At 39.0% G+C, this 115343-nt stretch carries 106 protein-coding genes, 1 tRNA gene and 1 pseudogene (1 of these 108 running past the window's edge); 61 read left to right on the top strand and 47 right to left on the bottom strand.

Annotation, left to right across the window (positions count from 1 at the left end):
* From pheT to EHQ59_RS07305, 5 genes are all read left to right on the top strand, one after another.
* Window positions 1–2100 carry the 3' portion of a phenylalanine--tRNA ligase subunit beta gene (gene pheT / locus EHQ59_RS07325; protein WP_135618796.1) on the top strand. The gene continues 300 nt to the left of window position 1, outside the view, so the window shows 2100 of its 2400 coding nt (coding positions 301–2400); its start codon lies off the left edge, out of view; the stop codon is at window positions 2098–2100.
* 47 nt (window positions 2101–2147) lie between these two features.
* Window positions 2148–4109, top strand: a complete 1962-nt coding sequence (locus tag EHQ59_RS07320; protein WP_135618794.1) for a 7TM diverse intracellular signaling domain-containing protein — start codon at window positions 2148–2150, stop codon at window positions 4107–4109.
* A gap of 9 nt (window positions 4110–4118) precedes the next feature.
* A complete protein-coding gene (locus EHQ59_RS07315) occupies window positions 4119–4691 on the top strand; it encodes a gamma carbonic anhydrase family protein (RefSeq protein WP_135618792.1) in 573 nt (190 codons plus the stop codon).
* 83 nt (window positions 4692–4774) lie between these two features.
* A complete protein-coding gene (locus EHQ59_RS07310) occupies window positions 4775–5998 on the top strand; it encodes an MFS transporter (protein WP_135618790.1) in 1224 nt (407 codons plus the stop codon).
* Window positions 5988–6332 (top strand): DUF1330 domain-containing protein, encoded by a 345-nt coding sequence (locus EHQ59_RS07305; RefSeq protein WP_135618788.1) that lies wholly within the window; start codon window positions 5988–5990, stop codon window positions 6330–6332. The genes EHQ59_RS07310 and EHQ59_RS07305 overlap by 11 nt, the downstream gene beginning before the upstream one ends.
* Here EHQ59_RS07305 and EHQ59_RS07300 read toward each other — a convergent pair.
* On the bottom strand, window positions 6329–6838 hold the full coding sequence (locus EHQ59_RS07300) for an acyl-CoA thioesterase (RefSeq protein WP_135618786.1): 510 nt from the start codon (window positions 6836–6838) through the stop codon (window positions 6329–6331). The two genes, EHQ59_RS07305 and EHQ59_RS07300, sit on opposite strands and share 4 nt — an antisense overlap.
* An 89-nt stretch (window positions 6839–6927) precedes the next feature.
* On the opposite strand from EHQ59_RS07300, the gene EHQ59_RS07295 reads away from it, so the two are divergent.
* Both EHQ59_RS07295 and EHQ59_RS07290 read left to right on the top strand, forming a co-directional pair.
* Complete coding sequence (locus EHQ59_RS07295; RefSeq protein WP_135618784.1) at window positions 6928–8820, top strand: putative bifunctional diguanylate cyclase/phosphodiesterase; 1893 nt, start codon at window positions 6928–6930, stop codon at window positions 8818–8820.
* Between the two features lie 131 nt (window positions 8821–8951).
* Window positions 8952–9875, top strand: a complete 924-nt coding sequence (locus EHQ59_RS07290; protein WP_135618782.1) for a cation diffusion facilitator family transporter — start codon at window positions 8952–8954, stop codon at window positions 9873–9875.
* Window positions 9876–9877: 2 nt separating this feature from the next.
* On the opposite strand, the gene EHQ59_RS07285 is transcribed toward EHQ59_RS07290, so the two are convergent.
* Together EHQ59_RS07285 and EHQ59_RS07280 are read right to left on the bottom strand one after the other, a co-directional pair.
* Window positions 9878–10480, bottom strand: a complete 603-nt coding sequence (locus tag EHQ59_RS07285) for a glutathione S-transferase family protein (protein WP_135618780.1) — start codon at window positions 10478–10480, stop codon at window positions 9878–9880.
* Window positions 10464–11120, bottom strand: a complete 657-nt coding sequence (locus tag EHQ59_RS07280) for a DAPG hydrolase family protein (RefSeq protein WP_135618778.1) — start codon at window positions 11118–11120, stop codon at window positions 10464–10466. Before EHQ59_RS07280 ends, EHQ59_RS07285 begins: the two co-directional genes overlap by 17 nt.
* A 130-nt stretch (window positions 11121–11250) precedes the next feature.
* On the opposite strand from EHQ59_RS07280, the gene EHQ59_RS07275 reads away from it, so the two are divergent.
* The 3 genes from EHQ59_RS07275 to EHQ59_RS07265 all read left to right on the top strand — a co-directional run bounded on the left by EHQ59_RS07275 (window position 11251) and on the right by EHQ59_RS07265 (window position 13176).
* A complete protein-coding gene (locus tag EHQ59_RS07275) occupies window positions 11251–11913 on the top strand; it encodes a TetR/AcrR family transcriptional regulator (protein ID WP_135618776.1) in 663 nt (220 codons plus the stop codon).
* Between the two features lie 61 nt (window positions 11914–11974).
* Window positions 11975–12715 (top strand): helix-turn-helix domain-containing protein, encoded by a 741-nt coding sequence (locus EHQ59_RS07270; RefSeq protein WP_135618774.1) that lies wholly within the window; start codon window positions 11975–11977, stop codon window positions 12713–12715.
* 44 nt (window positions 12716–12759) lie between these two features.
* Window positions 12760–13176 (top strand): VOC family protein, encoded by a 417-nt coding sequence (locus EHQ59_RS07265; RefSeq protein WP_244245432.1) that lies wholly within the window; start codon window positions 12760–12762, stop codon window positions 13174–13176.
* 34 nt (window positions 13177–13210) lie between these two features.
* On the opposite strand, the gene EHQ59_RS07260 is transcribed toward EHQ59_RS07265, so the two are convergent.
* Window positions 13211–14320, bottom strand: coding sequence for an MltA domain-containing protein (locus tag EHQ59_RS07260; protein ID WP_135618772.1), 1110 nt, complete (start codon window positions 14318–14320; stop codon window positions 13211–13213).
* A gap of 227 nt (window positions 14321–14547) precedes the next feature.
* Between EHQ59_RS07260 and rpmH the strand changes: the two genes are divergently transcribed.
* The 8 genes and pseudogenes from rpmH (at window position 14548) to EHQ59_RS07215 (ending at window position 21423) form a co-directional block, all read left to right on the top strand.
* On the top strand, window positions 14548–14709 hold the full coding sequence (gene rpmH, locus EHQ59_RS07250; protein WP_081431642.1) for a 50S ribosomal protein L34: 162 nt from the start codon (window positions 14548–14550) through the stop codon (window positions 14707–14709).
* A 26-nt stretch (window positions 14710–14735) separates the two neighbouring features.
* Window positions 14736–15041, top strand: a pseudogene (gene rnpA / locus EHQ59_RS07245) (ribonuclease P protein component); the annotation flags it as partial.
* Window positions 15038–15265: a membrane protein insertion efficiency factor YidD gene (yidD, locus tag EHQ59_RS07240; RefSeq protein WP_135618766.1), complete on the top strand. Its 228-nt coding sequence runs from the start codon at window positions 15038–15040 to the stop codon at window positions 15263–15265. The pseudogene rnpA and the gene yidD, both read left to right, overlap by 4 nt.
* A 3-nt stretch (window positions 15266–15268) precedes the next feature.
* Complete coding sequence (gene yidC / locus EHQ59_RS07235) at window positions 15269–17218, top strand: membrane protein insertase YidC (protein ID WP_208652335.1); 1950 nt, start codon at window positions 15269–15271, stop codon at window positions 17216–17218.
* A gap of 28 nt (window positions 17219–17246) precedes the next feature.
* Window positions 17247–17978, top strand: a complete 732-nt coding sequence (gene jag, locus EHQ59_RS07230; protein WP_108960139.1) for an RNA-binding cell elongation regulator Jag/EloR — start codon at window positions 17247–17249, stop codon at window positions 17976–17978.
* A complete protein-coding gene (gene mnmE / locus EHQ59_RS07225) occupies window positions 17971–19356 on the top strand; it encodes a tRNA uridine-5-carboxymethylaminomethyl(34) synthesis GTPase MnmE (RefSeq protein WP_135618764.1) in 1386 nt (461 codons plus the stop codon). Before jag ends, mnmE begins: the two co-directional genes overlap by 8 nt.
* Window positions 19357–19437: 81 nt before the next feature.
* The gene (locus tag EHQ59_RS07220) at window positions 19438–19689 is read left to right on the top strand and encodes a hypothetical protein (RefSeq protein WP_135618762.1); all 252 of its coding nucleotides are present in this window, start codon (window positions 19438–19440) and stop codon (window positions 19687–19689) included.
* Between the two features lie 72 nt (window positions 19690–19761).
* On the top strand, window positions 19762–21423 hold the full coding sequence (locus EHQ59_RS07215; RefSeq protein WP_208652334.1) for a hypothetical protein: 1662 nt from the start codon (window positions 19762–19764) through the stop codon (window positions 21421–21423).
* A gap of 65 nt (window positions 21424–21488) precedes the next feature.
* On the opposite strand, the gene EHQ59_RS07210 is transcribed toward EHQ59_RS07215, so the two are convergent.
* Both EHQ59_RS07210 and EHQ59_RS07205 read right to left on the bottom strand, forming a co-directional pair.
* Entirely contained in the window at window positions 21489–22400 is a 912-nt protein-coding gene (locus EHQ59_RS07210) for an ankyrin repeat domain-containing protein (RefSeq protein ID WP_135618760.1), read from the bottom strand.
* Window positions 22401–22417: 17 nt separating this feature from the next.
* Window positions 22418–24151, bottom strand: coding sequence for a GMC oxidoreductase (locus EHQ59_RS07205; RefSeq protein WP_135618757.1), 1734 nt, complete (start codon window positions 24149–24151; stop codon window positions 22418–22420).
* Window positions 24152–24282: 131 nt separating this feature from the next.
* On the opposite strand from EHQ59_RS07205, the gene EHQ59_RS07200 reads away from it, so the two are divergent.
* Entirely contained in the window at window positions 24283–25314 is a 1032-nt protein-coding gene (locus EHQ59_RS07200) for a DUF2804 domain-containing protein (protein WP_135618755.1), read from the top strand.
* An 85-nt stretch (window positions 25315–25399) separates the two neighbouring features.
* Here EHQ59_RS07200 and EHQ59_RS07195 read toward each other — a convergent pair whose 3' ends face one another.
* Together EHQ59_RS07195 and EHQ59_RS07190 are read right to left on the bottom strand one after the other, a co-directional pair.
* A complete protein-coding gene (locus EHQ59_RS07195) occupies window positions 25400–28486 on the bottom strand; it encodes an efflux RND transporter permease subunit (protein WP_135618752.1) in 3087 nt (1028 codons plus the stop codon).
* Between the two features lie 62 nt (window positions 28487–28548).
* The gene (locus tag EHQ59_RS07190) at window positions 28549–29223 is read right to left on the bottom strand and encodes a DsbA family oxidoreductase (protein WP_135618750.1); all 675 of its coding nucleotides are present in this window, start codon (window positions 29221–29223) and stop codon (window positions 28549–28551) included.
* 52 nt (window positions 29224–29275) lie between these two features.
* Here EHQ59_RS07190 and EHQ59_RS07185 point away from each other — a divergent pair, with 52 nt between their 5' ends.
* On the top strand, window positions 29276–30460 hold the full coding sequence (locus EHQ59_RS07185) for an Acg family FMN-binding oxidoreductase (RefSeq protein ID WP_135618748.1): 1185 nt from the start codon (window positions 29276–29278) through the stop codon (window positions 30458–30460).
* 44 nt (window positions 30461–30504) lie between these two features.
* Here the strand turns inward: EHQ59_RS07185 and EHQ59_RS07180 are convergent, their stop codons facing one another.
* Genes EHQ59_RS07180 through EHQ59_RS07165 form a run of 4 tightly spaced genes read right to left on the bottom strand, consistent with a single transcriptional unit; the run spans window position 30505 to window position 33369 of the window.
* Window positions 30505–31311: an EAL domain-containing protein gene (locus EHQ59_RS07180; protein WP_208652333.1), complete on the bottom strand. Its 807-nt coding sequence runs from the start codon at window positions 31309–31311 to the stop codon at window positions 30505–30507.
* 57 nt (window positions 31312–31368) lie between these two features.
* The gene (locus tag EHQ59_RS07175; RefSeq protein WP_135618746.1) at window positions 31369–32337 is read right to left on the bottom strand and encodes a sulfite exporter TauE/SafE family protein; all 969 of its coding nucleotides are present in this window, start codon (window positions 32335–32337) and stop codon (window positions 31369–31371) included.
* 5 nt (window positions 32338–32342) lie between these two features.
* A complete protein-coding gene (locus EHQ59_RS07170) occupies window positions 32343–32921 on the bottom strand; it encodes an LIC12231 family lipoprotein (RefSeq protein WP_135618744.1) in 579 nt (192 codons plus the stop codon).
* Entirely contained in the window at window positions 32902–33369 is a 468-nt protein-coding gene (locus EHQ59_RS07165) for a hypothetical protein (protein ID WP_244245430.1), read from the bottom strand. The genes EHQ59_RS07170 and EHQ59_RS07165 overlap by 20 nt, the downstream gene beginning before the upstream one ends.
* Before the next feature lie 135 nt (window positions 33370–33504).
* Here EHQ59_RS07165 and EHQ59_RS07160 point away from each other — a divergent pair, with 135 nt between their 5' ends.
* Complete coding sequence (locus EHQ59_RS07160; RefSeq protein ID WP_135618903.1) at window positions 33505–33918, top strand: hypothetical protein; 414 nt, start codon at window positions 33505–33507, stop codon at window positions 33916–33918.
* Here the strand turns inward: EHQ59_RS07160 and EHQ59_RS07155 are convergent.
* Entirely contained in the window at window positions 33903–34739 is an 837-nt protein-coding gene (locus EHQ59_RS07155; RefSeq protein ID WP_135618737.1) for a YihY/virulence factor BrkB family protein, read from the bottom strand. The genes EHQ59_RS07160 and EHQ59_RS07155 overlap by 16 nt on opposite strands.
* Window positions 34740–34849: 110 nt before the next feature.
* Here EHQ59_RS07155 and EHQ59_RS17710 point away from each other — a divergent pair, with 110 nt between their 5' ends.
* Genes EHQ59_RS17710 through EHQ59_RS07140 form a run of 4 tightly spaced genes read left to right on the top strand, consistent with a single transcriptional unit; the run spans window position 34850 to window position 38399 of the window.
* A complete protein-coding gene (locus EHQ59_RS17710; RefSeq protein ID WP_012387307.1) occupies window positions 34850–35011 on the top strand; it encodes a hypothetical protein in 162 nt (53 codons plus the stop codon).
* A 51-nt stretch (window positions 35012–35062) separates the two neighbouring features.
* A complete protein-coding gene (locus EHQ59_RS07150; protein WP_135618735.1) occupies window positions 35063–37006 on the top strand; it encodes an ABC-F family ATP-binding cassette domain-containing protein in 1944 nt (647 codons plus the stop codon).
* A complete protein-coding gene (locus EHQ59_RS07145) occupies window positions 37006–37347 on the top strand; it encodes a rhodanese-like domain-containing protein (RefSeq protein WP_135618733.1) in 342 nt (113 codons plus the stop codon). The genes EHQ59_RS07150 and EHQ59_RS07145 overlap by 1 nt, the downstream gene beginning before the upstream one ends.
* 2 nt (window positions 37348–37349) lie before the next feature.
* Window positions 37350–38399: a 3-deoxy-7-phosphoheptulonate synthase gene (locus EHQ59_RS07140; protein WP_135618731.1), complete on the top strand. Its 1050-nt coding sequence runs from the start codon at window positions 37350–37352 to the stop codon at window positions 38397–38399.
* A 42-nt stretch (window positions 38400–38441) separates the two neighbouring features.
* Here the strand turns inward: EHQ59_RS07140 and panB are convergent, their stop codons facing one another.
* Genes panB through EHQ59_RS07125 form a run of 3 tightly spaced genes read right to left on the bottom strand, consistent with a single transcriptional unit; the run spans window position 38442 to window position 40564 of the window.
* A complete protein-coding gene (gene panB / locus EHQ59_RS07135) occupies window positions 38442–39248 on the bottom strand; it encodes a 3-methyl-2-oxobutanoate hydroxymethyltransferase (RefSeq protein ID WP_135618729.1) in 807 nt (268 codons plus the stop codon).
* Complete coding sequence (folK, locus tag EHQ59_RS07130; protein ID WP_135618727.1) at window positions 39223–39696, bottom strand: 2-amino-4-hydroxy-6-hydroxymethyldihydropteridine diphosphokinase; 474 nt, start codon at window positions 39694–39696, stop codon at window positions 39223–39225. Before folK ends, panB begins: the two co-directional genes overlap by 26 nt.
* A 4-nt stretch (window positions 39697–39700) precedes the next feature.
* Window positions 39701–40564, bottom strand: coding sequence for an ATP-binding protein (locus tag EHQ59_RS07125; RefSeq protein WP_167481392.1), 864 nt, complete (start codon window positions 40562–40564; stop codon window positions 39701–39703).
* A 233-nt stretch (window positions 40565–40797) separates the two neighbouring features.
* Between EHQ59_RS07125 and fcpA the strand changes: the two genes are divergently transcribed.
* Window positions 40798–41700 carry a flagellar coiling protein FcpA gene (gene fcpA / locus EHQ59_RS07120; RefSeq protein ID WP_135618723.1) on the top strand — a complete coding sequence of 301 codons (903 nt, stop codon included), beginning with the start codon at window positions 40798–40800 and terminating at the stop codon, window positions 41698–41700.
* Window positions 41701–42041: 341 nt separating this feature from the next.
* Window positions 42042–44309: a beta strand repeat-containing protein gene (locus tag EHQ59_RS07115; RefSeq protein WP_135618721.1), complete on the top strand. Its 2268-nt coding sequence runs from the start codon at window positions 42042–42044 to the stop codon at window positions 44307–44309.
* A 111-nt stretch (window positions 44310–44420) separates the two neighbouring features.
* Here EHQ59_RS07115 and EHQ59_RS07110 read toward each other — a convergent pair whose 3' ends face one another.
* Complete coding sequence (locus EHQ59_RS07110; protein ID WP_135618719.1) at window positions 44421–46964, bottom strand: ABC transporter permease; 2544 nt, start codon at window positions 46962–46964, stop codon at window positions 44421–44423.
* Window positions 46961–47758, bottom strand: coding sequence for an ABC transporter ATP-binding protein (locus EHQ59_RS07105; protein ID WP_135618717.1), 798 nt, complete (start codon window positions 47756–47758; stop codon window positions 46961–46963). The genes EHQ59_RS07110 and EHQ59_RS07105 overlap by 4 nt, the downstream gene beginning before the upstream one ends.
* A gap of 555 nt (window positions 47759–48313) precedes the next feature.
* Between EHQ59_RS07105 and leuS the strand changes: the two genes are divergently transcribed.
* Window positions 48314–50917 (top strand): leucine--tRNA ligase, encoded by a 2604-nt coding sequence (gene leuS, locus EHQ59_RS07100; protein WP_135618715.1) that lies wholly within the window; start codon window positions 48314–48316, stop codon window positions 50915–50917.
* A 7-nt stretch (window positions 50918–50924) separates the two neighbouring features.
* Here leuS and EHQ59_RS07095 read toward each other — a convergent pair whose 3' ends face one another.
* Genes EHQ59_RS07095 through thrC form a run of 3 tightly spaced genes read right to left on the bottom strand, consistent with a single transcriptional unit; the run spans window position 50925 to window position 54195 of the window.
* Window positions 50925–52085 carry an LIC10486 family protein gene (locus EHQ59_RS07095; RefSeq protein WP_135618713.1) on the bottom strand — a complete coding sequence of 387 codons (1161 nt, stop codon included), beginning with the start codon at window positions 52083–52085 and terminating at the stop codon, window positions 50925–50927.
* On the bottom strand, window positions 52085–52795 hold the full coding sequence (locus EHQ59_RS07090; protein WP_135618711.1) for a hypothetical protein: 711 nt from the start codon (window positions 52793–52795) through the stop codon (window positions 52085–52087). Before EHQ59_RS07090 ends, EHQ59_RS07095 begins: the two co-directional genes overlap by 1 nt.
* Before the next feature lie 50 nt (window positions 52796–52845).
* Window positions 52846–54195 (bottom strand): threonine synthase, encoded by a 1350-nt coding sequence (gene thrC, locus EHQ59_RS07085; RefSeq protein ID WP_135618708.1) that lies wholly within the window; start codon window positions 54193–54195, stop codon window positions 52846–52848.
* A gap of 146 nt (window positions 54196–54341) precedes the next feature.
* On the opposite strand from thrC, the gene lepB reads away from it, so the two are divergent.
* From lepB to EHQ59_RS07070, 3 genes are read left to right on the top strand one after another with little or no spacing between them, the layout of a single operon-like run.
* A complete protein-coding gene (lepB, locus tag EHQ59_RS07080; RefSeq protein ID WP_244245436.1) occupies window positions 54342–54890 on the top strand; it encodes a signal peptidase I in 549 nt (182 codons plus the stop codon).
* Window positions 54891–54892: 2 nt separating this feature from the next.
* Window positions 54893–56704, top strand: a complete 1812-nt coding sequence (locus EHQ59_RS07075) for a penicillin-binding protein (protein WP_135618704.1) — start codon at window positions 54893–54895, stop codon at window positions 56702–56704.
* Window positions 56705–58591 carry a motility associated factor glycosyltransferase family protein gene (locus EHQ59_RS07070; RefSeq protein WP_135618702.1) on the top strand — a complete coding sequence of 629 codons (1887 nt, stop codon included), beginning with the start codon at window positions 56705–56707 and terminating at the stop codon, window positions 58589–58591.
* Here the strand turns inward: EHQ59_RS07070 and EHQ59_RS07065 are convergent.
* From EHQ59_RS07065 to EHQ59_RS07040, 6 genes are all read right to left on the bottom strand, one after another.
* The gene (locus tag EHQ59_RS07065; RefSeq protein ID WP_135618700.1) at window positions 58581–59648 is read right to left on the bottom strand and encodes an OmpA family protein; all 1068 of its coding nucleotides are present in this window, start codon (window positions 59646–59648) and stop codon (window positions 58581–58583) included. The two genes, EHQ59_RS07070 and EHQ59_RS07065, sit on opposite strands and share 11 nt — an antisense overlap.
* 62 nt (window positions 59649–59710) lie before the next feature.
* Window positions 59711–61207, bottom strand: coding sequence for a sigma 54-interacting transcriptional regulator (locus EHQ59_RS07060; RefSeq protein WP_135618698.1), 1497 nt, complete (start codon window positions 61205–61207; stop codon window positions 59711–59713).
* 4 nt (window positions 61208–61211) lie between these two features.
* Window positions 61212–62339 carry a peptide chain release factor 2 gene (gene prfB, locus EHQ59_RS07055; protein WP_135618696.1) on the bottom strand — a complete coding sequence of 376 codons (1128 nt, stop codon included), beginning with the start codon at window positions 62337–62339 and terminating at the stop codon, window positions 61212–61214.
* A gap of 23 nt (window positions 62340–62362) precedes the next feature.
* A complete protein-coding gene (locus tag EHQ59_RS07050; RefSeq protein ID WP_135618694.1) occupies window positions 62363–63202 on the bottom strand; it encodes a hypothetical protein in 840 nt (279 codons plus the stop codon).
* Window positions 63203–64480 (bottom strand): phosphoribosylamine--glycine ligase, encoded by a 1278-nt coding sequence (purD, locus tag EHQ59_RS07045; RefSeq protein ID WP_135618692.1) that lies wholly within the window; start codon window positions 64478–64480, stop codon window positions 63203–63205.
* On the bottom strand, window positions 64470–67154 hold the full coding sequence (locus EHQ59_RS07040; protein ID WP_135618691.1) for a valine--tRNA ligase: 2685 nt from the start codon (window positions 67152–67154) through the stop codon (window positions 64470–64472). The genes purD and EHQ59_RS07040 overlap by 11 nt, the downstream gene beginning before the upstream one ends.
* 118 nt (window positions 67155–67272) lie before the next feature.
* On the opposite strand from EHQ59_RS07040, the gene EHQ59_RS17705 reads away from it, so the two are divergent.
* The 7 genes from EHQ59_RS17705 to EHQ59_RS07010 all read left to right on the top strand — a co-directional run bounded on the left by EHQ59_RS17705 (window position 67273) and on the right by EHQ59_RS07010 (window position 72182).
* Window positions 67273–67422: a hypothetical protein gene (locus EHQ59_RS17705; protein ID WP_012387282.1), complete on the top strand. Its 150-nt coding sequence runs from the start codon at window positions 67273–67275 to the stop codon at window positions 67420–67422.
* 31 nt (window positions 67423–67453) lie between these two features.
* The gene (locus EHQ59_RS07035) at window positions 67454–67900 is read left to right on the top strand and encodes a thioredoxin family protein (protein ID WP_135618689.1); all 447 of its coding nucleotides are present in this window, start codon (window positions 67454–67456) and stop codon (window positions 67898–67900) included.
* A gap of 43 nt (window positions 67901–67943) precedes the next feature.
* A complete protein-coding gene (locus EHQ59_RS07030; RefSeq protein ID WP_244245429.1) occupies window positions 67944–68615 on the top strand; it encodes a hypothetical protein in 672 nt (223 codons plus the stop codon).
* 18 nt (window positions 68616–68633) lie between these two features.
* On the top strand, window positions 68634–69104 hold the full coding sequence (locus EHQ59_RS07025; RefSeq protein WP_135618685.1) for a GNAT family N-acetyltransferase: 471 nt from the start codon (window positions 68634–68636) through the stop codon (window positions 69102–69104).
* The gene (locus EHQ59_RS07020) at window positions 69064–69912 is read left to right on the top strand and encodes a metallophosphoesterase (protein WP_135618683.1); all 849 of its coding nucleotides are present in this window, start codon (window positions 69064–69066) and stop codon (window positions 69910–69912) included. The genes EHQ59_RS07025 and EHQ59_RS07020 overlap by 41 nt, the downstream gene beginning before the upstream one ends.
* A 109-nt stretch (window positions 69913–70021) precedes the next feature.
* On the top strand, window positions 70022–71440 hold the full coding sequence (locus EHQ59_RS07015; protein ID WP_135618681.1) for a flavin-containing monooxygenase: 1419 nt from the start codon (window positions 70022–70024) through the stop codon (window positions 71438–71440).
* Window positions 71397–72182, top strand: a complete 786-nt coding sequence (locus EHQ59_RS07010) for a M23 family metallopeptidase (RefSeq protein WP_135618679.1) — start codon at window positions 71397–71399, stop codon at window positions 72180–72182. Before EHQ59_RS07015 ends, EHQ59_RS07010 begins: the two co-directional genes overlap by 44 nt.
* An 83-nt stretch (window positions 72183–72265) precedes the next feature.
* Here EHQ59_RS07010 and EHQ59_RS07005 read toward each other — a convergent pair whose 3' ends face one another.
* Together EHQ59_RS07005 and EHQ59_RS07000 are read right to left on the bottom strand one after the other, a co-directional pair.
* Window positions 72266–72577 carry a hypothetical protein gene (locus EHQ59_RS07005; protein ID WP_135618677.1) on the bottom strand — a complete coding sequence of 104 codons (312 nt, stop codon included), beginning with the start codon at window positions 72575–72577 and terminating at the stop codon, window positions 72266–72268.
* Window positions 72578–72657: 80 nt separating this feature from the next.
* Window positions 72658–74316, bottom strand: coding sequence for a sodium:solute symporter family protein (locus tag EHQ59_RS07000; protein ID WP_244245428.1), 1659 nt, complete (start codon window positions 74314–74316; stop codon window positions 72658–72660).
* A gap of 119 nt (window positions 74317–74435) precedes the next feature.
* Between EHQ59_RS07000 and EHQ59_RS17700 the strand changes: the two genes are divergently transcribed.
* From EHQ59_RS17700 to EHQ59_RS06950, 11 genes are all read left to right on the top strand, one after another.
* Window positions 74436–74579 carry a hypothetical protein gene (locus tag EHQ59_RS17700; protein ID WP_167481391.1) on the top strand — a complete coding sequence of 48 codons (144 nt, stop codon included), beginning with the start codon at window positions 74436–74438 and terminating at the stop codon, window positions 74577–74579.
* A gap of 118 nt (window positions 74580–74697) precedes the next feature.
* Window positions 74698–75870, top strand: a complete 1173-nt coding sequence (locus EHQ59_RS06995) for an ACP S-malonyltransferase (protein WP_135618675.1) — start codon at window positions 74698–74700, stop codon at window positions 75868–75870.
* Entirely contained in the window at window positions 75870–76826 is a 957-nt protein-coding gene (locus EHQ59_RS06990; protein ID WP_135618673.1) for a helix-turn-helix transcriptional regulator, read from the top strand. Before EHQ59_RS06995 ends, EHQ59_RS06990 begins: the two co-directional genes overlap by 1 nt.
* A gap of 10 nt (window positions 76827–76836) precedes the next feature.
* Window positions 76837–77748, top strand: coding sequence for a 4-(cytidine 5'-diphospho)-2-C-methyl-D-erythritol kinase (locus tag EHQ59_RS06985; RefSeq protein ID WP_135618671.1), 912 nt, complete (start codon window positions 76837–76839; stop codon window positions 77746–77748).
* A 4-nt stretch (window positions 77749–77752) separates the two neighbouring features.
* Window positions 77753–77828: transfer RNA gene (locus EHQ59_RS06980), tRNA-Gln, on the top strand.
* A gap of 27 nt (window positions 77829–77855) precedes the next feature.
* Complete coding sequence (locus tag EHQ59_RS06975) at window positions 77856–78617, top strand: sugar phosphate nucleotidyltransferase (RefSeq protein WP_135618669.1); 762 nt, start codon at window positions 77856–77858, stop codon at window positions 78615–78617.
* Window positions 78614–79555: a ribose-phosphate pyrophosphokinase gene (locus EHQ59_RS06970; protein WP_135618667.1), complete on the top strand. Its 942-nt coding sequence runs from the start codon at window positions 78614–78616 to the stop codon at window positions 79553–79555. The genes EHQ59_RS06975 and EHQ59_RS06970 overlap by 4 nt, the downstream gene beginning before the upstream one ends.
* 17 nt (window positions 79556–79572) lie before the next feature.
* Window positions 79573–80205: a 50S ribosomal protein L25/general stress protein Ctc gene (locus EHQ59_RS06965; protein ID WP_135618665.1), complete on the top strand. Its 633-nt coding sequence runs from the start codon at window positions 79573–79575 to the stop codon at window positions 80203–80205.
* A 19-nt stretch (window positions 80206–80224) separates the two neighbouring features.
* A complete protein-coding gene (gene pth, locus EHQ59_RS06960; protein ID WP_135618663.1) occupies window positions 80225–80788 on the top strand; it encodes an aminoacyl-tRNA hydrolase in 564 nt (187 codons plus the stop codon).
* 27 nt (window positions 80789–80815) lie between these two features.
* Complete coding sequence (gene ftsH, locus EHQ59_RS06955) at window positions 80816–82768, top strand: ATP-dependent zinc metalloprotease FtsH (RefSeq protein WP_135618661.1); 1953 nt, start codon at window positions 80816–80818, stop codon at window positions 82766–82768.
* Complete coding sequence (locus EHQ59_RS06950; RefSeq protein WP_135618659.1) at window positions 82768–83235, top strand: EVE domain-containing protein; 468 nt, start codon at window positions 82768–82770, stop codon at window positions 83233–83235. The genes ftsH and EHQ59_RS06950 overlap by 1 nt, the downstream gene beginning before the upstream one ends.
* Before the next feature lie 37 nt (window positions 83236–83272).
* On the opposite strand, the gene EHQ59_RS06945 is transcribed toward EHQ59_RS06950, so the two are convergent.
* From EHQ59_RS06945 to EHQ59_RS06935, 3 genes are read right to left on the bottom strand one after another with little or no spacing between them, the layout of a single operon-like run.
* Window positions 83273–84121 (bottom strand): CAP domain-containing protein, encoded by an 849-nt coding sequence (locus EHQ59_RS06945; RefSeq protein ID WP_135618657.1) that lies wholly within the window; start codon window positions 84119–84121, stop codon window positions 83273–83275.
* An 11-nt stretch (window positions 84122–84132) separates the two neighbouring features.
* Window positions 84133–84705: a hypothetical protein gene (locus EHQ59_RS06940; RefSeq protein WP_208652332.1), complete on the bottom strand. Its 573-nt coding sequence runs from the start codon at window positions 84703–84705 to the stop codon at window positions 84133–84135.
* Between the two features lie 48 nt (window positions 84706–84753).
* Complete coding sequence (locus EHQ59_RS06935) at window positions 84754–86139, bottom strand: SLC13 family permease (protein ID WP_135618897.1); 1386 nt, start codon at window positions 86137–86139, stop codon at window positions 84754–84756.
* Window positions 86140–86247: 108 nt separating this feature from the next.
* Here EHQ59_RS06935 and EHQ59_RS06930 point away from each other — a divergent pair, with 108 nt between their 5' ends.
* The gene (locus EHQ59_RS06930; protein WP_135618655.1) at window positions 86248–88668 is read left to right on the top strand and encodes a 1-acyl-sn-glycerol-3-phosphate acyltransferase; all 2421 of its coding nucleotides are present in this window, start codon (window positions 86248–86250) and stop codon (window positions 88666–88668) included.
* A 13-nt stretch (window positions 88669–88681) separates the two neighbouring features.
* On the opposite strand, the gene EHQ59_RS06925 is transcribed toward EHQ59_RS06930, so the two are convergent.
* The 4 genes from EHQ59_RS06925 to EHQ59_RS06910 are packed head-to-tail and all read right to left on the bottom strand — an operon-like array spanning window position 88682 to window position 92677.
* On the bottom strand, window positions 88682–89161 hold the full coding sequence (locus EHQ59_RS06925) for a DUF4442 domain-containing protein (protein WP_135618653.1): 480 nt from the start codon (window positions 89159–89161) through the stop codon (window positions 88682–88684).
* A complete protein-coding gene (locus EHQ59_RS06920) occupies window positions 89158–90054 on the bottom strand; it encodes a DMT family transporter (RefSeq protein WP_135618651.1) in 897 nt (298 codons plus the stop codon). Before EHQ59_RS06920 ends, EHQ59_RS06925 begins: the two co-directional genes overlap by 4 nt.
* A complete protein-coding gene (locus EHQ59_RS06915; protein ID WP_135618649.1) occupies window positions 90051–90959 on the bottom strand; it encodes an AEC family transporter in 909 nt (302 codons plus the stop codon). Before EHQ59_RS06915 ends, EHQ59_RS06920 begins: the two co-directional genes overlap by 4 nt.
* Before the next feature lie 2 nt (window positions 90960–90961).
* Entirely contained in the window at window positions 90962–92677 is a 1716-nt protein-coding gene (locus EHQ59_RS06910) for an acyl-CoA dehydrogenase family protein (RefSeq protein ID WP_135618647.1), read from the bottom strand.
* 78 nt (window positions 92678–92755) lie between these two features.
* Between EHQ59_RS06910 and EHQ59_RS06905 the strand changes: the two genes are divergently transcribed.
* Window positions 92756–93631, top strand: coding sequence for a molecular chaperone DnaJ (locus EHQ59_RS06905; RefSeq protein WP_135618645.1), 876 nt, complete (start codon window positions 92756–92758; stop codon window positions 93629–93631).
* A gap of 3 nt (window positions 93632–93634) precedes the next feature.
* On the opposite strand, the gene EHQ59_RS06900 is transcribed toward EHQ59_RS06905, so the two are convergent.
* Entirely contained in the window at window positions 93635–94372 is a 738-nt protein-coding gene (locus tag EHQ59_RS06900) for a SanA/YdcF family protein (RefSeq protein ID WP_135618642.1), read from the bottom strand.
* Here EHQ59_RS06900 and EHQ59_RS06895 point away from each other — a divergent pair.
* Together EHQ59_RS06895 and ligA are read left to right on the top strand one after the other, a co-directional pair.
* Window positions 94371–95384 carry a M23 family metallopeptidase gene (locus EHQ59_RS06895; RefSeq protein WP_135618640.1) on the top strand — a complete coding sequence of 338 codons (1014 nt, stop codon included), beginning with the start codon at window positions 94371–94373 and terminating at the stop codon, window positions 95382–95384. The genes EHQ59_RS06900 and EHQ59_RS06895 overlap by 2 nt on opposite strands.
* Entirely contained in the window at window positions 95385–97403 is a 2019-nt protein-coding gene (gene ligA / locus EHQ59_RS06890; RefSeq protein ID WP_135618638.1) for an NAD-dependent DNA ligase LigA, read from the top strand.
* A gap of 656 nt (window positions 97404–98059) precedes the next feature.
* Here ligA and EHQ59_RS06885 read toward each other — a convergent pair.
* From EHQ59_RS06885 to EHQ59_RS06870, 4 genes are all read right to left on the bottom strand, one after another.
* Window positions 98060–98299 (bottom strand): hypothetical protein, encoded by a 240-nt coding sequence (locus tag EHQ59_RS06885; protein ID WP_135618636.1) that lies wholly within the window; start codon window positions 98297–98299, stop codon window positions 98060–98062.
* An 8-nt stretch (window positions 98300–98307) separates the two neighbouring features.
* Window positions 98308–98580: a hypothetical protein gene (locus EHQ59_RS06880; RefSeq protein WP_135618634.1), complete on the bottom strand. Its 273-nt coding sequence runs from the start codon at window positions 98578–98580 to the stop codon at window positions 98308–98310.
* Window positions 98581–98883: 303 nt separating this feature from the next.
* Window positions 98884–99156, bottom strand: coding sequence for a hypothetical protein (locus EHQ59_RS06875; RefSeq protein WP_135618632.1), 273 nt, complete (start codon window positions 99154–99156; stop codon window positions 98884–98886).
* Window positions 99157–100276: 1120 nt separating this feature from the next.
* Window positions 100277–100498 (bottom strand): SHOCT domain-containing protein, encoded by a 222-nt coding sequence (locus EHQ59_RS06870; RefSeq protein ID WP_135618630.1) that lies wholly within the window; start codon window positions 100496–100498, stop codon window positions 100277–100279.
* Between the two features lie 390 nt (window positions 100499–100888).
* Here EHQ59_RS06870 and EHQ59_RS06865 point away from each other — a divergent pair, with 390 nt between their 5' ends.
* Window positions 100889–101515: a hypothetical protein gene (locus tag EHQ59_RS06865; RefSeq protein WP_244245426.1), complete on the top strand. Its 627-nt coding sequence runs from the start codon at window positions 100889–100891 to the stop codon at window positions 101513–101515.
* A 50-nt stretch (window positions 101516–101565) separates the two neighbouring features.
* Here the strand turns inward: EHQ59_RS06865 and EHQ59_RS06860 are convergent, their stop codons facing one another.
* The gene (locus EHQ59_RS06860; RefSeq protein WP_135618628.1) at window positions 101566–102474 is read right to left on the bottom strand and encodes a hypothetical protein; all 909 of its coding nucleotides are present in this window, start codon (window positions 102472–102474) and stop codon (window positions 101566–101568) included.
* 544 nt (window positions 102475–103018) lie between these two features.
* On the opposite strand from EHQ59_RS06860, the gene EHQ59_RS06855 reads away from it, so the two are divergent.
* The 3 genes from EHQ59_RS06855 to EHQ59_RS06845 all read left to right on the top strand — a co-directional run bounded on the left by EHQ59_RS06855 (window position 103019) and on the right by EHQ59_RS06845 (window position 104535).
* Window positions 103019–103363, top strand: coding sequence for an ArsR/SmtB family transcription factor (locus EHQ59_RS06855; RefSeq protein ID WP_135618626.1), 345 nt, complete (start codon window positions 103019–103021; stop codon window positions 103361–103363).
* Window positions 103350–103817, top strand: coding sequence for an SRPBCC family protein (locus EHQ59_RS06850; RefSeq protein ID WP_135618625.1), 468 nt, complete (start codon window positions 103350–103352; stop codon window positions 103815–103817). The genes EHQ59_RS06855 and EHQ59_RS06850 overlap by 14 nt, the downstream gene beginning before the upstream one ends.
* Before the next feature lie 67 nt (window positions 103818–103884).
* Entirely contained in the window at window positions 103885–104535 is a 651-nt protein-coding gene (locus tag EHQ59_RS06845) for a CAP domain-containing protein (RefSeq protein WP_135618623.1), read from the top strand.
* A gap of 146 nt (window positions 104536–104681) precedes the next feature.
* Here EHQ59_RS06845 and EHQ59_RS06840 read toward each other — a convergent pair whose 3' ends face one another.
* The 5 genes from EHQ59_RS06840 to EHQ59_RS06820 form a co-directional block, all read right to left on the bottom strand.
* Window positions 104682–105950 (bottom strand): SH3 domain-containing protein, encoded by a 1269-nt coding sequence (locus EHQ59_RS06840; protein ID WP_167481390.1) that lies wholly within the window; start codon window positions 105948–105950, stop codon window positions 104682–104684.
* A 26-nt stretch (window positions 105951–105976) separates the two neighbouring features.
* Window positions 105977–106477 carry a L,D-transpeptidase family protein gene (locus EHQ59_RS06835; protein ID WP_244245425.1) on the bottom strand — a complete coding sequence of 167 codons (501 nt, stop codon included), beginning with the start codon at window positions 106475–106477 and terminating at the stop codon, window positions 105977–105979.
* 2 nt (window positions 106478–106479) lie between these two features.
* On the bottom strand, window positions 106480–106911 hold the full coding sequence (locus EHQ59_RS06830; protein ID WP_135618619.1) for a hypothetical protein: 432 nt from the start codon (window positions 106909–106911) through the stop codon (window positions 106480–106482).
* A gap of 68 nt (window positions 106912–106979) precedes the next feature.
* Window positions 106980–107429: a GNAT family N-acetyltransferase gene (locus tag EHQ59_RS06825; RefSeq protein WP_135618617.1), complete on the bottom strand. Its 450-nt coding sequence runs from the start codon at window positions 107427–107429 to the stop codon at window positions 106980–106982.
* A 59-nt stretch (window positions 107430–107488) separates the two neighbouring features.
* The gene (locus EHQ59_RS06820) at window positions 107489–108094 is read right to left on the bottom strand and encodes a YceI family protein (RefSeq protein WP_135618615.1); all 606 of its coding nucleotides are present in this window, start codon (window positions 108092–108094) and stop codon (window positions 107489–107491) included.
* Between the two features lie 77 nt (window positions 108095–108171).
* On the opposite strand from EHQ59_RS06820, the gene EHQ59_RS06815 reads away from it, so the two are divergent.
* The 4 genes from EHQ59_RS06815 to EHQ59_RS06800 all read left to right on the top strand — a co-directional run bounded on the left by EHQ59_RS06815 (window position 108172) and on the right by EHQ59_RS06800 (window position 115017).
* Window positions 108172–110400 carry an ABC transporter transmembrane domain-containing protein gene (locus EHQ59_RS06815; RefSeq protein ID WP_135618613.1) on the top strand — a complete coding sequence of 743 codons (2229 nt, stop codon included), beginning with the start codon at window positions 108172–108174 and terminating at the stop codon, window positions 110398–110400.
* Window positions 110401–110405: 5 nt separating this feature from the next.
* On the top strand, window positions 110406–111755 hold the full coding sequence (locus tag EHQ59_RS06810; protein ID WP_135618611.1) for an HlyD family secretion protein: 1350 nt from the start codon (window positions 110406–110408) through the stop codon (window positions 111753–111755).
* Complete coding sequence (locus EHQ59_RS06805; protein ID WP_135618609.1) at window positions 111752–113248, top strand: TolC family protein; 1497 nt, start codon at window positions 111752–111754, stop codon at window positions 113246–113248. Before EHQ59_RS06810 ends, EHQ59_RS06805 begins: the two co-directional genes overlap by 4 nt.
* Before the next feature lie 77 nt (window positions 113249–113325).
* On the top strand, window positions 113326–115017 hold the full coding sequence (locus tag EHQ59_RS06800) for a cation:proton antiporter (protein ID WP_135618607.1): 1692 nt from the start codon (window positions 113326–113328) through the stop codon (window positions 115015–115017).
* The last annotated feature ends 326 nt before the right edge of the window (window positions 115018–115343 follow it).

The following is a 115343-nucleotide window of genomic DNA, read 5'->3' as shown; positions in this document are numbered from 1 at the left end:
GGAAAAGAAATTTTAGATTCAGAACTACGCGGAGTTCGATCGCAAGGGATGTATTGCTCTGAAAAAGAATTGGGTATGGCTTTGGAATCATCGGGTGTTCTCATCTTTCCAAAGGATACAACTCTTGGTATTTCCGTTCGCAAATACTTCTTATGGGAAGACACCATTCTCACAATCGACAACAAGTCCATCACTCACAGACCTGATCTTTGGAATCATTTTGGATTTGCAAGGGAGCTTGCAAGCCAACTCCAAATTCCACTCCACCATTTTCCTCTCCAAGCAGATACAAAGTGGGAATCAGGAAACGATGGTCTGACAGTAGAAACATCTGAACATGCACATGCGTATTATGTTTGCTCCATCCAAAATGTAAACATCACTCAATCGATTCCCAAAATAAAATCTCGTCTTGAGAAATGTGGAATTCGTTCCATCAATAACGTGGTGGATGTGTCCAACTATCTTTTGTTAGAGCTTGGTCAACCCACCCATTTTTTTGATCGATCCAAACTCACAGCAACTTCCTTCACTGTATCCAAATCGAAAGCGGGTGATTCTTTAGCACTTCTAGATGATACATCACCTACCTTACAAGAGAATATCCTTCTCATCCAAAATGGAAACACAGCTGTTGCCTTAGCTGGTGTGATGGGTGGAAAAGATTCGGCAGTCACTGATTCCACAAAAGACATTGTCATGGAATCAGCTGTTTTCAAACGGGAAGATGTTCGTTTCACGATTCGTAAAACCAATATTCGTACAGAATCCGCAGTCCGTTATGAGAAAGGATTGGATTCTTATACTTGTTTACCGGTGATCAAACGTGCTGTTCAATTATTAAAAGAAAACGGCAATCCCAATATAAAGGTATTTACTCCACAAGGTTTTAACCATACGGAATCCAAAACCGTTACGATCGAAACGAACTTACAATTCCTTCGTCATAAACTTGGAAAAAAAATCACATTACCAGAAGTAACTGATATCTTACAACGATTAGGTTTTGCTGTCACAACCAAAGACGAATCCCTTTCCGTTGTCGTTCCCAAATACAGACACAACTATGATGTAACGATTCCCGAAGACCTCGTTGAAGAAATTGGTAGGACAATTGGTTATGCTTCGATTCGTACAGAAGCACTTTCCATGGCCGTAGAAACTCCGATTCGAAATCCACTCCGTGAGTTAGAAAGAAGAGTAAAACAATTTTTGGCCTTAGAAGTTGGATTCAACGAAGTATATAATTATTCTTTTGCTTCTGCGACCGATGCAAAACTCGAAGTGGGTTATGAATCTAGCTCGTTAAAAATTGCAAACGAGATGCCAGAAGACCATGCGTTTCTTCGAAACAGTTTGTATCCAGGACTCATCAAACAAGCCAAGTCAAACCAAGATCGTTTTGAATCTGTCAATTTGTTTGAATTGGGTAGAACCTATCACAAACAAGGAAATGGTCCTGAGTTAGCTGACGAAAAACGTTGGCTTGCCATCCTTTCTTTATCCAAACACAAACCAAATGACCTTTCTTCCATCGAACAAGAATTCCTCAGTTTACGAGAAACCATTACGGAACTATTTTTGTTTCTGAACTTACCCAACTTTGTTTGGTCAAAACAATCCAAATCCCATTTCCACCCAAATGCTAGTTTGGTTCTGCACTATGATGGAAAAGAAATTTTAGAACTTGGAATCCTTCATACTCGTTTTAGTGATCTCTATGATGTGAAACGACGTGTTCTGCTCGCAAAAATCAATATGGAAACCTTGGTTGAAATTTGGGAAACCCACGGAAGGAATTCACATTTCATTCCTCCTTCTCATTTCCCACAAGGCCAACTGGATCTCTCCTTACTTTTGAACGAATCGGAACCAACAGAATCCTTTGCCAACTTGGTGCGAACATTAAAGATCCCGGAATTGGAATCGGTTTATGTCCAAACCATCTTCCAAGGGGAATCTGTAGGGGAAGGGAAAAAATCGGTTACCTATCGTTTTCGACTTATGTCCTATGATAAAACCTTTACCCAAGAACGATTTAAGGAACTCTCGGACAGTTTGGTCACCACAGCAAAAGACAACGGTTATAGCTTACGATAAATTTGCTTTGACAAATCCCAATTTTTATTGGGAAATCATTCGAGTTTATGCGGTTCTTATTTTTGGTCATTCTATCGGGAAGTTTGTTTTCCTGTTCCCGATGGGAGATTCAAAAGTCCATCAGTGACGAAAGTTTTGTTCCCGAAAAAATCGATTATGTAATCCATTCCGGAACGGATCTCAATTCTCCTAAGTTACGATGGACACCTATTTTCAAAAACAATTTGAGTTTAGGATTTCAATCGGAACATGTTTATTTAAAAATCAAAGCCACAAACCATACATCCGTTCCAAAACTGATTTTGGATTTAGGCAATCCACATTTAGATTTTATCCGAGTGTATGAAGAAGGAAATCCAGAACCGATCAAGGAAGGTGGAGATTTCATTGCTCATTCTCATTGGGATGCATTTTCAAAATCCATTGCATTTGAACTCACTTGGCCTGTCGGCGAAACAAAAACCATTATTTTAGAAACAAAATCATCATCTAACATCAGTTACTTGATTCGATTTTATTCCAAAGAAACCTTTTATCTAAAAGAAAATTTGGAAAATACCATTCTTGGTTTTTTTTACGGCACCATTTTCATCATGGTGATTTATAATTTATTCATTTATTTTATATTAAAAGAAAAAGCATACATCACCTATTCCGTTTCTATTTTTTGTAATTTATTATTACAAATGTATCTAAATGGAATTTTGAATCAAATTTTCACGTTGGATCATCCTGAAATTCATAACCGAATTGGTAGTATCATCGTGACTTGTTCTGCTATCACAGGTTGGACCTTTGCCCAACAAACCTTGAATTTACGAGATTTTAACCCTTGGTCTCATCGTTTGATCCAATCCTTAAAATTTTTGGTATTGTTTTATATTTTAATTCCGTATGCCTATTTGCCAATTGAAATTGCAGTCCGAATCGGGAACTTTATAGCACAGTTATTCGTAGTATCCGTATTAGTTGTTGCGATTGTGAATTATAGCAGTGGGAACAAACAAGCTCGTTTGTTTTTGTTTGGTTGGAGTACCTTATTGTTTGGAATTTTGATGTATACATTGTTGCAAAACGGTGTCCTTCCTGTCAATGTATTCACCATTTATGGAAACCAAATTGGATCAACTTTAGAAGCAGGGATTTTGTCTCTCGCGCTTGCAAACAAAATCAATGAACTCAAAGAAGAAAAAGCAAAAACACAATCGGAAGCACTTGTCACTTTAGAAGAAAAGGTAAGAGAACGAACCAAAACCTTAGATGAATCTTTAAATCTCATCAAAAAGGATTTAAACGTCGCCAAAAAAATCCAAAAAACCTTATTCTCCGATATCAAAACAAGTGATCCGCGAATCCATTTCCATTCTTATTACCAATCCATGTCGGAAGTGGGTGGAGACTTTTATGACCTCACCCAAGTGAAAGCTGATTATTATCGAATTTTTGTGGCCGACGCGACAGGACATGGAATCCAAGCGGCTCTCATCACTATGGCGATCAAAGCGGAATATGAATCACTTAAAATGATTTATGATCATCCTGATGATTTGGTTTTTCATATGAACCAAATTTTTATCAATAAATACAGTAATATTCAAACAATTTTTACCTGTTCGGTTTGTGACATTGATTTAAAAAACAAACAGTTGTTTTATGCTTCTGCAGGACACCCCGATCAAATCCACCAAAGGATTTATGATATCAAACTTTTACCGAGAACGGGTAAAATCATTGGGCTTATGGACCATACTCAATACCGACTGATTGAACACCAAATTGAAGAAGGGGATCGAATCTTTTTGTTCACAGATGGAATCTTTGAACAGTTTAATGAGGAAAAGGAACTCTTTGGTGAAGATCGTTTGTATGAAATTTTGAAAGAAAACTTAAAACTAAGTTTAGACCATACAATGGCAAAAGTGTTAAGTGAACTGTCTTTGTTCACTGATGGAAACGCAAAACAAGACGACATTACATTTATCGGTTGCGAAATTCAAAGTCTAGGTTGACTTTGAACCATGTCATACAATCAAATTCCTCATTTTTCAAAACCATTCATCCATCCAAACGCCACTGCCTTTGGAATGATTGAATTTGGGACATCTGTTTCCATTTGGCCTGGTGCAGTCGTTCGTGCTGACATGAACCAAATCAAACTTGGTGATTTTGTCAATATACAAGACAATTCCACCCTACATACAGATTCCACAAGTCCTATATCGATCGGCGAATGGACATTAGTTGGTCATAATGTCATGATCCATGGTTGTAAAATTGGAAGAGCAGTTCTTGTAGGAATTGGTTCTGTTGTTCTCGACAATGCTGAGATTGGAGATGGATCTCAAATTGCCGCAGGTTGTATGATTCGTGGAGGAAAAAAAATCCCACCCCGATCTCTTGTGGTTCCCGATGGTTCTGATATTAAAATTTTCCCAGGAAAAGCAAAACCCGAATTAACAGTTGCAGGTTGTATTGAGTATGCTCATCTTTCCGTACGATTTGCACAAAATGTATTTGTACCTTTTCAAAAAGAAGAAGAAGTGCATTTTGTCAATCAGGCAAAAGAAATTTTGGCAAAACTTGGTGTTTAATTGCCTGTAACGTTTCAGAAAATAAATTGAAACGCGATAGTCTTGGTTCGTCAAGAATAGACCAAAATCGATGAAAACTTTATATGAATCAGATACTCAATAAAATCAAAGTACTCGGAATTTTTTCTCTTACCCAAACTGTTTTCCAAATTGGGACAGTGATGATTATGGCAGTCTCAGCCCTTGCAGGCCAAACCATTGCCCCTTCTCCAGAATCCGCATCCCTTCCCATTTCCTTTGTGATTTTGGGAACTCTCATTGGACTTGTGCCAGCTTCTCGGTTTATGAAATGGCAAGGAAGTAAATATGGATTATTACTTGGAACTTGTATTGGAATTTTAGGCGCAACACTTGCGACGTATGCCATTTGGGAAAAATGTTTTATTTTGTTTTCCATCGCACATTTGTTATTTGGTCTCCACCAATCCTTTATACAATACCTTCGCTTTGTGGCGATGGAGTCTGTACCATCACATGATCGAGCAAGTGCCTTATCTTGGATATTGATTGCAGGGATTCCTGCTGCTTTTCTTGGACCACTCGCTGGATTACAAGGAAAGGAACTATTTCCCACATCCTTATTTTTGGGATGTTATTTGATTTTAGTTGGTTCACTTACATTACAATTTCTGTTGATTTCCTTTTTGCCATCGCCAAACAAACGTCACACTGCCAATCAGATTTCGAAAAAAGAACCTTCCCCTAGAGAAACAGTGCGACCTCCCTCCTTTCATATCAAAAATTTAGGGCTTTGGGTATCGATTCTTTCCACGGCCTTTAGTTTTGGTCTCATGGCAATGCTAATGACTGCTGTTCCTGTGGCGATGAAAACCCATGGTCATGAAATGCATGCATCCACCTTGGTTTTACAATGGCATGTTTTAGGAATGTACATCCCTTCCTTTTTCTCTGGATTTTTAGTTCGCAAAATGACAGCTCCCTACTTGATCTTGTTAGGTGTCGTTGTTATGGGGTTGGAATCTCTTTCTGCGATCCAAGGAACAGAATTTTTACCATTTGCATTAGCACTGATCTTACTTGGTATTGGTTGGAATTTTATGTATGTAGGTGGAACAAACTTACTTGTGGAACAATACCATCCAGCTGAAAAAAACACAATTCAAGCTGTCAATGATACGATCGTATATTCGATCGCCATCCTTTCCACTTATAGTGCTGGTTATTTGGAACACAAAATTGGATGGTTATCTCTCAATTTAGTGAGTATACCCTTCTTAGTTTTTGTATCCATCGTAACACTGTATTACATCCAAACCAAAAGGAAATCACTTCATCATGGAATCTAAAGAACACAAGAAACAAAAAGAAATTTTATCATTTGAAACCATCGTAGGTCTTCAAATCAAAGATGAAAGTTTATATGCTGAATACCGAAACGCAATGAAAGGACTTTTGGAACAATATGAAGGTGGATTTCGGTATGATTTTAAAATTGCAGAAACTCTTAAGTCCGAAACCGAAAATCCAATCAACAGAGTTTTTCTCATCTATTTCAAAACCAAAGAAAAAAAACTTAGTTTTTTTGCAGATCCTGAGTATCAAAAAATCAGAGAAACGTATTTCGTACCATCTGTCGCCAGTACAACACAAATTGCCGCCTACGAACGATTTGTCGATTAAGGAATCTTTCGACTCGCTTTGATTTTGGCAGAAAATTCTTTTGCCATCTCAATACGCATTTTACCTTCCGCAAACCTGCGTTTTTCGAGATCTGTTTCTAAATGCAAAGGTGGAACACGTGCAGGTTTTTTGTTTTCATCCAAAGCAACAAACGAAAGATAGGCGGTCGTTGCCCGAACCATCTCACCGGTATATGGATTTTCTCGGTTCACTTGCACACCCACTTCCATCGATGTAGTACCCACATAATTGACCATTGCCTTCAAATTGACATGGTCTCCAATTTGGATGGGTGTGATAAAATTAATTCGATCGATGCTTACCGTAACTGCTTCTCTTCCGGAATGCCTTTGGGCAGCCATAACAGCAATTAAGTCAATCCAACTCATAATCGCACCACCAAACGCGGTTCCGTAATGGTTGGCATCATTCGGAAGAACTACATGTCGAGTTTCTACGGCTGATTCTTGTGGTGACTTGGGAGATAATTCATTAGGAGAGGACACAATGAGGATAACTTAGTCTTGACGTTTTGTTTCGAAAAGACTTTTTTAAACATGCCGCCTTTAGACAAATTTTGAAACTGTAGGACAAAATGGTTACAAACAAACGAAACTACGTCTACTGGTTAAAGTTCCGTAAAGATACGGGACCACTACTGAGACGATTTTTAATCGCTACTTCAGGTTTGTTTCTGGTAGCAGCCTGTTTGCATCTCATTCCTCTTTTCACAAACAAAGGAGATATTGATTTCTTATTCTTTGTTGTTGATTTAGGAATTTCCCTTTTATTTTTACTCGAGTATCTTCTGAAAAATAAAGTTCCTCTCTTTGTTCGGATTCTGACTTTGATTGGGTCTGCGATATTTATCTCTGTTTTATCCTTTTTCAGAAGTGGTTTGATGGGAACAGGTGAGATCTCTCTTGCCTTTATCATCATTTCCTTTTTTGTATTTTTACCACCCATCCCAAGTTTACTAGCAGCACTTTTGATCTGCAGTATTCCTCTCATTGTTGGAATCTCTGTTTATTTTTCCTTTTTAACATTCCCGGAAGAGTTAGGTTTGCGAAACCAAAGCCCGAGGGAATGGTATTTTAAATCTGTAAGTTTGGTTATATTCTCCATTCTTTCAGGTTTTTTAATCCAAAGACTCCGTGCCAAATTAATTAAAAATATTGTTTATCTCAAAGAATCGAGAGCAAAAATTCTTAAGTCAAACCAACACATCGACAAACTTGCATTTTACGATTCACTCACACAACTTCCTAATCGTTATTTATTTAAAACATTGATCCAAAATCGAATTTCCTTAGGGCAAAAAGATGTTTTTTTCTTACTCATCAATATCAAAGGAATCAAGGTCATCAACGCCTTACATGGAATTGGTTTTGGAGACCAAATCCTTTCCCTCATTGGAGATATACTAAAAGAATACACCAAAGAAAGACCGAATACCATAGTCGCAAGTTTAGGTGGAGATGAGTTCATCCTTTGGATTGAAAATTCATCCAAATCCAGAATTGAAGATGCGATTATCAAATTTGATTTGAATAACAACCAAACTCTAACTCCTGATCGATTGGGACATAGGCTCCAATACCGTGTTTCGGGAATTCAATTCCCAGAAGAAGCAAGTTCTTTAGACGAAGTCATTCGAAAACTTTCCATTGCAATGAATGTCGCACGCGAACATTCGATGAACCATTTAGTTTGGTTTGAATCCGAAATGGAAAAGAAAATCGAACGGGAACAAAAATTAAAAAACCAATTGGAAAAAGCAATTGAATCAAATGAATTCAAAATTGCTTACCAAGAAAAAGTGGACATCAAAACACATACCATTGTTGGTTTGGAAGCTCTGGCACGATGGAGTGTAAAAGAATATGGAGAAATTTCTCCTGAAGAATTTATACCCATCATCACAAAATCAGATATGATTGTTCCTTTTGGAAAAAACATCTTTCAAAAAGTGGTGAGCCAAATTCCAAATTTAATCCAATCGTATGGTGAAAATATTAAAATTTCGATCAATATCTCACCTATCTTCTTTTTATACCCTAATTTTAATGAATTCATCATTGATTATCTGAAAGAACAATCGGTAGATCCTAAAATTTTAATTTTTGAAATCACCGAAGATGTTTTTATCGATGAAATCGAAACCATTCAAAAAATTGTGAACTCACTGCGTTCCAATGGAATCTCCGTTTCGTTAGATGATTTTGGAAAAGGATATTCCTCCTTACATTATATGCAAAAAATTCAATTTGATGAATTAAAAATTGATAAATCTTTTTTAGATGACATCGCCATCTCCGATCGAAATTTTTTATTATTGGAATCGATTTGCCACTTAGCCGATTCTCTTGGGTTAAAAACCATTGCGGAAGGGATAGAAAGAGAAGAACAAATATTACATTTGAAAAAAACTTCCTGCCACATTGTACAAGGTTATATCTATTCAAAACCAATCATTCTATTTGAATGAAATAGGATGGTAATGGAACACCTTAAATTCGTTTTGAATGAAATTGAATTGCATCTTTAAGTTTTCCAATCTCCTTCCTCAATCTTTCTTTCCTAGTTGCCTCAAAGAGAGATCGTTTCTAGATTATCCGTATGGGACAAGGACACAATCATTCCAACCACCAAACGAGTCATAACGATCACTCACACCATCACACTTCTACATCCCAAAACTTAGCTTGGGCCTTTTTTCTAAATTTATTCTTTTCAATCTTTGAATTAGTTGGTGGAATTTATTCCAATAGCATCGCCATTATCTCGGATGCATTCCATGATTTTGGGGATGCTCTCTCTCTTACCTTTGTTTGGTATTTACAAAAGGTTTCCACAAAACCGATCGATCGGCATTTTGATTATGGTTATAAACGATTTTCCATCTTAGGTGCTCTGATTATTTCAGTTTTATTATCCGTGGGTTCTGTTTTAATGATCATTGAATCGATCAAACGTTTCATCACACCAGCAGAGTCAAAAGCAGATGTCATGTTTGTATTGGCCGTTGTCGGTGTAGTTGTGAATGGAATAGCCATGTTTCGTTTACACCACGGAACCAGTTTTTCAGAAAAGGCAGTGTATCTTCATTTTGTTGAAGATATATTAGGATGGATTGCCGTTCTTTTGGGCAGTGTCTGTATGTATTTTTGGGATGTACCTTGGCTTGATCCTATGATGTCACTCGGAATCGCAATTTGGATTTTATACAATGCGTATGGAAATACCAAACAAGTGATGCGCATTTTTTTACAAGCAGTTCCAGTATCTCTCAATCGATCCAATTTGATCGAACGATGGAATCAAATCCAAGGTGTGAAGTCAGTTCATGATATCAAAGTTTGGAGTTTGGATGGAAACCATCATGTTGCTTCTCTCCATGTTTTGATTGAAAAAAAAGTAAAGATAGGTGAATTCCAAAAGATCAAAGAAAACATTCGAAACATTGCTTCTGAGTTTGAAATCATCCATACGACAATCGAAATCGAAACAGACGAAGAAAAATGTAATCTACATTACCAATGAAATTATACTGATTTCATCGGTTGGAATCGATTTAATTCTTTAATCCTTTGAATCCAGTTCAGGATATTCGGATACTTTGATAGTTCAAATCCACCTTCATGAGCCACATGCGTATATGCAAATAAACTAATATCAGCGATGGAAATATGATCTCCTACCAAAAAAGAGGTTTTACCCAATTGTTGTTCCATGACCTGTAGCGCTTTGTGCCCACCTACTTGTTTGGATTCGTATTCCAAACGTCTCTCTTTTGGAATGCTTAAATAGTGCTGGATAAACCTTGCTACTGCAATATAGGGTTCGTGGCTGTATTGTTCAAAAAACTGCCATTGTAACACCTTGGCTCTTTCAAATGGATCTTTTGGGACAAGCTCACTTCCCTCTGCCAAAAAATTCAAGATCGCATTTGATTCGGATAATACTCTTCCATCTTCTAATTCAAGAATGGGGATTTTGCCATTGGGATTTAATTTTAGAAATGATTCGGTTCTCGTATCACCATTTTTAATATCTAATTCAATCCATTCATATGGAATGTTCAATAGAGAGGCAACTAACTGAAGTTTGTAACAATTACCCGATTGGCTATCACCGTAAAATTTCATTTTCTTTCCTATAGAGCTCTGGCAAAAAATTTTGGAACTGACCTACTTCCTCAATATTGTGTTTGATCCATGCGTGTCCATGTTTTCGATCAAAAAATAAAAATTCAAATATGGTTCGAAGCAAACGAAATGAATTTCCTTTCCAACCTACAATTAAACAATTTTCATAATATGTTCCATCCTTTATTTCTTGGAAACGATATTCCATACGTGCGAGTGGAAATATTCCATATAACTTGGGATTGTGAATAAATCCAGTTTCATCTAACTGTTCGATGGGACTAATTACATTCACTAAATATCTTTTTTTCCTTCCTAAGTATTCAACGATTCGAAGGACTGCGCCAGGACGAATCAGACCTGAGTCATTTCGTTTTTCATAACTAACATGTACATGATCTTCAGGATGCCAAACATGATACCGATCATACAATTTACCTTGGTATTCGATTTCTCCTTCCAAATGTTGAAACCACCAGACTAACATTTTTGGAGATACTCCTGCAAGGATTTCATGTCTGATCCAGTATTTGATCCTACCATCGTCTAAAATTTCCCGACCATATTCCGCCGAATCCAAGGATTTTTTAATCCAAGTGATACCACGATTCGGAGGTAAACCCAGTTTTACATATTTCATAATCTAATCCTTTTAGTATAGTATATACTATACTTAGTAATTATCATTGTAAAGTAAATACTATACTAAAAATCAATCGAAAAAAAACCACACTTGTTAAAAATGTTTCCAAACGAGTAAAAACCATCGAATGAAATTGACCTTAAAACTGCTACAAAATGAATTTGAAGCATACAAAAACCCACAATCTGAGAAGGAAAAAGATATCGTTAGTGCAGCAGAAGATATTTTTGCAGAATTAGGATTTAGTGGGGCAACTACGGCAGAACTCGCTAAGCGTGCTGGAACTACAGAACGTACTTTATTTAAATATTTTCCTAGTAAAAATGACTTATACAAACGAGTCTTAGCTGGTCTATTACTTTCAACGATATTACCAAATCACATGTCAGATTTAAAAGAACGAATCCAAACTCCCAATGCAAACTTTAAAAATTGGTTTATTTCGATCCTAAAAGCAAGATATGACGCCGTGGCGAAAGAACCAAAAAAACTGAAACTTTTACTGGGTGCAATTCTTACTTCCAAAGATTTCGCCGAGATTTTTGGACAATTATGGAAAACCAATTTGTATGATACTTCAGTGGAAACATACCGAAGGTTTCAAGAAAAGGGTGAGATTAGAAGTGATTTAGACCCAAATCAAATTGTCAGAGCCTCCTTTAGTTTAGGAGCGAGTTTTATCATCACAAAATTTATTTTAGCACCTAAGTATCCAATCGATGTTGATACAGAAATTGAATCCCTATTTGAAATTTTTTTCCAAGGAATTTCGAATCAAAAAGATTCATAATTGATTTAGAATATCCTTTTTAAAATGTCTAAATGGCAATAGTTTTCAGTAGTAAAATTTTATGTACGATCCGATCAAAGATGGAATCCATAAAAAATTTGATTCTGTTCAATTCAATGAAGTGAATCCGCCGAAAGAATTAGAATCCATGATTCATTCCTATTGGGAAATCAAATCGAATGCCATTCTAAATGAAGATTTTATCCTCCATGTGATTCCTGACGCTTGCGTCAATGTTCTCTTAAATTTATTGGATACCAAGATTGCTGCTATTACTATGAGAAAAACCGAATACGTGGCACTCAACTTAGGAAAATCGTTTCACTATGCTGGGATTCAGATTTTACCAGGAATGTGGCAAGGAAATCCAAAGGAAATACTCTCAGGTTTTGTAGATCGACCTTATCATGGAAACTTACCACTAGTGGAAACAGCCAACCAATTATTACAATTAGAATTTGCAGAATTTTATCCCGTTTTTACTAACCTAGTTAAGACATTAATGAAACAAGGGTTCGTTCAGAAAAACAATTTGGTCGGCATAATCTTAGAAAATTTGGATGAGATTGAGTCTGTGGAGGATATGGCAGCCTATGGAAATTTATCTCCCAGACAATTACAAAGAAAAATCAAACAAACGACAGGTTTCTCTCCCCATGATTTATTAAAAATCCTACGTTTACAAAAAGCATTTAAAGGCCATTATCTAGATTTTTATACAGACCAATCCCATTTCATCCACTCCTTTCGAAAAATCACAGGATACACACCAAAAGAATATTTTAAACACTTCGATGTCTGATTTATACAATCCTAACTTTCAAATATGAAGTAAGGTAAGTCATCATGAAATCAATCGTTTTCGTGATGGAGGATAATGAAATGACAAAAACAAATGCGATTGGCTGGTTTGATCTCTATGTAAAACAATTAGATAGGGCGACAAAATTTTATGAAAACATATGCCACCAAAGATTAGAAGATTTAATCGATCCTACTGGTGAAACAAAAATGAAAGTTTTTACTTCCGATATGGCACTCTATGGTTCTTCTGGTGCATTAGTGGAATCAAAATACCAAAAACCAGGGTTAGGTGGAACTATGGTTTATTTTAGTGTTGAAGATTGTTTATTGGATGAAAAAAAATTGAAATCCTTTGGAGGAAAACTAATTCGGCAAAAGTTTTCCATAGGAAACTTTGGATTTGTATCCATTTGTGAAGATTCGGAAGGAAACCAAATAGGACTCAGTTCCATGAAATGAATTCGGTTGTCCTATTGACTTGGATTGCCGGCGGTTACATGCTATCGGATGAACCTTTTGGCAGTCCTTTTTTTCTGGGTACTAGTAATACCACTTTTCCTTTTGTAGATAAATGGTTTGCTACCTCATCAATTCCTGTTTCATTCCCTAAGTAAAAATCGACTCTCCCTTCCCCTTGGATGGCATTCCCTCGATCGTGCACAAATGCCAGATGGTCATGATATGTCTGTTTGGTGGTTTGAAAACTGACAAGGACAGGAAACCCTAGAGGAACTTGTTTGTCCATGGCAACCGAACGTTCTTTGACTAGCCGAATGCCACCACTGCCCAAGGGTCCAATAGGAATCGAATTTGGTTTCCGAATTTGTAGTATCTCCTTTTCAAAAAAGATATACCTTGGATTTTTCAAAATCGCATCAGTCACTTCTTTAGGATTTGTTTCCATACATTGAGAAAGATGATAAGGTTTTAAACTGGGACAAACTCCTGTTAAATGAAGAGAAGGACTCATATAATCCAAACCATTGTCTGCCGCATAATTGATGCGAAATGTTTCTTTTGTTTCCGTTTGGATCAGAGCCGAACCTTCCAATTGTGCTAAATGTAAGTCCGTTAAAGTAAGAAATACGATCGGATGTGAGAATGATTTCCAATTTGATTCTTCTTTCCAATACTCTCTTGGATAGGATTTGCTATCGATCGAATTGGAATTTTGTTTTGGTGGAACTAGTGCAGGATAAACAAACCTTCCCTTTGGTTTTGTTCGCCCTTGGATCCGAACTTCATAGTAGCCAGTGATGTGAGGAAGTTCTTCTCCCGTTTTCAATTCTACCTCTTGGAATTCTTTTCGCAGTTCTTTCTGAATTTCCGATTCTCGTTGGGAAACCATTCGTTTTTGAATTCGTTGCAGTGGGTGTAAGATTTCACTGGGAGTATAAGTTTCTCCTTGGATTTGGAATTTTGTTTCCGGAGGGAGTTTTTCTAAGTATTGGATGGATTCTTTTATGGCCAGCTGCAACGAGGAATGTTCCCATTCTTTGGTTGAGTGAAGAGAACGAGATTTTGTAGGCCTTGCATCTAACGCAAAGTTAGTGGAAAATAAACCGAATCCCAAAAGAAGAGAACCCATCAGAATCTCTCTCATTTCTTCCTCTTTTGGTAGGATATCTGCATTTAGCTCTATCCTTCTTGTCTGATAAGGAAAGCGAGAAGAGTTTTCGAAAGGAATGTGTATAAAAATAGTCTTATGTCACATAAGCACCTGGCAGTCCAATCATTTTTCCCAATTCCCCTTGACTTCCATGGGGGTACCAAAAACCTTTCAAAAGACCTCATATTTTTGCGATCATATATAGATAAATTAGGTGTTTCATGAAACGTACATTCCAACCGAGTAAAATTAAACGCGTGAGAACTCACGGATTCCGAGCCAGAATGGCTACCCCAGGCGGAAGAAATGTGATCGCGAACCGAAGAAGAAAAGGACGCGCTAAGTTGACTGTTTCCGACGAAAAAATCGGGAGAAAGTTCTAATTTAGGAGCTTCCTTCGGAGACCCTTCGCGACCAAACCAGGATCCAGGAACTCTTTCGTCAGAATCGAAAAATGGGCAGGCCACCACTTCGTTGGCTTGTTCGGAAAAACGGCCTTCCTTTTGCCAGTTTTTTATTTTGCCCCGATAAAACTCACAAAACTGCCGTTCTCCGCAACCGTTCGAAACGAATCCTCAGGGAACTGGTTCGGAAACATATACCTGTATTACCAGTAGGATACGATTGTGCCTTACTCGTCCAGGTAGGTTTTGCGAAATTATCTAAGGAAGACCGAGAGGCACTTTTCCTTTCGGCTCTAAAACAATTCCCATGAATCGGCTGTTTTTAGTTCTCATTTTTCTCTACAAAAAACTAATTTCACCTCTTTTACCGCTGTCATGCCGATTCACTCCTAGCTGTTCTGAATACGCCAAACAAGCGTTTGAGACCTATCCATGGTACAAAGCATTTGTTCTGAGCATCGTTCGAATTTCTAAATGCCACCCGTATCATGAAGGTGGACATGACCCTTTACCGAAATCTTATAACAAGAGTTAAACTATGCAAAACGATACCAACAACAGACAAGGTCGCTTATTCCTCGCTTTATTTTTAAGTTTAGCAGTATGGATGGGGATTAATTATTTCTTTTTCCCACCACAACCTCCTAAACCAAAAACCGTTGATGAAACTGCCAAAACAGAAGGAACTGATAAAGACAAAACAGTAACTCCTGATCCAAAAGCAGAAATCAAAAAAGCCACGACCGAATCACCTAAACTAAAACCAGTCAAACCAGAAGAGGAAAAAAAGTTCTCACTCAAAACTGATTCCTTTTTAGTACGTTTCTCTAGTTTAGGGGGAAGGATTACTGAATACTACATCAAAGACCATAAAGAACCAGATGGTTCCGAATTTGTGATCGCAAAAGATCCGAAATTCCAAATCGAATTTGATGGCCAAACAGAAAAAGCTGTGGAACTTACAAGAGGACAAGGTTTTGACTTCAACATCATTGAAGACAAAGACACCATTCCTTTTTCTGCATATAATCTAGTTAACTTTAGCTCTAGTTACAATGCAGAAACAAAAACTGTTATCTTCGAAGCACCATCGCTTGATGGTAAATTTACAATTCAGAAAAAGTTTCAATTTTTCCCTTCTGAAAACTATTTTAAGTTTCACTTAACTTTAAAAAACAGAACGGCAGAAACCATTCACATCTCTCCTACAAAGTCTGATGTTTACTTTCGTTCCTTTGGTTCCCTTGGTCCTATCTTAAAGAAAAAAGAAGACTTCAACGATAGAGACAATGCACATTATTTCCGTTACTATTATTTAGATGGAAGTTTCAAAGACCATATCGATGGAACCACCACTCAAGGATTTTTTGACAATCTTTTGGGTTCCAATGAAGGAAAAGACACTCGTTATGAAATCAAAAAAGGTTCTAACGACAAAGTGGACTTTGTAGGTACAGGAAGCCGTTATTTCATTGGTGTAATTGACCCACTTGATGATAAACCAGCCGGTGTCCTCTTAGATAACCGAAAAGGAAATGAAACAGGTGTGCTTCTTGTATATGACAACTGGAAACTTGGTCCAGGCGAAGAAGTAAACTTAGATTATGCGGCTTATGTTGGTGTTCGAGAGCTCGATGGAACAGCCTTCCGAGATAGCAAACTCGATCCAAAAATCAACAAAGACTCTGTATTTGCAGGCCTTAGTGAATCACTTGATAAATCCTTTAACCAAGGGATTACAACTCCACTGAGAAACGGAATTGTTTGGATCTTAAAAAAGATCTACTTAGTAATTCCAAACTACGGTTGGGCGATTGTGATTTTTGCCATTTTGTTCAAGTTAGCATTTTATCCATTGAACAAAAAACAAGCTGAGTCGATGAAAAAGATGCAAGAGTTATCTCCGCAAATCAAACTCATCAATGAAAAATATGCGGATGATCCAAAACTCAAACAAGAGAAAACGATCGAGCTTTATAAGAAAAACGGAACCAATCCAATGGCCGGTTGCCTTCCAATGCTCATCCAAATTCCGATCTTTATCGCACTTTATACGGCTTTCTCAGATACAGTAGACCTTTGGAATTCACCTTTTCTTTGGATCAAAGATTTGAGTGAACCAGACACAGTTTTTACCACTCCGAAATTAGCATTCATTGGTGCACTTGCGATCAACATCCTACCACTCATCATGGTAGCAACTCAAGTGGTACAATCCAAAATGACAACTGTCTCAACGGATCCAAACCAAAAGATGATGATGTATATGATGCCAGTCATCATGTTATACTTCTTCTGGTCAATGCCAGCAGGGGTGACAATGTATTGGACGATGCAAAACATTTTATCCATCGCTCAACAAATTTACACAAATAAGTTTGTCAAAACAGAAAACAAAAAACCAACTCCAAGCGGACCGGCGCCTGCTAACAACGCTTCTGCGGTTGCAAGACCAGGTTTTAGAAACCAAAACAAAAAGAAGAAATGAAATCATTGTTTAACAAGGAAGATCACAGATGAATAATTACATTTTCGAAGCCGAAGGAAAAACGAAAGGGGAAGCAGAGGATTTTACTCTCGAAACCCTTCGTCTCCAAGCAGGCGATTTACGTTTCGAAGTCGTAGATTCCGGAAAGTCAGGCTTTTTGGGAATCACACAAAAAAAACCAGCCGTTGTACGCGCGTTTGTTGCTAACAACGATATCCCTTCTGAAAAAATCATACACGGAGTGATCATCACCATTTTGAAAAAAATGGGGATCCCCGCAGAAGTAGTGGGAATGGGTGATGTAGACGGAAAAATTTATGTCGAACTCACAAGTAAAGAGTCTGGACTTATCATTGGAAAACGTGGAGGTACATTAGATTCTCTTCAATTCCTCCTCAACTTAATGGTAGATCCAAAAATCCGACACAATCGCAAAATTGTATTGGATATTGAATCTTACCGCGACAAACGCGAGTTATCTCTGATTCGATTGGCAAAATCTGTTGCCGCTTCTGTAATTAAATCAGGAAGATCGAAACTACTTGATCCAATGAATCCTTTTGAAAGAAGAATTGTTCATATGGCAATCCAAGAAGACGAAAGAGTTTTCACAAGATCAGAAGGAAACGGAACTTTCAAACGTGTTCGTGTGATCTCTGCAAAAGAAAAACACAAATACAAAGATTTGGAAGATCCTTCTAAAAAAGGTCTGCCTGTCGAAGACTTTGCTGATGGAGTAGACCAAGAAGATCTTGATTGATACCATTGCGGCATTGTCCACAGCCCAAGGTCCCGGAGCGATTGGTATCCTTCGGGTCTCGGGTTCTTTGGTTTTGCCCATCTCCCTTGCCGTATTAGAAAAAAACGGAAACCCCCTCACCGAAACTTTTATCCAAAACCAAAAACGTTCTGCCATTTTTTGTGACTTCGTCGAAAATGGAAAACCCTTAGACCAAATTGTATTTCTTTATTTTCCAGCACCTAACTCCTATACAGGTGAGGATTTAGCAGAATTCCACTTACACGGAAATCCTATTTTATTAAAACGAGCCCTCCATGTCCTTTTGGAGAAGGGTGCAAGACCAGCACAGAAAGGTGAATTTACAAAACGAGCTTATCTCAATGGAAAAATCAATTTGTCTGGTGCAGAAGCCATCAGTCGACTCATTGAAGCAAGATCCAAATATGAATTGGAACTGGCTCAAAAAAACGTATTTGGTGAAATCACAAAATTAAGTTCCAAAATCCGTAGTGATTTGATTTCACTCAAAGCTGAATGCGAAGCAGAAATAGATTTTTCAACGGAAGATTTAACATTCGAAAGTTTAGAACAAAGAAAAAACAGAATGTTGGATTTAAAAAACTTATGTTCTAAATTAATCAAAGATTCGGAACGAGCAGAATCCTTTATTTTACAATCGACTGTTGTTTTATATGGCGAACCTAATACGGGTAAGTCGAGCCTGATGAATGTACTCATTGGGAAAGATCGTTCCATTATCTCGGATGTTCCTGGCACAACTAGGGATTATATCGCAGAAGAATTGAGTTTGGATGGAATCCCCATCCGACTGGTGGACACTGCCGGCATCAGGGAAACGAATGACAACATTGAACAAATGGGCATTGAACGAAGCAAACGAGAAGCAGACAGTGCGAATGTAAAATTATTTCTCATTGATACATCTCTTCCTTTTGAAATACAATCCTTTCTTTCCAAACACAAAGAACGTTTGTTTGGTTCCTTGATCGTTGCCAATAAAATTGATCAGAAACATCCTTCATGGCAAAGGGAATCGATGTTGGAGCTCCAAAAAGAGTTTCAAATTACCATCTCAGAAATTTCCTGCAAAACCAAAGAAGGGATCCCAGAATTATTAGATTTGTTAAAATCAAAACTCACCTCAAAGGATGACACCGAAGATTTGGTTTTATTAGAGGACAGACAACGTTATCACATTCAAAAAATTGAATCCTGTCTCTCTGAATCCATTCAATTGATGGAAAACAATGCACCTGCTGAAATTTATATCCAAGAAATTAATGTGGCACTGCAAGAAATTGGGCAAGTCAATGGAATGGTTGAAAATGAGGAAATTCTGGGGCGAATTTTTAGCAAATTTTGTGTCGGAAAATAATTCCTTTCGGATTGAAAATTAAATCTTGTATATTCACCGAATTAGTATCTAATTGGTCGCACATTCGATACGAGGTAAAAAATGAAAAAATTTCTTGTGATTCTCACTCTTTTCTCTTTCAGCAGTTTTGGTTTGTTTGCTCAAACAGAGGCAGACGAAGAACCAACTATGCAAACAGAAGAAGCTTCTGAAACCGTTAAACCTAAAAAAGATAAAATGAACAACAAAGACGGTGAGAAAAAAGAGAAAAAGAATAACAAAAATGGCGATAAAAAGGCTAAAAAAGCTAAGAAAGCCAAAAAAGAGAAAAAAGCTAAGAAAGACGCTGAGTAATTCTAACTTTATTTTCAATGGAAAAACCCCTGATTCCAGGGGTTTTTTTATGTCTAAATCACGACCGCAATTATGATCCATCACAAAATCCTTCTCTCATCCATCTTCGTTCTCGTAACGATACTCCAATGTAAATCTACTCCATCCGAAACAGCAGTTTTCAATCTGCCGAGTCAGGTCAGCTTCCAACTCAAACTGACAAACATTCCTAAAGAGATGAATGGCGAATCGATTTCGTTTTCTTACACTTTTTATCTCTGTCCCGATCACAAGGCTAAGGACTGTTATTCTCCGATCTTGGAAAACCAATATGAGTTAGGAAAAATTAAATCCAATTTTGCCAGTTTGAAACTGAACCAATCGTTACCAAAGGAATGGACTCATCTTGCCATTCGCATACGTGGGATCGAAAAAATACAGGGCAAATTTTCTCCAGGCCATAATCCATATTGGTATTCTCCCGAAGAGATTCATAAATTAGGTCCAAACATCACAAAAGAATTCCGTTTTGTAAGCCAAGAGAATAAAATCCCAAACCGAATTCAGGAAACAATTGCCAAAACATTTGCACCAATTCTTGTTTTTCACAAAGATAAAAAACACTTACCATCTAACATTGAAAAGTATTCCAAATTCTTTGCCAATAAAGAATACCCACTTCCCGAGAAAGACCTTCGCCGAAAAACAATCGGTCAAAAAACTTGGAACTATGTGGATTTTCCGGATTTTTTACCAACACAAAATCCAACGCATTTGTACTATCACGTTCGGTATGCGGAAACAACAGTTTCAGGAACTCAATATACCGCCTTACCTGGATTTCGCGATAATACTAACTATTGGTATGAAGTTGGTAATGGTGATATGGTTGTCTCTTACTATATTTGGTATGATTGGAATGAAGGCCCAACCAAATTCGGGAATGTCCACCAAGGTGACTTGGAATCATATGCCCTACTCATTTCAAAAAATGGAAAACCAAAACGAATTTTACTCACAGGCCATAACCATATCTTACTCGATACGGACTTCCGAAATATCAATTCAGTAAACAATCATCCGATTTTATATGTGGCAAAAGGAAATATGGGTGCTGATGGTGGAAACCCTACGTCCGCTTATGGTGGTTATACGGTAAAACTCAATGCAGGGAACTTTTTATTCAATTATATTTCTGATCCATGGGATGTGTTTCCCACATTTGATCCTAAGGAATCTATACTCATCGTTCCAACAGATCTTTCTGATAAAGAATTAACATCCGTAAAGATTGGACCAGGTACTCTTAACCCAAAAGGAAAAACTCAACAAATAAACCATGACTCGAATGAATTGAGTCATGATGAAATTGCAAATGGGCAGCTAAACCAAACTCCTACACAATTTGTGGATGCTCGTCGAATGGTCAAACAAAGGATCGAGAAATTAGTGATGTGGGAAGAACCAGGTTGGGTAAACCAAACCTCGGTGGAAGATCCAGATGGACACCATCGCGTTGAACCAACTCTATCATCTTTCTTTCAGTTCCAAGGAAGGCTTGGCAAACACCCAAGGACTGTCTTAAAAATTGGCGAACTGAAACAATATGGGGAATCTCCAGAGAATGCACCATTCAAAACCAACATCGAACAACATTATACCTTTGAACGGCCACAGTCTGATAGAAACCATACCGACCGAGACGGAAATTATGGTCCTAAATTTTACGGAGATGATTCCACACCTCAAAAATGAAAGTCAGAATCATAAAACTCGAGTTACCTACTCTGATCCAAAGGTTCTATATGGATTCGAATCGATCAAATTAAATCAACTAACTTTGCTTTGGCGAGTTCTTCTGGTTTGAATGGTTTTTCAGTTTGGAGATAAAAAATCATTTCTTTTCTTAGGGGATACACCTCTCCTAAGATGGCCTTTTGGATCACAAAGTCTTTCCAAGTTTTGAAACAATGACCAAACTTTTCACGATCCAGTAAACGACTGATCGACTCTTCGTTTTCACCCCAGACAAAGGGATTGGCACCTGCAAAGAGAAGTTCCTTCATTGATTCCACACCATCACAAGAGGCGGCTAAAAACAATGCCGTGTTCCCCAGTTGGTCTTTTGTTTCTAAAGGAAAACTTTGATCCTCGATTAAAATTGCACAAACGTCATCTAAGTTCCGTTCGGCTGCCAGATGCAGTGCATTTTTTCCTTCTTGGTCCAAATGGTCTTTAACCTGTGGAAAGGTTTTTAATAGATACAAAACAATCTCAAATCGATTTTCTACTACTGCTTCTAAAAAAATGGATCGTCCTTGTTCATTGCGTAAGGACAAAACTTCGTCCGTGATCCAAGGATGGATAGACTCCCAAAGAGTTTCCATAGATTCCAATACGGCAATATGGAAAATTGTATTTCCTTCTTTGTCTCGTGTGAATAGGTTAGGCGATGTTTTCCAGTAAGAGGATGTTGCGACCAAGGCTTCCAAAAATTGGGTGCGGTTCTGACTAACCACGTCAAAGATCACATTGCCAGCAGTTCGATAAGGTGAATTTGGATCGGCTCCAGTGATGATGGCATGTTGGAATAAATCCACATGATCCATTTTTAACATCCAAGAAAGAGCATTGGTTCCATAAGAATCCAATTCGTTTGGATCGGCCCCTTCTTTTAGAACTGAATCCCAATCTTCAATCGAACCGGACTTTGCAACATCAAAGACAGTCATTCCTGTTACAATAAAACTTACTTCACTCTTGTCGATTTTTTAACCACACGTTTTGTCGGTTTGAAACTAATGATTTTATCAAATCCACGTTTTACTTCAAATTTTAAGTAAGGAACTGTCGTTTCCTTTGGTGGGATGAGGCTCATTGCTCTCTCGGATAGTGCAGTGATAGTTAAACTTGGATTCACACCTAAGTTGACAGTCAACATGGAAGCATCACAAACACGTAGGTTCTCATAACCAAAAACTTTATTTTCCAAATCAATCACACCTTTTTCAGGAGATTCGGCTACAATGCATCCTCCCATGATATGACCTGTGACAGGAGCTGATAATAATGTTTCGTTGAGAGAGCTTCTGGGAATTCCACCGACGATCTCAGCCAATTTACGAGTGAAGGCATTGGCGATGGGAATGTAGGTTGGTGTTGGTTCCCCAGTGGACAGTGCCGAAGTAATCGTTCTTTGAAAAGGCCAAATGAATCGACGTTTGCGAACAAGTCGTACGCTATTGTCCACCGTTTGCATGACAAGTAAGATGATAGAGTTTTTTGCAAATCCAAATGGGTTGTGAGCTTTGAGAAAGTAAATTGGATGGCGTAACATTGTCCAAAAAAACTTCAGTGGTCTTGGGAACTTACCACCGCCATCGGTCATGATACTAGCAAGCACTCCAAAAAAATCGGAACCTTTGGAATAACGCACAGGCTCAATATGTGTATTTTCATCAGGATGAACAGAAGACGTGATAGCAATGCCTCGCGAATAATCTGCGTTGTGACTCGATGGAACAGTCACTGGTAAAACCGTTTCGCTGTTCGTACGTACGGTATCACCTAACTTCTCTGATAACCTAATCATTTTGTTTTCTTGTTGCATCTTGAGAAGTAAACCAACAGTTCCCATCACACCTGCTGACAACACAACTTGATTGGATCGAAATTTCTTTTTTGGATACCCAAACCAACCTGTTGTACTGTTGGTTTCTAATTCATAACCATATTCACCACTTGCCTCAGGATCAGGCATTCCTTTCACATTGAGTGGAACAAGAGAGGTAACTTTTGTTTCCGGTAAAATGACAGCACCTAACTTTTCTGCTAAGTATAAATAATTTTTATCAAGAGTATTCTTTGCATTATGGCGGCAACCCACCATACACCCACCACAATAATTACAAGGATCACGATCTGGTCCATCGCCGTCAAAAAATGGATCTTTTGGGTCTTTTTTGTTACCGAAATAAATCCCAACAGGTGTTCTTCGAAAGGTATCTTCTTTTCCAAAAGACTTAGCTGTTTCTAATAATAGATGGTCTGGCTCCCATAATTGTGGATTCTCAGTTACACCTAATATGTGCTTTGCTACCTCGTAATAAGGTAATAAAGCTTTTTCTCCACCCATTTTAGAATACAAAGGTGAGTTTAATACTTTGCTTGAGGGAACATACAAAGTACAAGCGTAGACAAGAGATCCACCACCCACTCCCGATCCACTTACGAGCAAAAAATCATTGAGTAAATTGATCCTTTGGATTCCATAAAATCCGAGTTTTGGCATCCATAAATACTTACGTAAACTCCAATTGGTTTTTGGAAAATCACCTGCTTTCCATCGTTTCCCAGATTCGATGACTAAAACTTTATAACCTTTTTGGGAAAGGCGATATGCAGAAACAGAACCACCAAAACCTGACCCAACGATAATCACATCGTAATCATATTTTTGTTCTTTTGGAATGGTTTGGTTCATGGTTCGTTTTTCCTTGTTTGTGGAGAATGAGCGAATCCGATTCTCCAATGGAATTCATTTTCTGTCAATTCGCTCTTCTGAATTCTGAAAAAACTTCTAGTCGAATCAAATCATAGGTTTTGAATCGGTTCATGCCTGAAATCAAAAAACAAATTCCCTTACTCAACTCTGATGGAACCCTTACAGAAGAAGGTTGGGCACGTTCCCCTCATTGGACTTACAACCGCGAAAATATCGCCGCATCGATACTAAGAATTAAAGAATGGGATTATTATTCGATTCTTTCTCCTTCCCAAGGATTTGGTATCACCATCACAGCATCAGACTTAGGTTATGCGGGACTATTTGCCATTTGTTATTTAGATTTTAAAAAAGGTATATTCCAACAAATAGACACCCTCTCTGTTTTCCCGTTAGGAAAAACAGGATTCCCTAGAGCAAATAATAGTGGAGTGGTTCGTTTCCAAGATAAAAAACTCCATTTACGATTTGAAACTAAAGATGGCAAACGTTGTTTGGAATTTGGATCAAATGAATTCTTATCCCCAGATGGTTCCAAAGGAATCCAAGGAACTATAGAACTAACAGAACCAAAAATGGATACGATGAACATTGCAACCTCTTGGAAAGAAAACCGAAAGGCTTTTTATTATAATACCAAAATCAATTGTATGCCTGCGAAAGGAAGTGTTGTGGTGGGAAACCAAACTTTAACCTTTGATTCCAAAAAAGATTTCGGTGCATTGGATTGGGGACGAGGAGTTTGGACTTATAAAAATCGTTGGTATTGGAGTTCTCTCTCTGCTTGGATCAATGGAAAACCATTTGGTCTTAACTTAGGATATGGATTTTCTGATCGGAGTCCTGCTTCTGAAAATGTAATTTTTTATGATGGCAAAATTCATAAACTCGATGAAGTGAATTTCATCATCAATACAAACGATTATATGGCACCATGGAAATTTGTCTCAAATAACAATCGTTTGGATTTAGATTTTAAACCTATTGTGGATCGAAATTCGTATATGAATTTTCTCATCATTAAATCTGTCCAACACCAAGTGTTTGGTACGTTCACGGGTACAGTTGTGTTAGATGATGGGAAAAAAATCAAATTAGAGAACGTGCTTGGTTTTGCCGAAGACGTCCTCAATCATTACTAAAAAAGAAAACGCGATCACAAGCTTTGTCATCGCGCCCATTTCCATCCATAAAATTACATTGTCATTCAAATGGAATTCGTTTGGTTTACACCCTTTTCCTTAGTTTGTAATATGCCGAGAAACTTGCTGGGATAAAGATAAGAGACCCAAAGGTTCCAAATCCGAGTCCCCATGCCAGTGACAATGTCATTGGAATGAGGAGTGGGTCTGATCCACCTATGGCATAAGCAGTTGGAATCATCCCAGCCATCGTTGTCATCGTCGTTACAAGAATTGGTCTAAAACGTTCCGAAGAGGCGGTGATGAGAGATTCCAAAAGTCCTTCCCCTCTTGCCTGAAACTCTTCAATCGTATCTACTAATACAATTGAGGCGTTTACAATCACACCCGCAAGTCCAATGATTCCAATCATCGCAAGAAAGCTAAGAGCTTTACCAGAAATTAAAAATCCAAACACAACACCCACAAATCCAAGTGGAATCGATAAAATGATTAAAACTGGTTTTTTGATACTGTTAAAAATAATCGCAAGGATGGCAAAAATTCCAAAAAATGCTAAAACACCTGCAACTAACAAGGATATCATGGACTTAGCAGTTTCTTCTTGTTCCCCACGAAACTTGATTTTATAACCTGGATATTTTTTTCCAATGTTTCCAAATTCATCTACAATTTTGCCATTGACGATGGAAGAACTGGTAATTGCTTCATTTACATCCGCAAGGACAGTGATCGCTTTTTCATAATCATTATGATACAAAGCTTCAATCCCTTGGACCGTTGTTTTTGTGGTAACCGCTGTAATCGGTGTTAGGAGACCAAATTTATTCGAAATTCGAATGGAATCCAAATCCTCAATGCCATCTCGGAAACGATCATCATTTTGGATGATGATACGCACTTCATCTTTTCCTTTTCGAAGGTTTGATGCTTCTAACCCTTCCATGGCAGTCCGAACATAATACGCAGTGATTTCTGTATCAATTCCTGTGATTGCAGATGCAGTATCCTTCACACGAATTTGGATTTCTTCGCGACCAGGTTTGTAATCATCATTGATATTGATGACACCTTCTTGTTTACGTAAAAAATCCTGCATCTCATTTGAGATTTGTTTTAATGTTTTGTAGTCACGACCTTCAATGGCGACAGTTACCGCTGCTCCAATAGGTGGACCATTCACAACTAAATCCACCATAACTGAAATGGCATTTGGTAATTTTTTTAAATCAGGTTCCAATTCCCCAAAGATTTCCTGGGCCGTTCGTTTGCGCTCAGTTTCCGGAACAAGAATGATTTGAGCCATACCCAATTGTTCTCCAATCCGAGTGAGTGGATCCGTTGGGTCCGTTTGTTGGATTCCGATTTTTAAAATGATACTTTGAACTTCGGATTTAGGAATTTTATCTAAGATGGGTTGGAAGTATTGCAGTTGTTTGGTGGTCTCTTGCGCAGAGAAGTCTGGTGGAAACTCCGCACGTACAAGAACGTAATCAATCCCCTCTTTCGGAAATAAATTGAAGTTCATAAGGCCGACCAGTCCACAAGAGGACAAAAAGACGATCATGATGCATCCAAGAGCAAAAAAAGGTTTTGCTACTACTTTGGTAATGAAATTCGTAAAATTTCTTTTTAATGATTCAAAACCATTTTCTAAAAAGGAACGAAAACGATCTCTATGTTTGGACCTTTTTTTAGGTGTATTGGAAGTGAACTGTGCATAACGCACTGGTAATAAAAGAAATGATTCAAAGAGGGACAATGTTAGGGCGACGATGACCATAAATGGGATCTGCCAAATGAATTTACCCATAATCCCAGACATAAAAGCCATCGGCAAAAATGCTGCCACTGTTGTTAAGTAAGATCCAATGATTGGCACAAACAATTCACTCGCACCGAGAACTGCCGCTTCCTTGGAATTATAATTTTTTGAGCGATACTTATAAATATTTTCTGAGATGATGATACTATTGTCCACGAGCATCCCGAGTGAGATAATGATCCCGAGCATCGAAACTAAGTTAAACGACACATCAAAGATCGGAAACGCAATCGTTGTTGCAAATAAGGTAAGTGGTAAAGACAAACTGGTTAAAATAGAGTCTTTAAAACTAAAAAATAAAATTAACACAACTACGACTAAAAACAATCCTTGTAATGAGTTTGTGATTACAACATCTAATCGTTTGAGAGCTCTTGCGCCTTCGTTGTTGAGTTCCGTAAATTGAATGTTTGCTGGAATTTGTTTTTTCAGTTCATCAATTCGTTCATTCACTGCTTCCACAGTGCGAATGATGTCTGCACTATCTTTTTTGATGATTTGTAACACATAGGCTGGCTCACCATTCACCACCGCTAACACACGTGGTCGTTCGTATGTATCTTTTACGTTGGCAACTTGAGACAGTAAAATAGTGTTCCCTGTTTCATTAGAACGAATGGGGATGTTTTTGATATCATTGATTTCGTTAATTTCACCAGTCACACGGATGTCTTGTGTGATGGGTCTTAAAAAAGATCCAGCAGGAACACTGATATTTCGTTTGGAGATGGCATTGATGATGTCAGCAAATCCAATTGTGTATCTTTTTTTAAGATCAGGATCCACACGAATGCGCCATTCTTCTTTTCGTTTTCCAAACGCATCCACACGTGAGACACCTGACACTTTTCGCATTTCATCTTCGATGAAACGTCCCATCTCTTGTAATTCCATCTCATCCATCGCTCCATGGATTGCGATCTCTAATACTGGGAAGTTGGAACTCTTTTGTTCTGTGACAATCGGTCTATCTTTTACCTGTGTTGGTAAGTTTGTTACTCGGTCTACGGCACGTCTGATATCGTTCACAACACCATCAGGGTTACTGTGTTCCAAATCGATTTTGATACTGATATCTGATTCCGAGTTACGAGAAATCGATCTGACAGAATCAAGTCCTTCTACTTCGCGTAACTTCTCTTCGATGGGAATTGTCACCTTTTTTTCCACATCCACTGGGCTTGCCCCTGGATAGACAGTTAGCACTCTCACCTGGCGGAAATTGACCCGAGGAAAAGCTTCTCGTTTCATCGAAAGTACGGAGATGATCCCCGCAAGAAACAAAAAGATGAATACAAGGTTTGCTACGAGTGGTTTATAAACAAAAAAATGAATGACTTTTCTCATGGGTTAACTTCGGTTTTTTAGAATTCGACATCTTGACTCATCAGTCAAGATGATTCGGAAATTTATTGATTCTTATTTTCGGATTCTCGTTCTTTTATGACAGTTTCAATCACTTCCACAAACACAGAACTATCCTGAGCGCCACTCACTGCATATTTGCCACCAATGATGAAGTAAGGTACCCCACTAATTCCATTTTGATGGTAATATTGAATTTCTTGTTGGATTTCCTGTTTCAAATTGCCATCATTATAAATGGCTTCAAACCGAGTACGGTCTTTGTATACAGGTTCTACTACCTTCCATATTACTTCTTTGTCGGTGAGATCCAAACTCTTTTCAAAGTTAGCGGCAAAAAATCGCTCTACTAAGTTTTGTTGTTCTTCCAATGTGGGAAGGGCCGCTACAAGTGCATGTAATACTAATGTATTTGTCGCTTTAGGAATGGTTTGGAATTGAAAATCGATACCTACATCCTTTCCAATCTCTGTCAGTCGTTGCCAAGCTCCGTCCAAACGATCCAAACTTCCAAATTTTTGTGTTAGGTGTAATTTGTAGTCAATTCCTTCCTCTGGGATTTCAGGAGAAAGTTGAAAAGGACGCCATCGGACAACAGGAGTGATGGAACTTCCCACTTGTGCCAGGGCTTTTTCTAATTTCTTTTTGCCCACATAACACCAGGGGCAGGCTACATCAGAAACGATATCGATGGGAAATACTTCAGAGTTGGTTGACATTTGAAATTAGACTCCGATTCATAAAAGGATAGTTTGAATTACCAGGAAAAAGATGAAACACAGTAGAGAAAGTTTTTTAAAAAAAAGTTTAGCGTTGGGAACGATGGTTTCTTTTGTTTCCTTACAAAAAAGTTTATATGCCTTTGGTGACAAAGAGAACGCAAAACACAGAGAAAACCCAATCGCTTATGCAGAATCACTTGGATACACGAGTCCCATCGACCAAATTTTACTTACAGGGATTCTTGCACCGAACTCTCATAATTCCCAACCTTGGAAATTCAAAAAAACATCGGATCGTGAATTTTATCTTTTTGGAGATGGAGAAAAACAATTACCAGAAATTGATCCCATCAATCGTCAATTTTACCATACCCAAGGTTGTTTTTTAGAACTATGCCACCTAACGGCCGATTCGTTGATGTTTGATACAGAAATCCAACTTTTCCCAAAAGGAAAACCCAATCCAAACAATTTTGCCAAAACACCAATTGCAAAAATTTCGATTCAACCCAAAACCAAATGTGTACATGATTTTTTATTTTCAGGAGTGCCCAAACGTAGAATGAATCGTTCGGAGTATTCTGGCGAAATTCTTTCTAAGGAAGAATTGGAAGCCGTTCATTCATTCGCAAAACCATTTCAACATAAGATTCGTTTCATCAATGATCCAACGGAAATGAATTCCATTTTGCCAATCCTACTCGATGCTTTTGCCATGGAAACCAATCGTTACGAATCCAATGAACTCAATCGAAAATGGTTTCGATTGACAAAAGAATCTATGACAGAACACCGAGATGGATTAACATTGGAAGGAAATGGTTTGTCTGGAATCAAACTTTGGTTTGCCAAAACTTTTTTTGTGAATTTATCCAAAGAATCTTGGCACAGCGAAGATTCCAAACAAGCGGCAATCAACCTCTTCCGTTCCCAAGTACAATCATCAAAAGCCTTGGTCTTTTTTATTTCAGAAGGAAAAGATGACGAAACCACTTGGATCCAAACAGGAAGAGATTTTATGCGTTATACATTATCTTGTGCAGTGAAAGACATCGCCTTTCATACGATGAACCAAGCTGTAGAAGATTATACTGAAAGTCGAATTTATACGAAACAATTAAAACAAATTTTAAATCTAAAACCAAACGAGGAAATTCAACTCATCGCAAGGCTTGGCCGAAGCAGTTATGAATTTGATTCTTATAGAAGAGATCTCAATCGTTTTTTTATGTGAACCAATGCGAAACATCTTGTTTCTAAGGCATTGAGAAAGATAGATTAAACGGTAAGATCAGGGAAATGAACTTCTCCCGCAGACTCAAACGCTGGTTTGGAAAATAAATACCCTTGGTACAAATGGATTCCAATGTCCACGAGAACTTTTAACTCTTCCACGGTTTCCACACCTTCCGCAATGACAAGGATTCCAATCTCACGACAAACATCGGCGATGGCCTTCGTGAGTTTTCTTGCGACTGTATTGTGATGGATGTTTCGAATGAGTTCCATGTCCAACTTGATGAGATCGGGTTGGAACTTCGCAAGTAAATTGAGTCCCGAATACCCTGCTCCAAAATCATCAATCGCAGTCAAAAACCCATACTTCTGATAGGCTTTAAAGATATTGATGATATGATTGTGGTCTTGTACTTCTTCCCCTTCGGTCAGCTCGAATACCAATCGATTCAATGGGAATTTGTATTCGCGACTTGCTTCTAAGGTCGTTCGAATACAAGTTTCTGGTTGGTAAACAGCATTTGGTAAAAAATTAATATTGAGTAAGGCAGGAATTTGGATCTGGCTTGCTAGTTGGATCGCTTTGATGCGACACGATTGGTCAAATTGATAACGATTGGTTTGGTTCACTTTGGAAAGAATCGAATAAGCAGATTCTCCTTGAGTTCCTCTTACTAAAGCTTCATGAGAATAAATACTCTTCTCGTTCCAATCCACGATGGGTTGGAATGCCATCGAAAACGAAAAGTCCAAACCCGCACCATTTCGGCATTCGGCACAATTGTATAACTTTGGCACTTTTCCCTGAGGAGTGTCGATTAACTGTGCTTCTGGAAAACTTGGTTTCATCTTTTTAGGTGTCCCAATTTAGACGATAGGTGAAAGATTGCAACTTAGTTTTACAAATTAAAATTTTGGTAGTTTCGCAATTAAATACCAAGCCACAACCAAAAACTGAAAAAAAGAAGTCACAAGTAAGATGGTATAAGGTTTCGCATTCACTGCTTTTAAAGAACCAATCCTTGCTCCAAAGATACCACCAAAACTTCCAATGAGAGCGAGTTCCCAATTTAATTTTCCTAACAAAAGGAATTGCACAGTGGTTCCAAACGAAGTTAAGAAGATACCAAGAAAGGATGTAGCAACTGCCTCTACAGGGCTCATACGAAAATAATAAACAAATAATGGAACTGCTAAAAAACCTCCACCAATTCCAAACAAAGATGAGAACATGCCAAAAAAAATACCAACGAGTAAAACAATGACAATGGATTTTTGAGTGAATGAAAACTCAGTTGTATCTCCCAATGCTTCTTCCGCTTCCGAGTGCGTTTGTGTAGAGTTTCCATTTGATTTTTCTTTTGGTTCTTGGATGAGATCCAAAGAGGAAGCGGACAAAGCATCGTAATATTTTTTTCGTTTTTTCAAGGCTGCGATTAAATTATAAACAGCAAGGATTCCTAAAAAAATCGTAAAGACAAAGAGATAAACAAATTCCGACAACGGAATCCCATAGTACAATTGTTTGCCGATAGGGGTGTCTTCAAATCTACCAAATGCGTAAGCCGTATATTGTGCCGAGGGAATGGATGTGGTCAGTAATAAAAATCCTTGTTTCCATCGGATTTTATCGTTTCGGTAATACACATAAAGCCCTGACAAAGCAGATACGGGCATCTGTGCAAGGGAGACAGCAACGGCCTGAACAGCCGTTAAGTGAAAGAAACTATGGAAAAAAGGTGTGTAAATGAAACCTCCTCCCAAACCCAGAAAGGAGGCCAAATACCCTACAAAAAACCCAACTCCAAACACAACAAAGATGCCGGGCCAAAAACCCCAAACAAATTCATTAAAAATTGGGAAAATTGTTTCCAAAGGTTTTAAAAATGTTCTTTTGCATCCTCAAAGAATTTGAAAGTCATACGTTCAAATACTTCTTTTTCGGTCGCAGTTTCAAAGTTATACCATGAGATCGGGATAAACAAAATCCATTGTGCATAGTTACGAAAGATATGGTAATCATACGTTCCGACTTTTTTCCCATCTTTATATAGGATGTATTGTACATCGTATCCGTCTTGTGTGGACCATGCAGGAAGAAACGTCGCAGTGAGCGTGGAAACACCTAAAAACGCAGTGGCAATCGGTGTAGGTGATCGGTAATTGACTTTTACATTGACCAGATAACCAACCTTAGGTACATCAACCCCTTCTTGGGTTTTTTTAAATCGTGTTTTATTATCGAAGTAGTTCTTTAGAGCTTCTCTTCCCCCTAAATTCAATTGTGGGAAGGTGGGAAGTACATATACAAAATTGGTATCTTCCGTTTTTTCTTCTGAAGGAAGGGGCAAAATTTTAGGATAATCTTTGTAGCTAATGATACAATTGGACAGGAAAAGAAATGATAACACCACTCCTGTTAATAATGTAAATCTCAATTTAGTTTTGACTATGGTCATGTAAACCCTCCTCGTCATGTCTTCTTTCTAATTCTTCGTATAATTCTTCTTGGTCTTCTGTAAAAAACAATTCATATCCAATTCGTAAACAAACGGGATCATCTTCCATCGAAACATTACTTGGTAAAATGAGATTCATCACAAAAAACGTGTTGGATTCTGCTTCTTCTAAAAAAACTTCTGTGGCATCCCATTCATCAAATTCTTCGACATCTGGTTTTCTGAATTCTTTTAGGATTTCATCAAACGACTCAGTGATGTAATTGAATTCGCCAGACTCGCTGTCGATGATAAACTGAACATGATGGCAACCAGGACCCTCTTCTTCCAGAGGACTTAAAACCATACTTCCACAGGCAGGACAATGGATGGTTGGGTCGATGGCACCACTTGGCCAATTGATGTTGATGGTTTCGATCATAGAAAGCGAACCTCGAGTTCCCATCATAAGGACATCCTTTGTTTAGGAAACCTGAATTTGTTTTTGTTTTTCAAAAATGAATCCGAAAGAACTGTTCTTTTAGAAAAAAAAGAGATAGAGTTTGCCTAAAAAATGGGATTGCAAAATGAATTCAAATTAGGCATGGGAATTACCGCTGAATACCAATCTGCCTTCACTTCCAGTTTCCAAGAATTTTTTGGAAATGCAAAAGACATTGGTTGGGAATTATACCATCTAAGCTCCGAACCCGATAATGATTTTCCTTCTTGGTTAACCTTTACCATCAGAAATCCGTTAGGTGGTAGAGCCATCGTTTTTCGTTACCACCACTTAGAAAACAAATTTTATGCACATCTAAAAGTACAAGTGATCCCTGGAGAAGAAAATTGGAGTTTGGATCAATTGTTTCACAAAAAAGGATACACGGACTTGGATGCAGATGACATTTTATCTTCTGGAGGAGAATGGCTTTTCCATTCCTTGGCCAGACATTATTTTGGAATCATCATTTCCTTTTGTCCACGGATCCTAGAGCCTGATTATTTTTTAGATTGAGATTTTTTTTTGCGATCATCCGATAGAATCTGATTCCACAAAAATCCCCAAATGAAAAACGTTGAGTTGATGTAAGTATATAACATCAGAACAACCATTTTGGAAATCAAATCATACGCCAAAGAATAGTTCACACCTACGTTTTTCATCTTTAAATAAAACTGGAATCCAAAACTCATTCCAAGAACCAGTAAGGAAGCAAAAATGGCTCCTGGCAAATTTTCTTTCAACGTGGTTTTTGCTTTGGTAATGTAGGCGTAATAAAAAGTAAAAACTCCAATGCAATATGGCAAAATGATCAGAGATACCGAAAGATAAGGATTGTTGCGAAAAAACGAAAACCGAAACGATTTATATAACATTCGTTCAATGGACACAATTCCATACGTTAGATAAAAATACAAAACCAGTAACACAAGAGAGATCACAAGAAGTCGAAAATTGATCCATTGGGATGCAAAAAATCCAACTTGTGTTTCATCACGAGAAATAAAACGAAGGGCCTTCGAGATGCTCCCAAAGATCGTAAGACTCGAAACAAAGGAAATCACAATGCTAATCGCAATCACATTGTAACTTTTAACCTTGGTTAGGTTTTCTACACTTTTGTCAATGGGTTGGAAAATGGGAGCAGGCAAAAATTTACCAATTTGATCCGTCATCAAATTGATGGTTTTTGGATCTTGCAAAAGCCCAAGAAGGGTCACAAACACAACGAGTAAAGGAAATAAGGTCAAAAGAAAGGTAAACGAAAGTTCCGAGGCAAGGCCATGAACATCGTATAAATACACTTCGCTGAAAAATCGACGGATCCGTTTCATGCGGTCAGTTTGCTACTTGTCCGTATTTTTGTCTTATTTTTCTTGCTCTCTCGATTCGTGAGGAAACCCTGGAAGAATCTCAGTGACGTACCTAAAAGGGGAAAACTTCCATGTCAGAAGAAAAAGAAAAGAAGAACAAAAAAATCGCGAAAATGACGGTCGAGGAAATTGACTCTGCCATTAAAAAGTCGGTTGAAACCATGAACGGCGAATCGAGCCTTTATGTGAAACACCTTCGCGAAAGAAAGGCGGAACTCCTAGCCAAGAAATAAGGTTAGTCCCTCCTAAATTCCCCGCCGAACTGGCGGGTTTTCGCAAACGCTTTGATCCAATTCATCCAAATCCACCAACACTTCGGTCCTAAAGTCCTTTTTGAAGGTTTTAGCTGGCACATCAAACCTGGCTGCCGCGTTGCCCTTGTGGGTCCCAACGGTTCTGGAAAAACCACACTTTTCCAAATGGCTGCAGGGAAACTCAAACCCGAGTCGGGGGAAGTGATTCGTTCCAAACACACCGTTTTATCCCTCTTCCAACAGATCCCAGAATTCAATCCGGATACGTCTGTGATTGAAACCGTTCTCGATGAAAACAAATTGTATGCGCAGTACGATTCCAAACGTAAGACCATCGAGAGAAAGTTTGAAACCACTGACCACGAAGATCCGGAATTTGAAACTTTACTCCACGAACAAAGTGAACTAGAGGAATTCGCCCACTTATACGACTTACACGGTTTAGAAGCTCGTGCCAAAAAAATCCTTTCGGGGCTTGGATTTGCCACTACAGACTTCACAAGAAAAACAAAAGAGTTTTCCCCAGGTTACCACCACCGCATTGGTCTTGCCATTGCCCTACTCAATCCACATAACCTATTATTACTCGATGAGCCAACAAACCATTTGGATGATAAAACCAAATCTTGGTTAGCTGACTTTTTAGTTTCACAAAACCAAGCTTTTGTTCTTGTGACCCATGATCCTGAATTTTTAAACCAAACAGTGGAAACCATCATTGAAATCAATCCCCATGGAACGTTTGAATTCCAAGGAAGTTTGGAAGAGTTTTTTGAAGCCAAAAACGAAATCCAAGAAAAACTAAAAGTCCAATTTGAAAAAGAAGAAACCTATTTAAAGTCCCGTATGGAATGGGTGGAACGATTTCGTGCCCAAGCTACAAAAGCAAGACAAGTCCAGTCTGTCATCAAACGCCTGGAAAAACGGGACAAAGTAGACAATCCAGAAGATAGTTTTTGGAACCAAAAACCAGACTACCAATTCCAATTTGTCCCTTCCAGTAATATCATCCTTCGTTTGGAACATGCATCCTTTTCTTATCCAGATCGAAATACTGGTGAGAAAAAAACCATCTTTGAAAATGCAGAAATTGAAATTTCTGCTGGCGACAAGATTGCGTTAGTTGGCCCTAATGGAGCTGGAAAATCAACCCTTATGCGATGTTTGTTGGAACAACACAAACTCGATACGGGCAAATTGTATTATGGTCCCAAAACCAAACTTGGTTATTTTTCCCAAACCCATGGGGAAGATTTGGATGAATCCCTGAACCTTGTAGAGACAGTCCTCAAAAAATACCCAGAACTGAATGAAGAAAAAGCAAGGACTCTCCTTGGACATTTTGCCTTTCCTGGGGACGGCGTTTTTAAGTCCGTAAAACACCTATCAGGTGGAGAGCAAAGCCGTCTTCGATTGGCCTTACTTGTCAACCACCCATCCAATTGTTTATTTTTAGATGAACCTACAAACCATTTGGACATCGTGATCCGAGAAGCCATCAAACGTTCTCTCATCGATTTTCCGGGAAGCCTTCTCATCATCAGCCACGACCCCGACTTTATGAAGGGACTTTGTAACCGCACCTTCCAACTCTCGGGTGGAGAATTAAAAAACCTGAATTGTAGTTTTGATGACTATCTCAAATTCCATAAAGAAGACGAATTGGGTACTAATGCTAAGGACCAAACCTCCAGAAAACCGAAATTAGAAGAAAAAAAGCCCAATCCTCAGGCGAGTAAAAACAAACGGAAAAAATTAGAAAAAGAAATTTCCGATTTGGAAGTCCAAATAGAAAGACTGGAAAAAAATAAAAAAGACAAAGAAGAACTTTTACAGGATCCAGAGTTCTTTAAAAACAGAAGTTTTCAGTTGGAAATGGACACTTATAACGATATTAAAAGAGAAATCTCTCTCCTAACCAAACGTTGGGAGGAGGCAACACTAGAACTAGAGGAAATGGGCGGAGTTACATAATGGTACCGGAAATCGATGTAGTCAGTTTTAAAAAACGTCTGGATGCAAGAGCGGAAGGAAAGGATGATTTTTTTGTTTTGGATGTGCGAAATCCAAACGAACAACAAATTGCGCTCGTACCTGGTACAGACAAACTCATTCCTGTGAGTGAACTTGCCGCTCGTATCGAAGAAATTAAAAGCCAAATCGACAAAGAGATTTTGGTGTATTGTCGTTCTGGTGGAAGATCCGGAATGGCTTGTGGAATTTTAGACCAAGCAGGATTTAAATCTTACAAAAACGTGGCAGGAGGAATCCTCGCGTATTCTGATCTCGTTGACCCAAACATGCAAAAGTATTAATTATGAAACCAACTGCGAATTTAAGAATTTTAGAACAACATAGTCTCATTCCACCTTCTGTTCTGATCGAAGAACTTCCTTTAACCGATGAGGCATCAGAGGTGGTTGTCAAAACTCGAAGCCAAATTTCAGACATCATTCATGGAAAAGACGACAAGCGCATGTTAGTGGTCGTTGGTCCATGTTCTGTTCACGACATTGACGCTGTGATGGAATATGCACAAAAGTTAAAACCAAAAATCAAAGAGTTTGAAAAAGAACTTCTCATCGTGATGAGAGTGTACTTTGAAAAACCAAGAACCACTGTTGGTTGGAAGGGTCTTATCAACGATCCCGATTTAGATGGATCCTTTCATATCAATAAAGGACTACAACTCGCTCGTAAACTATTACTCGATCTCAATAAAATGGGGATTCCTTGCGGAACCGAATTTTTGGATGTGATCTCTCCCCAATACATCGCTGACCTCGTCGCATGGGGAGCCATTGGGGCAAGGACCACTGAAAGCCAAGTCCACCGTGAACTAGCATCGGGACTCTCTGCACCCATTGGATTTAAAAATGGAACCGATGGAAACGTACAAATTGCTGTGGATGCCATTCGTTCCGCTAGCTCCAGTCACCATTTCCTATCTGTGACCAACCAAGGGAGTAGTGCGATATTTAAAACTGCCGGAAACAAAGACACACATGTGATCTTACGTGGTGGAAACAAAGGACCTAACTTCGATGAGGCTTCCGTGAATGAAGTGGGTTCCCAAATCGAGAAAGCAGGCCTTCCTCCCAAAGTGATGGTGGACTGTTCTCATGGCAATAGCCAAAAAGACTTTCGCAAACAACCAGGTGTTGTGGATTCTGTGGCAGAACAATTTGCTAAAGGAAGTAAATACATCCTGGGTGTGATGGTTGAAAGCCACCTAAAAGAAGGAAACCAATCCATCGACGCCAAACCTTTGACCTATGGACAATCCATCACAGATGCTTGTGTATCTTGGGAAACAACTGTTCCTATGTTTGAAAAACTAGCGGAAGCTGCCATCAAACGTAAGTAAGACTGGCTTATCTCTCCGAAGTTTGTGGATGTTTTTAGATGATTATTGATCTAAAAACACATGGGCTTCGGAAGGGTATTCTCTTTTTGTCACTTCTTTGTGATAGGCATTCACTGCCTCTTTCACTGCCCCACTCAAGTTCCCAAACTTCTTTAAAAATTTCGGATGAAAGTCTTCATTGAGACCCAGTAGGTCTTGCATGACAAGGACTTGGCCGGAAGTGTATTTTCCCGCTCCAATTCCAATGGTGGGAATGCGAATCGATTCTGTGATTTCTTTTCCGAGAGATTCGGGAACCATCTCGAGTAACAAAGCAAAGGCGCCCGCTTCCGCAATTTCTCTGGATTTACGGATCATTTTTTGACGAGCCGCATCCGTTTTGCCTTGGACGCGGTGTCCACCAAGGGTATGTACCGATTGAGGAGTGAGTCCCAAATGGGCAAACACAGGGATTCCTGATTCAGTCATTCGTTTGGTGAGTTCGATGATAAAGTCGGAGTCCCCTTCCAGTTTCACACAGGAAGCATTGGTTTCTTTTAACACTCGGCCGGCAGAACGAATCCCTTCTTCAATCGAAGTTTGGTAGGACAAAAATGGTAAATCAGCAATGATCGTTTTGTCAGGAGCCCCTTTGCAAACCGCTTTTGTGTGGTAGATGATTTCATCAAGTGTGACAGGAAGTGTGGACTGGTTTCCTTGGATCACCATTCCAAGCGAGTCACCCACAAGAAGGCAATCCACATCCGTGCGATTGAAAAGAGTCGCAAAGGTATAATCATAACAGGTGATGACAGAGATCGGTTCCCCTGCATCATATTTCTTTTTATACTGTAGAATAATGTTTTTCATGGTTTAGTTCCGAAAAAAGGGCATACACACCAATTTCACCCATATCTGTTAACAATTGTTTGATGAATGGCCTTGAATATAGCGAATGGTGGGGTAAATGTAAAAAATCAGTTTTCATCACAATAGCCTCGTAAGTGAGAATGTCGATGTCAATTTCACGTGGTCCTTTCCAAGACCTACGTTTTCTTCCCAGTTTGTCTTCAATCCCTTGGAGTGAATCGAGTAAACAAGGAAGTGTAAAAGCAGAAGATACCATTACCTTCACAATTTGGTTTAAAAAATATGGTTGGTTTGTGTTTTCGAGAGGTGCTGTTTCCAATCGTTCTGATTGTTTTAAAATCTGTAACTCTGGTAAGGTGGAGATTTCCCATATTGCCTGGTCCATAAAATGGTGCCTGTCTCCGATGTTGGAACCCAAAGAAAGAAAGGCAATATTGGAATACTTCATGGTCTTACCTCTTCACAAACTTCGTGCGATAATCAGGACATTTTAATTCAATTTCTTTTGTCATTTCCATCAGACGTGAGTAAATCCGACCTTGGCCACGGTCTCTCCATTCCACAAGAGAGTGATTGGATGTGAGAAGAGTGAGTTTTTCTTGTTCATAACGACTATCAATGAGGTCGTATAACTTACGATTGTTGAACTCTGACTCCTTTTGGACACCAAAGTCATCGATGACAAGTACATCTACGTTTGCAAATTCCCGTTCGATGGAACGTTCCTGGCCATGTGTTTCACTGTCGGATTGATAAGTATCGCGAATCGCAGACAAAAAGTCTTTGTTTACTTTTGCATACTTACATGTAATTCCATACCGAAACACTAGTTCGTTTAAGATCACACAAGCGAGTAAGGTTTTTCCAGATCCTGTTCCTCCCCAAAGGTAAAAGCCCTGTGGTGTAAAATCTGGATTTTTAAATTTATGAACGAGTTCGTTTGCCCAGTCGTGAGCAATGATAAAGGACATATCAGGGTCGTTTGTGGTATCCCCAATGTCAATTGTGGATAAAAATTGGAAACGGTACCTTGCCGGTATATTGGCTTTTTCCACCAAAGTTTCTAAATTGCGAAGGGAAAACCTTGCATTATGACAGACACAAGGGAGCATTTTGTCCAGTTTTCGGTCAAAAGACATAAAAGGAGGTTGTCCTTTCGCCTCACACGTGTTACAGTCACTACCAATGCAATGGCATAAAACAAGGGCACCGGAACGAGATCCCCTCACATGTTCTGCTAAGGTAATGCCCACTCCTCCGCAGGTTTTACATTGCGGATTTCCGTCTCGGATCGAAGTAATTTCGGATAAATTCATCTCCAAGGAGCAATCTTCTTTAAATGACTAGGCTGTCAAGGAATGAGATTTTTTAGGTCTGGATCGACTTATGTCCCTTTAAAACCAAGGGTTTGAGAAGAAAAAGTTCACATTTAGGTTTTTTTCCTCTTTAATTCGTTATTATTGACTCTTCCCAAACCGATACTTTCATTGAAGAAATAGATAAACCTATTTGTTCAAAATATTGAAAGAGACAAAAGGGTCACACGACTATGAAGATTATTAAGTATCTCCTTATTCTCCAACTGGTGTCCGGCTTTAGTGTGCTTTTCGCACAAACTCAGCCTGCGAACGCTCAAGATAGCCAAGCGGCGAAAGACCAAGTCGACGAACTTCTCAAAGGCGAACTCGTTCCTGAGAATGACGATGCGGAACTCACTGAAGACCAAAAGAAAAGAAAGAAAGAAATTATGGAACAGGAATCTCTTTGGAAGAACCCTGATTTCAAAGGGTATAACAAAACTTTCCAAGAGTTACACCAACTTTCTAAAACTTTCGCGAACAACCAATTCCGTTTGGCTCTTTCCAACTACCAATCTGGTGTCAACACCATTATGAAAAACAGAGATTGGGTTGAACAGTACCGCAAAGAAGAAGCTGAGAAAAAACGCTTAGATGAAAAATGGTACTGGCAAAAAGTAGATCGTAAAGCAAGAGAAGAGCGTGTTGTTTATCGTGAAAAAATGAAAGCGAAACAAGATGCACTAAACTACTTCTCTAAATCGATCAATCACCTTGACGAAATCAAAAACCCTGACTTAAGAGAAAGACCTGAGTTCAAAAGACTTCTTTCTGACGTATATCGTTCTTGGATTATGGCTGAGTATGACTTACAAAACCTTCCTCAGTGTATCCCAATTCTTGAACTTTACATCGAAATCGATGACAACGAGAAAGAATACCCTGCTCACAAGTATCTTGCAAGTGCATATAGCTTCGAAGAAAACATGATCAAAAAGTCAAAAGGTCCAGATGACATGCTCTTCAAGTATCGTTACAAAAAGAACGTTCACTTATTACGTGCAACCGAGTTAAAATATGGAAAGGATTCTCCTGAATACAAACATATCGTTAACGTAATCAACCGAGATGAGGTTATTTCGGTAGCACAATAATCCCGAATACATCTCTTTCAATGAGAAAGCCCGGTTTAAAACCCCGGGCTTTTTTGTGTCTAAAATTGATTCTAATTTCTTAGAACAGTAAAAACATTCTACTTACGAGTTCAAAATGAAATGATTCTAAGTAAAAATGGAATATTAGACTATTCGTACATATTCTTTGTTCTCAATATTCAAACCTGATACGGTTTTATTAAGTGCAGAACCAAGTTCCCAATCGACTTTACAATCACGTATCATTGATTTCTTGATTGACTCATCTTTTGATCCGCATACCATTTCTGAGAATTCAGGGGTGAATTCTTCGACATTAGGTATTTTAGAGGATCAATGCAATGAGATATAAACTACGATTTCTTCTAGCTCTCTTCAGCAATATTTCCATTCTTTCCATCACCATTGCCTGCAAACCACCCGAAATCTCCAATCAATGTGATTTAAATTCAAAATCATTTTGGGAATCTGTATTTTATCTAAAAGCACTCAATCTTTCCAATGTTCATTGTGGAATTGATATATCCACTCGGTTTGACAATGAATTGTGGGTAACCAATGGAGATGTAAAAACAATCGTTGAACAAAATAATATACTTTATGTTGGCGGTAGTTTTTCGTTAGTTGGACCCAATATTGGTTCAGGAGCTCATCTCAATCGATCTTCAGGAAACGTAGTCCCTAAATCAGAATGCCTATTTACACAAAGTGACGAAACCATTCAAACTGTTGTTTCCGATGGAAATGGAGGATATTTTATTGGAGGTAATTTTACAGTTGTGCAAGGGAAACCAAGGTTTGGTCTTGCTCACTTAAATTCCGATTGTCTTCTCGACCCTAACTTCCAAGCAAATACCAATCCAACTGCATTTGTAAATAAAATGATTCGCAGTGGATCAACTCTCTACGTGGGAGGAACGTTTACAACCATTGGGGGACAAACCAGAAATCGAATTGCTGCTATCGATACCACAACGGGCCAAGTCACGGCTTGGAACCCAGATGCAAATGGATTAGTTCTTACCTTAGCTTTAGAAGGAACAACTCTCTATGTTGGTGGTAATTTTACCACCATTGGAGGACAGACAAGAAATCGAATTGCAGCTCTGGATACTTCGACTGGGTTTGCGTCTACTTGGAACCCAAATGCAAATTCAACCATTAATGCAATTTTAGTAAATGGTTCCACAGTTTATGTGGGAGGTAATTTTACTACAATCGGTGGCCAAACCAGAAATCGAATTGCAGCAGTTGATACTTCCACTGGGCTTGCCACTGCTTGGAACCCAGATGCAAACCAACAAGTGTATTCACTTGCTCTCATTGGATCCACACTGTATGTTGGGGGAAATTTTACCACCATTGGAGGCCAAAGTCGCAGCCGTTTGGCAGCTATCGATACCACCTTAAATACAAACAATGCAACTGCCTGGAATCCAAACGCCAATGGAATTGTTCAATCGATTGTGATTGATGGATCCGATGTGTTAGTGGGAGGATTTTTCACAAACATTGGAGGACTCAATCGAAACTATATTGCAGCGATCGATTCTTCTACAGGAATTCCCACAGCGTGGAATCCAAATGCAAATTATCACGTTTATGCAATTGAATCAAGTGAATCCAAAATTTATATCGGTGGAAATTTTAATATCATGCAAGGTCTTACTCGTAACAACCTTGCAGCCTTTGATCTTACGACTGGTCGTGCTACGGATTGGAATCCAAACCCCGATGGAAATATAAATGATATCAAATTGAATGGACCAACCGCGTATCTCTGTGGTGGTTTTAGTAATGTTGGCGGACAACCTAGGAATACAATTGCCGCCATTGATCTGACAACAGGGATTGCAACTTCATGGAATCCGAGTTCAAATATTGTTAATTTTGTAAATGGATTGGCCATCCAAGGGAACATTGTTTATGCAGCAGGTGACTTTACTTCCATTGGGGGAGAGACTAGAAATTATTTAGCTGCTATAGACATCAATACAGGTCTTGCCACTTCCTGGAATCCTAATGCAGGCGGAACAGCCGTTAGTCGTGTTGTGCCAAATGGGGATTCCATTTATGTGGGCGGTGAATTGGATACCATTGGAGGTACCCCTCGCAATGGTTTTGCTGCTCTTAATGCTTCGTCTGGTCTACTTACTAGTTGGCATCCTAATTCCGATGGTTATGTAACCTCATTACTTTTAAACGGTACGACTCTCTATATTGGAGGGGAATTCACAAACATTGGTGGGCAATCGAGAAATCGACTTGCAGCCTTGGATACTACGGTTAACACGAATATGGCGACAAGTTGGAATCCGAATGCGGACAATCGAGTGCAAGCCATCGCAGTGAGTGGTTCTAATATCTTTGTCTCGGGAGAATTTACAACCATCGGTGGGCAAACGAGAAATCAATTTGCAGTGCTCGATGCCACCACTGGCGAACCCGTGACGCCTAATCTAAGTGCTACTTTCTCCAGTACTGGTAATATACAAGCCCTATTGATCAAAGATTCCACAGTATACGTCGGTGGGAATATGAACACACTTGGTGGAACAGCAAGACGCGGCATTGCCGTACTGGACGCAGTCACTGGATTACCCAAGTGAAACGATAAGATGCAAATCTCCTAAAACAAAATTTTAGAAACGAAAACAACTTATCGGAAACAGGGTAATCGTTTTGTGACTTTTTTGAACTAAACTAGTTCTGCAAAAAGTTTATTTAATTTCCTTGAGCACTGTCTTTGTTGGCATCCGAAAGAAACTAAAAATTCCTAGAGCATACAAAGTCACTGTGACCAAACAAATTCCCAAAAATACCAAACTGAGTTGTCCATACGGATACACACTGCGTAGTTCGAGAACCGATCGGTTTAACACTTCATTGGAAAGCACTGCGTACACAAGTCCCAGGAAAAACGAAATCACGGAGACAAGGATTGCCTCTCGCAAAAAATGTTTTCCCATAAAACGACTGTTTGCTCCAATCACACGTAAAAGTGCAAACTCTCGTTTTCGTTCGGATTGGCTTGCGTAAAGTGTGGTAAACACAAGAACAAAAGAAGCCGCAAGGATAAACATTGTCATCAGTGCCATCATCTGTGTGACTTTCTCCAAAATTCCCATAAAGGCTTGGATTGTTTTTTCTGTATCAATCACAGTGATATTCGGAAATTGATTCACCACTTGTTTTTGCAATTGGTAACGGTCCGTTCCTTTGTCAATGAGTAAGGAAACAATATAAAACCTAGGAGCCTTTTCTAAAATCCCTCTGGAAAATAATACCACAAAGTTTGGTTTCATATCCGCCCAATTCACCGAACGAAGGTTAGTGATTTTTCCGGAGACTTCTCGCCCTTGCACATTGAAGGTAAGTTCGTCGCCCACACCCGCTTCTAAGTACTTAGAAAAATCACGTTCCACTGAGATTTCATTTCGCCCTGATTCCTTCCACCAACTCCCTTTTGTCACTTCTTCTGTATCATACAATTCATCGCGGTAGGATAAAAAGTATTCCCTGGTTCTTGCCGTGGCTCGCCAATTGCGATCCATTGCGTTTTTGATGGTGTCTTCTTTTTTCACAGGTTCCCCATTCACCTTGGACAAACGAGCGCCAATTACGGGAGCTACATATTGTTTTTCCACAGGGAACTTGGTGATGGATTGTAATAGGTCATCTTTTTGTGTTTCTCTGATGTCGAGAAGAAACATGTTTGGCCTACGTTCGATCTCTCTTGCTCCACTTAACTCGAGTAAACTTTCTTGTAAGATGAGTGACAAAGTTAAGATAAAGAGGGCTGATCCCAGTCCAATGATGGAAAGACGAAGGGCACCGGATTTGCGTGTGACTTTTTTGGTCACAAGGCTCCATTCCTTTGATAACCATCCCAATTTTGAAATTTTTTGAAGGAAAGTTCCAAAGAGGATGTACAATCCGTACACAAGGAGAGGCAATGTTAACAGAACAAGTGTAAATAAGATTCCCTTAAAGATACTTTCTGTTTCTAAAATGGCAAGACTTGTAAAAAGAATGTATATCAAAACAAAACTACCAAATTGCCAATAGGAAGTTGATAGATTCCCACTGGTTTGTGATTCGACTTCCTTGAGTGCTGCGAGAGGTTTCACAGATCTTGTTTCCAGGACAAGTGGTATGGAGATGAGAAGTGGCAATACGACTCCTAATACAATACTCCATAAGAATGAAGAAACAGAAAGTCCAAGGACACCACTGGTTCCCACAGGAGTAATCCCACTGATATCGGGCAATAAGGATTGAATGATGGATCCAAGGATAAGCCCAAACACAGTTCCCAAAAGCGAAAGGATCAGTATTTCTGAAAATACTAATAAAAGAATCACATTGGGTTTGGCTCCAAGACACATGAGAATCGCAATTTCATTTCGTTTTTCGAGTAAACGAGTGCGAACTGCTGTATACACAGAAACGGCTCCGAGAAAAAATCCTGCGAGTGCAAGAAGAGCCATATAATCAAAGGTATTTTTTATAAACTGTTGGGAGCCTGAATTGACTTCTGTGTTATGATAAATGGTTAAATCTTCTTTGATAAAAGAAGCAAACTCTTTGTCTTTCCAATCCAAACTATCAATGGTTTCAGGAAATTGTAAATAGATCGTATAACGAATGCGACTTCCTCGTTGCACAAGTCCTGTTTGAATCGCAGTTTCTTTTCGTATGATAGAACCAGGCGCTGAACCCACAAAAGAACCAACGGCACCGGGTTCTTTTAACACAACACCAGCAAGGACAAGGAGGCTATCCCCCAACCGAACGCGGTCTCCTAGTTTCAGTTTTAAGTTTTCCACAAGTGTAGGATCTAAGAGGACTTGGTTTGGTTTTAAGTTTCGATAGGCATTCTCTGGTTCGGTTCTCATTTCCCCATAAAAAGGGTAACTCGTTTCGATCCCTTTTACGAAACTGAGAGAGTTTTCAGAGCCCGATTCATTGGAAATCATGGATAAAAATTGAATCGAAGCACTGGTTTTGGCGCCTTCTGGTAGGTGGTTTTTCAGCAATTCCTGAGCAGAATCTGTGATTTCTTGGGGGGATTGTAAGGCAAGATCGGCACCCATAATCGATTTTGCTTCTTTTTTGATGGCACTTGCTGTGTTGTCCTTATAGGAATGGATCCCGATCACAGAACCCACACCCAGTGTGATCGAGACAACAATCAGTAAAGAATACCGAAACCGTGAAAATAACTCACGTTTTAAGTAAAAACGAAAGAGAGAAGCCTTCATCGACTGACCTTCTTTGTAGGTTTCACCACCTGCTTTTGTTTGGTGGTTGTTTTAGAAGTTGTGGAAATGGATTTTTTTGTATTGGAAGGACTTTGGTTCTTACTTTTTTTTAAACCATTCTTAGAATCGGAAATGATCTCACCATCTTTCATCTCCAAAACACGATCGGCTAGTTTTGCCACATCTGGATCATGAGTGACAACAACAAGAGTTGTGCCTTGTTTTTTGTTCCTGTACAATAATAGATCTAATATGGTTTTGCTATTTTTGTAATCTAAGTTGGCAGTTGGTTCATCTGCAAAAATAATCTTGGGATCATTCACAAAACTTCGTGCGATGGCAATTCTTTGTTCTTCTCCACCTGACAGTTGTTTTGGGAAGTGAGTCGCACGGTGAGACATAGACACAGATTCCAAAATAGATTCTGCTTTTTTTAAAATTTCTTTTTCCGTCAATGATGATTTTAAGTATAAAGGAATCCCTATGTTTTCTATGGCATTGAGGCCTGGCAATAATTGGAAGTTTTGAAAGATGAATCCAATTTGATCTGCACGGATATCAGCTAGTTTAGATTCATTTTGTTTGGTTAAATCAATTCCGTCTAATGAGACAATCCCAGTATCTGGTTTGTCTAGACCGGCCGCTACACCTAGTAAAGTTGATTTACCTGATCCAGATGGGCCGATAATCGCTACAAATTCACCAGTTTCCATGCGAAATGAAATATTTTTCAACACATCAATCGTTTCTTCTTCATTGTGAAATGATTTGAACACATTTTTAAATTCTAACACTAGGTTTTTCCCCCAAACAATTTCTCGCCTAACACATAATTCATGACTAATAACGGGCACTTATTCAATAAAATGCCACCTAACATCGATTTTTCAAATTTTTGAATTACAATTAACTTTTTTTTATTTTTCATTTTTGTTCCAACTCTATTGCACCTTTGCAAAAAAAAATTTAGAAAAAATTCCTTATCTTTTTGTGTGTACATCCTAATTTTTTTTGACCCCAAAGGGTGGGTTTCATATAAAGTAACTTCATCGTAGTGTTTCCCCTTTCCCGTTTTTTAGGGAAAATTGGGGAGTTATGAACAGCACTGTCGATAAGCGGACTCATACAGGTAAATATAGAATGCTCGAATGCAATACAAAGATAAATACTGCAGACTTTATGAATGTGAAAATCAATAATGTTAAACCTTGTGCGGAATGTGGTTCCGTCACGACCCTTTATCAATACAATCTCTGCAAAGTTTGTTTGTCCAAGAGTTTCAAAAAGCTTGTAAAAATCATCGACTCCGTGAGAAAGTAGAATTAACTACACTTTCTCTACGTTAGTCGATGAATTATCCATTCCAAGATATTGAACAAAAATGGCAAAAATACTGGGACGACCACCAGACCTTTCGCACAAACTCACACTCATCCAAACCTAAATACTATTGTTTAGACATGTTTCCTTACCCAAGTGGTGCTGGCCTTCACGTAGGCCACCCAGAAGGATACACAGCCACTGACATCATTTCACGCCTCAAACGTATGGAAGGATACGAGGTTTTGCACCCCATGGGTTGGGATGCTTTTGGACTCCCTGCAGAACGATATGCGATGACGACGGGAATTCACCCTCGTACCACCACAAAAAACAATATTGATACCTTCCGTCGCCAAATCAAAAGCCTTGGTCTTTCTTACGACTGGGAAAGGGAAATCTCCACCACTCACCCGGACTATTACCGTTGGACCCAATGGATTTTTTTACAGATCTACAATTCCTACTTTGACCGAAAACAAAACAAAGCCCTTCCCATTGAAACCCTTATCAAAACCTTAGAATCGGAAGGATCTCAATTTTTTGAAGGGATAGAACTCCCCAAAGGAATCCAATTTTCAGGTTCTGAGTGGAAATCCAAATCACGCAAAGAAAAAGAGGACATTTTGTCCCATTTCCGATTGGTTTACGAAGCCAATATCCCTGTGAATTGGTGTGAGGCTCTCGGAACCGTTCTTGCAAACGAAGAAGTAGAAGAATGGACTTCCAAAGGCTATTCCGTAGAAAGAAAACCCATGCGCCAATACATGATGCGCATCACTTCCTACGCCGAACGATTGTTAAATGATCTGTCTCTCTGTGAATGGCCACCATCCACTCTCGAAATGCAAAGAAATTGGATAGGAAAATCAGAAGGTTTGGAACTCAACTTCCACGTTCCTTCCTTAAACAAAGACATCACTGTGTATACGACTCGCCCTGATACCATTTTTGGTGCGACTTACTTAGTCCTTGCCCCAGAACACCCACTGGTAGCAGAACTCACAACAGCAGAACAAAAGAAAGCAGTAGAAACCTACCAAAAAGATTGTTCGTTAAAAAGTGATTTAGAAAGAACAGAGCTCAATAAAGACAAAACAGGTGTGTTTACTGGTGCCTATGCTAGTTTACCAACCGACACATCTGTTAAAGTTCCGATTTATATCTCTGATTATGTATTAATTTCCTATGGAACAGGTGCCATTATGGCGGTTCCAGCACATGACCAAAGAGACTATGACTTTGCCGTGAAGTTCCAACTTCCCATCAAACAAGTGATTGATGGAAAAATGGAACCAAATCTTGCATTTGATTCCAAAGAATCCGTTTGTATCAACTCCTCTTCCGCAGAAGTGCAGTTAGATGGAAAGTCTTACAAAGATGCATTCCAGACTATGGTCGTTTGGGCAGAGAAAAAATCTGTTGGTCGCAAAAAAATCCAATTCAAACTGAGAGATTGGCTTTTTGCAAGACAAAGGTATTGGGGAGAACCCATCCCTCTTGTGCATTTTGAAGATGGAACCCCAAAGGCTCTTTCGGATTCCGAACTTCCACTCGTTTTACCAGATTTAGAAGAGTTTAAACCTTCTGGCACAGGGGAATCTCCACTTGCGCTTGCAAAAGATTGGCTTGTGTACAAAGACCCAGTGACTGGTGAAATTGGAAAACGAGAAACCAATACAATGCCACAATGGGCAGGTTCTTGTTATTATTACCTTCGTTACATTGATCCCAGAAACAATGACAAACTCATTGATCCAACACTTGAAAAAGCTTGGATGCCAGTGGAAGTGTATGTGGGTGGGGCAGAACATGCCGTATTACACTTGTTATACTCTAGATTTTGGCATAAAATCCTTTTTGATTTGGGTCACGTTTCCACACCAGAACCATTTAAAAAATTAGTCCACCAAGGTCTCATCCTTGGGGAAGACAAAGGCAAAATGTCCAAGTCAAGAGGAAACGTAGTTAATCCAGATGACGTAGTCTCTGAATATGGTGCGGATACACTACGACTCTTTGAAATGTTTATGGGACCATTTGAGATGTCCAAACCATGGAGTAAAAATGGTGTGGATGGTGTGTTTCGATTTTTAAATCGAGTTTGGCGACTCTTTCACTCAGGGGAAAACGAATCTTTTTTTGTAGAAGACATTGAACCAAACGAAGCCGAGCTGAAAACTCTACACCGCACCATCAAAAAAGTAAAAGACGATATCGATGCGTTTTCTTTTAACACAGCGGTTTCTCAAATGATGATCTTCATCAATGAGTTCACAAGTAATCCAAGAAAACCTAAAAAAGTATTAGAACCTTTTGTTTTGGCTCTGTCTCCTTTTGCACCTCACCTAGCAGAGGAACTATGGGCAAAACTTGGTTACAAAGATTCCCTTGCTTACCATCCCTATCCAAAATGGGACGAGAAGTATTTAGTGGATGCCAATATCACCATCGTTGTCCAAGTGAATGGCAAAATGCGTGGGGAATTTTTAGCACCTAGAGAAATTGAAGAAAAGGAAGCCTTAAACCTTGCAAAAGAAGTGGAAAAGGCGAAACCGTTCTGGGTTGGCAAAGAAATCAAAAAAGAAATTTATGTAAAAGGCAAACTCGTCAACATCGTTGTTGCGGGTTAAACCCCTTTTACAAAATCACCATCACAAAGATAAGCACACCTATCAGGACGATGGTGATAAATGCACCCATTAACATGAATAAGTTGGCACCAGAAGACTTGGAATCTTGCGTTTGGCCTGGGCCAACTTTTTTCTTTTGTGTTTGGGCTCCACCGGCTTTGTTTCCTGCACCTGCGATTGCTTGAGGTTTTGGAATCGCGACTTTGACTGGATGTTCTTCCACAGAATGAAGTAAATACTGGTTTGGGCCTTCTGCAAAGATATGGTATTCTGTTTTGTTACCAGCAATTCCTAAAAATTTACCCACAACAGGATCTTTTTTAATTTTGCCCTCTTCGTCAATGAGGCCAAGAATTTGAGCGTTGGTTAAACCTTCTGGAGTTTCAGTAGGAACACGGAATAAAATTTCCATCCCTTCGATGAGGTTATCGAACTCAACCCCATTGATAGGTGAGATGACCGTTTTCATATTCAGTTCTTTTGGAAATGCAGTTCGAAATTGTGCAATTTGTCGATCTAAAGCGGATCCTTCGCCTTTCGGAGGTTCTGTGGATATCGACGGAACCGATGCATCTTGAGCACTCGCAGATTCGTCTTCCGGTTTTGGAATGGGAAGGATGATACCCTTCATTGGATTTTCATAGCGAAACTTTGCTGTGGAGATCTTATCAACCTCTGCTTGTAATTTGATATTCCTTCCCTTTGTCGCAGTGAGAATTGGTTTTTCCAAAAGTTCGGTAATATGCGATGGATCTTTTTTTTGCCAGAGAGGAAGTAGTTCTTCTAACTTCTCTTTGGTGAAAACTCGATGAACTGCACGACCTATATTTTCGGAGATGGCTGGATCATAACCACCTGTTTTACCGATGTCTCCCAAATCTGTAGAAATTTGAACATGATCCGCAAAGGTGCGAATCCTTCGAAAGGTCGCCGAAGTTCCCACAACGGCATATAACTCCATCACGTGTTTGCGAATGGATGATACAAGTATGAGAACCATACCGTTCAAACTGTCCAAGTCAATCTTGACTTTTACAAGATAACCATCAGTGATTTTACCTTGTAAAACTTCTTTTGCCTGTTCATCAGTAAATACGGCTTCTCTTGTCAAACCGAGAAGGTCTGCTTGTCTTTTTAATTGATCTGCTTTTGAGCTTAGTTCTGACATTATTCTACGAACAGTTGTTCAGGAGTTCCATTTGATTTCGGAATATCATCCAATGGAACTTCTACACGCGCTACTGTTTCCTTTTTCCTTTCTGATGAATAAATTGAAAATAAACGACGGTCAAATCCTGATTGAGACAATAATATTTCTACCATTGTAATTCCCATCCCCGCACCTTCTGTACTGTCGCCATGTTCCATAAAGAACTCGAATAGATTATCATACTTTTTAGCATTAATAAACTTTTCTTTTACCCTTTCCGCCTCAATTGGCAACAAGGGAAAGTTATTTCGAATTTCTAAATCTATTTTGTTTTTTTTGTAAATACAAGTGATTTTAACAAAAAGTCCCGACTCTCTCATTTTTTGTTTGTAGGTCGGAAATTTCCGTTCATTCAAACTCGATTTGAAGAGTTTCATTCCTTCTTCATAATCTTCTAAGTTTTGGATATTGAGTTTGAGTTCTTCGAAGATGATTCGTTTGATTGCGGCTTTTGTCGAATTGACAATGAGTTCTTTGGCGGCAGTATAAAAGAGTTCCATCAGGTCTTCCCGCCCGAGAGAACTCAAGATTTTCAGTAAAATGTATTTGAGTTTCGCTTCCCCTATGTCTCCCATCACATAGGTGATCATGGAAATTTTTTTCCGAGCTTCTACAGCCTGATCGACTACAAAACAAAACTCTGGACTGAGAGAAAACTCTTGGGACATACCGGTAAACTTCAAAAATTTGCCAGTAGATTCTAGATTTGTCTAGCGATTTATGTTTTCTTCAAATGTTTGCCTAGGATTTCCATCACTCCCGAAAGAGTTGGTTTACAAGGCAAAATCACATTCTTCAGACTCTCATCCACTTTCGGAATTTTCCCTTCATGGAAGGCGAGTTTGAATTCAGTGAATTTTAGGCCGTTTGCTGTGGAAATCACAACCACGGACTCACCTTGTTTGACCTCACCCGATTGGATTGATTTTAAAAGTGCTGCAAGTGCCACACCCGTATGTGGGTCATTATACAGTCCGTACAAATCCCCTTTAGCGGCTGCGTTCGCTAATTCTTCTTCCGTAGCCACTTCTACAATCCCATTGAATTTTTTCAGAACACGGATCGCTTTTTTCACAGAAACTGGATCACCAATTTGGATTGCCGAAGCTAAGGTTTTTTCCGCCGTTACGGGAGAGAACTCCGCAAAACCTTTCTTATACGATTCATACAAGGGACTTGCATTTTTTGCCTGCGCTAGAAGGATTCTAGGAAGTTTATCAATGAGGCCAAGTTCCTGCATCATCTCAAACCCCATTCCGAGGGCGGAAACATTTCCTAAATTTCCACCGGGGATAACCACCCAGTCTGGAACCTTCCAACCAAGTTGTTGGGTGATTTCCACGGAAATGGATTTTTGTCCTTCAATGCGAAGCGAATTCATGGAATTTGCTAAGTAAATGGACTTTTCTTGTGTGAGTTCTTTTACGACAGCCATACATCCATCAAAGTCTGTCTCTAAAGCAAGAACGATGGCTCCATTCGAAACAGGTTGGATGAGCTGTGCCGTAGACACTTTGTTAGCTGGAAGTAAAATGATAGCTGGGATTCCTGCTTTGGCAGCATAGGAAGCAAGAGCAGCGGAAGTATCTCCCGTGGAAGCACAAGCGACAGCTTTAATGGGAACACCATCTGCGATCATTTGGTTCACTTGGCTCACAAGAACCGTCATTCCTAAATCTTTGAAGGAACCTGTATGGGAAACCCCACACTGTTTGACATGAAGGCTTTTTAACCCAAGGTCTTTTGCAAAACGAGACGCGTCGTACAGATGGGTTGTCCCTTCCCCGGAGGTGATGATATTTTCCTCTTTGATTTCAGGTAGGACCCATTCTTTTTTGCCCCAAACCCCAGAAGCATTCGGGAACTGGCTCGAACGAAAGCGGGATTCAAACGTGGACTTCCATTCTTCGGCCGGGATTTTTTTGAGGCTGTCTAAATCATGTTCGACATTCAGAAGCTCTCCACAACTGGAACAGGAATAAATCACTTGGTGGAGTGGGTACGTTTTGCGACAAGAGTCATTGGTACAGCGAAACTGTGCTCGGAATTGATATTTTGTAAGTGACATAGACTTCTCTAGGCTTCAGATTTACGGAAACTTCCTTTTCCATTCTTTGGAAAGGGGAAAAATGCACGAATGATTTTTATCGTTTTTTGATGGATATGGAAACAGAAACTTTAGGCCCCAATTGGTGGTTCAAATGCAAACGATACATGAGAAGAGGTCTCTTCGTCTTCATATTTCTCTGTTTCCTACTGTTTGTCCGAATCTTTTTATTCCAAATTTATTCCGTCCAAGGAAATTCCATGTATCCTACCTTGGAACATGGTTCCATCGTATTTGTTTGGAAAGGTGGATTTGCCATCTCGGCCAAATTTTTTGGAACAGAATTATTGTACACAGACCCAAATATCCAAAAATTAGATTTGGTGTTATTTGTAAGCCAAGAGGATGAACTTGTCGTCAAACGTGTGATAGGTTTACCTGGGGAATTTTATTCCATTGAATCTGGAAGAGTTCTCATAGACTCCAAGGAACTTTTGGAAAATTACCTTCCCAAAGGAACGTATACAAGTGAACCTTCTACTTCGGTATTTTTAAACCGACACCATTCTCCCTTTCTTGCCATGGACAAACAAGGTAGGATTCCTCCTGGATATTATTTACTGCTTGGTGACAATCGTCAGTATTCTACTGACTCAAGATCCTTTGGGCTTGTTCCCGTTGAAAAAATCAAAGGAAAGGTAGTCTTTTATTTTTAACAATGACAGAATACAAACTTCGTTTTAAGTACATCTTTTATTTTATTGTATCGTTATTTGTCGTTTTGATTTTCCGAGTGGTGTATCTCACCTACTTCAACGAAAATATCATCAATCTAAAAGCAAATAAATTTGTCCAAAGGGGAACGATCTACGATCGAAGAGGGATTGAACTTGCAATCTCTAGAGAATCAGCAACTGTAGGAATTGATCCATCCAATATCTATGATCCCGAACTCACCGCACAAGAGTTAGGTCCTGTTCTTGGCATTCCCACAAACAAGTTAATGGATACCATTCGGGATAAACAAAATTATTTTTTGTTAAAACGAGAAATCGAATTATCAAAAGCGGAAAAAATCAAAACTCTTTCCTTACCAGGAGTTCGAGTTGAAAAAGAATACAAACGGATTTACCCCCAAGGAAGTTTAGCGGCAAGCTTACTTGGATTTACAGGATATGATGATGATAAAGCCCTCTCTGGTCTTGAGATGTTATACAACCTGGAATTATTGTCTACACCTGATGCGGAATCTACAAAAGGAAATAATGTACACCTAACAATTGATAGTATCATTCAATACCGATTGGAAAAATCCTTACAAAAAGCATTTGTTCAAACTGCTTCCAAACGTGGCATTGGGATGATCATGGATACAGAAACAGGAAAAATTTTAGCTATGGCTTCGTTTCCCAGTTTTGATCCCAACCACTTCCAAGATTTTCCTGTGGAATCTCATACCAATTGGTCGATCCGCCATGTGTATGAACCAGGATCCACCATGAAAATTTTCATCGCACTTATGCTTTTAAATGAAGGGAAAATTCTTCCTGGAGAACGATTCCACTGTCCCGGATACATTGAAATTGGAAAAACTGTCATACGTTGTACGGATAACCATGGTCATGTCAACTTAGATGAAATTTTACAATACTCTTGTAATGTGGGGATCATCAAAGCGGCTCAAAAAATTGATGAGGCAACTTACTACCGTTATTTGGAGAGTTTCAAGTTTGGAAAACGAACTAATTTTTCCATCCACGAAGCCAAAGGATACCTTCCACCTCAAAACAAATGGAATAAAAGTACACCTTATTTTATGTCGATTGGCCAAGGAGTTTCTGTCACACCCATCCAACTCATTACTGCGGCAGCAGCTGTTGTCAATGGTGGAATTTTATTTGAACCTTCGGTTGTTTCTCAAATCACCAATTCTTATGGCGAGTTAGTTCACGAATTTTCCACCAAATCAGAGTTAATTGGAGTTAAGCCTGGTGCGGCAGCAAAAACTCTGAACGCGATGGGAAAAGCAGTGTCTCAAGGGACAGGTAAAAAAGCTTACTTAGAAAACTACTTTATCGCGGGGAAAACAGGAACGTCTCAAAAAGCAAAAGCAGGAGAAGGTTACCAAGCAGGTTTGTTTACCGCAAGTTTTCTCGGATTTTTTCCTGCCGAAAAACCAAAGTATGTTGGTCTGATTGTTTTTGATGAACCAGGTGGTGAATCTCATACGGGTGGTGGAATTGCCGCTCCTGTGTTTAGAGAAGTTGTGGAAAGTATCATTCCCATTGTGGAACGCAGTGAAAAAGCATTGGTTTACCGTTTACAAAATCAAAAAAACAAAATCTTTAAATTGGATCCAAAACAAATGCCTGATCTAACAGGTCTGACTGCTTCTGAAGTGATCCAAGTATTCAAACAATTAAAACTGAAGTATACACTGGAAGGATCTGGTTTTGTCAAATCACAAGATCCCAAACCCAACTCTCCTCTCTCTCCTGGTCTCAATGTAAAAATTGTTTTGGAACCGTAAGTGAACGAATCCTTTCTTTCCAAAAATTTAGCAAGTCTGCCTTCCTCTGTATCTGATACTATCCAAACAGAAAATTCTATGTTGGAAGGAACTCATTACAAACGAGTTTTATCCAAAACGGGAGAAGATACCTTAGTCATTGATGGAGTTTGGATTCATAGTCAATTTGATCCCAAAAAAGAGGCTCTACGATTTGTATCCGAACTTCCCCATGATGGAACCGAACGCATTTATCTGTTGTTTGGTGCAGGAATTGGTTATATCATTCCCTATTTATTAGAACGACCCAAGGTAACCATCCTATGGATGGAACCATTTCCTTTTTTGATCCGAGAGGCCTTGTTAAAGTTTGATTTCTCGGAAGCATTTTTATCGGAAAAACTTGTCCTCATCACAGGGGAACATTTAGAAGACCAACTCACCGAAGCAGTCAAAGGAAAAGGAACCCATCCCATTAGTTTTGTCCCACACAGAGGTTCTTGGCAATGGAAAGAAAGCGAATATCACAAACTAAAACTCATCGCCGAACAGATGTTTCACAAAAAAGATGTGAATTTAGCCACGCTCACTCGATTTGAAAAAATTTGGGCAAAAAACATCTGTTATAACTTACCAGAATTGTCTAATTTTCGACCTGTTTCTGATTTGTTTGGAATTGCCAGCGGTATAAACATTGTGATTGCCTGCGCGGGTCCAAGTTTGTCCGAGTCGATTCCGGATCTTCAAAAATACCGCAAACAATTCCTTTTGCTAGCCGTTGACACTGCCGTTCCAATTCTCACTTCCTTTGGTGTGGATCCTGATTTGATTTATTCGGTCGACCCACAAGCGTTGAATAGTCAGTACTTAGAAGATTACCAAGGCAAAGGGATTTTGATTTTTGATCCCACTTCTACTTACTTAAGTTTGCGATTAGACAAAGGACCAAACAAAGGTTTTGTGACTTCTTCCCCATTTCCTCTCCTCCAATTATTGGAAAAAACTTCCACAGGTGAAATTGGTTCTGTTCCTTTTGGTGGTTCTGTTTCCACAAATGCCGCAAGCCTTGGAACACTCATGGGTGCAGAGAAAGTGTATTTGGTTGGTCAAGACTTAAGTTTTACGAAAGGTCTCGCTCATTCCAAAGGTGCAGTCCTTGAAGAAAGACTCAACTACTTAGAATCGAGAAAATTTCGTAGAGAAAAACACAATTACAAACAACTATTTGCCCTGCCTCAAAAACAAGTTTTGGGAATTCAAAATGAAACCTATATCACCAATGAAAAGATGTTAATTTTCAAAAAATGGTTTGAAGATCATACAAAAGAAAACCCATGGATCAACTTAACTAAGTTTGGTGCCAAATTGGAAGGTATGGAACATTCTGTGTTTGAAAAAGAATTTGTTCGTGATGGCAAAATCCAAGAAAAACAAATCGAATCTGTGACACAGGTCAAAAATTTGATTCAATCCAAACTAAAAGAAAACAATTCTTTTTTTGACAGGACACAACTCACAAAGGACATCCAAACTACGATCAATTCGTTAATAGAATTTGGAATCCTCGTCAAACAAGGTTTTCATGTCTCACGAAGAATTTACCAACAAATCCAAAAAAACCAAATCAATCCCAAAACCTTCTCTGAAGATATCAAACAAATGGACGGAATTGATGAATTGGTTTCAGAGAAAAAAGGGTTAAATGAGATATTGAGTTTGGGGATCCAAAGAGTGATTTTAACTATCACAGAAGGTTATGATGACCATTTGAGTTTGGAAGAAAAAGAAAATTTGCAACTCGGTGTGGCAAAAAAATCATTATTATTATACGAAGGTTTGTATGAGTCCGTTCGTTCCACCAAACGGATGCTCACTAAATCCTTGTATCGATTAGAATCTAATCTTTAGGAAGGACGGATAAAACGGTAAAGTCTACCCTTCTATTTTTGATGCGCCCTACTTCTGTTTGATTAGTATCAATTTCAGCTGTTTCGCCAAACCCTCGGTAGTCGAGTTGGTTTGCATTCACACCATTTTTGATCAGTTCGTCATAAATGAATTTTGCACGTTCGTCTGACAAAATTTTGTTTTCGTCCATTTCTCCGATAAAACATGTATGGCCCTTCACTCGAATTTTGATCCCAGGATAGGATTTGAGAGCTTCGGCAAGAGTTGCAATTTTGTCTGCTGCTGAATCTTCTGTTGCCATACTTTGTTTGATGAAACGAATTTGTAAGTCATTGATATAACGAATCGCTTTCGCCCTAGAATCAAATTGACTTGAAACCTTTCCTGTTTGTAAACTCACTCTTTCTAAAGATCGTGAATTGGATTCCTGGCCTTGTGTGGTTTCAGAACTTTGATTGGATGTACCCGTTTGTGTATTTCGGTTACAACTTCTCACACCAAAAAAGAGAAGGATTAGTAAAAATAAAACAATAAGACCAATGAGGATGTATTTACCTATCTGGCTTTGTTTCGGAGTGATTTGGAATTTATTTAAAGCTACCAGTTCGTTGTATTCAGGAGTTGGTTCAACTTCGTAATTCGATTCTTCTCGTGCATCATACATTTCCAAATAAGAAGATTCCGATTCATTTACCGAGATGGATGTCTTTTTAGATCGAGAAGTTTTGGTTTTGGAAGCTGACTCTTTTGCGTTAGATGATTTCGATTGTGTTTTTTTCTTAGCTGCTGGAACAGAAATCTTTGCTGCCCATTTACGAATTTCGGTTCTTAAGTATTCGTCAGCATCAGGAGTGAATTTAAAGTTATCTCGGATGCGTTTGACAGTACGTTTTTCCACATCGGTGTAATCACCACCGTCTTTGATGGCATCAAATAATGTTTTTGCGACGTTTTTGCCAATAGGAGCTTTGCTACGTTTGGTGGCCTTCTCAACGATTTCTAACAATTCATTGTCATATTGTTTACCATTGATGGTACGGTAATAACTTTCTGCCACTTCGAAGCTCCTTTCTAATACTATCGACCAATACGGCGTATCGATCCATTCTTTTCTTATAATTAGGTGCTGAATCCGTCCAGAAATTGGTTATTTTTGAGCTTATATTGCAAAGATCCGCGACTGATGCCCAAAAGTTTTGCGACCTCTTCTTGAGTTGTGGCTCTTTGGAAGGCCTCTTTGATCCAAATGGCCTCAAGTTTTTCAATCGCTAAGTTTAAAGATAAGTTCTCCGCTGGTGTGAGAATTTCAGTTCCTTGGCCAAATCCTGAAACTTTGCCACGAGTTTCCTCTTCTCGTTTGCCATCTTGTTGGAAAGAATAGGGTTCGAGTACTGTCTCTTGAGGAACAAGAACTGCATATTGAATCACACTTTGTAATTGCCTAACATTTCCACTCCAAGGCATACCAGTTAATGCTTTCAGCGCCTCAGTGGAGAATGATTTGTTACGAGCATATTGTTTGTTGTATTGGTATAAAAAATGATGAGCCAGAAGTGGAATGTCACCTCTTCTCTCTCGTAACGGTGGCATCCGTAACGGAACTTCTGCTAGACGGTAGTACAAATCCATCGAAAAAGTTTCCTTTTGGATTTCTTCAAGTAAGTCCCGTTTACTTCCCGTAAAAATTCGGATACTAAGTACTTCTTCCTTTTTTTTGGATGTGGGATTAGGGATGATTTTATCACGTAAGGTTTGAAAGAGTTTTGTTTGTAAATTGGGTGGAAGGTCACCGATCGATTCAATGTACAAAGAACCACCGTTTGATTGTTCCAATTTTCCTGGATTAAACATTTTGCCACTGTAACTTCCAAAGAGTTCAGCTTCTAATAATTCATAACTAAGTCCCGAACAATCTACCGTATGAAACGGTGCATTTTTCCTTTGAGAAATATAATGTAGGGCTTTCGCGACTAATTTTTTTCCAGCGCCTTCCTCGCCTATGATCATCACCGAAATATCAGAAGGACCAACTTGGCGAATTCTATGTTTTAAAAATAGAATACTCGGATCATAACCTAAAATTTCTTCAACAGGGTCTTCTTCTCGTTTGGATTTTTCAAATGCTTCTTTCGCAATCCTTTCTTCTAAAATAACAATCGTTAATTGAGAAGCAAAGAGAGTAGCTTGGTTGATGATATCGGGTGAAAAAAAGTTTACTTTGTCTGATTCTAAATTGAGAACTCCCACAACAGAATCTCTGGTAAGAAGAGGAATGGCAAGTTCGGAACGTACTGTTTCAATGAGTTTTACATAATCTTTGTCTAAGGTTACATCGGGAACATACGTGATTTCTCTTGTGGAGGCAGCACGACCCGTCACACCTAAGTTAAAGGGAAGTTTGGCTGCAATTTTTTTCTCCCAATCCATCCCTTTGGCAGCAACAATGGTGAGGACCTTTTCTTCTTGGTCCATAATGGAGATACTTCCCGTTGAGGCACCAAAAAGTGTGAGAGTCATCTCCAAAATGAAATTCAACCGATCCGTAATATTCGGAAGTTGTTGGATTTCTTTTTGGATTTTCCGCAAAGCACCGGAAATATCCTGTTTCACAGACATGGGATTATACTTTAGCGTTTGCCTTCTGGTTTGTCAGGTATTTTAAATAGGCAATGATAAAATCTTCAAGGTCACCATCCATCACGGCATGGACATTTCCTGTTTCAAAATCAGTTCTGTGATCTTTCACCATATTATAGGGATGGAACACATAACTTCGAATTTGTGATCCCCAAGCGATGTCCCGTTTTTCCCCTGCTTTTTTGGCGTTTTCTTCTTCCGCTTTTTGTTTTTCCATTTCGTAAAGACGTGCTTTTAACATCTTCATCGCGGTATCACGGTTTTTGATTTGTGACCTTTCCATCTGGCAAGAGACAACAATTCCAGTTGGAATGTGTGTGATCCGGACAGCAGAATCTGTTGTGTTTACGTGCTGTCCACCCGCACCAGAAGAACGATACACATCCACACGAAGATCTTTCTCTTCGATATTCACTTGGATATCATCATCCACTTCCGGTGTAACATAGACAGAAGCAAAAGAAGTATGCCTACGTTTATTGGAATCAAAGGGAGAAATTCGAACAAGGCGATGAACTCCCGATTCACATTTTAAATACCCAAATGGATGATCCCCTTGGATGTAAAGCGTTGCGTTTTTGATTCCAGCAGTTTCACCTGGTTGGTAATCCACAACTTCTGCACGATAACCTTTTTGTTCACAATAACGAGTGTACATTCGAAGTAACATGTCAGCCCAATCTTGTGATTCGGTTCCACCAGCACCTGGATGGATATTGATAAAGGCTGCTTTTCCATCGTCTTTACCAGAAAGTGCATCTAACATTTGTAAGTTTTCAAATGTTTCAAACATTCTTTCAAAATCATCATTTAATGATTTTAATCCTGCTTCGCCCATTTCTTCAGAAGTGAGTTCAATCAAATCAGGAAAATCCAATAGTTCTTTTTTTAAGTCAAGCCATGGATCCAACTTCAATTGTAATTCGTTTCGTTTTTGAGTTACACTTTTTGCTTGGTCAGGTGAATCCCATAATTTAGGGTCATTTGTCTTTTCAATAAAGGACATCAAGCGGTCATAATCCTCTTGGAAATTTTGTGCTGTCCAATAGGTTTGAAATGATTCTATCATTTCACTTGTTTGTTTTTTTAATTCTTTTAATGATCTATCCATAATGCGTAAATCCGAAGTGTAGATTAAAACAAAGAATCTTTACGTAAACGTTCCACTTCCCATTGGAAAGTTGTTTCTCTCAGTTGTGGAGTATTTCCTTCCACAGTTCCCACAAGAGAATAACTCGATTCTTTTCCATAACTATCAGGCAATCGTTTCAAGATGAATTTTCCTGATTTGATGAGTTCTATCACATGAAGTAAAAATGGATCTTTTTCTTTGCGGCTCATCTCTTCCATTGCATAATAAAATGTAGATAAACCTTTATAAAACCAATCAATGTATTCGTTTTTGCCACGTGGCCAAATTTGTTCCAAACTAATCTCGGATTCTTGCACAAGTGACTTACCTAAAAAAGGTTTTTGTAACACTCGGCATTGGAAATAAATTTCAAAATTTAAATCCCTGTCGCCACCTTTTTCAAAATCCACTCCAATCCAACGAATCCAAGATTTTTTTTCTTTGATGGGAAGCGCTGGAATGAGGGCAAACAAATAACCTTGGTCTTTGAAGATTCGTTCATGTGCTAAATGTTCTAGGATTTCAAGTGGGATCATATAATGACCCTTTGACCATTCAATCACATATGGAATGGATTCTAATAATAAATACTCGGGTGGAGTTTCCGTGCGAGTAATATCACCAAACTGAGTTAAGATGAAGATAAAAGAGAGTAATTCTTGGCGACTTAAACCTGATAAAACACTGACTGAGCCACTTAAATTTTGAAGGGCTCTACGAATCATCAAATGTTGTTGGAGTTGGGTTTGGTTTTCAGATAAAATAATCCCTAGGTGTTTTTCAAAATTGCGAAGTTTAGACCGTTCGCAAGATTTAAAATTTCCTGAGAGACTAAAAGGCACTTACAGAGCTCTCCTACCAATGTCTTTGCGATAAAAGGTATTTGGTGCTTTTATCTTTGTGAGAAATTGATAACAATCATTGATCGCATCTTTTAAACTAGATCCAAAGGATGTGATCCCGAGGATACGTCCACCACTGGCAAGGATGGTTTGATTTTCTTTTTTTGTCCCTGCATGGTAAACCACCACATTTCCTTCGTTTGGTGGGATTTCTAATACCATACCTTTTTCGGGAGAATCAGGATAACCTTTTGCCGCTAGTACAACAATGGCAGATGATCCAGATTTCAATTTTAAATTCCGTTCTGGTAAATTGCCTGTTGCCGATGCATAAAAAATTGGTAAAATGTCTTCATCGAGAAGTCGTAACACACATTGCGTTTCCGGATCACCAAACCTACAGTTGAATTCAACCACATTGGGTTCCCCTTCCTTAGTGATCATGAGACCCACATACAAAAGCCCTTTGTAAGGATGACCTGAGATCCTAAAGTCTTCTAACATTGGTTCGATGATTTTTGACTTTACTTTTGAGAGAACAAGATCCGTAACAATTGGTGCGGGTGCATAAGCTCCCATCCCACCAGTGTTTGGACCAATGTCTCCATCATATGCACGTTTGTGGTCTTGGGCCGCAGGCAAACACATATACCTTTCCCCATCGGTAATGACAAATAAAGAAGCTTCTTCTCCTTCCAAAAAGGATTCAATCACAACTTTGTTTCCACTTTGACCAAATTTGGATTCTAAAAAGATTTCATCTAATGCACGTTTGACGTCCTTTAATTCAAAAGCAACCGTCACACCTTTTCCCGCTGCTAAACCATCCGCTTTGACAACAAGTGGTAACATTTCTTTTTGCGCATAACTCCATGCAGATTCATGGTCTGTAAACACAGCAAAGGAAGCTGTGGGAACTTTTGCCCGTTTCATCATTTCCTTTGCAAAATGTTTACTGCCTTCCACTTGGGCACAATAGGCAGATGGTCCAAAACAAGGGATCCCAACTTCTGCACACCAATCAGCTATTCCATTCACAAGTGGATCTTCTGGACCCACAACCACGAGATTGGTTTTGGAGACCTTTAAATACTCTAAAAATTTGGTTTTATCGGTAATCGAAATTTCATCTGCTTTGAGAAGAAGTTCGGTTGCAAATCCTCCATTTCCAGGGAATACTTTCAAAGATTCCAAAGAATTAGATTTTGAGATCACGTCCGCTAACGCGTGTTCTCTGCCGCCACTTCCGAGTAATAATACTTTATATTTATGTTCCAATTTTTTCTAACGCCCTAATTGTACTTTCTAGTTTCTCTTTCCAAGTATTGTATTTTTCCCTTTCCTTCTCTACCACATCTGGTTTCGCTTTTTCTAAAAAGGAAGGATTGTTGATTTTGTTTTCTAATTTTTCCATTTCTGATTGGATTTGTTTTTTTTCTTTTTCCAATCTTTGTTTTTCTTTTTCAAAATCAAAAATTCCTTCGAGTGGAAGGATAATTTCTCCAATAGAGAATGCACCCACTGAGTCTGTGTTTTTTAATTCATACGAATCTAAAAACTCTAAACTCTCTGCTTTTGAAAGTTGCAGGATGGATTTACTTTCTCGTTCCATCATTTCTTTTAATTCTTTGTTTGCACACTTGAGGATGACCTTACATTTTTTTTCAGGTTTCACTCCGAGCTCTGCGCGCATGTTTCGAATTTTGGTAATGATTTCACGAACAAGTTCCATCCGAACCACAGCAGGGGAAGTATCTGAAACTCCATAGGCTTTTGGAAATTCTGTTTTTGCAAGTTCATTCGACTCAAGAAGGGAATGGATTTCCTCTGTGATGAAAGGCATAAACGGATGAAGTAGTCCGAGTGATTTTTTTAATACACTTACAAGCACTTGGCGTGCTTTCTCCGCAGACTCTGGAGTCACATTTCCATACACACGAGCTTTGGTTAGTTCCAAATACCAATCGCAAAACGAACCCCATACGAAGTCATAAATGGCATTGGCCATTTCAAAGAAAAGGTAACCAGAGTATGCTTTTTCATAACGCTCAAGCATCAAATCAAATTCATGTAAGATCCAAAGGTCCGTGTCTTCCAGTGAGTTTAAATCTGGTTCCTTCGGAGAAAAGTCCTCTGGCAAATTCATAAAAATGAATCGACTGGAATTCCAAATTTTATTACAGAAGGAACGATAACCATCTAACCTGGATTCGTCGAAAAGAATATCTTTTCCTTCTGGCAAAACGGCTGCCAAAAAGAATCGGAAGGAATCCGTTCCGTATTTGGACATCATGTCCAAAGGATCCACTACGTTGCCGAGTGACTTACTAAACTTCTTTCCATCTTTATCGCGAACAAGGCCATGGATGAGCACTTTCTGAAACGGAACATCACCCATAAATTTGAGTCCGTTCATAATCATACGAGCGACCCAAAAGAAAATAATATCAAAACCTGTGACGAGAACAGAAGTGGGATAGTATTGTTTGAGTTCTTCTGTTTTTTCTGGCCAACCAAAAACCGAAAATGGCCAAAGCCCTGAAGAAAACCAAGTATCTAAAACATCTTCGTCTTGTTTGATGGTGTCTGCGGTAACAGAGATTCCTTTTTTCTGAAAGAGAGAAATTGCTTCTTCTAAGGATTCTGCGACCACCATATCACCGTTTGGTGCATAGTAAGCAGGGATTCGGTGTCCCCACCACAATTGGCGAGAGATACACCAATCGCGGATATTTTCCATCCACTCAAAGTAGGTTTTTTCCCACATCTTAGGTTGGAACTGAACCTTTCCTGATTTCACAACATCAATTGCTGGTTTGGCTAGGGATTCAATTTTCACAAACCATTGCGTAGATAACAATGGTTCGATGACAGCGCCACCTCTTTGGTTGTGGCCGACACTGTGGACATGGGTTTCTATTTTTTCAATATAACCTTTGGATTCTAATTCTTCTACCACACGTTTTCGTGCTTCAAAACGATCTAACCCATTGTATTTCCCTGCAAATGAATTTAGGGTTCCATCCAGATTCATAATGTTGATCGGTGTGAGTTTTAAACGTTGGCCCGCTTCATAGTCATTCGGGTCATGAGCTGGTGTGATTTTCACAAGGCCTGATCCAAACTCTTGGTCTACAAAGGAATCAAAGAGAACAGGAATTTCTTTTTCCGCAATGGGCAAAAATACAAACTTGTCTTTTAATCCCGAGTAACGTTTGTCATCTGGATGTGCACAAACTGCCACGTCTCCAAACATGGTTTCCGGTCTTGTGGTAGCCACCACAATGTATTCCCCAGGATTCAAAGATTTTGGATCTTTGGATTTGAACTCCGCTTTTGGGTATCTAATATGGTAAAGTTTGCCTTGTTTTTCTTTGTACTCTACTTCAATGTCGGAAATGGCAGTTTTGGTAACAGGGCACCAATTGATGATTCGTTCCCCACGGTAAATCAAACCCTCATCAAACAGTGTGCGAAACACTTTGATCACGGCTTTGGATAAACCTTCATCAAAGGTAAAACGTTCTTTCGACCAATCAACCGACTCACCGAGTAACCGTTGTTGTTTGGCGATCATTCCACCTGAGTGTGCTTTCCACTCCCAAACTTTTTCGATGAATTCTTCGCGAGTAAAATCGGTTCTGGATTTCCCTTTTTTCGCTAACTCACGTTCTACGACAACTTGTGTCGCAATTCCAGCATGGTCCATCCCTGGAACCCATACCACGTTTTTCCCTTTTTTACGTTCTATGCGGATGATGATGTCTTGGATGGTATGATTGAGAGCGTGCCCAATGTGCAAATTCCCTGTGACATTCGGTGGAGGGATGACGATGGAAAAAGTTTCTTTGCGTGAAGTATCAGGAGCAAAGGTTTTTTTTTCTTCCCAGATTTGGTTCCACTTTGGTTCTACAGATTCGGGATCATAACGGTCGGGTAGATGTGATTTCATAGGGTCGATCGATTTCTTGGACTTTACTATGTTTCGTGATGAGTTTAGGGGTCAAGGATGAAACACGAACCTTTAGGTTCGCATTGACAGAAAGCTGGACTAAAAGAATCTGGTCGGCATGAACGCAAAAACAGCAAAAATCCTCGGCAAATATGCAACCTTCAAAGGTGTTTCAGAGAAACAATTGAAACGTGATTGGTTGTCTCTTTCTCACATCGAGAAAGACAAAAAAAGACAAGAAATCCTAAAAGAAATCGCAAAGAAATAATCGAAGCGGAAGGGTTCTTCCGCATTTTTTTATGGAACACCGATTCCAAAAGACGCTCTCACTACTCTTTTTGAGTATCGCACTCACCTTTACTTCTGGCTGCTCCAAACAAAGAGACATAACTCTCGACCAATACGAGTCCTCCTTAGCGCAGGCACAAACACAAAACCGAAAACTGATCGTGATCTTTGGTGCCGATTGGTGCCCCGACTGTAGGGCATTAGATGGGATTTTGGCAGAACCAGATACAAAAGCCATCCTCGATGCAGAATTTGTCATGATGAAAGTAGATGTGGGTCGATTTGACAAAAACCTCAGTCTAAATGAAAAATTAGGTGATCCCATTCAAAATGGAATTCCCGCTTTGGTTGTTTTGTCTCCGAAAGGAGAATTCATCACTTCCACAAAAGGTGGAGAATTCTCTAACGCAAGTAAGATGACCAAAGAACAAGTGTTAGAGTATTTGTATCAATTATAAGATCGGAACAAATTTTATCGATGCAAGAGAATGAGTATCGTTGGTGAAATGGCTTGGGAGAGATCTAAATCGTTTTGAATCCACATTCGATCATGGTAACATTACAAAATTGATGCAAAACAAAGAGTTAGATTTTCACCAGTTCACAGTGACACAAACTTTTAAAAAAGGACTAGATATGAAACCACAACCCATTTCCCTCATAGACCTAAGATTCCGCAAATTTTTTCGATTTATTTTTGTTGGTTTCGTATTACTAGGAGCCCTTTCCACTCACCTAAGAGCAGAAGAAATCACACCTCCCACACTGAATATTGGTGACTCACTCCCGGAAATTTCCTATACCAACCAATGGGAAGAACCAAGTCCCATTCCAAAAGAAACAACAAAAGTATTGTTCATTTCCGATATGGACGCAAGTAAAATCGTCCATCCTATCTTGGAGAAAGAAGAAAAAGGATATTTAGATTCCAAACAAGCGGTTCTCATATCCGACATTCATAGAATGCCAAGCCTCATCACAAAATTTGTGGCCCTTCCTAAAATGAAATCCTATCCATATACACTTCGTTTGGTGAGAGAAGAAAAAATTGCTGATCCCTTCCCAAGAACAAAAGGTTCAGTGACCATGATCCAATTGAAACAAGGGAAAATTACGAAAATTGAAATTTCGAATCGGGAAGAAGAAATAAAAAAGTTTTTAGATGGGAAGTAATTAAAGTAATTAAGTTTAATGAAAAAAGTTCAGTATCGTAGCGGAAACAAAGATGATCTTTTCCAATTACAAAAACTATTTGTTGAATCCATCCTCAATATTTGTAGCAAAGATTATACGGAGGCACAAATTAAAAAATGGGCTTCAGGATCGAAGGATGAAAAACGATGGGAAGAAATCATAAGCCAACAATTGGTTATTGTAGCAGAATCCAATCAATCCATCATTGGGTTTGGTACATTGGACCGCCAAAACTGTATTGATTTACTTTATGTAAGTTCTAAATACTTGAGATTAGGGATCGCAAAACAAATTTGTCTCCGATTGGAGAAAGATGCCATTGACAGAGATGTAAAAAAACTCGTATCCCATGTGAGCATAACCGCAAGGCCTTTTTTTGAATCTCTTGGTTTTGATTTGGTGAGGGAAAATTTAATCAAACGAGATGATGTTGAATTTAAGAATTATACCTTTGAAAAGAATCTTTAAATTCATATTCTTTATTCTACTCATCCTATTTCTAAATTCATTCATTTGGGAACGATATTATGTTCGTTTTCCCGTCTACGAAATTGAATCCACAAAAATACCGAAGAGTTTCGATGGGTATAAAATCGCAGTCGTATCAGACTTACATTATGGATTTCTGAACCCAGAATTTTGGATTCGGTATGTCATTGAATCTACGAATCACCAAAATCCAGATCTCATAGTTGGGTTAGGTGATTATGTAAAAAAAAGAAATTTTGATGAAGAACTTTTATCTGTTTGGAAATTACTCCCACTTCTGAAAGCGAAAGATAAAGAAGTTTTTGTCAATGGAAATCATGACCACTGGGCGAACCATTTGCTCTCTCTTCGTTTATTAGAAGAAAGTCAAAAATCAATACGGAACCAAACCATCGAGATCAAACGCGGGGATGAGAAAATCATTTTAGGGGGACTAGGCGATTTTTGGGAAGACCATATCCCGATCGATCAAATCTTCCAACACAGTGATCCAAAACAATTCCGCATTGCGATTGCACACAATCCTGAATCAGCAGATTCAACACATAGAGAATCCATAGACCTTTTTATCACTGGCCATACCCATGGTGGGCAAGTTCGGATTCCTTTCCTTCAACTTTCACCAGTCCTTCCCGTTCAAAACAAAAACTATGATTTAGGGATTCAACATTCCATTTTGAATGAAATGGTTTTTATTTCTGCTGGGATTGGATGGTCGATCTTACCGATTCGATTCAATTGTCCTTCCGAAGTGCCCATACTTATTTTAAGACACAAAAAAGGTTAGATATCATACTTTTTTTCCAAATAGTCTCAAAATCTACTTGATAACGATGTTCACAATTCTATAAATCTTTCCCAAACGTTCATCTAATCTTGAGTAAGAGAGATCCCTTATGGCACTTCCTAAAGTTTGTGTAATTGGAGCTGGTTCTTCTGGAATCACCGTCATCAAATCCTTAAAAGAACACGGCATTCCGTTTGATTGTTATGAAAAAGGAAGTGATGTGGGTGGCAACTGGCGTTACAAAAATGACAATGGCCTCAGTAATATTTATAAATCCTTACACATCAACACACATAGGGATCGAATGGAATACCGGGATTTTCCAATGCCACCTAACTACCCTGACTATCCCAATCACGAACCCATCCAACAATATTTTTTATCCTATGTAGACCACTTTGGACTTCGCAAACACATCCAATTCAAAAACGGAGTGAAAAAAGCAGAACGGACAGAAGATGGACTTTGGAGGATCACACCAGAAAAAGGACCCACACAAATCTATGATGTGTTAGTTGTTGCGAATGGCCACCATTGGAGTGAACGTTGGCCAGACCCAGCTTTCCCGGGAAAATTTTCTGGTCAAACCATCCATTCCCATTCTTATGTAGACCCAAAAACGCCTGTTAACTGCGAAGGAAAAAACGTAGTGGTTCTTGGTATGGGGAATAGTGCCATGGATATCTCTGTGGAATTATCGAGACCTGGTGTTGCCAAAAAAGTATTTTTGTCAGCAAGGAGAGGGGCTTATGTCATCCCCAATTATCTCTTTGGAAAACCATTAGACAAATTAACCGAATACACTCCGCATTGGGTTCCTTTTTTCATCCAACAAACACTCGCTCACCTACTCATTCGGTTTGGAGTGGGAAAAATGGAAGACTTTGGTTTACCAAAACCAGATCATAAATTTGGATCTGCTCACCCAACTATCTCCCAAGACTTACTCGTGAGACTTGGCCGAGGGGATATCAAACCAAAACCTGTCATCACAGAACTCCGAGGCAAAAAAATTGCCTTTGCCGATGGAACCGAAGAAGAAGCCGATGTTCTCATTTACTGCACAGGATACAATATCAAATTCCCTTTCTTTGAGGAAGATTTTCTCGCAGCACCAAACAACTACATCCCTCTTTATTATAAGATGATGAAACCAGGGATCAATAATTTGTTTTTTGTGGGCCTTATGCAACCGTTAGGTGCCATTATGCCACTTGCCGAATGCCAAGGCAAATGGATTGCTCAATACCTAACGGGAAACTACGTTTTGCCTTCAAAGGAAGAGATGGAGGACTCCATCTTAAAAGATGAGAAGGCGATGAAAAAAAGATACGTGAGTAGCACAAGGCACACGATCCAAGTGGACTATGATAGCTTTTTGTATGAGATGAAAAAGGAAATGGAACGAGGGAAAAAAAGAGCAGGAAAACAAGGAAACCAATTGCCAATCGAAGCACGTGCCATGTACCATTCAGAGAAGAGCCATGGACCTTCGTCTCGCAAACAAAAACAGTTGGTATCCAAGTAAAACAATCCGTTTGTTTCGTTTGTTCCTACACACAATCTGTTTCCTGACCATCCTCATCTTCGGATCTGGTTGTGTGTCCAAAGGGTATTCTTACCAAGGAAATCCACTCTTTGGTTGGATGGAGTCTTCAGGGGAAGTGAGAACAACAGACCCCTTCCCTATCCTCAAACGTTACCCCACATTTCATGCAATAGACTTTGAATTTCCTGTTGGGGGAAAATATGCAGACGGGTATTACTTGGCGCAAAAATTTGGATCCGAAAATGCAAAGTTTGGTGGCAGAAAACACCTAGGCGAAGATTGGAATGCCCTCACGGGTGGTGACTCAGATTATGCAGCTCCGGTCTATGCTTTTGGAAATGGAGTGGTCTCGGAGATTGCCGATTATGGTGGGGGTTGGGGGAAAGTGGTTCGCATTGTCCACCATCAGAACTTGGCAAATGGGAATTTTTATCATTTAGAAACGATATATGCACATCTCCACACCATCGATGTAGAACCAGGCCAACTCGTAAAAAAAACAGAATGGATTGGAACCATTGGTGATGCAGGTGGTAGTTACCCTGCCCACTTACATTTTGAACTTAGGTCGAAAGTGGGTGCACCGTTAGGTGGGGGGTATGGATTGACAACAGATGGATTTTTACCACCAACGCGGTGGCTTATGACATACGGTCCGAAAGAAAAGTCGTTTAGTGAAGAGACCTTCCAATGGATAGGTGAAAAAAATGGAACCTTATAAAAGTTCTCCACAGAATTTGGATGGATTTTTTGGACCTTTGCAAAACAGATTTGCTGATATGAATCTTTAAAACTGAATCCCAATTAAAAACTTCTGAGAAACTCCAACACTTCGTCTTCTTTTTCAGCATTTGTGTCATAAAAATTACAATGAATCTCGTAAAGTCCTTCTTTATCTACCTTCTCTGACTTCAAAGTTTTCACAAGAAAGTCGATCGAACCAGTCATCGAAATCATTTTTAAAGAGATTCTTAAAATCGAAGGCACTTCGATGTCATAAGGATGTAAAAATTTTATCCCTCTGGCACTGATTTGTTTTTTCGAATCATAATCCTTCACAAGTTCCAATTGAACTTCAAACGTAGCTGGAATTTCGGTGTAATGATTTGGCTTCATAGTCTTAGTGTATACTGCAACAAACATAGGATTCAGAATACTCGTATTCAATTACTATTTTGTTACGGATGTATAAATCTTTATGCAAAAAGAACATTAAACCCCGCTAGGAGGACAATTAAGAGGACACCCCAAGCCAAAATCCGCGGGTCCCAAAAGGCATTGGTTTTGTCTCTATCGGCATACACTAACCCATGTAAGTCTCTAGTTTTATCCTCGTTTTCGATGATACTGACAACAACCATCACTAAAAAACAAAACACACCTGAATAAATAGCACCATAAAAATTGGAAACCATATCCGATTTGTAATACAAATATCCGCTCGCATATAAAAAGTAATGGATAAGTCCACTCGCCGTACCAACTAACATCCCATAGAAGGCACTCCATTTGGAAGCTCGTTTCCAAAACATACCCAGTAAAAAAATTGAAATGAGTGGAGCATTAAAAAAGGAAAACAGTAACTGTATGTAATTCATGATGTTTTCAAATTGCATCGCAATGTATGAAGTAAAAATGGCAAACACAACAGCAACCATCGTACTTTGTTTTCCTATTTTTAAATAGGTTTTGTCATCCTTATCTTTGTTGATATAAGTTTGGAAAATATCATATGTAAATATGGTATTCATTGCTGTGACAGAACTAGACATGCCCGCCATAAAGGCAGCGAGTAGTGCCGTGGTACCAAGTCCAAGCATACCCGATGGATAAAAGTTCTTTAATAATATTAAAAAACTTTTATTGTACTCACCATTCATCTCAGTGGAATATTCCGCAAGAGCAATGAGTCCTGGGATCACCGTGAGAAATGGCAAAAACAATTTAAACATCGCACCGATGAGTGGTGTTCTTCTGGCCGCTCGGTAATCTTTGGCTGCCATCGCTCTTTGCACTTCCGCAAACCCACAAGTCCAATAGGAAAAAGACAAAACAAATCCAAGTCCCACAGTGACACTGAGAACATCCCAACCAAGTTCATTTTGTCCACCAGGTAATCCTACCCACATATGTTTGTGAGACTCTGGGATTTTTTGCATGAGACCATCCCAACCACCTAACCTTGTTAAACCGACAATGACCAAGGGAAAGAGCCCGAGCACTGTCAGAAAAAATTGCATCACTTCTGTATAAATGGAAGAACTAAGTCCTCCAAAGTAGGTATAAATGAGAACAATGAGAGCACTGAAAAAAATGGAAAGATGTGGGTTCCAACCAAATAAGGTTTCAAACACAAGGGATAAGGAATAAAGATAAATCCCGGAACCAAGTGCAAGTGATAACAATGTGATGAGTGAATTCACAAGATGGGCGGGTCTATTAAAACGATATCGTAAGTATTCGGGTACACTTCGTATCTTTGTGGAATAATAAAACGGCATCATAAAGATCCCAAGAAAGATCATGCCTGGAATGGCACCGAGGTAATAAAAATGAAAGGTCAAAAACCCGTATTCTGCCCCACTCGCACTCATTCCTAACAATTCTAAGGCGGAAATATTGGCCGAAATGAACGCAATCCCAGTGATCCAACTCGGGATTTTCCGTCCTGCGAGTAAAAAATCAGTAGAATGGTTCATGGATCGTTTCAAAAGCACCCCAATCACCACCATAAAACCAACAAAAACAAGAATGATCGCGTAATCAATGGGGCCGAGGGCAACAAACATAGGTTTGAAAGGGAACCCGAGAAAAAAAGTTTGTAAAGTGGAAATCGAAGGAGAAGCACCTGGCATCTGGCCAATTATTTCCTTAAAAATTTTCCAAAGTCGCCGACAAACCTAGTAACACGTTCTTTGAAAAAGACTTTTCGAATTATGTCACATTGCTAGATTCGGAACCATCTGGAGGATCTATGTTCTACCTTCTTTTAGCCCTTCTCCACGAAGATTATGCTTCTGGGAGAATTGATTTTGCGACCTATTTTGAGAATACGGTCCTCCTTGCCCTCGACCACGAACGCATCAAAACCAACTTAGAACAAAGCAAAGCCGCCTAAATCTAAGCCTCACATCCAATTCCTGGGGGTGTACAACCAGTCCTTCCAGGAATTTTCTCCTTGTTCTGGGAAGTCCTCTCTGTACGGTAACAGAAAAATCATTTCTCAGGAAAATCCAATGACTTCGGCAAAACTCCTTACCGGTACCCTCCAAAATTCGCAAAAATTTTTCCTTCAATTCGGAGGACAGGGTTCCCCTTACCTCAAAGAACTCGTAAAATTGTATGCAGAACCAGATCTAAAAGAATTTTTCGAAACTAGTTTCAAAACTCTTGGTGAAATCGCGGCTCGTGATGGAAAAAACCCTCTCCTAAACGAAGGACTTGATTTTAAATCATGGATTGAAAATCCAGATGCAGCGCCAAACGAAGATTATTTGGCTCGCGCTCCGATTTCTGTTCCTGGGATCTTTATGACCCAAATTGCAAACTATGTTTTGGTTTCCAAACGTGGTTATCCTACAGCAGACCTTATGAAAGCAACTGGTGCCGTGAGTGGCCATAGCCAAGGGGTAATTGCTTCTGCTCTTGTGGGTCTTGGAAAAGAAGGCGCTGACTTCTTAAAAGCTTACTCTGACTTCTTAAAATTCGTTTTTTATCTTGGGTTCAACGGCCAAAAAGTATATCCTAACTTCCAAGTTTCCGAAGACATCGTCAAAGAAAACGAAGCAAACGGTGACAAAAACCCAGCACCAATGGTCGCTGTGATTGGTTACACAAAAGACGAACTCGAAGACCGAGTGAAAAAAACAAACGAATCTCTTGGACTCAAAGGACAAGACACAGTGTTTATCTCTCTTTACAACACTCCAGATTCCATGATTCTTTCCGCTCTTCCTTCTTCTCTATTAGCATTTCGTAAACAATGGAAAGCAGAAATGGACGAGAAAAAATTTAAGTTTGTCTACTTAAAAACAACTGCACCTTTCCACTGTCCATTTATGGAATCTTCACTTGATAAATTCAATGCAGAAGATGCATCTGTGGTTCCTTTCCCATACACTGGTGCTGATTTAAAAGTTCCTGTGTTTAGCATCTATGATGGTCACAACTTACAAAAAGATGGAAACCTTCGTGACATCCTCTTCAAAATGGTACTCATTGAACCACTTTACTGGGATTTGGCGATTGCTCCTGTACTCAATGACAGTGCCATCACAACGATCATTGACTTTGGACCAAGTGTTGTGAGCCAAAGACTCACAGGTGGACACCTCAAAGCAAAAAACATCGAAAAACAATCTTTATGCGCTTCTAACGCAAAAGAACTAAAGGTGATTCTCGAAGTTTAATGAATCCTTCCACAGCTCGGGCCGCTTCTAAATTAAACCTAATTCGCCTTCTGGCTTCCCACCCAGAAGGATTGTCTTTAGAAGAAATCCAAGGAGTGACAGGACACAAATCCATCAACTCTCTCAAAAAAGATTTGGGAGAGTTGTATATGATTGAGATGTATCCTTACTCACCAACAGATGCTGTGGATTTAGACTTTGATGGGGATAAGGTAAAAATCAGACTCCCCATCGCTGTTGACTCTGCTCTTCCCCTATCCCCAAAGGAATGGGTCGCACTTCGCTCATTACTTCTCTCCGATACAGAAGAAAAAGATCCCACAATCAAACAATCCATCTTACAAAAAATTGATTCTGTTTTGCCAGCGGGGGAATGGTCTCCCCATCAAAAAACAAAAGAGATCATCCAAGAAGCCATTCGTTCTCAAAAAATACTAACAATTGTTTATTGGAAACGGAACAACAAAGAAAAGGAAACAAGAACCCTTGCTCCTTGGATCCTCCTAGAAGAAAATGAATCTTACTTACTTGCTTATGATGTGAAAAAAGAAGGATTTCGTTCCTTCCGATTGGATTATATTTTAGATGCCACTCTTACAAACGAGTCCTTTCCCAACATACCGAATACTGCTGGTGAGTTTTTAGCAGGTTTCCAACAAAAGTTTCAAACAGAAGAATCATCTGAAACAAATGTAATCCTTTGGGTAACAGATTCTGCATCTTACCATTTGGGTCTCAAACTCCCTTTAAAAGAAACAGGAAACACAAAACAAATTGGAAACACAATGTATCGCCAATTCAAAACTCCGATGCGCGATGAAAATTGGCTTATTCAAACCATACTGGGTTATGGTCCTTCTGTTTTGGTGGCAGAACCAAAAGAAATCAAAGACTCCATCAAACTCCAGTTACAATCAATCTCCCTTGCCAAACACAATGAATCTGTAAACAACTAGAGTCATTCCCATGTTTACCATCACTCATGCAAAGATTAACATTGGCTTGGTGATTCCTTACAAACGGGAAGACGGACTACACGAAATCCGAAGTGTCTTTGTGCCAATTGACTTTGGTGATCCCATGGAAATCCAAATCCAATCTTTGCCTAAGGAGAGTGAATCTAGGTTTCTCTTTCGTTCCGAAAACCATTTGTTAGGTTACCGCCACTCTCTCTTTGAAGCGGTCTCAGAACGAGGGGAACTTTCTCGGAATATCCTCACAAAAACCTTCACCCAACTCAAAAACCACTTCCTAGAACCCTTGGAAGTCCGCATCCATCTCCAAAAATTCCTGCCACCAGAGGGCGGAATTGGGGGAGGAAGTAGCAATGCAGGTGTGTTTTTACGCCACCTTTTCCCTTTCACCAATCTAAACCCGGAAGAACAGATCCATTTTGCCAAATCCATTGGGGCGGATGTGCCTTTTTTCCTCCAAACCTCTCCTTGTTTTGTGAGTGGGATTGGGGATATCTTAGAACCGATCTCCGTAGCCAAAGGTTATGGCATTTTGGCCATCCCTCCTTTTGGATTATCTACCGGTTCTATGTACGCAGGCCTTCAAAAAAGTTTACAAAAACCCTATGGTTCCGAAGTATGGAAATCTCTGGCAGAGGATTTAATTCGAAGTCTTCACGTCGGGGATTGGGCTTACCTGCAAAACAGGTTAGAGAACGAGTTTGAAAAAATCGCTTTCCAGACCCAACCCTTACTAAAGGAATTGAAATTAGGGTTCTTTGAGTCGGGAGCAGATTTTGCTTCTCTTTCAGGTTCTGGTTCTTGTCTTTATGGCATTTACAAGACTGAGGAGAAACGAAACGAGGCCCTTCCCAATGTTTCCCATCGATTCCCCGAAATGGAATTTCGAACGTTCTCTTTTTAGAAACTGGCCTGTAGCCAAGCGGTAAGGCAGCGGTTTTTGGTATCGCCATTCCCTAGGTTCGAATCCTAGCAGGCCAGCCAGTTTTAAAAGATCCGATAGAACGAACGATGAACCTACATAATACTGTAACTGCTGTTATTTTGGCGGCGGGGAAAGGAACTCGAATGAAGAGTGAGCTTCCCAAGGTTGCGGTTGTACTGAACGAATCTCCACTTTTACTCCACGTTCTTCGTAATATCGAATCCGCCGGCATTAACCGAAAGGTTGTAGTTGTCGGTTACCGCAAAGACATTGTCACAGACATTGCCAAATCCTTTCCAGGTGTTGAGTTTGCCGAACAAACAGAACAACTAGGAACGGGACATGCAGTGATTTCTGCAGAGAAACAATTAGCACCCTACACTGGTTATACGATTGTTGCTTGTGGTGATGCACCACTGATTTCTGCTTCCTCATTTTCCAATCTCATCGAACACCATAAATCCAATGGTTATGTAGCAACGGTTCTTTCCGCTAAAATGGAAAACCCAACTGGGTATGGTCGCATCATTCGTTCTGCTGATGATGGTAGTTTACTTCGCATCGTAGAAGAAAAAGATGCGAGTTCCGAAGAAAAAGCCGTAAACGAAGTGAATACCGGCACTTATTGTTTTAATACTGAAGATCTTTTTGGTGCACTCAAACAAATTGGAAACAATAACGCACAAAAAGAATATTACCTTACTGATGTGATTAAGATTTTCCGAAACGAAGGGAAAAAGGTTGGAGCACAGACTTTAACCAATGCATTAGAAAGTCATGGGATCAATTCTCCAGATGATTTGGCACTTGCGAAACAATATATAGATAGTGGGTTGGTTGGAGTATGAATCCTAGCGAAGTTGTAGTATTTTCTGGTAATGCAAATAGACCTTTAGCAGAAGAAATCTGCAAAAACTTAGGCATTCCGAATGGCCAAATTTCGGTGAAACGATTTTCCGACGGAGAAAGTTCTGTCAAAATCGAAGAAAACGTTCGTGGCCGTGATGTATTCGTGGTTCAATCCATTAGTTACCCAGCAAACGACAGTTTGATGGAACTTCTTCTTATCATTGATGCCGCAAGAAGAGCCTCTGCACGTCGTATTACCGCAGTCATTCCTTATTATGGATATGGTCGCCAAGACAGAAAGGTAGAACCACGGGTTCCGATTTCTGCTCGTATGGTTGCCGATTTAATTGAAACCGTAGGCCCTGATCGTGTCCTCACCATGGACCTACATGCAGACCAAATCCAAGGTTTTTTTAGAATCCCTGTGGATCATTTGTACTTTTCACCTGTGCTTGCCGAATACATCAACTCACTGAAGATGGACGATCTAGTGATTGTATCTCCCGATTCAGGTGGAGCAGAACGTGCTCGTAATTTTGGTAAAAAAGTAAACGGATCTCTTGCCATCATCGACAAACGGAGACCAAAAGCAAACGAGTCAGTTGTCATGCACGTGATTGGTGACATCAAAGACAAAAACTGTTTGTTACTCGATGACATGATTGATACGGGTGGAACCATTGCCAAAGCGGCAATTGCACTCTATGAAAATGGTGCAAAATCAGTATTATGTTGCGCATCCCACGGAGTCTTGTCAGGTGAAGCGCCTACAAAACTCAATGAGGCCAATTTTAAACAAATTGTTCTCTCCAATTCCATCGCCATTCCCGAGAGCAAAAAAATAAATCACTTGAAAACGCTCTCTATTGCCCCACTCTTTGCAAAAGCCATCGAGCGGATTCATAACGAAGAATCAATCTCTAGTCTGTTTTCATAACTTTAAGGAACATAATCATGGAAAAAATCAGTATCAAAGCACAACCAAGAACTTCAACAGGAAAAGGTCCTGCCAGAAGAATGCGTGTGGAAGGTTTAGTACCGGCTAACATCATCGGAAACGGTGAAGCAAAATCGGCAAGTGTTGTCGAAAAAGAAATCCAAAAACTCATCGACTCCGGAATTCGTAAGGCAACTCTGATTGACCTCGAACTTGACGGAAAATCAGAAAGAGTTTTCGTAAAAGAAATCCAAAGATTTCCACACACAGGACAAATTCGTCATATTGACTTTTACAAAGTGACTCCAGGCAAAAAAATCCAAACAACTGTAGCGATTAAAACTTCAGGTGTTGCAAAAGGATCCAAAGCTGGTGGTCAGTTCGAACACTTAGTTCACGAAATCAAAGTGAAGTCTACTCCAGAAGATCTTACTGACGTAATCACTGTTGATGTAAGTGGTCTTGATGTGGGAATGATGATCAAAGTTTCTGAACTCCCTCACCCAAAATCATGGGAAATCTTAGTGAATGGTGATCCGATTGTTGCTTCATGTAACAAAACGAAAGCGATCCTAGCAGCAGAACGCGCTGAAAAAGCAGAAGCGGATGCCAAAGGAAAACCAGCAGCTAAAAAAGCGGCTAAGAAGTAAGAACTACTTTTAAGAACCAATGAAGTTAATTGTAGGGCTGGGAAATCCTGGCGATAAGTATAACAACAATCGATCTAACATTGGTTTTAAGATTCTCGATGTCATTGCGAACAACATTGGCCTCGAGATCAAAACTAAAAAGAAAAAATCACTCATTGGACGAGGTGACTTTGAAGGGGACGAAGTGGTTTTACTCAAACCACAAACCTTCAGTGAACTGTCTGGTGAGTCTGTCCTCTACATTGCCTCCTTTCTCAAAATCCAAGTCAAAGACATCGTCGTGATCCACGAAGATGTGGGACTGGAACTGGGCCAAATCGTAGTCACAAAAGGTGGCGAAAATGACACAAATCCCGGGGTAAACTCGATTTCTGTCTCATTACGTTCTCCTAACTTCATTCGCATTCGGATCGGCGTTCTTAATTCCAGCTACAATCCGAAAAAAAGAGAAGATTTTTTACGTGAAGATTTTGAGCCTTTAGAGAACCTGAGTTTGATACAGATCATCAATGACGCCGAAGCGGCGATTCGTTCGATTTCCATGGGGGATATCGACGAAGTGATTCAGAAATATCACCTTTGATTTCAGTCTAATCTTCGGAAGTCTTACATGAATAAAAACATCAAAACCGTATTCCTATTTTTACTCGTATTCCTTGTCATTTTGGCAACCGTTTACAAGGGCCAAGACTTTGCCGGTAAACCCGACGAAATCAGTTATTCCGATTTTTTGAATATGGTAGAACCCATTGAAGGGAAAAAACCCATTGGGAAAATCACATCCAAAGATGGGAAAGATATTTCTTCCAAACAACAAATCATCATTGATAAAGAACTCATTGAAGGTTGGTACATTCCTGAAAATAGTAAGGACAACAAACCAAAACCTTTCAAAACCAATGTTGCACAAGTGAACGATGATTTGGTGACAAAACTTCGTAAGTCACGCCTTAGTTTCACAGCAAAGTCCACTGAAGAAAATAAATTTTGGAGTATTGTATCAGGCATCATCCCTTGGTTATTCGCTCTTGGGATCATTTGGTTTATCATGATGCGCCAACTCCAAGCATCTGGTAACAAAGCATTTACCTTTGGTAAATCTCGTGCCAAGATGAACGTGGATCCAAAAGTAAAAGTAACCTTTAATGATGTTGCTGGTTGTGAAGAAGCAAAAGTGGAACTTCTCGAAATCATTGAATTCTTAAAAGATCCAAAAAAATTCCAAGCCATTGGCGCAAGAATTCCGAAAGGAGTTCTCCTCGTTGGTCCTCCAGGTACTGGTAAAACCTTACTTGCAAAAGCCGTTGCTGGGGAAGCTGGTGTTCCTTTTTTCTCTATCTCCGGTTCTGACTTTGTGGAGATGTTTGTGGGTGTGGGTGCATCACGTGTGCGCGATCTTTTTGACCAAGGAAAAAAGAATGCACCTTGTATCATCTTTATCGATGAGATTGATGCTGTGGGTCGACTTCGTGGTGCAGGCCTTGGTGGTGGACACGACGAAAGAGAACAGACCCTCAATCAGATGTTAGTTGAGATGGACGGATTTGAAATGAATGAAGGTGTCATTGTGATGGCGGCTACAAACCGCGCTGATGTCCTTGACCCAGCTCTCCTTCGTCCAGGTCGTTTTGACAGACAGGTGATTGTTGACCTTCCTGACCTAAAGGGTCGTGAAGAGATCTTAGCAGTTCACGCGAAAAAAGTTCCTTTAGTTTCTGATATTTCTTTAAACTCCATTGCTCGCGGAACTCCTGGATTTACAGGAGCAGATCTTGCAAACCTCATCAACGAAGCAGCCCTTCTTGCAGCTCGACGTAACAAAAAACGTGTGACCCAAGAAGAACTCGAAGAAGCTCGTGATAAGGTAATGATGGGACCAGAACGTAAGTCCATGTTCATCTCTGACAAAGAGAAAGAAATGACAGCGTATCATGAAGCAGGTCACGCCCTTCTTGGCACCTTACTGCCGTATACCGAACCCGTTCATAAAGTTACCATCATCCCACGTGGTCGTGCCCTTGGTCTTACTCAATCGCTTCCAGTGGAAGACAGACATTCCTATCGCAAAAACTATTGTTTGGATCGAATTGTGATGTCTATGGGTGGATACATTGCCGAAGAACTGATCTTTGGTGACCCATCCAATGGTTCTTCCAATGACATCCAACAAGCAACGAACATCGCTCGTCGTATGGTTTGTGAATGGGGTATGTCTGAAAAACTCGGAACCATCCACTACGGATCGGGAGAAACTTCACCATTTATGGGAAGAGATTATGGTCATACGAGTAAACCTTACTCAGAAGAATTTGCTGCTATGATTGACCAAGAAGTGAAACGCATCATCCAAACTTGTCTCGACAAAGGTCGTGATTTGGTGAAGAAAAATCAAAAGAAATTGGATGCCATCGCGAAGGCACTTCTTGCAAAAGAAACCATTGATGCACAAGAACTCATGGACATTGTCCAACCATCCTTTGATAAATTCTCTGATTCCAAACCAGGAATTGGTTCGAAAAAAGGAAAAGGAACTTCTGCAACCAAACCAGCTTATTCGGCTTAATGAAGTATTGGCTCTTTAAAACAGAACCTGATGTCTTTTCGATCGATGACTTAATACGAGAAAAACTCTCGTATTGGGAAGGGGTTAGAAATTACCAAGCACGTAATTACCTTCGCGATGAAGTGAAGTTAGGTGACTTGGTTTTGTTTTATCATAGTCGGTTAGAACCACCAGGTGTTGTCGGCATCGCAGAAGTGGCAAAAGAAGCGACACCTGATCCCTTTCAATTTGATCCGAACCACAAATACTTTGATCCTAAACTGAAAGGTACAGAACCAAGATGGTTTGGTGTTCACCTCAAACCCCATACCAAATTCAAAGAATTGATTCCACTCGATCTTTTGAAAAAAACAAAAGGTTTAGAATCGATGGTGGTCACACAGAAAGGATCGAGACTATCGATCCAACCTGTGACGAAAAAGGAATTTGAGATTGTGGCAAAACTTGCAGGTGTTACAGTAAAGTAACCATTCCCGGTTTTCCCTTAAAAATCTGCCTTGTCATTTACGGTTTTGCAGTAAACACTTGCACTGCTTTTACCTTATCAACTTCAAAAAACTTTTTATCCTTATAAAAGAAAGCCCCTGCTCCCATATAAACGAACTCTGGATTGAGCATATTTTTCCGGTGACCGGGCGAGTTAAACCAAACTTCCACAACCGCTTTTGCTAAACTTAAGTAAGTATGGTTGGGAATGGGTGTTCCAGCTTTGGTATAACTAAAAAATGGGCCACCGTTTTGCACAGGCGTGAAAACAGGACGACCACTTTGGTATTGGATTCCAAATGCATTGATGATATTTTCTGCAGAATAGGTTTCAGCGATCCCCACCAAATCCAATCGATCTTTGAGTGTTTCCTTTCCATTTACTGTACTTGTATGCGAATAAAAATCGTAGGTCACCATGTCTTGTGCATGTCCAAAGGCTGCTTGTTCACATCGTTCTGAATGTTTAAATGGCCGAAGTCCCAATTGTTTTCTTTCTTTGGAAGTTACATAAAAAATAGCGGCATTTAACAACGGATAATCGACTTTTGCAAAATCAATGGTGGCATTTGCGGGTCCATAAGAAGGAAAGGTATCTTCATTAAATGCCTCATATTGTTCTACCTTCCATTTGTCAGAATCAGGAAGTTCCCTTCCATCTTCGATACTTTCCAAAAATGCCAACTTAGGATCTTGTTTCTCAATTACTTCTTCTACTTTTTTTGGCTCTTCCACCACAACCACAGGAGCTTTTTTGACCTCAGGGGTTTTACAAAGAGTGAGTGTGAATACACAAGTCAATACAAGGAACGATAAGGTTTTGTTTCTGTTAGGTTGTAGATTGAGTTGTTCGTTTATGAATTTCATTGTTTGAGCTCCTATAAATACCGATTGTAGTCATTCACGACATTGTGAATGAGATTTTTTTCTTTGTTGTATTGGATGGTTTTCGCTTCTTTGATTCCAGATTCCCAAATGAACATAAAGGGAACTCCAAATAATGTAGAATGTTTTTGTCTGTATTTTTCACGACCAATTAACTTATCATTCAAATAAAAATCAGCCTGTAAAACTCGTTCCTTCGAATAAATGGAAGGCAATAATCCAGCAGTTCCAATCATAAAAATGGTTGAGATAGAAGAAACCCAAAAGTGTTCGTATTCATTTACTTCGCTTGTATACAAATCGATATGATGATTGGCCCTCACTCCATCAGACAACACTCTCTCAAAATAACCAGTTTCTGTGAGATACTTGGTATAAATTGCAGTGATCTCACGTTTGTTTCGATTGTTTTCGGGAGTGATCACTTGGATGGTTAAAAGGGGAATTTGTTGTTTGAGTGTGGGCCTTGCGATGATAGGCACATCTTCACTCATGTAGTTATAACAAGAGGGAAAAAACAAAAGGGAACATAAAACAAGAACAATGAAGTTTCGAATGCGAATCATAATCCGAGAGAAGGCTATCAATTCAGAAAAGAAGGAAAAGCCTTTTTTTTAAAACTGAGAAAAATCGACAATCTGCATCTGGTGTAATAAAAAACCACCAACCACTGTAAACAAAATCCAGGCCACTATGGATATGGAACCTCCGATTTTCACCATCTCGAGACTTCGTATCCCACCATAACTAAACGCAAGTGCATTGGGAGGTGTGGAAACGGGAAGTGGCATGGCAAGGGAAGCACCGATCGTCGCCCCGATTGCAGCAGGTAAAATGAGTTCACCAGGTAGACCCATGGTGATTGGCAAAATCAAATTGGCAACACTGGTATTGCTGAGAAAACAAGAGAGGAAAAGGGACAATAACGAAAAAAACAAAAACAAACCGAGCTGGCCAGATTCACCTAACAAAAAAATACTGACAAAATGTTTGGCAAGACCTGTTTCTTCAAAGGCTTTCCCAAGTGCAATCCCACCACCCATGAGAATCAGTACATCCCAAGACAATTTTTTGAACTCCTGTAAGTCCAAAAGAGAAAATCCAAAAAATACAATCACGGGAAATAAAGCGATGGTTCCATTGGAGATTCCATGCCAATCAGAGCTCACCCAACCCAATATGGTGACAAGGATCACAACAACAGAAATCATTCGTTTTTTTTGTGGATGGGCGAAAGTCTCTTCTTGGATTCCAATGAGGTGTAAGGAAGAGTTCTCTTTTTCTTTTTTTAAGTACACAATGTACAAAATTCCAGATAAGGCAAGGACCGATAAAAGAAAAACAGGAAAGGCAAACACCATCCAATCTAAAAATCCAATGTGAAATCCTTTTTCTTGTAGATAGGCAAGCCCAATCACATTCGGTAAGGTGCCAACGGGAGTTCCAATCCCTCCCAGGTTTGCAGAAAATGGAACCATAAATAAAATGGATTTTCGAAGTGGGCTTGTTTCCTCTAAAGATTTCATCATGGAAGAAACAAGACCGAGCATCATGGCCGCAGTTGCCGTGTTATTCATAAAGCAGGAAAGAAATGCCGTGGCAAATCCCAAGGACAAAACGAGTAAAAATGCTGAACCTTTGGTTTTTTTGATCACAAATGAAGCAATCGTTGCATCCAATCCATAAAAACTAATGGCACTGGAGATGACAAAACCACCTAAGAAGAGTAAGATGGTCTCGGAAAAATAACAAGACAAAAAAGTAATCGTTTTTGGAGCACCAGGGCCCCAACTTGGGATGAGCCAAATGAGTTCTAAAAAAAGGACCAAAAATCCTGTGACATATAACGGAAAAAGTTCTGTGATCCAAAGGAAGGAAACAACGAGAGCAATCGCCAAATTGATCTCCTGGGCGGGGGTGAGTCCAAGCCAAACTTGGTACCATCCGAAGATCGCAGGAAAAATGGAAAGTGTGGAAAATAGAATGCCTGCTCGAATCATTGTGACTTGACGATTTATACTCACCTGATACTTTTTCGATAGACTCCATTCGTTTCAAGCAAACAAATACAATGAGACTTTCCTGAAATTTCTAAATGTTTATTTTTTATGCAAATAACCTATAACGACTTAAAACAAGCAGTTTTGGGTAGTGGCCCAATGGGTATCATTATCGCTTCCCTACTGGCAGAAAAGTATGATTCTATCACTTTATGGATTCCAGACAAAGAATTTGTAGAACTCCTTAAAAAACGCCGCCAAACAGAGATTATGGGAAAGACAATCGAACTTCCTGACCACATTGACATCGTGTCAAGTTTGGATGCTTTTGGAAGGGATGATTGGGCATTTCATGTGGCAGTTCCCTCAAGGTCGTTTTTGGATAGTGTTCACGGTTTGATCGATGTCCTCGAACCCTTTAATAGTTATGTTTTTTCCTTTTTGACAAAGGGAATTTTGGATTCTAAAAATCGAAAAAAAACAGGTTTTATCACTTACTCACAATACCTACAAAATTATTTAATCGAACGTAATTTTAATAATGCTTCCGTTGCTGTGGTCAATGGTCCGTCTCTTCTCGGCGAAATTTTAGAAGAGAAGTTTAGTTTTTTTAATATTGGTTCCACTGAAAAACCAACAGCGGATTATCTTGCAGACGTTTATTCTTCACACTTCATCAATACTTGCATCACCGATGATGTCATCGGAATGGAAATTGTTGGAGTTGCGAAAAACCCAATGGCGATTGCCAGTGGAATTGTTTCCCTCCTCCCTCGTTACGGTTCCAATTTACTTGGTGAAATTTTATCGGTTGGATTCCAAGAAGTGAGAGACCTTGCGATGCGTTACGGCGCACGTCCTGACACTGTGATGGGAAGGTCCGGCCTTGCAGACTTTATCACGACAGCAACTAGCAACAAAAGTCGTAATCGTGGGTTTGGTCAAAAAATTGTCGGTGAACTTTTGTCAGGTGGCGAAAAACTCAGCATCAAAGATAGAATTGAAATCTTTTTTGCTCCAAGGTCCTTTATTGAAAGAGAATCCACAAAATGGCATGATAACGTGGAAGGAACTTATGCTCTCAGCATTCTTATTGAACTTGCCAACGAAATTCGACTTCCTTTCACCTTACATCGAACTCTGTTTGATGTATTAACAAGAAAACAACCACCTGGTGCTCTCATTGATTTGATCTGTGGTAAAAAAACAGAAGCAAAAAATATCCCACTCGTTGTTCAGAAAAAAGTAGGACTCAATTTAACATCAGGAATTGACTTTCAAAACTTACTTGTTGATCGCATTTTAAAACAAATCAGCAATGTTCCAGGCACGATCAGCCGTGTGAAAAAACAATCCTCAGCTGTGATTGAATCCACACAAAAACGACTGACCAAAGCCAAACGAAAAAAACAAAAACTAGAAGAAGTTAAGTTTGAATCAGAAATCGAAATTTGGCAAAAGTTTCAATACTGCCAAAAAGATGAAGAACTCACTTCCATCAAAGAATTAGTTCGTTTTTATGTGAATGAAATTGCTGACAATTATAGCCCTACTGTTCGTGAATCAGTTTTACGTTTTGTAGCACCAATTCGTCTGTTCTCGGGTGGATTCTTAAAAGGTTCGATGATCCCCCACATCGGTGGAAAAACAGAAGTTGTAAAGGCTCTTTCTTCCAAATACAATCTGTTATACGCACCGACACATCGATCCCATTTGGATTCAGTTGAAGTTGCTTATTCGCTATTCCATTTAGGATTACCTGTACCTCGTTATGCAGCGGGAATCAACTTAATGTCCAATCCGTTCTGGGAATGGATGTTAAAATCCTTAGGTGCCTATGCTGTTGATCGAGATAGAACAAGGAATAGTTTGTATTTAGAATGTTTGACTCTTTATTCCCAAGTGATGCTCGAACAAGGAATTCCCTCCCTTGTTTACCCTGAAGGCACTCGATCAAGAACTGGTGCAATTGTTCCCGTGAAAACTGGACTCTTAACAACAGCGGTCAATGCATTTCGTAGTTCGGGAACAGAGATTGTCATCGTTCCAATTTCTGTCTCGTATGAAACCGTACCTGAGGACAATCAGTTCTGCAATATTCCTGAAGAGTTAGGTATGGCAGGATTTTTAGCGAAACGTTCGAATGTGTATGTAGAGTTTTGTGATCCGATTCCTATTTCCGAATATGCTCATACAGAAGATCCAACGATTGAACTGAGTTATCGGATCACGAAAGGTTGGAAACAATTTCATAAAATTTTACCAAACCAAATCGTAGCAAAAATTTTGGTGGAAAATGATTATTCCATCGAAGTTTCCCAAAGTACGATGTTAGTGGAAGATTTTATCTCCCGACATGAAGGGAATTACCTCACACGAGACCCGGAAGAGATTTGGGAAAGAGGAAAAAAGATCTTAGAAAAACGTAAGATGATTGAAGAAGCAAATCGTATGATCCATTCGAAAAACGATGCGTTACTTCAATATTATGCGAATATGATTCCGGAAGACGAAGACAAAAAGTACTAATCGTTAGCGCTTGTTACACATTTTGAACGGGGAGCCTTCCCCGTTTGCGTATGTAAATGGTTTTTTCTAATGTGGCAACCACATCACTAACTTCATCTATCACATTCGTTGTGAATAAAAATTCCCCTTTCCGTTTGGTATCCACTTCCTTTTGAATCCGTTCGATTTCTTCTTGAGGAATCTGAAATTTGGCAGTCACTTTTCCTTTACCTGGTTTTACAAAGGTCATCGATCCCACTTTGTCCCACACGATATAATCTGGTCCTAATGTTTCCAATAAAATTAACATAAAAAAAGGATCACACATGGAATACAAGGATCCACCGAAGTGAACTCCCACATAGTTTTTGTTATAAAACCGAAGTTTCATTTCTACATGGAAGTAGGATAAATCCTTGGCAATATTTTTGATGCGAATTCCTGCTCCGATGTAAGGAGGATAAAAATTATATAACCAAATTTTGAAACGCTTTTTCCAAGAGATAGTTTTCATCCTGGCATTGGTTCCTTTTTTTTATGTTTTGAATTGATGAGATATACAGCTAACATGGCCAAGGCGCCACCGATGATCACTGGAATTTGGATGACTTCATCCAAAATCAAATAACTACTCAAATATGCAGAGAGTGGAACGATAAAGATAAAACTACTCGCAATCTCAGATCCAAGTCTTGTAGCCGCATAAAAGTATACGGTGGTTCCAAAGGTGGTGGAGATTACAGTGAGATAAAAAATCGCAAACCAAAAGGAAGCACCAAATTCCCAAACCTTCCAAAAACTAGGATCATTCCAACAAAACAGAAGTTCCAAAATAGACCCAATCCCATAGACATAAAAACTATAGGTGATGGGAGACATTGACTTTCCTGTTTTTTGGCTATTGAGTGAAAGGGTGGCCCAAACAAAAGAACAAAGTAAAAAGAACAAATTTCCAGATAACAATAGATAGTCGACACTGATCTTCCAAACTTGTAAGATCACAAGCCCACCGAGAAATCCGAAAAAGAGACCTAATACTTGTCTTTTGGAAATGGATTTCTTTTGTACTAAAAACACAATGAAAAAGGTAACAATCGGATTGAGTGTGGTGACTAACACTCCACCAGCTCCCGGTAATCCATTTTTCAAACCCAAAAAGAAAAATTGGTTATAGAGTGTGTAGATGATCCCACCGATCAATACATTCCAATAGTCCTTTCCTGTATTCAATCGGATGGGAAGTCGTAATCCATACAGGATGGGTATGACCGATAAAAAGGTAGCAAGGAATCTCCAAAACACAAGCACAGGGACGGGAACAAGACCTGCGATCATTTTTGCAATCGGCCATGAGATCCCCCAAGAAACCATCGCGAGGATCAGTAATAATAAAAATTTAATGTTCAAATGAAATTTCCTTTGATGAGAAGATTTAATCCATAGGTTGTAAGAAAGGAAACAGGAATTCCAATTCCTAACATAAGGCTTGCTAAATGAGGAGATATATTTTTTTCAATTGTGATGACAGTGGATGTGACCATAGGTGCCATTGCTGATTCTAAGAGGATGGTTTGGAACAATAAAGAATCCTCTTTTAAAGGAAGGTATACAAAATATACAAGTAAGGGTGCTAAAATCAGTTTAAAACCAAGTCCTAAGGCCAAATACTTTCCATGGCCTGCAATGGTTCGTAAATCCAACATATATCCAACGGAAACAAGGGCTAGAGGTGTCAAAGTATCTCCTAATCGAAGTAATACGATCTTAACGGCATCTGGATATTCGATTTGTCTTGTGAGGATGGCAAAGAGCAAAGCATAAATGGGAGCAAATCCAAGAACACGTTTTACTAAAGTTAAAAAATCCCATCTCCCATCCATCGCAATGGAGGCAAGTATGATCCCTGGAAAACTTAACACCATAAACGTTCCGAGTTGGTCAGCAAGAATTCCATACCCAAGTGCTTCTTTCCCCAAATAAGCCTCAAGCATAGGAAATCCAACAAAGGATGTATTACCAAGACCTGCTGTTAACACCAAACAAACCATAGTTGAAAAAGACATGAATTTGAGTTTGTAAAAAACAAAGAAAAACAAAACTGCAAATCCAAACAAAAGCCATGGCATGGAGGTGGGCATCACAGCGGAAACGGAAATCTTTAATTCATGTACGTGATACAAGACAAGGGAAGGTAACGAGACAAACAAAATAAATCCATTTAACACTTTCGGTGTAGATTCTGGAAATTGTGGGAGTTTTCGAAAAAATAAACCCAATCCAAAACAAACACCGAGTAATAAAAAATTTTCCATACTTAAAAAGAAAGGAAGGTCGCAAGGGCCTTAGAATTAAAAAACACACCGTCTTTTTGCCTTGGTGCCTCGAGCCCATCCCGAACCATTTCCGCATATCCTTGGGCGAAATACAAATACTTGGTTGGAAGTTTTGCCTCTTTGTCATGGACAGTTTGTTCGAGAAATTCTGCAAGTGCCAAGACATTGTATGTTAGATCAGCAATATAAACCCGATTCATATCCTTCCAATCTTTGGACTCTTCTTTCAAAATTCGATCGAGTTCATTTCGTTTTTCTTGGAATAATGTATATTCCGTTTTGAGTTCCAACATCTCACTGACCTTCTTTGTCAAATCCTCCAACAGGGATTGGAATGCGGCATATACCTTTGGTTTTTGTAAGGCATGAAGGCAATGGTCAGCGATGATTAGATGTGTGCCTTCCCAAGTTTCATTGATGATGGAATCATTGTGAAGACGAGGTAAAGGAGAAAAGTCACCGATGATTCCATTTCCACCTAACGAAAGAATGGCTTTCTGAGTGATGTAAGATGCTTGTGATGAAGATTTGTATTTGAGAAGGGGGACTGTGATTTCTGCGGCCTCATGTGCATTTTCCGCTAAATTTACGGATCGGAAATTGACAAAACAATTTGCTGTTTGTAAAATTTGCATCTCTGCGAGTGTTTTCACAAAAGAAGGAAATTCTAAGATTTTTTTTCCATATGCCGTTCGAAACTTCGCATACTCGGATGCTTCCATTACAGACCTTCTTGCATTTCCACAAGAACCAAGTCCCACATGGAGTCGTGAAGTTTTGATGATGTAACGGATTAAATTCACAAGTCCATGTCCGGGGCGACCAAACTCTTCTGCTTCTACTTTGTCATAAATGATCTCTACTGTAATTTTTCCACGAGATCCGATGATGTCTTTTTTACGAAGGATGTGGTGGCCATTCAGTTCCCCATTTTCTTTGATCCTTGGAACTAAAAACATTCCCACAGTATTCGTTCCTTCTATTTTCGCAGTGGTTACCCATAAGTCACCAGGATTGGAACAAAACCATTTTTCACCAGTTAACTCCCATTTGCCGTTAGGTAGTTTTTTGGCAACGGTTCGGTTTGCAGATACATTACTCCCACCTACACGTTCGGTCACATATTGACCAGCCATAAAATGAGAATCACTGCCTTTGCCTGCAACAAGGGGGAGATATTTTTCCTTTTGTTCTTCTGTGCCTATTTTTTTAAGAGCAAGGATCATTCCATCGGTCATCGCCAAAGGACAAGCCACTCCCCCTTCCCCATTGAGATTCATCAAATAGGTAAGCGCATAACGATGGATATGTGTGAAATCAAATTTCCATTCTGGGTGAAAGTCTAAGTTCACAACTCCATGGTCGTAAGAGATTTTGCGTGCCCGTTTTTGTTCCTCTGAATATTTGATGAAATCAATTCGTTTGCCAGTGCGATCATATTTGACCACTTCACCGTATTTTCCTTCTTTGTGGCACTCTTCGGTGAGTTCATCCAAAATGCCACCCACGAGTTCCCCATACTTGCGAATGTGTTCGACCATTGCTTGTTTGTGTTCTGGTACATACGTTTCCGAATAACGATCCACCATTCGTTGTAAGGCTGGATCCATATCGTAAAAATTCTTACCCCGTAGGCCTTTGTATTCGGAAATATCAAACGGTTGTAAGGAAGGATGTTCAGAAATATGGTGACTCATATCTCCAGTTCAAAAAATGGAATAGGATTCACTAGCAAAAAAGTCACCCCGTTTTGAAATTGGTTTAAGAGATAGTTTATGGTCCAAAAATCGGAAACAAAAAAGGCCAAACAGATTTTGCATGATGTCATTTTTGAACTGCAAAACGTTTCCGAATCCATGCAGTGGTTTTTATCATACGACCGGCTTTCCGAACTACTCGAAATCAGAAAAGAAGAATGCCTGAGAAAGGTTTACCAATTCAAATCGGCAAAACCACAAATGACACTTTCAGGTGGATTCCATGAAGTAGATGGAGACCTACTTGTAGATTTTTTAGCTTGGAATTTAGAATTAGACGAAGTTGCCGAGGAATTCTTAAAAGGTGGAATCTTTTTTAGCGAACGTCCATTATATGAACTTCGTGAATCTTACAAAACTCTCATCCAAAAAACCATCGCCAACCACAAATTAGACCAAGAACTTTTGTTATTATTAACGGCTGCCACCATCGATTTTGATGATGCTGTGGATTCTTATTTGATGGATAAATTTGAAATTGATTTTTTTGTAAGACGTTCCATCCACCAATTCCTAGAAAAATTTGAAATCCATCCCGAATACGGTGCAGAAGAATTTTTATACGAATACTTAAAAAGCCTAATCCCAACCAAAATATTAAATTTCCGTGACATCACAAGAGAATTCCGAGACCGCACCTACTATGAGTTATATGGCAGGTTTCGAGAGACCAAAAAGAAAAAGAAGAAAAAAATCATACAATCCGTATCGATAGAAGTAAAAGACCTACTTGCTTTTTTTGATTTGGAACCAGGTGCCACCATCGTAGATGTAAAAAAGAAATTCAAAGAACTACTAAAAAAATACCATCCCGACATCAATAAAAAAGGGGAAGAAATGACCAAACGAATTATCTTAAAGTACAATCGTTTGGTGGAGTTATTAGGAATGTAAACTTCATTTCGGAATGGATACAGGTATCGAACCTTTCCAAGTACTCATCCCACTGCCTTCAATGGGATATGGTTTTCCTAAATACTTCGGTGGTGTGTCCCATTGGATGTCCCACCAAGCAAGCATCCGCGCAGAAAATTCTCGGAAAAGATAATAAGTTTCTTTTTTATAGGTTCTCAAATTACATTCGTAACCGTATAACTCGAGTTCTAGTTCTTTTCCTAAATACATGGCTCGTGGTAAAAAAAACGACTGGCTGATAAAGATCGCTTTGTTCACTAAAAACACTTCTTTGGCACGGATCAAGGTATCGAGAGTTCGAAAGCCAGCATGGTCTACAAAAATATCATCAGGTTTCACTTCGTGGGACAACATGTACTCAAGCATGGGGCGCAGTTCGTTGTAGTCCGATTTTCCATTATCTCCGGAGAGGAGAATTTTTTTCACTTTTCCAAGTTTGTACAATTCCAATCCACATGCCAATCGGTCCATAAGGATGGGGGAAGGTGTTTTTCCATACACGGCAGCTCCAGGAACAATGGCGACTTCCGCTTCAGGGATTTCCGAAGAATTACTTGTGTGAATGGAGTTCTCATACAGGATCCAAAAACCTAAATTGGATGCTAATGTGACAAAACCAATGATGCCAAAAACCAGGACGAAACCCAGAAACAGGGATTTCCACTTGACCCTGGAAAGGAATCGGAGCGTCTTATTTATGTAGGAATCGCGGTTCGTCATGAAGAAAAAAATTAAAGAGATTAAGTCTGTTTTTTCACAAGACAATCCGAAAATCAAGAAACAGATTGATAAGGTGAAAGAAAAAGGTCACCAACGGATGACCATTCTTGTCATTCCGCATGGGTATGATAGTTCTTTCCACTTCCAAATTTCCCATTTTACCATCCTATTTTTTTTAGGCCTCGCTTTAGGTCTATTGAGTTTAGCAATTTTTGGAATTGTTAGTTCGAATAACACACAATCCCAAATCAACCAACTCTCTAAAATTTACGGAACGTATTTTGATACCTACATCACACATGCGAACCAATTGGAAGAAATGAAAGAAGAGTATTCCAAACTCAATGAAAACATGTTGGAACTGTTTACTCTTATCGATGGACAAGATGACGAACTTTTAAAAATCCCAACAGAAGATTGGATTGAATCATCTGCTATTGACTCTTTACAAAAAGAAGAAAAAGAAGATAAACAATTGGATGTAGGACGTAAATATCTAAATGAAATTTATGAACTCAGACAATTAAAACATCGAATGGATAATTACCAACGTTTGGTGGAAGCAAATTTTCAATTTTTATACCAACGATCAGATATCTTATCTCGATCCCCTTTGTTCAATCCCATGTATTCTTATAATTTAACATCTCCTTTTGGAATGCGTAAATCACCTACTACTGGTTATTGGAAATACCATGACGGTTTGGATATGGCAAACGCAACGGGAACTCCGATTTATGCGGCAGCACCAGGCCGAGTCGTTCGAGTCACTTATGCCAATGTTGGTTATGGACACCATGTGATCATCCAACATGACTTCGGCTTTAGTACGTTATACGGCCACTGTTCTAGAATTTATGTGAGAAGCGGACAAGAAGTCAAAGCCGGGGAACAAATTGCCGAAGTGGGAGCCACTGGAAACGTTACGGGACCTCACCTCCATTATGAAATTTTTATTTCTGAAGAAGGGAAAACGGATCCAGAACAGTATATGCAAGCGGGAGTTTACTGATTGCCTAAAAAAACAAAAACCGAAGATCCCAAAAAAAGAATCAAAGAACTTCGGAAAGAAATCAATCGTCACAATGATTTGTATTACAAAGACAACTCACCTGTCATCACAGACAAAGAATTTGATTTACTTGTCAAAGAACTCCAAAAACTAGAAACCGAAAATCCAAACCTTGCAGATGGTTCCTCACCTACTGCGCAAGTAGGCTCTGACTTAAGTCCACAATTTAGCAAATTCAAACACAAGGTTCCTGTTTTATCATTAGAAAATACCTATAACGAAACAGAACTGGCAGAGTGGCTTGAAAAAACAGGGATCGAGGAATCCTATTCTTTAGAATGGAAAATCGACGGCGCCTCTATCTTGTTATACTATGAAAATGGAAAACTAACTCACTGTGTCACAAGAGGAACTGGTGGGATTGGTGACATTGTCACAGAAAATGTAAAAACCATTTCATCGATACCTCACACACTCTCTGAACCGATGAACTTTACCGTTCGTGGGGAAATCTTTATGACCTTCGCAGATTTCGAAGAGTTTAATGAAGAGTATGGTGGCAAGTTTGCCAATCCCAGAAATTTGGCAGCAGGTTCTATCAAACAAAAAGATCCAATGGATGTCGCAAAACGTCCGTTACGTATTTTTGTCTATGATGCCTATTTTTCTACATCTCGCAAAGGAATCAATTCACACAAAGACATCTTAAGTCTTTTAAAAAAAGAAAAATTTCCTCTTGCACCCGACACCAATGTGATCGTTGGAACCAAGTTAATCAAAGAAATCGAATCCTTTCGCAAAAAAAAAGACAAAATGCCATTCCCTGTGGATGGACTCGTCATCAAATTGGATTCTTTAAACTTACGAGAAAACTTAGGAGAAACAAGTCACTCCCCTCGTTGGGCAAGGGCTTTTAAATTTGATGCCCTACTCAAAGAAACCACAATTGAAGAAATTGATTTTGCCATTGGTCGCACAGGAAAGGTCACACCTCGAGCAAGGGTAACACCAATCTCACTTGCAGGCACCACTGTCACTTACGCCACCTTACACAACCAAGACTACATTAACCAACTCGGTGCTGGCATCGGTGCAAAAGTATTGATTTCAAAACGTGGTGAAATCATTCCAGCAGTAGAAAAAGTTACCTTTCCACCGAAAACGATCTTCATTTTACCCAACCAATGTCCTTCGTGTAACACCAAGTTAACGAAAGTTGATGATTCCGTAGATTTGTTTTGTACCAATCGACATTGCCCAGAACGAAAATTAAACCAACTGATTTTTTTCTGTAGCAAAAAACAAATGAATATCGAAGGTCTTGGGGAAAGACAAATTCAGATTTTTTTTGAAAAAGGTTGGGTAAAAGACATCCCTGATTTGTATACATTAGAAAAATACAAAGACGCCATACTCGAGTTAGATGGATTTGGCGATAAATCAGTCAAAATTATCTTTGATGCCATTCAAAAATCCAAAGAAAAAGACTTTCGTTTCACACTTCCTTCCATTGGCTTAAATGAAGTTGGTCCCAAGGTGACTGAAATTCTCATCGAAAACGGATATGATTCCTGGGAAAAACTCCTTACCTTAGCAAAATCGAAAACGGCAAACGAAGATCTTACATCCATCCATGGTATTGGACCTCGAACAATCGAAACCCTCCTCTCTCACCTAAAAGACAAAGAAACTTTGAAATTGGTGAATACACTGATCAAACTCGGTCTCAAATTTCAAGCAGATCAAACCGAAAAAAGCGACATACAACCGTTTGTTGGACAAAGTTGGTGTGTCACAGGAAGTTTTGAAAACTTCCAACCTCGTGACCTTGCCATGGATCTCATCACGAAACATGGTGGCAAAAAAGTAACAGGTGTCTCATCCAAAACTACCCACCTACTCTATGGACCAGGCGCCGGTTCCAAACTCGACAAAGCAAAAGAACTTGGTGTTACCTTAGTATCTGAGTCAGATTTCCTAAGTTTATTGAAACAAGAAGGGATTCCGTTAGAATCATAAGAAAAGGTTAGAAACCATTTTCCAATGTTATCATTGGTATTTTTCTATCTCAAATGCGCCTAATATATATTAGGTGTGCATTGTAACTATCTGATTACTACAGCGTTGATTACTTATAACTTGATTGAAATAAATTTCTACAAACAATATTTTCAGAAGCAGTGATGCATTCTTCTCTACAATCATTTCGTTTAATATCTGGATATCGAGTGTTACTACTCGGATACTTGTGATTACAACTTTTTAAACATTGACTGACTCTTTCAAAACAGATTCTAACCTCTGTATTTGCTGAAGGGACTACCTCTTGAGAATATAAATTCAATTTTGAGACGCAGAGAATCAAAAACAATAGGATGCAATTAGATAAATTTCGCATTTTTATACTGAATCTAAAAATTAGTGTTTCGTTCCACAGGAACTAGTGATAATAAACAGAAGGAAATCTTTAGATTTTCATTATCATTCCTTCTGGAAATATATTCTTCCTGAGTAATTTGACCTGATTCATAAGCTACGCGATGCCTTTGACTTAAATTTTCAATGACTGCGGCCATTTCCACGCAGGCTTTTGGATTTTTCTCTTTTTCAGGCGCGCAATCCAAGAAAAATAAGAGAATTAAAATTCCTGATAGTAATCGAAAGGGATTCAATACTTAATTCTCCAAAAACATAAAGGAACAAATAAGCGGTATCGTTGAATTCCGATTGGCGACAAACGTTTGGTATTGAGATTCCGTAATCCTTCCCGCTTCTAAATCCATTTTGTCACGTTCATTTAGTGAATTGATACTAATTGATGTTAGCAGGCAGATTTCTTTAGAATTTGGTTTGTCTTCCGTGCAGTGGGAAAATGTCAAAAATAGCATTAAATAAATGATTTGTTTATATTTCATAATCTGAATTAAAAATTGGAATTCTCCTTGGTTTTTAAAATCGACAAAGCGCAGGCAATTAATGTTGAATTTTCTCTTAATCTAATTAAACGCTCATACTCCTCGTTAGAGATTAATCCAGCATCCAGTTTAGCCAAATCTTCAGCATTCAAAGATTCTCCATCAGCTACCACAAAAGCGCAAAATGCTGGGTTACTAAGATATTTTTGTTCGCATCCTATTGAGAAAAATAGAAGTATAATACAAAGAAGGATTACCTTTGTTACAAATTTTTGCCCCACAGTCAGTCTAAAATGAACTAATTTTTTTTAAATTCAACCATCACGATGATACCGTTAATAAAGTAAGTCCACTAAAGTTCGGATATCTTTCCAATTTCCAAATGAAAATTAGAAATATGCCTGTTTTATCTTGAACTGATTCTTATTAAACCTACCGCTTCTCACAAAGAAAGCTGTTTTGAAATTCATACCGGCAAACATTGCATCAGTCATTCCAGAGGTAAATAATCCATCAATTCTTATCATACAACCATCTTTGGCACCGACTGGTCTAAATTCACGTTTGTAAACAGTTTCCTTAGATTAAAAATTTTGATTTTTTTCACGTTTAATGAAAGAAAGAATACATATACCAATTGTTGATTCATTCCTAACACGAATAATACGATCATACTCTTCACGAGAAATTAATCCAACATTGAGTTTTTTTAAATCTTCGGAATTTAACCCTTCGCCTTCAAGTATAGCAAACGCACAAAGATCTGCAGAATTCCCAAATTGTCTTTGACATTTAATGACCATAAAAAATAAAAAAAATATGCATACCCATTTAACTATCAATTGATTCTTAACCATTGCTTTAAAACATAATCCTTCAAATATAGATTTAACTCATAAAAATTCTGTTAATAAACTGTTTTAAAAATTGTTATTCACAGCCCGATCTTGCAATGCATAATAGCACATCGCCGCAGCAAATGTCTTTATTTCCAAAGAATTTTTTTCATATTGTTCCAAAGTCACCGTCCCATCCGTTACTCTTTAAATATCGCGATCATCAGTTGATTTTAATAAAATTGCGAAAAGAGGACATGCCTCGGGTGTGCTCATTCGATCAGGCTGACAATCAATAAAAAAGAAACCAATTACCAAAACTAAGATCGTATGTTTCATTAAATATTCCTTATATTAGAAGTTTCCATCAACATTCGTTTTGCGTAAACCGAGAACGCATCCCGCTAAAGCGGCAGACTGTCTTTGACCCATTCGTCTCTGAAAATCAGTTTCCGAGATCTCTCCTAGTTCAAACTTTCTTTTATCTTCCAAATTTGCTGAATTCGTCACGAGAACTGAAACTACACAAATTTCCGGTGAAGTAATCGTCCTAGGTTCACAGGCATATATTATCAAAATTAAAAAAATTAAAAATCCAACCTTCATCAATTTAATCCCTAGTTCTCCAAAAACATAAAGGAACACAATAGCGGTGTCGTTGTATTTCGATTAGCAACAAACGTTTGGTATTGAGCTTCCGTAATCTGTCCCGCGTCTAAATCCCTCTTATCACGTTCATTAAGCGAATTGATACTAATTGATGTTAGCAGGCAGATTTCTTTAGAATTTGGTTTGTCGGAGACGCAGTAGGTTAAAGACAGCGTACAGACTAAATAGAATATAAATACTATGAACTTCAACGATTTGGCCTAAAAATTTCCATTTTGCTCACGTTTTATTAAAGAAATTAAGCATAATCCCAATGCTCCGGTTTCTCTATTGCGCTTAGCTCTTTCATACTATTCTTGATTAATCTTTCCATTATTGAAATCATCTAGGTCTTTTGCAAGAGCCGATTGCAATTGAGCATTTGCTACAACGCATAATTGTGGCGAATTCGCATACTCATTCTGACAATTTGACAAAGTTAAAACGAAACAAATCAAAACTATAATTACATTTTTCATTTAAATTCCTTATTTTAAAAATTTCCGTCAACATTCGTTTTACGAAGTGACAATGCACAAATGAGTAAAACTGCATTAGGTGACCTTTGAATTCTGCTTTGGTATTCTTCTTCGGTGATCAAACCTTGGTCCAACCTACGTTTATCTTCCAAATCTATCGAATTCAATAGAACCGCTCCAAACAAACAACCTTCGGGAGTCGTGATCGTCTTTGGTTTACACGATACAATGATCATTAAAAAAAATAGGAATTGGATCAGTCTAAAAATTGGAATTCTCCTTGGTTTTAATTAAAGACATAAGGCAGAGCGTCAATGTTCCATCTTCTCTAGTTCTTTTTCTAAGCTCAAAGTTTTCCTGCGTGATTTCACCTTTTTCTAATAAAACTAAATCATTTTGAAGTCGATTCTGATTATTAGCAATAAAAATGGCACACATTTCCGGTGCATTACTATATTCGGTATGGCACGCGACCAAAGTACAAAGCGTTCCGCATAACAGTAGTCTTTTAAAATATTCGATCAATCTATCCTCTGAACTCGATTCAATTTGCACCAATCATAGATTAGTAAAATCACCTAGTGGGCATCAGTTGGTAAGTGTAGATCATAGGAAATAAATATCACTTGTCAATCTTAAAACAGGAACGAACGTTAGATTCTATGTGGTGGAATCGATTGCTTTTAGTAGTGATGGTATTTTCTTTCCTTGCTTGTGAAAGTACTTCTAGGTATTTCCGAAATCGAATGTATGACACAACGGATTTAGTTACGATTGGCATCGAAAAGAAAAGTGCCGGTGTCAGTCTGTTTTTATGGTGTATCGGAGGAGGTTTAAAAATAGAGGATCAGACTCGTGGATTTGGCCTTAGAGATGGACATCTAGGAATTTATGAAATATCCGATGGCTCACGATTGGGCATTTCTCCTTTACTGAGCAACGACTCTCCAAAAAATAAATTGGGAAATTCTTTTTTCCTCATCAATTCAAGTGGCCATTTCCAATATCGACCTATTCCAAGAAGCAAAGAAAAAGATTACCAAATCCTCAATTTACTCACGATCTTCCCCATCGCCTCCATTCCAAATTCCAAACAAAATGTAACAAGATGTAATTCTCCACTTAAGGTAGAAACTTCCATCGCCTTTTATTATGGAATGAGAGTCGGAATGAATTTCTCTGAATTATTTGATTTTATTGTAGGATTCATAGGCTTTGATCCGTTAGATGACGATGAAGTGAAAGGAGAGTAAGGGATCTGAAACAGAAGGAAATTGGCAAACGCATTTTACAAAATTTCTTTTTAGATCAGAAGTCCAAGTTCAAAATACACATTGTTGATATTTTCTCGGAAAGAATTTCCATAAACCGTTCTAAATTTAGTATTTATGAAATTATCATATTCTATGTCTTGCGAATAGATGTTGATGCTATTGGTTCGTACTTTTGCACTCACATTGGAAATTCCCAAAGAGATGTAGTAGTGATCTTCGATAAAATAATTTAATTTTAACCCTATTTGTTGCCCATAATACTTAGTTGTTGGTTCTGATAAAAAAGAAATGTATCCATTTTCCCCAGTTCTACTTGGAGTTGCATAGCTATAATTGATTTTACCTCCCAATAGAAAGTAAGAATAATTGAACTTCAAATTGAAGTTCCAAAATTTGGGTGTCTCCACCTCAAAACCCAATTCAGGACCTGCATATTTTTGTCCAAAATTTAAGGAATAAGAATAAATATATCCATCGGACAATTCTGATCGTATGTATCGGATTCCCCCTGAAAGTCGAAACACATTGGGTATCACCTCATAATTGACTATCGATCGAACTTGAGAACGGTAATACGTACCCGATGGGATGCTATAATCATTACATGCAGAGGTTACGCGGGAGCAATTGATCATTGCGATGGGATAACCTCCTTTTTTCAATTCAGAGAATTCAACATCAAAAGAGAAATTACTCTCTGTTATTTTTTTTCTAAATCCTATGTCATAAGAAACAATCGGATCTTTTCTTTTATCCTCAATATAAGTTGAAAATGTTTTCGTATAGATACTTTCTTCAAATGTATTGGTGAAAGAAGAATTCCTTCGATAGAAAACTTGGAGATTGAGAGGATAGGAAGTTGTTTTTTCTGATTCTAAAGCATATAATTCAGAGAATATAGAGAAGAGTAAGAAGATGGAGAGTATAAAATGTTTCATTTCGTTCCAAGTTTTGATTGCATTTTCAATTTCTAGTGGTTTTCAACTCAGTTCCCATGTTTGTCTATCTCCGGATCAATTTCCAACAAAAGAGTATGCATTCAAAATACAAACGACTTCGGTCAGATTTGGAACTTGATCAGAGGAACAAGAATATAGATTCCTTACATAAAAAAATCCTTTCAATAGAATGAAACAAAAATAAAACAATCGTTAAAGGAGGATTTAATTTTTTCCAATGTATTCCTCGTGTTCCAAAACAACAAACTCATTCTGAAACAGAGAATCAGATTGAAACCAAACAATCATTCCATATTGTGATTCCATACCACCTAACTTATGTTAATAGATTATTACCTTTAGTTTCCCCTTTCGCCATAACCAACCAACCCCAATGCGACATAATTCCCTCATGCCCCCTATCCACTCTCCACCCCTTCTCCCTTACCAAATTCTAGTATCCAATCCTTCCTTTGCCAGCCTCCCTCTCCATTTTTACAAAATTTTGTTAACATGCAGGTATTTTACTGCATATTTACTTCCAATGCCCAAGGAAGCGATAGGAACAGATTTGGTCTTCAAAGCGATGGCGGATCCGAGCCGGAGAAAGGTTCTCGATTTGCTTTGCAAAGAAAATGGCCAAACACTTTCCCAACTTTGTGCACAACTCGATATGCAAAGGCAATCGGCTACCCAACACATCGAAATGTTAATCGATGCAAATTTGGTTACGGTGGTTTGGAAAGGACGTGAAAAACTTCATTTCTTAAACCCCGTCCCGATTTACGAGGTGTATGCTCGTTGGGTGAGAAAATTTGAGGAGAATCGTTTGAGTTTTTTACACGACTTAAAATCACAATTGGAAGGAGATAACAATGGAATCACTTAACTTTGTTTATGTGACTTATATTCTTAGTACACCTGAAAAGGTATGGAATGCAATCATCGATCCCGAGGTGACAAAAAAATATTGGTCAGATCCATTGTCAAAAAATCCTTCTCATACCAATGTGTCGGAGTGGAAAGTTGGTTCTGTTTGGAAACATGTAAGAATGGATGAAGATAGGACCGTTGACCTCGTTGGTAAGGTATTGGAAGTTGATCCTCCAAATAAGTTGGTGATTTCTTGGGCACGACCAAATGAAATGAATGATGAATCCATACATTCACGAGTTACTTTTGAAATTTCCCATTATGCAGATGGTCTTGTCCGATTGGCAGTCAACCATGAAGGTTTAGACCCACAAATGTTCAACGGAATTTCGAATGGTTGGCCTAGTGTTCTCTCCAATTTAAAAACATATTTGGAAACGGGCAAACACTTAGCGGATCATCTCAGGTAACACAAATGTAACATTATCAAAAACATTGTAAGGTGACTTTTATGCTTCCATTTTCGAAACTGTATTCATGAAGCATTTTTCATACCTTATCCCGTTACTGACTTTCCTTTTCTCTTTTAGCAATTGCATCCAAAATATAGCAGAATGTCCTGTTGATACCTTAACTTTAAAAACAGAATGTGAAAGCCAAAAAAAGGAAACCGAAAATAAAGAAACAAACCTGCTAGGAATCGCTGCCCTTGCTATGAGTTCTTCGGGTCAATTGTCTGGAAAAGCATTAGAGTTTTATAATATTTTGGAATCTTACAGAAGGAATGGATCTTACACTCTCTCGAATGGAACTACACTAACGTTCTTAAATGCTTCTCAATGTTCTGGTTCCACGTCCCAACATAGAGCTTTGAACATTGCCGCACAAAAACACAACGACAACATGGTGCGCTTCAATTTCTTTTCTCATACTGGTTTAGATGGTTCCACTCCAACCACGCGTGTGAAAGCAGAAGGTCTGGATGTTGGGGCTGGTGAAAATATTGCTGCAGGTGTATCCTCCGCCGAAGGGACATTTGAGCAGTGGTGGAATTCCTCTGGCCACCGTTCCAATATGGAGAATTGCAATTATACTCATGTAGGAATTGGTTATACAGCACGCGACGGAATCAACGCAAACGCTAGTTATTCGCACTACTGGACCAATGTGTTTGCGACAATTCGATAAACGAAAGACCAAATGCTAATACCTGCTTTTTTAAATTACAGGATAACAATTTTGACACCTTGCATTTGTTAGCTGAATAGTATCAATTTGAAATCCGTTCAAAATAGAAAAGTCAATTTTTTGAATTCACGTTTCGATTAGATTCTCTAATTCCTTTTTCTACCCATAAACACAAACTTATCACCTTTTAATTCATACGTATCTGAATCAATCGCACCAGGATCATCATCCCCTTCCGGCATTGGACTTGTATTGATGACAACTCTTGGAGGATTCGCATATGGTTCTAAATCCGCACTCCTACGCCCTGCGGATTGAAAAATTGTCTCGAAGGAATTTCCTTTTTCCTTTAGGACGAAAACAATGTTTTTTGATTCTGCTAAAAAACACCCAATACACGCTTCTTCTTCATACTTAAATGTCGTTGCTATCATATAATATTGATTTTTTTTCCATTGAAAAGTCTCTATTGATGTAATATCTGGATCAATATCGTAATCCACATCTTTACTTAAATATTCAAAGATTCGGTTTTCCAATTTATCGTTGATTCGAATCTTCGAGTACAAAGAGGCAAACTTATTCGATAATACAACGGACTCTGCAGGCAAATAACAATCGGTTAAAACAGTCGTTTCAATTTCAGAATACCAATCATCTTGTTTTGATGTTTGTTTGATCACACGAAAGAATACCTTTCCTTCTTTGGTGACATACCTTGATTTCACATAATAAAATTGATCTTCCTCAACTTGTTCATTGTTAATTTTTACTAGTTTTTTGTTGTAGAGTTGATGAACGTAACCGGGTTTATTTTTTACATACACCCAACCAGATTCCTTTGTTTCAAAATCAGATAGTGTTGTTAGAATTTCTTCTGTATCTCCTATTACAATATAAGGTGAAAAAACATATCCGATGTTTTGTGATTTTGCTTTTATCTTCATCCAATTTCCCTGTTTTCCATTCACGGAAATGGTAGAAGGACTTTCTTCTAATATCTCAACTATATCTTTTGTTTTTAATTTTTCGATCGCTTTGCTTTCCACATTCGGTTCACTTCTTAAAAATAAGGATGTAGCCGCAACCAAACCAAATTGCGGTTTTTGCAAAGGTAAAAAGATCAAATTGGCATAGTCTCTTTTATCAATTATATAACCGACACGATTGTCTTTTTTGATTTTCCACCAATCGTTCGTTAACTTCGTTTCCTTATTTGACAATTTTTCGATAATCAAAAAATCTGAATTTTTTGGAATTTCAAATAAAACCTGACTGGCAACATCCGGTTTTCCATAAACAGGGATTTTTGCTTTTGTGGTATATCCATTCCCAATCTGTTTCCACAAACAGTTTGAATGAAAAATAAATAGAATGAGGATGAATATATATTTTATTTTTTTGAGACGGATCATCTTGTTTTCCATTGTTTCAATATGAATTATGGTTCGATTATGATTTTGGAACCAATGGGAACCATTTCAAACAGCAGATCCATTTCTTCATTGGTCACTGCCATACAACCATGTGTCCAATTCAAATATGTATGTAAATGGCCAAACCAATTCCAATGGCGTTTCATCCCGTGAATGAGAATCCCACTGCCTGCTTTTACGTTTCTCTTTTTCGCTTCTTCTAACTGTGATTTGTTGGGGTAGGAAATGTGTAATGCTTTGTAATAATCCCATTCAGGAATTTGGTAATCAATCGTATATGTGCCTTCAGGAGTTTTTCCGTCTCCTTCTTCCCGTTTGGGACCTTCTGGTTCAAAACCAAGTGAGATCGGAATTGTGAGAATGGTTTTTCCTGCTTTCACAACGGATAACTTCTTATCCGCTTTTTTCACATACACAATTGTATTTGTTTCTGAGTGTAAACTTCCGAAGAAAGAAAAACAAACAATTATGAAAATATTTTTAATGTAATCTTGGTTTCGCTTCAAATTTATATTCCTAAAATTGACAAGGGTATATTTTGTTTATGCATATTTTGAATCCAAACAATCAATGTATCTAATACTTCCATTGCTGCTTTTTTATCTGCTAAAATCAAAGTTACGATCCTTTCTTTTTGAACTTCTGAATAGGTTGTAGGAGTTAAGGTATATAATCTTTCATTGTAGATCTCGATCTTCCTTTGTTCTAACAAATGCAGAAGGTTCGGAATTTTTGTTTCGGGAAGTTCATTGAATGCATAATGATCATACCCTTCTAAAATCGACTCGATGAGATCTTCAAAAATAGAAAACGTAGTTTCGTCCATAAAAATCGAATTCTCATTCCAACATTTGCCATTGTATCTCCCTGGCAAAAATTCAATATAAGCGGTGTCCTCTAATTCCTTTGAATCATTATAAATTTTAAATTCTGTTGGCATAGACGTGGAATGATTTAGTAATCGGGCAACACAGGAAAAAAGCGACAACCTTTGATTTTATTTTTGATTCAATTCAACGGATAAGTAAAATGAACCACATCTTCAGGGTGTCCCCCTGTCGATTTGTAAAATTCCAAGGCATAATCATCTACCACATCAGCTTGGACAAATACTTCTTCCATGCCTTGTTCCTTACAGTAGAAATTGATCGACTCTATTAATGTTTTACCAATTCCTTTTCGTTGCCATTTGGTTTGCACAGCTAAATCAAATATATAAACGAGTGGTCTTTCGGAATAATATTGTCGCAAAAGGTAGGCCGTGAGACCAGCAACTACCTTTCCTTCTATCTTCGAAACAAACACAAAAAAATCATCACGCGCCAACAGGGATTGGAGATAATATGGATTTGGCATTTGAAACTCTTTCATTTCAAACACATCCTCAAATACACGAATGAGTTCGAAAAATTCGTTTAACTCATTTGCTGATAGTCTTTTTGTTTCTACAGGTAACATGAAGCATGAAATCCTCTTTCCGTATAGTGTTTGTTATTCAACATTGATAGTCTTTGACTTCATTTACAAACTTTTTTCAAAGTGGAAACAACTTTTACATCCACAGTTGGCCAAAGTTTACTCACTCCATCTGCACCTTTGTGTAAGTCATTACACTCTGCATTCAATTTTGCCAATCCTTGTGTTAAGCCAAGTGATGCGACATCAACTGTTCCTACTACTTCCACTGTGTCTTCTTTCCAAACAAAATTCACTGGAATCGAAGTCTTTGTTTTGCCGAATTGAAGTTGTAATTTTGCTGTTCCCGTTTCTCCCGAAGAAATCTGAGTGAACTTCCCAGTAATTTTTTGGTTACCTTTTACGGATCCAAAGAAAAACTTTTTGATCTTCGCATCCCGATCTGGATTGGCAGAATTTACGGAAGAGGAGTCGATTTGGAATAACATTTTACTTGCAACACCAAACTTTGATTTGTCTTTGGTTTTGCCCACCACTCGAATAGAATCAAACTTACCTTTAACACCTGTTTTTTCCGTAAATTTGAACGCTGTCCATTCCAGACTTGTTTGGGAAGGATCGTACTCATAAATGCAATTTTCTTCTGCTTCAATTGACCCGAAGGTGCCGATAATGAATAGTGCTAAAATAGAATAAAAAATTTTCATAGAAACCTCTACTGACTGAAATAAAAACCAAAACAAAGTTTTGTCAAGAGGAGTCTAAAGCACGAAATAAAATTCACATGTTAAAATTATTAAAATCGTTGGTACGCCATTTCCGATACCAGCTCTTTCATGCAAAGGAGACGGAACTCCCCATACGGCTTTCGACAGGAGAATCCCTGGCGCAGTCGATTTTAGACTTTTTATCTGAGTCATTAAGCATCCAAACCCTTCCAAGCCAAATCATCGAAGGATTTCGTTCCCTACGAAGCAAATTTCCTCATGAAGCGAAGTTGGAGTTTTTAGATTACCTGATTGCGGCTTCGCACCAATACCAAATCAAACTCAACTTTGTCCAAAAATCCATATTGGAAATCCGAAGTTATATTACTCGTGAAGCTCCCTTTTTATTCCAACTCAAAAGTAAAGACTTTGGGCTTCCTGAAATTTACGCCGTTCTTGGTTACCATGCTTCTTCCTATTTAGTGAAACCACTTCACGATCACATCTCAGAAGAAGAATGGATTTCAGAAAAAGACTTACTCAAATTATTTGAAATTAAATCTTCCAAAGATCTTGTTGATTGGATTGTTGCAGAACCAACTTTTGCTTTTTCATCACCAAAAGAAGTCTACTCAACTTCTTCTGCATTAAAAAATGCAGTGAAACAGATTTATCATCTGATTCGCATTGAATCAAAAGATGTATGGATTGTTGTGATCTATGGTATCGGTATTGGGATTCTCTCCCTCGTTGTCCCAGTAGCAACATCATCCCTCGTCAACATAGTTGCCTTTGGAGTATTGTTACAACCCGTCATCATCTTAACATTTTTAGTTGTCTTTTTCTTAGGATTTGCAGGAGCCATGCAAACCATCCAAATTTATGTGGTCGAGATTTTACAACGTCGTGTATTTGTTCGGATCGCCACTGAATTTGCCATTCGATTTCCAAGAATTCGGCAAGATGCCTTAGACAAACATCACAATCCAGAACTCGTGAATCGTTTTTTTGATACCATGACCATCCAAAAATCCATCCACTCTTTGTTAGTTGATGGTTTGGCAGTGGTCTTAACCACTGTGATTGGTTTTGTCCTGATTTCATTTTACCACCCCATTTTCATTGTGTTTTCCCTTTTCATCTTGTTTGTGGGAGGGTATCTTGTGATCTACCAATTGGGTAGACCTGCTTCTGAAAACTATATCAAGATTTCCAAAGAGAAATACAAAGTAGCAGCTTGGCTTGAAGAAATTTCCCGTCACTCTGCGTTATTCCATTCCACTTTCGGATCACATTTTGCGATCGAACGAGCAGATTCGATCATTCGAGATTACCTCTTTGCTCGCAAAAAATACTTTTCTGTTTTTATCAAACAAATTGTTGGACTTGTCGGTATACAGGCGTTAGCCAGTGCGATCGTACTCGGAATTGGTGGATACTTAGTGATCCATAGGCAATTAACAATTGGTCAGTTAGTTGCAGCAGAACTTGTGATTGCAAAAGTTCTAAGTGATATTTCTAAATTTGGAAAACAACTCGATAGTTTTTATAGTTTGATTGCGGCCGTTGATAAAATCAATTCGGTATTCCACTTACCAACCCTAGCTGCTAAAACTGTTCCGTTTGAAGTTCCCAATGGTGCTATCCATGTGCAACTTTCAGGAATTGATTATTCTCTCGCCAATGGCCATAAAATTTTCAATCAATTCAATTTGAAAGTCCAAGCAGGAAAAACAATTGGTATCACATCCAATACTCCATACGATGCGCATATCCTTCTCGATTTGATTAGTGGGCTTCGTGAACCTAACTCCGGGCTTGTCGAATACAACCACCAAAATATCCATGAAGTTTCCAAAGAACAGATCCAATCCCATACAGTTCTAGTCCGAGGGAATGAGATCTTTGAAGGCACAATTTTAGAAAACATACGCGTAGGCAGGGAAGAAATTTCACTCATCACGATCCGTGACTTCTTGGACCAACTAGGCCTTTGGAAGATCATCCAAACTTTACCACATGGGATTCATACTCAACTTCTGACCTTCGGGCATCCGTTTGACAATGTTCAATCTACCATTTTGGCATTAACACGTGCATTGATTGGAAATCCAAAACTTGTACTCATTGATGGGGTGTTAGACCAACTACCTCCTCCTTTGTTAACTTCTTGTTTAAAACTCTTACTCCAAAAAAATCGGGAAAGGACTGTGTTCATTGTGTCCAAGTCACCAGTCATTTTAGGACAGATGGACCAAATCCTCCGATTGGAAGATGATTCTCATTCATTAAAGGTGAATTCATAAACTATATGAAAACGAATATATCACCTAAATGGAAACTCAGAAAAAACCTACCTTCGTATCGGTTGGTGCAAACGGCCTTACCTGCACAAAGTTTAGCGTACATTCTCACTGTTATTTTTTTCTTAAGTGTCCTCATTTTACTCTATGTTCCATGGCAACAAACCACGATGGGTTTTGGTCGTGTCGTTGCATATGCGCCACTAGATCGCCAACAAGTAATTGAATCACCCATCAGTGGACGAGTGGTCAAATGGCATGTCCATGAAGGAACCCGAGTTAAAAAGGGAGATCCCATCATTGATATCTCTGACAACGATCCCAACTTTATTTCCAGGATTCGTGAAGAACGAAATGCTCTCTTGCAACGACTCGAAGCAGCACGATCCAGAGAAGATAACATCCGTTCTAGGATCATCAGTTTACGTTCCTCGAAAGGAAGTGCTGTCAGTGCCGCTGATTCTCGTAGAATGATGGCAAAAGACAGAGTTCGTGCCAGCGAACAAGCAGTAGATGCAGCAAAGGCCGCATTAAAAACAGCAAATCTCAATTTAGACCGACAAAAACAATTATGGGAAAAAGGCCTAACTTCCAAACGTACTTTGGAACTTGCAGAACTGGATCATGCCAATGCGGAAACTGGACTTGACCGTGCCAAAGCAACGCTAGATGCCGCAGTCAAAGAGGAACGAGCGTTAAATAGTGATACAGGCAAAGTCCAACAAGACGCAGAAGCATCAATCAATGATGCCCAAGCGTCCCTTGCTTCAGCCCAGTCCGAAGTCGCTCGTGTTCTAGAAGAACTTCCCAAACTAGAAGCCAGATTATCTAGACAAGAAAACCAAGAAGTATTTGCTCCCAGGGATGGAACCATTATGCGAATTTTGGTCAATCCTGATACACAACAAGTAAAAGAAGGAGATGGAGTTGCGATCCTTGTCCCAGATGCCGAAGACAAAGCAGTGGAACTTTTCATTTCAGGGAACGACATTCCCTTAGTGGGAGAAGGACGAAAAGTTCGGTTACAATTCCAAGGGTATCCTGTTTTACAAATCAGCGGTTGGCCAGAGACTGCCGTTGGAACCTTTGGTGGTGTTGTCAAACTTGTGGACATCACTGATAATGGATCTGGTAATTTCCGTGTCTTAGTGATCCCTGACCGCGATGATCGCCAATGGCCATCGAGTCGTTACTTAAGACAAGGTGTCAGAGCCAAGGGTTGGATTTTTCTCAATCGTGTGAGTGTTGGGTATGAATTGTGGAGAAGGTTTAATGACTTCCCACCAAATTTACCAATGGATGATCCTGAAATGAAATCATTGTTAGATGAAAATGGTGGAGGAGATAAAGGAAAATGAAAACGCATATAAATTCATTTTTATTTGCGTTATTATGCCCATTTGGGATGTTTTTTTCTTTTATACTGGAAGCGGATCCCACCAAGGATCCCTTCGAATCCTTACATGGTCCCAATATCTATACTCAAGATTATCTCAACCAACAACCAGGAGTGTTAACTCTTGCGGAATTACTCAAGTCAGTTGAGAAATCGTATCCTCTGGTTCTTGCTGCCGAAAAACTATTAACAGAAACAGAATACAATTATTTAGCCGCCGAAGGTGCCTTTGATTTACAATTCAAATCCATGGGTACAACCAAACCAGTTGGTTATTATACAAACAATGCAGCGGACACTGTGTTCGAAAAACCCACTCCTCTCGGAGGTACATCTTTTTTTGCGGGATACCGAATTGGTCGTGGAAATTTTCCTGTGTATGATGGCAAAAGACAAACCAATGATTATGGAGAAGTGAGAGCTGGTGCCATTGTTCCCCTTATGCGTAACCGAGAGATCGATAAAAACAGAGCAGATCTCCGCAAAGCAGATATCGATCGCAAACTTGCCGAACTATCAATCCAAAAATTAAAAATCGAAGTCATCAAAGAAGCTACTAAACGATATTGGAAATGGGTTGCCAGCGGACAAGAATACTTAGTCAACAAAGACCTATTAGAGATTGCAAAAAACAGACAACAACAGATTACTCAAAGAATCAAGTTAGGTGATCTTCCTAAAATGGAAGGAACCGAAAACGATCGTGCCATTTTGCAAAGGGAATCACAATTTGTTTCTGCTGAAAGAGAGATGCAAAAAGCAGCAATTGATTTATCATTATTCTTACGAGCAGCTGATGGAAATTTAATCCTTCCAACAACGGACAGATTGCCCATTGGATTTCCCAAACCCATCGACTACAAAGGTTTGGAACTCGACAAAAGCATCAAAGTTGCATGGAAGTTCCGACCTGAAATCCAAGACTATGAATTCAAACGAGAGAAAGCGCGTGTGGACCAAGATATGGGTTACAACGCTCTCAAACCGCAAGTGGATTTAGTGGTCGCAGGTTCCCAAGACTTTGGACCAGGTTCTGTCACCAAAGCAAAACCAGAACTCGAAGCTTCACTAGTTCTCAACCTTCCCATCCAAACAAGAAGACCCCGCGGGATGATTGGAGCAGCGGAAGCAAAAATCGCACAACTCGACCAAGAACTGCAGTTCTCAAAAGACAAAATTAAAACCGAAGTGCAGGATTCAATTTCAGAAGTGATCGCCTCTGCAAAACGAGTGACTGTCACTCAAAATGAGGTAGAACTTGCTAGAAAATTAGAAGAGATGGAACGAGAACGATTTTCTCTAGGGGATTCTACTCTCTTATTTGTGAATATTCGAGAACAGACGAGTGCGGAAGCGGCAGTGCGTGAAATTAAGGCATTGTACGATCATCACGTTGCCGTTGCCAATTTACAAGCATCCACAGCATCCATTTTGCAAATTTCTCCCAATCCTTAGTCGTAATTCTTTTGTAGAAAAAAAAACGACTTTCACATCTCACTGAATTCCTAAAATTTTCCCTAAAGAAGGTATCTATGCACGGGGAAGAGTCACTTTTACAAGACATTGGTCTCAGTATTATATTTGCTACAGTTTTGAGCCACATTGCTCGCGTTCTCAAACAACCGTTAATCTTAGGTTATATTATCGGTGGTGCCATGCTCGGAAAAGAGATGGGATTTGAATTGGTCACAAACGAAGCAAGTATCGAACTCATTTCCGAAATTGGACTCATCCTTTTACTTTTCATCATTGGTCTTGAAATCAATCTTGCCGAACTCGCCAAAATGGGAAAGGCGATGTTCACACTCGGTATCTTACAATTCACTTTATCCGTTGCCTTTGTATATTCCGTGTTTCCTTTTTTTGGCCTATCCATCGGATCTGAAAAATTTGACCTTCTTTACATTGCCGTTGCCTTATCCCTCAGTTCTACGTTAATCGTTGTTAAGTTATTACAAGACAAAGTGGAGATCAACACACTCTCTGGTAAATTAACCGTAGGGGTTTTAGTTTTCCAAGACATTTGGGCCATTTTGTTTATGGGGGTCCAACCGAACCTAAACAACCCTGAAATTTTAAAAATCCTCACTTCTGTCGGTATCATCGTTTTACTCATTGCTTTTAGTTTCAGTGTCAGCCGATATGTTTTAGCAAAACTTTACAAAGCCTGTGCCAGTAGCCCTGAATTAATCCTTCTAACATCGATTATGTGGTGTTTTCTAGTTTGTGGGATCGCCGGAAAAGTAGGACTTTCCAAAGAAATGGGTGCCCTCGTTGCGGGTATGAGTATTGCTGCTTTCCCTTACGGAGCCGATGTCATCTCCAAACTCATTGGGATCCGAGATTTTTTTGTGACTCTCTTTTTTGTGGCTCTTGGACTAAAAGTTCCTCTTCCTAGTTTAGAAGTGATCGGACTTTCTGCTGCCATCATCGCCCTGATGTTATTTGTTCGGATGATCACCATTGCCCCAGTCATCATCAAACTGAACAAAGGGGTTCGCAATGGTTTCCTCACGGCACTGAACCTTGCCCAAATTTCTGAATTTTCACTCGTAATCTTAGCGTTAGGTGCTGGTTTTGAACACATCACACCAAAACTTCAAGCAGTGATTTTAACTTCTACGATCATCGCATCCGTATTGTCCACTTATATCATCATGTTTAACCATAACATTGCTGCCACGTTCGAACGATTACTCGCTCGTGTAGGGATCTCAGACCAAACAGAAGAAGCAAGCCAAGCAGACAAAGCGGGTCACGGCGGTCATGGCGATGGAATGGTGCGTGATATCATTGTACTTGGATACTTCCGCATTGCCCGTGCCTTTGTGGAATACTTAGAAGACCTGTCTCCCTCCCTCATCAAACGGATCATCATTGCTGACTACAATCCAGCTTTCAAAGAAGAACTGACAAACAAAGGATTCCAATGGGCGTATGCAGACCTTGCTCACCCTGATTCCTTATCTCATATCGGGCTTCATGATGCTTCGATGGTGATTTGTACGATCTCCGATTCTTTTCTCAAAGGAACCAACAACAACCGTTTGCTTTCCACTTTGAGTAAATTGGCACCGAACGCAAAGATCATTTTGACGAGTGATGAACCAGGGGAAGCAAAGAAGTTAGTGGCAGACGGCGCCCAAAAAGTCATCATCCCTGGTGTGATTACAGGTGAATTTTTATATGACTATATCTCTCGTGGGATGAGGAATAACGAATAAGAAGTATCGTAATTTTTTTCCGTTACTAATGAATTTGAATCGAGTTGCCTGTGTTTAAGAAAGCAGAGGCTCGATTCATGTTTGTTATGCGATTGTTTTAAGAACTTATGTCTTTGATAATTGCACATACACAAGAAGTTATTTATTTTTATACTGTATTTGTAATTATTCTATATATCATTTGTTCCATTCTAAAAAATTGGATCTCCAAGTATTTCTTCAAATATTCTTTACATCCATTTTACTTTTTCCTAGGTGATTGCTCGTAAAACAAAAGACGATTTAAAATCCATTACCAACCAATTGGATTTACGTGAGGAAATCAA

It is taken from the genome of Leptospira kemamanensis (assembly GCF_004769665.1).
In the GTDB taxonomy this organism is placed as follows: domain Bacteria; phylum Spirochaetota; class Leptospiria; order Leptospirales; family Leptospiraceae; genus Leptospira_A; species Leptospira_A kemamanensis.
This window is presented reverse-complemented; position numbering and strand designations above follow the sequence as displayed.

Bases quoted from the DNA above. Each gene is read 5' to 3' on its own strand.
- EHQ59_RS07320 (WP_135618794.1), top strand. From the start codon at position 2,148: ATGCGGTTCTTATTTTTGGTCATTCTATCGGGAAGTTTGTTTTCCTGT.
- EHQ59_RS07315 (WP_135618792.1), top strand. From the start codon at position 4,119: ATGTCATACAATCAAATTCCTCATTTTTCAAAACCATTCATCCATCCA.
- EHQ59_RS07310 (WP_135618790.1), top strand. From the start codon at position 4,775: ATGAATCAGATACTCAATAAAATCAAAGTACTCGGAATTTTTTCTCTT.
- EHQ59_RS07305 (WP_135618788.1), top strand. From the start codon at position 5,988: ATGGAATCTAAAGAACACAAGAAACAAAAAGAAATTTTATCATTTGAA.
- EHQ59_RS07295 (WP_135618784.1), top strand. From the start codon at position 6,928: ATGGTTACAAACAAACGAAACTACGTCTACTGGTTAAAGTTCCGTAAA.
- EHQ59_RS07290 (WP_135618782.1), top strand. From the start codon at position 8,952: ATGGGACAAGGACACAATCATTCCAACCACCAAACGAGTCATAACGAT.
- EHQ59_RS07285 (WP_135618780.1), bottom strand. From the start codon at position 10,480: ATGAAATTTTACGGTGATAGCCAATCGGGTAATTGTTACAAACTTCAG.
- EHQ59_RS07280 (WP_135618778.1), bottom strand. From the start codon at position 11,120: ATGAAATATGTAAAACTGGGTTTACCTCCGAATCGTGGTATCACTTGG.
- EHQ59_RS07275 (WP_135618776.1), top strand. From the start codon at position 11,251: ATGAAATTGACCTTAAAACTGCTACAAAATGAATTTGAAGCATACAAA.
- EHQ59_RS07270 (WP_135618774.1), top strand. From the start codon at position 11,975: ATGTACGATCCGATCAAAGATGGAATCCATAAAAAATTTGATTCTGTT.
- EHQ59_RS07265 (WP_244245432.1), top strand. From the start codon at position 12,760: ATGAAATCAATCGTTTTCGTGATGGAGGATAATGAAATGACAAAAACA.
- EHQ59_RS07260 (WP_135618772.1), bottom strand. From the start codon at position 14,320: ATGAGAGAGATTCTGATGGGTTCTCTTCTTTTGGGATTCGGTTTATTT.
- rpmH (WP_081431642.1), top strand. From the start codon at position 14,548: ATGAAACGTACATTCCAACCGAGTAAAATTAAACGCGTGAGAACTCAC.
- yidD (WP_135618766.1), top strand. From the start codon at position 15,038: ATGAATCGGCTGTTTTTAGTTCTCATTTTTCTCTACAAAAAACTAATT.
- yidC (WP_208652335.1), top strand. From the start codon at position 15,269: ATGCAAAACGATACCAACAACAGACAAGGTCGCTTATTCCTCGCTTTA.
- jag (WP_108960139.1), top strand. From the start codon at position 17,247: ATGAATAATTACATTTTCGAAGCCGAAGGAAAAACGAAAGGGGAAGCA.
- EHQ59_RS07220 (WP_135618762.1), top strand. From the start codon at position 19,438: ATGAAAAAATTTCTTGTGATTCTCACTCTTTTCTCTTTCAGCAGTTTT.
- EHQ59_RS07215 (WP_208652334.1), top strand. From the start codon at position 19,762: ATGATCCATCACAAAATCCTTCTCTCATCCATCTTCGTTCTCGTAACG.
- EHQ59_RS07210 (WP_135618760.1), bottom strand. From the start codon at position 22,400: ATGACTGTCTTTGATGTTGCAAAGTCCGGTTCGATTGAAGATTGGGAT.
- EHQ59_RS07205 (WP_135618757.1), bottom strand. From the start codon at position 24,151: ATGAACCAAACCATTCCAAAAGAACAAAAATATGATTACGATGTGATT.
- EHQ59_RS07200 (WP_135618755.1), top strand. From the start codon at position 24,283: ATGCCTGAAATCAAAAAACAAATTCCCTTACTCAACTCTGATGGAACC.
- EHQ59_RS07195 (WP_135618752.1), bottom strand. From the start codon at position 28,486: ATGAGAAAAGTCATTCATTTTTTTGTTTATAAACCACTCGTAGCAAAC.
- EHQ59_RS07190 (WP_135618750.1), bottom strand. From the start codon at position 29,223: ATGTCAACCAACTCTGAAGTATTTCCCATCGATATCGTTTCTGATGTA.
- EHQ59_RS07185 (WP_135618748.1), top strand. From the start codon at position 29,276: ATGAAACACAGTAGAGAAAGTTTTTTAAAAAAAAGTTTAGCGTTGGGA.
- EHQ59_RS07180 (WP_208652333.1), bottom strand. From the start codon at position 31,311: ATGAAACCAAGTTTTCCAGAAGCACAGTTAATCGACACTCCTCAGGGA.
- EHQ59_RS07170 (WP_135618744.1), bottom strand. From the start codon at position 32,921: ATGACCATAGTCAAAACTAAATTGAGATTTACATTATTAACAGGAGTG.
- EHQ59_RS07165 (WP_244245430.1), bottom strand. From the start codon at position 33,369: ATGATGGGAACTCGAGGTTCGCTTTCTATGATCGAAACCATCAACATC.
- EHQ59_RS07160 (WP_135618903.1), top strand. From the start codon at position 33,505: ATGGGAATTACCGCTGAATACCAATCTGCCTTCACTTCCAGTTTCCAA.
- EHQ59_RS07155 (WP_135618737.1), bottom strand. From the start codon at position 34,739: ATGAAACGGATCCGTCGATTTTTCAGCGAAGTGTATTTATACGATGTT.
- EHQ59_RS17710 (WP_012387307.1), top strand. From the start codon at position 34,850: ATGTCAGAAGAAAAAGAAAAGAAGAACAAAAAAATCGCGAAAATGACG.
- EHQ59_RS07145 (WP_135618733.1), top strand. From the start codon at position 37,006: ATGGTACCGGAAATCGATGTAGTCAGTTTTAAAAAACGTCTGGATGCA.
- EHQ59_RS07140 (WP_135618731.1), top strand. From the start codon at position 37,350: ATGAAACCAACTGCGAATTTAAGAATTTTAGAACAACATAGTCTCATT.
- panB (WP_135618729.1), bottom strand. From the start codon at position 39,248: ATGAAAAACATTATTCTACAGTATAAAAAGAAATATGATGCAGGGGAA.
- folK (WP_135618727.1), bottom strand. From the start codon at position 39,696: ATGAAGTATTCCAATATTGCCTTTCTTTCTTTGGGTTCCAACATCGGA.
- EHQ59_RS07125 (WP_167481392.1), bottom strand. From the start codon at position 40,564: ATGAATTTATCCGAAATTACTTCGATCCGAGACGGAAATCCGCAATGT.
- fcpA (WP_135618723.1), top strand. From the start codon at position 40,798: ATGAAGATTATTAAGTATCTCCTTATTCTCCAACTGGTGTCCGGCTTT.
- EHQ59_RS07115 (WP_135618721.1), top strand. From the start codon at position 42,042: ATGAGATATAAACTACGATTTCTTCTAGCTCTCTTCAGCAATATTTCC.
- EHQ59_RS07110 (WP_135618719.1), bottom strand. From the start codon at position 46,964: ATGAAGGCTTCTCTCTTTCGTTTTTACTTAAAACGTGAGTTATTTTCA.
- leuS (WP_135618715.1), top strand. From the start codon at position 48,314: ATGAATTATCCATTCCAAGATATTGAACAAAAATGGCAAAAATACTGG.
- EHQ59_RS07095 (WP_135618713.1), bottom strand. From the start codon at position 52,085: ATGTCAGAACTAAGCTCAAAAGCAGATCAATTAAAAAGACAAGCAGAC.
- EHQ59_RS07090 (WP_135618711.1), bottom strand. From the start codon at position 52,795: ATGTCCCAAGAGTTTTCTCTCAGTCCAGAGTTTTGTTTTGTAGTCGAT.
- thrC (WP_135618708.1), bottom strand. From the start codon at position 54,195: ATGTCACTTACAAAATATCAATTCCGAGCACAGTTTCGCTGTACCAAT.
- lepB (WP_244245436.1), top strand. From the start codon at position 54,342: ATGAGAAGAGGTCTCTTCGTCTTCATATTTCTCTGTTTCCTACTGTTT.
- EHQ59_RS07075 (WP_135618704.1), top strand. From the start codon at position 54,893: ATGACAGAATACAAACTTCGTTTTAAGTACATCTTTTATTTTATTGTA.
- EHQ59_RS07060 (WP_135618698.1), bottom strand. From the start codon at position 61,207: ATGTCTGTGAAACAGGATATTTCCGGTGCTTTGCGGAAAATCCAAAAA.
- prfB (WP_135618696.1), bottom strand. From the start codon at position 62,339: ATGGATAGATCATTAAAAGAATTAAAAAAACAAACAAGTGAAATGATA.
- EHQ59_RS07040 (WP_135618691.1), bottom strand. From the start codon at position 67,154: ATGAAATCACATCTACCCGACCGTTATGATCCCGAATCTGTAGAACCA.
- EHQ59_RS17705 (WP_012387282.1), top strand. From the start codon at position 67,273: ATGAACGCAAAAACAGCAAAAATCCTCGGCAAATATGCAACCTTCAAA.
- EHQ59_RS07035 (WP_135618689.1), top strand. From the start codon at position 67,454: ATGGAACACCGATTCCAAAAGACGCTCTCACTACTCTTTTTGAGTATC.
- EHQ59_RS07025 (WP_135618685.1), top strand. From the start codon at position 68,634: ATGAAAAAAGTTCAGTATCGTAGCGGAAACAAAGATGATCTTTTCCAA.
- EHQ59_RS07020 (WP_135618683.1), top strand. From the start codon at position 69,064: ATGTTGAATTTAAGAATTATACCTTTGAAAAGAATCTTTAAATTCATA.
- EHQ59_RS07015 (WP_135618681.1), top strand. From the start codon at position 70,022: ATGGCACTTCCTAAAGTTTGTGTAATTGGAGCTGGTTCTTCTGGAATC.
- EHQ59_RS07010 (WP_135618679.1), top strand. From the start codon at position 71,397: ATGGACCTTCGTCTCGCAAACAAAAACAGTTGGTATCCAAGTAAAACA.
- EHQ59_RS07005 (WP_135618677.1), bottom strand. From the start codon at position 72,577: ATGAAGCCAAATCATTACACCGAAATTCCAGCTACGTTTGAAGTTCAA.
- EHQ59_RS07000 (WP_244245428.1), bottom strand. From the start codon at position 74,316: ATGCCAGGTGCTTCTCCTTCGATTTCCACTTTACAAACTTTTTTTCTC.
- EHQ59_RS17700 (WP_167481391.1), top strand. From the start codon at position 74,436: ATGTTCTACCTTCTTTTAGCCCTTCTCCACGAAGATTATGCTTCTGGG.
- EHQ59_RS06995 (WP_135618675.1), top strand. From the start codon at position 74,698: ATGACTTCGGCAAAACTCCTTACCGGTACCCTCCAAAATTCGCAAAAA.
- EHQ59_RS06990 (WP_135618673.1), top strand. From the start codon at position 75,870: ATGAATCCTTCCACAGCTCGGGCCGCTTCTAAATTAAACCTAATTCGC.
- EHQ59_RS06985 (WP_135618671.1), top strand. From the start codon at position 76,837: ATGTTTACCATCACTCATGCAAAGATTAACATTGGCTTGGTGATTCCT.
- EHQ59_RS06975 (WP_135618669.1), top strand. From the start codon at position 77,856: ATGAACCTACATAATACTGTAACTGCTGTTATTTTGGCGGCGGGGAAA.
- EHQ59_RS06970 (WP_135618667.1), top strand. From the start codon at position 78,614: ATGAATCCTAGCGAAGTTGTAGTATTTTCTGGTAATGCAAATAGACCT.
- EHQ59_RS06965 (WP_135618665.1), top strand. From the start codon at position 79,573: ATGGAAAAAATCAGTATCAAAGCACAACCAAGAACTTCAACAGGAAAA.
- pth (WP_135618663.1), top strand. From the start codon at position 80,225: ATGAAGTTAATTGTAGGGCTGGGAAATCCTGGCGATAAGTATAACAAC.
- ftsH (WP_135618661.1), top strand. From the start codon at position 80,816: ATGAATAAAAACATCAAAACCGTATTCCTATTTTTACTCGTATTCCTT.
- EHQ59_RS06950 (WP_135618659.1), top strand. From the start codon at position 82,768: ATGAAGTATTGGCTCTTTAAAACAGAACCTGATGTCTTTTCGATCGAT.
- EHQ59_RS06945 (WP_135618657.1), bottom strand. From the start codon at position 84,121: ATGAAATTCATAAACGAACAACTCAATCTACAACCTAACAGAAACAAA.
- EHQ59_RS06940 (WP_208652332.1), bottom strand. From the start codon at position 84,705: ATGATTCGCATTCGAAACTTCATTGTTCTTGTTTTATGTTCCCTTTTG.
- EHQ59_RS06935 (WP_135618897.1), bottom strand. From the start codon at position 86,139: ATGATTCGAGCAGGCATTCTATTTTCCACACTTTCCATTTTTCCTGCG.
- EHQ59_RS06930 (WP_135618655.1), top strand. From the start codon at position 86,248: ATGCAAATAACCTATAACGACTTAAAACAAGCAGTTTTGGGTAGTGGC.
- EHQ59_RS06925 (WP_135618653.1), bottom strand. From the start codon at position 89,161: ATGAAAACTATCTCTTGGAAAAAGCGTTTCAAAATTTGGTTATATAAT.
- EHQ59_RS06915 (WP_135618649.1), bottom strand. From the start codon at position 90,959: ATGGAAAATTTTTTATTACTCGGTGTTTGTTTTGGATTGGGTTTATTT.
- EHQ59_RS06910 (WP_135618647.1), bottom strand. From the start codon at position 92,677: ATGAGTCACCATATTTCTGAACATCCTTCCTTACAACCGTTTGATATT.
- EHQ59_RS06905 (WP_135618645.1), top strand. From the start codon at position 92,756: ATGGTCCAAAAATCGGAAACAAAAAAGGCCAAACAGATTTTGCATGAT.
- EHQ59_RS06895 (WP_135618640.1), top strand. From the start codon at position 94,371: ATGAAGAAAAAAATTAAAGAGATTAAGTCTGTTTTTTCACAAGACAAT.
- EHQ59_RS06900 (WP_135618642.1), bottom strand. From the start codon at position 94,372: ATGACGAACCGCGATTCCTACATAAATAAGACGCTCCGATTCCTTTCC.
- EHQ59_RS06885 (WP_135618636.1), bottom strand. From the start codon at position 98,299: ATGAAATATAAACAAATCATTTATTTAATGCTATTTTTGACATTTTCC.
- EHQ59_RS06875 (WP_135618632.1), bottom strand. From the start codon at position 99,156: ATGGTTAAGAATCAATTGATAGTTAAATGGGTATGCATATTTTTTTTA.
- EHQ59_RS06870 (WP_135618630.1), bottom strand. From the start codon at position 100,498: ATGATCATTGTATCGTGTAAACCAAAGACGATCACGACTCCCGAAGGT.
- EHQ59_RS06860 (WP_135618628.1), bottom strand. From the start codon at position 102,474: ATGAAACATTTTATACTCTCCATCTTCTTACTCTTCTCTATATTCTCT.
- EHQ59_RS06855 (WP_135618626.1), top strand. From the start codon at position 103,019: ATGCCCAAGGAAGCGATAGGAACAGATTTGGTCTTCAAAGCGATGGCG.
- EHQ59_RS06850 (WP_135618625.1), top strand. From the start codon at position 103,350: ATGGAATCACTTAACTTTGTTTATGTGACTTATATTCTTAGTACACCT.
- EHQ59_RS06845 (WP_135618623.1), top strand. From the start codon at position 103,885: ATGAAGCATTTTTCATACCTTATCCCGTTACTGACTTTCCTTTTCTCT.
- EHQ59_RS06840 (WP_167481390.1), bottom strand. From the start codon at position 105,950: ATGATCCGTCTCAAAAAAATAAAATATATATTCATCCTCATTCTATTT.
- EHQ59_RS06830 (WP_135618619.1), bottom strand. From the start codon at position 106,911: ATGCCAACAGAATTTAAAATTTATAATGATTCAAAGGAATTAGAGGAC.
- EHQ59_RS06825 (WP_135618617.1), bottom strand. From the start codon at position 107,429: ATGTTACCTGTAGAAACAAAAAGACTATCAGCAAATGAGTTAAACGAA.
- EHQ59_RS06820 (WP_135618615.1), bottom strand. From the start codon at position 108,094: ATGAAAATTTTTTATTCTATTTTAGCACTATTCATTATCGGCACCTTC.
- EHQ59_RS06815 (WP_135618613.1), top strand. From the start codon at position 108,172: ATGTTAAAATTATTAAAATCGTTGGTACGCCATTTCCGATACCAGCTC.
- EHQ59_RS06810 (WP_135618611.1), top strand. From the start codon at position 110,406: ATGAAAACGAATATATCACCTAAATGGAAACTCAGAAAAAACCTACCT.
- EHQ59_RS06805 (WP_135618609.1), top strand. From the start codon at position 111,752: ATGAAAACGCATATAAATTCATTTTTATTTGCGTTATTATGCCCATTT.
- EHQ59_RS06800 (WP_135618607.1), top strand. From the start codon at position 113,326: ATGCACGGGGAAGAGTCACTTTTACAAGACATTGGTCTCAGTATTATA.